General features: G+C 70.4%; 95 protein-coding genes and 1 pseudogene (1 of these 96 running past the window's edge). 42 read left to right on the top strand and 54 right to left on the bottom strand.

The window, feature by feature from the left end:
- The 5 genes in view from epsX to epsU are tightly spaced (at most 51 nt apart) and all read left to right on the top strand, a layout consistent with a single transcriptional unit that may run on beyond the window.
- Positions 1–377, top strand: the 3' end of a protein-coding gene (gene epsX, locus FOF48_RS31095) for an exopolysaccharide export protein EpsX (RefSeq protein ID WP_143907626.1). 931 nt of this gene lie to the left of the window's left edge; 377 of the gene's 1,308 nt are visible here — the last part of the coding sequence; its start codon lies beyond the left edge, outside the window; its stop codon occupies positions 375–377.
- A 10-nt stretch (positions 378–387) separates the two neighbouring features.
- A complete protein-coding gene (locus FOF48_RS36625) occupies positions 388–564 on the top strand; it encodes a hypothetical protein (protein ID WP_167508149.1) in 177 nt (58 codons plus the stop codon).
- A 23-nt stretch (positions 565–587) separates the two neighbouring features.
- Positions 588–992, top strand: coding sequence for an exopolysaccharide biosynthesis response regulator EpsW (epsW, locus tag FOF48_RS31090; protein ID WP_143907802.1), 405 nt, complete (start codon positions 588–590; stop codon positions 990–992).
- Positions 989–2,482 carry a PCP family exopolysaccharide biosynthesis protein EpsV gene (epsV, locus tag FOF48_RS31085; protein WP_143907625.1) on the top strand — a complete coding sequence of 498 codons (1,494 nt, stop codon included), beginning with the start codon at positions 989–991 and terminating at the stop codon, positions 2,480–2,482. The genes epsW and epsV overlap by 4 nt, the downstream gene beginning before the upstream one ends.
- A gap of 51 nt (positions 2,483–2,533) precedes the next feature.
- Positions 2,534–3,745, top strand: a complete 1,212-nt coding sequence (epsU, locus tag FOF48_RS31080; RefSeq protein WP_143907623.1) for an exopolysaccharide biosynthesis GT2 family glycosyltransferase EpsU — start codon at positions 2,534–2,536, stop codon at positions 3,743–3,745.
- Between the two features lie 463 nt (positions 3,746–4,208).
- Here epsU and FOF48_RS31075 read toward each other — a convergent pair whose 3' ends face one another.
- From FOF48_RS31075 to epsH, 5 genes are all read right to left on the bottom strand, one after another.
- Positions 4,209–4,628, bottom strand: a complete 420-nt coding sequence (locus FOF48_RS31075; protein ID WP_143907621.1) for a MerR family transcriptional regulator — start codon at positions 4,626–4,628, stop codon at positions 4,209–4,211.
- Between the two features lie 10 nt (positions 4,629–4,638).
- Entirely contained in the window at positions 4,639–5,079 is a 441-nt protein-coding gene (locus FOF48_RS31070; protein WP_143907619.1) for a hypothetical protein, read from the bottom strand.
- A gap of 48 nt (positions 5,080–5,127) precedes the next feature.
- Positions 5,128–5,565 carry a hypothetical protein gene (locus FOF48_RS31065; protein ID WP_143907617.1) on the bottom strand — a complete coding sequence of 146 codons (438 nt, stop codon included), beginning with the start codon at positions 5,563–5,565 and terminating at the stop codon, positions 5,128–5,130.
- A gap of 60 nt (positions 5,566–5,625) precedes the next feature.
- Positions 5,626–5,811 (bottom strand): YjzC family protein, encoded by a 186-nt coding sequence (locus FOF48_RS31060; RefSeq protein WP_143907614.1) that lies wholly within the window; start codon positions 5,809–5,811, stop codon positions 5,626–5,628.
- Between the two features lie 103 nt (positions 5,812–5,914).
- Positions 5,915–7,168 carry an exopolysaccharide biosynthesis glycosyltransferase EpsH gene (epsH, locus tag FOF48_RS31055; RefSeq protein ID WP_255442872.1) on the bottom strand — a complete coding sequence of 418 codons (1,254 nt, stop codon included), beginning with the start codon at positions 7,166–7,168 and terminating at the stop codon, positions 5,915–5,917.
- Positions 7,169–7,282: 114 nt separating this feature from the next.
- Here epsH and wzy point away from each other — a divergent pair, with 114 nt between their 5' ends.
- Positions 7,283–8,866 (top strand): exopolysaccharide repeat unit polymerase, encoded by a 1,584-nt coding sequence (gene wzy / locus FOF48_RS31050; protein ID WP_143907609.1) that lies wholly within the window; start codon positions 7,283–7,285, stop codon positions 8,864–8,866.
- A gap of 7 nt (positions 8,867–8,873) precedes the next feature.
- Here the strand turns inward: wzy and FOF48_RS31045 are convergent, their stop codons facing one another.
- Positions 8,874–9,920 (bottom strand): cation diffusion facilitator family transporter, encoded by a 1,047-nt coding sequence (locus FOF48_RS31045; RefSeq protein ID WP_143907607.1) that lies wholly within the window; start codon positions 9,918–9,920, stop codon positions 8,874–8,876.
- 161 nt (positions 9,921–10,081) lie between these two features.
- Between FOF48_RS31045 and FOF48_RS37625 the strand changes: the two genes are divergently transcribed.
- Positions 10,082–11,734, top strand: a complete 1,653-nt coding sequence (locus FOF48_RS37625) for a mechanosensitive ion channel family protein (RefSeq protein WP_304503247.1) — start codon at positions 10,082–10,084, stop codon at positions 11,732–11,734.
- Positions 11,735–11,768: 34 nt separating this feature from the next.
- Here the strand turns inward: FOF48_RS37625 and FOF48_RS31035 are convergent, their stop codons facing one another.
- Positions 11,769–12,317, bottom strand: coding sequence for an RNA polymerase sigma factor (locus FOF48_RS31035; protein WP_143907605.1), 549 nt, complete (start codon positions 12,315–12,317; stop codon positions 11,769–11,771).
- A 376-nt stretch (positions 12,318–12,693) separates the two neighbouring features.
- Between FOF48_RS31035 and FOF48_RS31030 the strand changes: the two genes are divergently transcribed.
- Complete coding sequence (locus tag FOF48_RS31030) at positions 12,694–13,533, top strand: hypothetical protein (RefSeq protein ID WP_143907603.1); 840 nt, start codon at positions 12,694–12,696, stop codon at positions 13,531–13,533.
- Between the two features lie 211 nt (positions 13,534–13,744).
- Positions 13,745–14,437 (top strand): hypothetical protein, encoded by a 693-nt coding sequence (locus FOF48_RS31025; RefSeq protein ID WP_143907601.1) that lies wholly within the window; start codon positions 13,745–13,747, stop codon positions 14,435–14,437.
- Between the two features lie 33 nt (positions 14,438–14,470).
- Here the strand turns inward: FOF48_RS31025 and epsE are convergent, their stop codons facing one another.
- Positions 14,471–15,697: an exopolysaccharide biosynthesis GT4 family glycosyltransferase EpsE gene (gene epsE, locus FOF48_RS37620; protein ID WP_143907599.1), complete on the bottom strand. Its 1,227-nt coding sequence runs from the start codon at positions 15,695–15,697 to the stop codon at positions 14,471–14,473.
- Between the two features lie 171 nt (positions 15,698–15,868).
- Here epsE and FOF48_RS31015 point away from each other — a divergent pair, with 171 nt between their 5' ends.
- The 8 genes and pseudogenes from FOF48_RS31015 to FOF48_RS37340 all read left to right on the top strand — a co-directional run bounded on the left by FOF48_RS31015 (position 15,869) and on the right by FOF48_RS37340 (position 24,808).
- The gene (locus FOF48_RS31015) at positions 15,869–16,399 is read left to right on the top strand and encodes a hypothetical protein (RefSeq protein WP_235685914.1); all 531 of its coding nucleotides are present in this window, start codon (positions 15,869–15,871) and stop codon (positions 16,397–16,399) included.
- Positions 16,396–17,424, top strand: a complete 1,029-nt coding sequence (epsD, locus tag FOF48_RS31010) for an exopolysaccharide biosynthesis glycosyltransferase EpsD (protein ID WP_143907595.1) — start codon at positions 16,396–16,398, stop codon at positions 17,422–17,424. Before FOF48_RS31015 ends, epsD begins: the two co-directional genes overlap by 4 nt.
- A 5-nt stretch (positions 17,425–17,429) precedes the next feature.
- Entirely contained in the window at positions 17,430–17,966 is a 537-nt protein-coding gene (gene epsC, locus FOF48_RS31005; protein WP_014400828.1) for a serine O-acetyltransferase EpsC, read from the top strand.
- A gap of 60 nt (positions 17,967–18,026) precedes the next feature.
- Positions 18,027–20,198, top strand: coding sequence for a GH44 family glycoside hydrolase EpsB (gene epsB, locus FOF48_RS31000; RefSeq protein WP_143907593.1), 2,172 nt, complete (start codon positions 18,027–18,029; stop codon positions 20,196–20,198).
- 10 nt (positions 20,199–20,208) lie between these two features.
- Positions 20,209–21,012: an exopolysaccharide biosynthesis glycosyltransferase EpsA gene (epsA, locus tag FOF48_RS30995; RefSeq protein WP_143907591.1), complete on the top strand. Its 804-nt coding sequence runs from the start codon at positions 20,209–20,211 to the stop codon at positions 21,010–21,012.
- Positions 21,013–21,269: 257 nt separating this feature from the next.
- Positions 21,270–24,119, top strand: a complete 2,850-nt coding sequence (locus tag FOF48_RS30990) for an Ig-like domain-containing protein (protein ID WP_143907589.1) — start codon at positions 21,270–21,272, stop codon at positions 24,117–24,119.
- Between the two features lie 130 nt (positions 24,120–24,249).
- Positions 24,250–24,534, top strand: a pseudogene (locus FOF48_RS37795) (Imm52 family immunity protein); the annotation flags it as partial.
- A gap of 67 nt (positions 24,535–24,601) precedes the next feature.
- Entirely contained in the window at positions 24,602–24,808 is a 207-nt protein-coding gene (locus FOF48_RS37340; RefSeq protein ID WP_255442869.1) for an Imm52 family immunity protein, read from the top strand.
- Positions 24,809–24,812: 4 nt separating this feature from the next.
- Here FOF48_RS37340 and FOF48_RS30980 read toward each other — a convergent pair whose 3' ends face one another.
- From FOF48_RS30980 to FOF48_RS36620, 3 genes are all read right to left on the bottom strand, one after another.
- Positions 24,813–25,298 carry a cupin domain-containing protein gene (locus FOF48_RS30980; protein ID WP_143907587.1) on the bottom strand — a complete coding sequence of 162 codons (486 nt, stop codon included), beginning with the start codon at positions 25,296–25,298 and terminating at the stop codon, positions 24,813–24,815.
- Between the two features lie 28 nt (positions 25,299–25,326).
- Positions 25,327–25,707 (bottom strand): helix-turn-helix domain-containing protein, encoded by a 381-nt coding sequence (locus FOF48_RS30975; protein ID WP_143907585.1) that lies wholly within the window; start codon positions 25,705–25,707, stop codon positions 25,327–25,329.
- A gap of 126 nt (positions 25,708–25,833) precedes the next feature.
- Entirely contained in the window at positions 25,834–26,343 is a 510-nt protein-coding gene (locus FOF48_RS36620) for a hypothetical protein (RefSeq protein WP_186002143.1), read from the bottom strand.
- A gap of 320 nt (positions 26,344–26,663) precedes the next feature.
- Here FOF48_RS36620 and FOF48_RS30965 point away from each other — a divergent pair, with 320 nt between their 5' ends.
- Positions 26,664–26,933, top strand: coding sequence for a hypothetical protein (locus FOF48_RS30965; protein ID WP_143907583.1), 270 nt, complete (start codon positions 26,664–26,666; stop codon positions 26,931–26,933).
- A gap of 30 nt (positions 26,934–26,963) precedes the next feature.
- Here FOF48_RS30965 and FOF48_RS30960 read toward each other — a convergent pair whose 3' ends face one another.
- Complete coding sequence (locus FOF48_RS30960) at positions 26,964–27,341, bottom strand: response regulator (RefSeq protein WP_143907581.1); 378 nt, start codon at positions 27,339–27,341, stop codon at positions 26,964–26,966.
- Between the two features lie 133 nt (positions 27,342–27,474).
- Between FOF48_RS30960 and FOF48_RS30955 the strand changes: the two genes are divergently transcribed.
- The 3 genes from FOF48_RS30955 (at position 27,475) to egtD (ending at position 30,710) form a co-directional block, all read left to right on the top strand.
- The gene (locus FOF48_RS30955) at positions 27,475–28,137 is read left to right on the top strand and encodes a trimeric intracellular cation channel family protein (protein WP_143907579.1); all 663 of its coding nucleotides are present in this window, start codon (positions 27,475–27,477) and stop codon (positions 28,135–28,137) included.
- 211 nt (positions 28,138–28,348) lie between these two features.
- Complete coding sequence (gene egtB, locus FOF48_RS30950) at positions 28,349–29,683, top strand: ergothioneine biosynthesis protein EgtB (protein WP_143907577.1); 1,335 nt, start codon at positions 28,349–28,351, stop codon at positions 29,681–29,683.
- Positions 29,684–29,690: 7 nt separating this feature from the next.
- Positions 29,691–30,710, top strand: coding sequence for an L-histidine N(alpha)-methyltransferase (gene egtD, locus FOF48_RS30945; RefSeq protein ID WP_143907575.1), 1,020 nt, complete (start codon positions 29,691–29,693; stop codon positions 30,708–30,710).
- Positions 30,711–30,799: 89 nt separating this feature from the next.
- On the opposite strand, the gene FOF48_RS30940 is transcribed toward egtD, so the two are convergent.
- The 6 genes from FOF48_RS30940 to FOF48_RS30915 form a co-directional block, all read right to left on the bottom strand.
- Positions 30,800–30,991, bottom strand: coding sequence for a hypothetical protein (locus FOF48_RS30940; RefSeq protein ID WP_143907573.1), 192 nt, complete (start codon positions 30,989–30,991; stop codon positions 30,800–30,802).
- Between the two features lie 305 nt (positions 30,992–31,296).
- On the bottom strand, positions 31,297–31,839 hold the full coding sequence (locus FOF48_RS30935; protein ID WP_255442867.1) for a hypothetical protein: 543 nt from the start codon (positions 31,837–31,839) through the stop codon (positions 31,297–31,299).
- On the bottom strand, positions 31,840–32,289 hold the full coding sequence (gene bacM, locus FOF48_RS30930; protein WP_143907571.1) for a bactofilin BacM: 450 nt from the start codon (positions 32,287–32,289) through the stop codon (positions 31,840–31,842). It abuts the gene before it with no gap.
- A 3-nt stretch (positions 32,290–32,292) separates the two neighbouring features.
- A complete protein-coding gene (locus FOF48_RS30925; protein WP_186002142.1) occupies positions 32,293–33,222 on the bottom strand; it encodes a ParB/RepB/Spo0J family partition protein in 930 nt (309 codons plus the stop codon).
- A 68-nt stretch (positions 33,223–33,290) separates the two neighbouring features.
- The gene (locus tag FOF48_RS30920; RefSeq protein ID WP_143907567.1) at positions 33,291–34,082 is read right to left on the bottom strand and encodes a ParA family protein; all 792 of its coding nucleotides are present in this window, start codon (positions 34,080–34,082) and stop codon (positions 33,291–33,293) included.
- Between the two features lie 5,306 nt (positions 34,083–39,388).
- Positions 39,389–39,781: a VOC family protein gene (locus tag FOF48_RS30915; protein WP_143907565.1), complete on the bottom strand. Its 393-nt coding sequence runs from the start codon at positions 39,779–39,781 to the stop codon at positions 39,389–39,391.
- 278 nt (positions 39,782–40,059) lie between these two features.
- Between FOF48_RS30915 and FOF48_RS30910 the strand changes: the two genes are divergently transcribed.
- Positions 40,060–41,016, top strand: coding sequence for an oxidoreductase (locus tag FOF48_RS30910; protein WP_143907563.1), 957 nt, complete (start codon positions 40,060–40,062; stop codon positions 41,014–41,016).
- Here FOF48_RS30910 and FOF48_RS30905 read toward each other — a convergent pair.
- The 7 genes from FOF48_RS30905 to FOF48_RS30875 form a co-directional block, all read right to left on the bottom strand.
- Entirely contained in the window at positions 41,006–41,854 is an 849-nt protein-coding gene (locus FOF48_RS30905) for a helix-turn-helix transcriptional regulator (protein ID WP_255442866.1), read from the bottom strand. The two genes, FOF48_RS30910 and FOF48_RS30905, sit on opposite strands and share 11 nt — an antisense overlap.
- 229 nt (positions 41,855–42,083) lie before the next feature.
- The gene (gene rsmG / locus FOF48_RS30900; RefSeq protein ID WP_143907559.1) at positions 42,084–42,737 is read right to left on the bottom strand and encodes a 16S rRNA (guanine(527)-N(7))-methyltransferase RsmG; all 654 of its coding nucleotides are present in this window, start codon (positions 42,735–42,737) and stop codon (positions 42,084–42,086) included.
- A gap of 76 nt (positions 42,738–42,813) precedes the next feature.
- A complete protein-coding gene (mnmG, locus tag FOF48_RS30895; protein WP_143907557.1) occupies positions 42,814–44,661 on the bottom strand; it encodes a tRNA uridine-5-carboxymethylaminomethyl(34) synthesis enzyme MnmG in 1,848 nt (615 codons plus the stop codon).
- 522 nt (positions 44,662–45,183) lie between these two features.
- Complete coding sequence (locus FOF48_RS30890) at positions 45,184–45,738, bottom strand: hypothetical protein (RefSeq protein ID WP_143907555.1); 555 nt, start codon at positions 45,736–45,738, stop codon at positions 45,184–45,186.
- A gap of 158 nt (positions 45,739–45,896) precedes the next feature.
- Complete coding sequence (locus FOF48_RS30885) at positions 45,897–46,574, bottom strand: glutathione S-transferase family protein (protein ID WP_143907553.1); 678 nt, start codon at positions 46,572–46,574, stop codon at positions 45,897–45,899.
- A gap of 36 nt (positions 46,575–46,610) precedes the next feature.
- Positions 46,611–47,072 carry a macro domain-containing protein gene (locus FOF48_RS30880; RefSeq protein ID WP_143907552.1) on the bottom strand — a complete coding sequence of 154 codons (462 nt, stop codon included), beginning with the start codon at positions 47,070–47,072 and terminating at the stop codon, positions 46,611–46,613.
- Between the two features lie 42 nt (positions 47,073–47,114).
- On the bottom strand, positions 47,115–49,925 hold the full coding sequence (locus tag FOF48_RS30875) for a pitrilysin family protein (RefSeq protein ID WP_143907551.1): 2,811 nt from the start codon (positions 49,923–49,925) through the stop codon (positions 47,115–47,117).
- Between the two features lie 231 nt (positions 49,926–50,156).
- Here FOF48_RS30875 and FOF48_RS30870 point away from each other — a divergent pair, with 231 nt between their 5' ends.
- A complete protein-coding gene (locus FOF48_RS30870) occupies positions 50,157–50,567 on the top strand; it encodes a hypothetical protein (RefSeq protein ID WP_143907550.1) in 411 nt (136 codons plus the stop codon).
- A 20-nt stretch (positions 50,568–50,587) separates the two neighbouring features.
- On the opposite strand, the gene FOF48_RS30865 is transcribed toward FOF48_RS30870, so the two are convergent.
- Positions 50,588–51,574, bottom strand: a complete 987-nt coding sequence (locus tag FOF48_RS30865; RefSeq protein WP_143907549.1) for an aldo/keto reductase — start codon at positions 51,572–51,574, stop codon at positions 50,588–50,590.
- A gap of 267 nt (positions 51,575–51,841) precedes the next feature.
- On the opposite strand from FOF48_RS30865, the gene sppA reads away from it, so the two are divergent.
- Positions 51,842–53,638: a signal peptide peptidase SppA gene (gene sppA, locus FOF48_RS30860; protein ID WP_143907548.1), complete on the top strand. Its 1,797-nt coding sequence runs from the start codon at positions 51,842–51,844 to the stop codon at positions 53,636–53,638.
- A 19-nt stretch (positions 53,639–53,657) separates the two neighbouring features.
- Here sppA and FOF48_RS30855 read toward each other — a convergent pair whose 3' ends face one another.
- A complete protein-coding gene (locus FOF48_RS30855) occupies positions 53,658–54,221 on the bottom strand; it encodes a cysteine dioxygenase family protein (RefSeq protein WP_235685917.1) in 564 nt (187 codons plus the stop codon).
- A 331-nt stretch (positions 54,222–54,552) separates the two neighbouring features.
- Here FOF48_RS30855 and FOF48_RS30850 point away from each other — a divergent pair, with 331 nt between their 5' ends.
- Entirely contained in the window at positions 54,553–55,548 is a 996-nt protein-coding gene (locus FOF48_RS30850; protein WP_143907544.1) for a general secretion pathway protein GspE, read from the top strand.
- A 5-nt stretch (positions 55,549–55,553) separates the two neighbouring features.
- Here FOF48_RS30850 and FOF48_RS30845 read toward each other — a convergent pair whose 3' ends face one another.
- From FOF48_RS30845 to rpmH, 8 genes are all read right to left on the bottom strand, one after another.
- Positions 55,554–56,162: a Uma2 family endonuclease gene (locus FOF48_RS30845; protein ID WP_143907542.1), complete on the bottom strand. Its 609-nt coding sequence runs from the start codon at positions 56,160–56,162 to the stop codon at positions 55,554–55,556.
- A 76-nt stretch (positions 56,163–56,238) separates the two neighbouring features.
- Positions 56,239–57,834: a tRNA modification GTPase gene (locus tag FOF48_RS30840; RefSeq protein WP_143907540.1), complete on the bottom strand. Its 1,596-nt coding sequence runs from the start codon at positions 57,832–57,834 to the stop codon at positions 56,239–56,241.
- A 152-nt stretch (positions 57,835–57,986) separates the two neighbouring features.
- Positions 57,987–58,214, bottom strand: a complete 228-nt coding sequence (locus tag FOF48_RS30835) for a hypothetical protein (protein WP_143907538.1) — start codon at positions 58,212–58,214, stop codon at positions 57,987–57,989.
- 60 nt (positions 58,215–58,274) lie between these two features.
- A complete protein-coding gene (locus FOF48_RS30830) occupies positions 58,275–59,057 on the bottom strand; it encodes a hypothetical protein (RefSeq protein ID WP_143907536.1) in 783 nt (260 codons plus the stop codon).
- Positions 59,054–60,880, bottom strand: a complete 1,827-nt coding sequence (gene yidC, locus FOF48_RS30825; RefSeq protein ID WP_143907534.1) for a membrane protein insertase YidC — start codon at positions 60,878–60,880, stop codon at positions 59,054–59,056. The genes FOF48_RS30830 and yidC overlap by 4 nt, the downstream gene beginning before the upstream one ends.
- Before the next feature lie 52 nt (positions 60,881–60,932).
- Positions 60,933–61,151, bottom strand: coding sequence for a membrane protein insertion efficiency factor YidD (gene yidD / locus FOF48_RS30820; RefSeq protein WP_143907532.1), 219 nt, complete (start codon positions 61,149–61,151; stop codon positions 60,933–60,935).
- On the bottom strand, positions 61,148–61,567 hold the full coding sequence (gene rnpA / locus FOF48_RS30815) for a ribonuclease P protein component (protein WP_143907530.1): 420 nt from the start codon (positions 61,565–61,567) through the stop codon (positions 61,148–61,150). Before rnpA ends, yidD begins: the two co-directional genes overlap by 4 nt.
- Positions 61,568–61,582: 15 nt before the next feature.
- Positions 61,583–61,735, bottom strand: coding sequence for a 50S ribosomal protein L34 (gene rpmH, locus FOF48_RS30810; RefSeq protein ID WP_014400872.1), 153 nt, complete (start codon positions 61,733–61,735; stop codon positions 61,583–61,585).
- Positions 61,736–62,514: 779 nt separating this feature from the next.
- On the opposite strand from rpmH, the gene dnaA reads away from it, so the two are divergent.
- Positions 62,515–63,870, top strand: a complete 1,356-nt coding sequence (gene dnaA, locus FOF48_RS30805) for a chromosomal replication initiator protein DnaA (protein WP_143907528.1) — start codon at positions 62,515–62,517, stop codon at positions 63,868–63,870.
- 5 nt (positions 63,871–63,875) lie between these two features.
- On the opposite strand, the gene FOF48_RS30800 is transcribed toward dnaA, so the two are convergent.
- Positions 63,876–64,319 carry a CBS domain-containing protein gene (locus FOF48_RS30800; RefSeq protein ID WP_143907526.1) on the bottom strand — a complete coding sequence of 148 codons (444 nt, stop codon included), beginning with the start codon at positions 64,317–64,319 and terminating at the stop codon, positions 63,876–63,878.
- A gap of 193 nt (positions 64,320–64,512) precedes the next feature.
- Positions 64,513–65,352: a hypothetical protein gene (locus FOF48_RS30795; RefSeq protein WP_143907525.1), complete on the bottom strand. Its 840-nt coding sequence runs from the start codon at positions 65,350–65,352 to the stop codon at positions 64,513–64,515.
- Positions 65,353–65,471: 119 nt separating this feature from the next.
- On the opposite strand from FOF48_RS30795, the gene FOF48_RS30790 reads away from it, so the two are divergent.
- The gene (locus FOF48_RS30790) at positions 65,472–66,878 is read left to right on the top strand and encodes a pitrilysin family protein (RefSeq protein WP_143907796.1); all 1,407 of its coding nucleotides are present in this window, start codon (positions 65,472–65,474) and stop codon (positions 66,876–66,878) included.
- A 2-nt stretch (positions 66,879–66,880) separates the two neighbouring features.
- Complete coding sequence (locus FOF48_RS30785; protein WP_143907523.1) at positions 66,881–68,380, top strand: pitrilysin family protein; 1,500 nt, start codon at positions 66,881–66,883, stop codon at positions 68,378–68,380.
- Positions 68,381–68,445: 65 nt separating this feature from the next.
- Here the strand turns inward: FOF48_RS30785 and FOF48_RS30780 are convergent, their stop codons facing one another.
- Positions 68,446–68,727, bottom strand: a complete 282-nt coding sequence (locus tag FOF48_RS30780; protein WP_143907521.1) for a hypothetical protein — start codon at positions 68,725–68,727, stop codon at positions 68,446–68,448.
- A gap of 462 nt (positions 68,728–69,189) precedes the next feature.
- On the opposite strand from FOF48_RS30780, the gene thrA reads away from it, so the two are divergent.
- The 5 genes from thrA (at position 69,190) to FOF48_RS30755 (ending at position 74,624) form a co-directional block, all read left to right on the top strand.
- Complete coding sequence (gene thrA / locus FOF48_RS30775) at positions 69,190–71,646, top strand: bifunctional aspartate kinase/homoserine dehydrogenase I (protein ID WP_143907519.1); 2,457 nt, start codon at positions 69,190–69,192, stop codon at positions 71,644–71,646.
- Between the two features lie 24 nt (positions 71,647–71,670).
- On the top strand, positions 71,671–72,321 hold the full coding sequence (locus FOF48_RS30770; protein ID WP_143907517.1) for a TIGR02269 family lipoprotein: 651 nt from the start codon (positions 71,671–71,673) through the stop codon (positions 72,319–72,321).
- Positions 72,322–72,347: 26 nt separating this feature from the next.
- On the top strand, positions 72,348–73,073 hold the full coding sequence (locus FOF48_RS30765) for a double-CXXCG motif protein (RefSeq protein WP_143907515.1): 726 nt from the start codon (positions 72,348–72,350) through the stop codon (positions 73,071–73,073).
- Positions 73,074–73,220: 147 nt separating this feature from the next.
- Positions 73,221–73,871 (top strand): TIGR02269 family lipoprotein, encoded by a 651-nt coding sequence (locus tag FOF48_RS30760; RefSeq protein WP_143907513.1) that lies wholly within the window; start codon positions 73,221–73,223, stop codon positions 73,869–73,871.
- A gap of 27 nt (positions 73,872–73,898) precedes the next feature.
- The gene (locus FOF48_RS30755) at positions 73,899–74,624 is read left to right on the top strand and encodes a double-CXXCG motif protein (protein WP_143907511.1); all 726 of its coding nucleotides are present in this window, start codon (positions 73,899–73,901) and stop codon (positions 74,622–74,624) included.
- Between the two features lie 3 nt (positions 74,625–74,627).
- On the opposite strand, the gene FOF48_RS30750 is transcribed toward FOF48_RS30755, so the two are convergent.
- The 3 genes from FOF48_RS30750 to FOF48_RS30740 all read right to left on the bottom strand — a co-directional run bounded on the left by FOF48_RS30750 (position 74,628) and on the right by FOF48_RS30740 (position 78,146).
- A complete protein-coding gene (locus tag FOF48_RS30750; protein ID WP_143907509.1) occupies positions 74,628–76,457 on the bottom strand; it encodes an alkaline phosphatase D family protein in 1,830 nt (609 codons plus the stop codon).
- A 163-nt stretch (positions 76,458–76,620) separates the two neighbouring features.
- Positions 76,621–77,637 carry an alpha/beta fold hydrolase gene (locus FOF48_RS30745; protein WP_143907507.1) on the bottom strand — a complete coding sequence of 339 codons (1,017 nt, stop codon included), beginning with the start codon at positions 77,635–77,637 and terminating at the stop codon, positions 76,621–76,623.
- Positions 77,638–77,708: 71 nt separating this feature from the next.
- The gene (locus FOF48_RS30740; RefSeq protein ID WP_143907505.1) at positions 77,709–78,146 is read right to left on the bottom strand and encodes an SRPBCC family protein; all 438 of its coding nucleotides are present in this window, start codon (positions 78,144–78,146) and stop codon (positions 77,709–77,711) included.
- A 56-nt stretch (positions 78,147–78,202) separates the two neighbouring features.
- Here FOF48_RS30740 and FOF48_RS30735 point away from each other — a divergent pair, with 56 nt between their 5' ends.
- Positions 78,203–78,532: a helix-turn-helix transcriptional regulator gene (locus FOF48_RS30735; RefSeq protein WP_143907503.1), complete on the top strand. Its 330-nt coding sequence runs from the start codon at positions 78,203–78,205 to the stop codon at positions 78,530–78,532.
- Between the two features lie 10 nt (positions 78,533–78,542).
- Here FOF48_RS30735 and FOF48_RS30730 read toward each other — a convergent pair whose 3' ends face one another.
- From FOF48_RS30730 to FOF48_RS30695, 8 genes are all read right to left on the bottom strand, one after another.
- Positions 78,543–79,817: an MFS transporter gene (locus tag FOF48_RS30730; RefSeq protein ID WP_143907501.1), complete on the bottom strand. Its 1,275-nt coding sequence runs from the start codon at positions 79,815–79,817 to the stop codon at positions 78,543–78,545.
- A 211-nt stretch (positions 79,818–80,028) separates the two neighbouring features.
- Entirely contained in the window at positions 80,029–81,969 is a 1,941-nt protein-coding gene (locus FOF48_RS30725; RefSeq protein WP_143907500.1) for a CapA family protein, read from the bottom strand.
- A gap of 119 nt (positions 81,970–82,088) precedes the next feature.
- Entirely contained in the window at positions 82,089–82,595 is a 507-nt protein-coding gene (locus FOF48_RS30720; protein ID WP_143907498.1) for a DoxX family protein, read from the bottom strand.
- 116 nt (positions 82,596–82,711) lie between these two features.
- Positions 82,712–83,494 (bottom strand): tRNA1(Val) (adenine(37)-N6)-methyltransferase, encoded by a 783-nt coding sequence (locus FOF48_RS30715; protein WP_255442863.1) that lies wholly within the window; start codon positions 83,492–83,494, stop codon positions 82,712–82,714.
- A 1-nt stretch (position 83,495) separates the two neighbouring features.
- A complete protein-coding gene (gene gshB / locus FOF48_RS30710) occupies positions 83,496–84,449 on the bottom strand; it encodes a glutathione synthase (RefSeq protein ID WP_143907494.1) in 954 nt (317 codons plus the stop codon).
- A gap of 137 nt (positions 84,450–84,586) precedes the next feature.
- Complete coding sequence (locus FOF48_RS30705) at positions 84,587–86,197, bottom strand: serine/threonine-protein kinase (protein WP_143907492.1); 1,611 nt, start codon at positions 86,195–86,197, stop codon at positions 84,587–84,589.
- 426 nt (positions 86,198–86,623) lie between these two features.
- Complete coding sequence (locus FOF48_RS30700; RefSeq protein ID WP_255442862.1) at positions 86,624–86,950, bottom strand: hypothetical protein; 327 nt, start codon at positions 86,948–86,950, stop codon at positions 86,624–86,626.
- A 7-nt stretch (positions 86,951–86,957) separates the two neighbouring features.
- The gene (locus tag FOF48_RS30695; RefSeq protein WP_143907490.1) at positions 86,958–87,248 is read right to left on the bottom strand and encodes a hypothetical protein; all 291 of its coding nucleotides are present in this window, start codon (positions 87,246–87,248) and stop codon (positions 86,958–86,960) included.
- 189 nt (positions 87,249–87,437) lie between these two features.
- Here FOF48_RS30695 and FOF48_RS30690 point away from each other — a divergent pair, with 189 nt between their 5' ends.
- A complete protein-coding gene (locus FOF48_RS30690; protein ID WP_143907488.1) occupies positions 87,438–89,621 on the top strand; it encodes a tenascin-X in 2,184 nt (727 codons plus the stop codon).
- Between the two features lie 4 nt (positions 89,622–89,625).
- Here FOF48_RS30690 and FOF48_RS30685 read toward each other — a convergent pair whose 3' ends face one another.
- Positions 89,626–90,567, bottom strand: a complete 942-nt coding sequence (locus tag FOF48_RS30685) for a hypothetical protein (protein WP_143907486.1) — start codon at positions 90,565–90,567, stop codon at positions 89,626–89,628.
- 86 nt (positions 90,568–90,653) lie between these two features.
- Positions 90,654–91,388 carry a DUF429 domain-containing protein gene (locus FOF48_RS30680; protein WP_143907484.1) on the bottom strand — a complete coding sequence of 245 codons (735 nt, stop codon included), beginning with the start codon at positions 91,386–91,388 and terminating at the stop codon, positions 90,654–90,656.
- 78 nt (positions 91,389–91,466) lie between these two features.
- On the opposite strand from FOF48_RS30680, the gene FOF48_RS30675 reads away from it, so the two are divergent.
- Positions 91,467–92,486 carry an aldo/keto reductase gene (locus tag FOF48_RS30675; RefSeq protein WP_143907482.1) on the top strand — a complete coding sequence of 340 codons (1,020 nt, stop codon included), beginning with the start codon at positions 91,467–91,469 and terminating at the stop codon, positions 92,484–92,486.
- 423 nt (positions 92,487–92,909) lie between these two features.
- Here FOF48_RS30675 and FOF48_RS30670 read toward each other — a convergent pair whose 3' ends face one another.
- The gene (locus tag FOF48_RS30670; protein WP_143907480.1) at positions 92,910–93,641 is read right to left on the bottom strand and encodes a head GIN domain-containing protein; all 732 of its coding nucleotides are present in this window, start codon (positions 93,639–93,641) and stop codon (positions 92,910–92,912) included.
- A gap of 115 nt (positions 93,642–93,756) precedes the next feature.
- Positions 93,757–97,137 carry a protein kinase gene (locus FOF48_RS30665; protein ID WP_143907478.1) on the bottom strand — a complete coding sequence of 1,127 codons (3,381 nt, stop codon included), beginning with the start codon at positions 97,135–97,137 and terminating at the stop codon, positions 93,757–93,759.
- A 218-nt stretch (positions 97,138–97,355) separates the two neighbouring features.
- On the opposite strand from FOF48_RS30665, the gene FOF48_RS30660 reads away from it, so the two are divergent.
- The 5 genes from FOF48_RS30660 (at position 97,356) to FOF48_RS30640 (ending at position 112,197) form a co-directional block, all read left to right on the top strand.
- On the top strand, positions 97,356–98,396 hold the full coding sequence (locus FOF48_RS30660) for a hypothetical protein (RefSeq protein WP_255442861.1): 1,041 nt from the start codon (positions 97,356–97,358) through the stop codon (positions 98,394–98,396).
- A gap of 34 nt (positions 98,397–98,430) precedes the next feature.
- Entirely contained in the window at positions 98,431–100,326 is a 1,896-nt protein-coding gene (locus FOF48_RS30655) for a ribonuclease R family protein (protein WP_143907476.1), read from the top strand.
- A gap of 242 nt (positions 100,327–100,568) precedes the next feature.
- Positions 100,569–105,479, top strand: a complete 4,911-nt coding sequence (locus tag FOF48_RS30650; RefSeq protein ID WP_186002141.1) for a PA14 domain-containing protein — start codon at positions 100,569–100,571, stop codon at positions 105,477–105,479.
- Between the two features lie 108 nt (positions 105,480–105,587).
- The gene (locus FOF48_RS30645; protein WP_143907472.1) at positions 105,588–111,728 is read left to right on the top strand and encodes a polymorphic toxin-type HINT domain-containing protein; all 6,141 of its coding nucleotides are present in this window, start codon (positions 105,588–105,590) and stop codon (positions 111,726–111,728) included.
- A gap of 7 nt (positions 111,729–111,735) precedes the next feature.
- The gene (locus FOF48_RS30640; RefSeq protein ID WP_186002140.1) at positions 111,736–112,197 is read left to right on the top strand and encodes a hypothetical protein; all 462 of its coding nucleotides are present in this window, start codon (positions 111,736–111,738) and stop codon (positions 112,195–112,197) included.
- Positions 112,198–112,260: 63 nt separating this feature from the next.
- Here the strand turns inward: FOF48_RS30640 and FOF48_RS30635 are convergent, their stop codons facing one another.
- Positions 112,261–112,746: a YkgJ family cysteine cluster protein gene (locus FOF48_RS30635; protein WP_143907468.1), complete on the bottom strand. Its 486-nt coding sequence runs from the start codon at positions 112,744–112,746 to the stop codon at positions 112,261–112,263.
- 419 nt (positions 112,747–113,165) lie between these two features.
- Here FOF48_RS30635 and FOF48_RS30630 point away from each other — a divergent pair, with 419 nt between their 5' ends.
- A complete protein-coding gene (locus FOF48_RS30630; RefSeq protein ID WP_143907466.1) occupies positions 113,166–115,208 on the top strand; it encodes a PilZ domain-containing protein in 2,043 nt (680 codons plus the stop codon).
- The last annotated feature ends 135 nt before the right edge of the window (positions 115,209–115,343 follow it).

The raw sequence follows: 115,343 nt of genomic DNA, 5'->3' as shown, positions 1-115,343 counted from the left end.
TCACCCTGGCGGTGTCCCACCGGGTGCCGTCACGGGTGGCGGACTTCAACGGCCGGCTGGCGGCGCGGGTGACGCCCTTCGTGGACCGGCTGACAGGGCTGGTGTACCCGAGGGCCGACCTGACCTTGAACGGCACCTGGGCGTTGGGCCCGCGCCTCCGGGTGTCCGGGACGGCGGGGTCGGCGTTCGCGGTGGGCGGGGCGGTGGGAGACCGGCAGGTGGTGGGAGGGGTGGGCGCTGGCTGGACGGTGTCCCGGTGGATGACCCTGGAGGTCGACACGCGGACGGCCTGGACTCGCTCGCCCGACGTGGAGGCGGCCCGCACGGTGTGGTCCGCGACGTTGGGACTGACAGTCCAGAAAACGGGTATCCTCTGAGGCTCCCCCCATGGCGAAGCTCATCCTCCTCTCCGTCCTCATTGCCACCATCGCGCTGCCCGGAGCGGCCGCGCGCGATGCGCATCCGTGGCGGGGGATGAAGAAGGCCATCCTGTGGGTGGCACTCTTCAACATGGCGTACGCATACGGCGTGCTCGTCCTCGTGCCCAGGTATGGGTTCGGGTGAGGGAAGGAAAGGCGTCTGACGTGATGGAGCTCCAACAGCTCACCGTCCTCCTCGTGGAGGACTCTCCGATGTTCCGCGTCATGCTGCGTGACATGCTCCAGCAGATGGGCGTGAAGAACGTGGTGGAGCAGCCCAACGGCAAGGCCGCCATGGAGTACCTCCAGGGCCAGTCGCCGCCGGACCTCGTGTGTCTGGACCTGACGTTGCCGGACGTGTCCGGCTACGACGTGTGCGAACACATCCGGCGCACGCCCGCCATCGCGCATGTGCCGGTGCTGATGGTGAGCGCGCGCAACCTGCCGGAGGACAAGGCGTACGCGGAGGAGGCCGGCGCCAACGGCTACCTGGGCAAGCCCTTCACGCCCGAGGAGCTGGAGAAGCGCGTGCGCCAGGTGCTGAAGGCCGCGGCCCCTTGGAGCAGCGCGTGACGACGCCCGCCCCCCGCACGCCCCGCCCCGCCCCGCCCCCGGCGTACGTCCCCGAGCGCGAAGAGACGAACGCGCCGGCGGACCTCATCGACTGGGGCTTCCTGTTCGACGGGCTGGGCTTCGTGCGCCGGGCGATCCTCCGGCACTGGTTCCTGGGCCTGTGCATCATCGCGGTGATGAGCGGCCTGGGCTCCGTGGCGGCGAAGCTGATGCCGCGCAAGTACCACGTCGAGACGCGGATGCTGACGTACCGCAACCTCATCATCTCCTCGCTGGTGAACCCGGGCCGGTCCATCCCGGTGGAGGCGGATCAACCCACGCGCGCCGCGTGGGAGATGGTGCTCAGCCGGGGCAACCTGAAGTCCGTCGTCAAGAACGCGAAGCTCATCGAGTACTGGGACCTGATGCGGTCCCCCTTGAGCCGCGCGAAGGAGCAGTACCTGAAGAAGGCGCCTCCTCCCATGACGGACGAGGAGAAGGAGGAGGCCCTCATCGCGATGCTGGAGACCAGCCTCAACGTGATGGCGGAGGGCGGCAGCGGCACGGTGACCATCGGGGTGGACTGGAGCGACCCGCAGCTGGCCTTCAACATCGTGGAGGCCGCGTCGCAGAACTTCCTCGACATGCGCCATGACTCGGAGATGGGCGCCATCTCCGAGTCCGTCAACATCCTCCAGGGCCAGGTGGCCAACGAGGCGGCGAACATCAAGCAGGCCATCGCGGACCTGGAGCGCGCGGTGAAGCAGGCGGACGCGCGCCGCAAGAAGAAGGAAGCGGACCCCAAGCAGGCCAGCGCGCGGCAGGCGCTCTTGCAGACGGACCACGCGCTCGCGCAGCTGAAGTTCCTGGTGCAGGCCAAGCGCCGCGCCATCCGCGACGTGGAGGAGTTCCGCGGCCGCCGGCTCACGGAGCTGCGCGCGCAGCTGGCCGAGCAGCGCGTCGTCTTCTCGCCCCAGCACCCGGTGATTGTCGACCTGGAGCAGCGCGTGGCGGCGATGCAGCAGGACACGCCGCAGCTCACGGCGCTCCGCTCCGAGGAGCAGTCGCTCATCCAGGAGTACCTGCGCATGGGCGGCACGGACGTGGAGTCCGCCACGGAGGGCACCAGCCTGGGCGCCGGGGGCCCGCTGGCGGGCGCGCTGCTGGGCACGCCGGATGATCCGGAGGTGGCGGTGGCCACGGACCGGATGCGGATGGTGGTGATGCGGCACCAGGAGAAGCTGCGCCGGCTGGACCAGGCGCAGACGGAGCTGGAGATTTCGAAGGCGTCCATGAAGCACCGCTACAGCGTGCTGTTGCCGGCGCTCTTCCCGGAGAAGCCGTCCAAGCCGAACCCGAAGCTCATCGCCATCGCGGGCGTGGTGGGCGGGGTGGCGCTGGCGGTGTTCGCGGCGGTGGCGCTGGACATCCTGCGGCGCCGGGTGCTGGAGAAGTGGCAGGTGGAGCGGCTGCTCAAGTTGCCGGTGCTGGCGGAGCTGGAACGACGCTGAAGGTTCAAGCGCGCGGCCGCCCTGGGAGGTGGCGCGCGCGGGGGTGACACCGTGACGGTCTGGACCTGGGTGGACGTGGCGCTGTGCGTGGGCCTCTTGCCGGTGGCGGGAGGTTGCGGCTACCTGCTGCTGCTGACGCTGCTGTCCGGGCGGAAGGCGGCGCCGGCGCCTCCGGCGCCCGCGGTGCGGAAGTTCGACGTCATCATCCCGTCGCACAACGAGGAGCTGGGCATCGCCCGGACGGTGGCGAACCTGTCCGCGGTGGACTACCCGGCGAACCTGCGGCGCATCATCGTGGTGGCGGACAACTGCTCCGACGCGACGGCCCAGAAGGCGCGCGAGGCGGGCGCCACGGTGCTGGAGCGCCAGGACGCGGAGAAGCGCGGCAAGGGCTACGCGCTGGCGCACGCCTTCGAGCGCAGCCAGCGCGACGGCTTCGCGGACGCGGTGGTGGTGGTGGACGCGGACACGGTGGTGTCCGCCAACCTGCTGCACGCGTTCTCCCGCCGGCTGGAGGACGGGGCGCACGGCGTGCAGGCGCACTACGGGGTGATGAACCCCACGGCGTCGTGGCGCACGCGGCTGATGACCATCGCGCTGGGCATGTTCCACCGCGTGCGCTCCATGGGGCGCGAGCGGATGGGCGTGTCGTGCGGACTGCGCGGCAACGGCATGTGCTTCACGCACGCGGTGCTGAAGCAGGTGCCGCACGACGCGTTCAGCGTGGTGGAGGACCTGGAGTACGGCATCCGCCTGGCGCGCGCGGGGCACCGCGTGCACTACGCCTGGGAGGCGGAGGTGCTGGGCGAGATGGTGACGGCGGAGAAGCAGAGCCGCTCGCAGCGCCAGCGCTGGGAGGGCGGCCGCGCGCAGATGCGCAAGCTGCACGGCTGGCCGCTGCTCAGCGACGCGCTGAAGCAGAAGAGCGGGCTGCTCTTCGACCTGTCCATGGACGTGCTGGTGCCGCCCCTGAGTCAGTTGGTCCTGGCCACGGTGGGAGGCGCGGTGCTGGCGGCCGGGGTGGCGTGGCTGTCGGGTGGCACGGCGGTGGCGGCGTCCGCGCTGGCGTCGTTCGGGCTCACATCGCTGGCGCTGTACGTGCTGCGCGGCTGGTGGGTGTCCGGCGTGGGCGCGCGCGGGCTGCTGGACCTGGCGTGGGCGCCCATCTACGTCGTGTGGAAGGTGTGGCTGATGGTGCGGGGCCCCGGCGCGGAGAAGCGCGGCGAATGGGTGCGCACCACGCGTGAGGCGGAGCGGCGGTAGCAGCTCCGGGCGCGCTGCACGCGAGTAGGTGCGAACCACGCGTGAGGCGGAGCGGCGGTCGCGTCCCGAGGCGCGCTGCACGCGAGTAGGTGCGCACCACGCGTGAGGCGGAGCGGCGGTAGTGGCCCCAGGCGCGCGGCACACGTGAGGCGGAGCGGCGGTAGTGGCCCCAGGCGCGCGACACACGTGAGGCGGAGCGGCGGTAGTGGCCCCAGGCGCGCGACACACGTGAGGCGGAGCGGCGGTAGTCGCTCCAGGCGCGCGGCACACGTGAGGCGGAGCGGCGGTAGCGGCTCCGGGCACGCGGCACGCGTGAGATGGAGCGGCGGTAGTCGCTCCAGGCGCGCGGCACGCCCGGGGCGCGGGGCGGGGCGGCGACCTGGCCCCTGTGCTCGAAGAAGCGCGGACCCGCGAGGCTCCGGAGGACCGGGCCGGTGGCGGAGCCGGAGGAAGCCCGTGGGACCTACTCCCGGGGCTTCCGCTTCACCGCCTTCACAGGTGCACCGAGTGACGCCTGGACAGGGCACACGGTGTCCGGCGGGCAGAAGCCCTCCACCATCAGGGTGGTGATGGCGCGTCGCATGCGGCGCAGGTCCTCGATGCGCGCGTCGATGGCCCGCAGCTTCGCCTCCGCGAAGCGCACCACGTCGCGGGTGGGGATGCCGCGCCGGTCGGACAGGGCGAGCACGGCGGACACCTCGCGCAGGGTGAAGCCCAGCTCCTGCGAGCGTCGGATGAAGCGCACGCGGATGGCCGCGTCCGGCCCGTAGAGCCGCTGACCGCTCTCCGAACGGGACAGCGGCAGGAGCAGCTCGCGGCGCTCGTAGTAGCGCAGCGTGGACAGCTTCACGCCCGATGCGCGAGCGAGCTCGCCAATCCGCATGGGCGCTGCCTCAACGGGCCGTCGCGGGGATGCCACCACGCCACCTCCTGCCCGCGAGGATGGCACCGCCCTGCGCGAACATCCATGCCAGCTCCAGCGCGAGGAACCCGAGCAGCACCTGTGTCGCGCCCTGCGTGAGCGCCCACACCATCCACGAGGAGAACAGCGCCCGGCCCGCGGTGTCGGCGGCGCCGTTGAACGCGGTCGGCTGGAAGAGCCGCACGACGGACCACAGCGTCACGATGGTGCCGAAGAGGGCGACGAAGAACAGGTGCGTGGGCGTGAACGCGGGCAGCGGCTCGCCTCCCAGCGACAGCGCATGGTGCGCGGAGCGGACCTGCGCGAGCACCACCTCCGCCGTCCACGGCGTGGCGAAGGGCACGGTGACGACGAAGTCATACAGCGCGCTGGCGAGGACGACACGGCGAAGCAGGGAGGCGTCAGGGGTCATGCCAGAAACCGTAACCCCTGCACCTGGGTGCAGAGGCAAGCCCGCCCTTCAACGCGCCGGCGCGGGGGCCGCCTCCCGCCGCCACACGCGCGACAGGACCGCGCCCTGCGCGACCATCCCCGCCAGCTCCATCACGAGGAACAGGATGAGCACCTGCGACGCGCCCTGCGTGACGGCCAGCACCATCCACGTGGCGACGAGCGCCCGGCCCACCGTGTCGATGGCGCTGTGAAGCACGCTCGGCTGCGTGATGCGCACCAGCGCCCAGATGACCGCGAGCACGCCGAAGAGCGCGACGAAGAACAGGTGCATGGGCGTGAACGGCGGCATCGCCTCACCGCCCAGTGACACCCCCTGATGCACCTGCTCCATGACGGAGAGCATCACCTGCGCCGTCCATGGCGTGGCGAACGGCAACGTGACGGCCAGGTCGTACAGCGCGAAGCCACGGACGATGCGGCGAAACCACGGGGAGTCAGGGCTCATGCGTGGGAACACTAGCCGCGTCCCGGCACGGAGCAGCAGCCCCGTGCCGGAGACCGCGCATCACACCAGCGTCCAGAAAGCCCCTCTGTTCTGGGACCTGACGGGCGGGAACGTCTCACCCCGGCTCAGGGGGATGATCCGCTCCTCCGCCGTCACCGGGGGTCCACCGCGGCCGTCCGAGTAGCCATCGAAGGCATACCGGCCCGTCGCCTCGCACGTGTCGCCCGTCTTGTACCGCTTCGCCATGACGCGTCCTTTCGTTCCCGGAATGGGAACCTGGAACGTCCGTCGAACCGGCGGGGCCGACCATCCCTCGCGAGAGGGATGACGGCCCGAATACTCCCCGACCTCAGTCCGCCAGCGGCATCCCGAAGTCCGGCTGGCCCCCCTCGCCGGACACCCAGCGATAGACCTCCACCACCTGCTCCGCCTTCGCCCGCCAGGTGAAGTGCTTGAAGATGCGCGTCCTCGCGCGCTCTCCCATGGGTCCAATCACGGACGGGTCGGCGACCAGCTTCTCCAGCACCGCGCGCACCCGCTCCACGATCTCCTGAGGAGTCCCCATGGGGATGGCGAAGCCCGTGGACGGGCTGACAATCTCACCCGGACCGCCGTAGTCCATCACGATGGGCACCAGGCCCAGCGCCATCGCCTCCGCGACCACCGCGCCGCCGAACTCGCGCACGCTCGGGAAGCCGAAGATGTGGTTCTTCGACAGCCGCCCCTGCAGTTCCTGGTGCTTCACCCAGCCAGCGAACGTCACCCCGTTCTCCAGCCCGCCCCGCGCCACCTGCGCGCGCAGGTTCTGCATCTCCGCGCCGTCGCCGATGAACTCCAGCTGCACCTTGCCCTCGCGCACCAGCGGCGCCGCCGCGTCGATGAGCATCGCCATGCCCTTGTACGGCACGAAGCGCCCCACGAACGCCACCCGCAGCGCCTCCCCTGCCTTGGGCGCCTCCGCCTTCGCCGAGCCGAAGCGGCGCACGTCGATGGCGTTCTCCGGGATGTAGACCGTCTTGTCCTGGTACTCCGCCGCCAGCTGCGCGCGCGTCGCCCGCGAGCCCGTCATCAGCGCCGCCGCGTTCTTCCGCGTCGACTTGTAGAAGGGCATCAGCTTGTAGACGTCCCGGATGTAGCTGAGCCACTCGCGCTCGCGCAGGCGCGCGTCCCCGAAGCCCTTGGGCCACGGCAGGCCGCCGTTCATCGGCCCCATCACGAAGGGCACCCCGGCCTCCGCGCACCGCGCCGCCAGCGTGCTGGGCGTCGTGGGGCTGATGGGCGTGTAGCGGTGCACCACGTCGAATTCCTTCGCGCGGATGCGGTCCCCGAAGCGCCGCCAGAGCAGCTCCTCGAAGTAGTAGTACGGCAGCACGCTCAGCGCCGTGGCCGTCGTCCAGCCCACGCCCGCCTTTCCTCGCAGCACCTCGCCCACCTTCTCCAGCGGACGCTCCACCGGCGTGGAGTCCAACGCCGTGAAGTCCTTCCCCTCCACCAACCCCTGCTTGAGGATGTTCTCGCGGTTGCGGACCTGCGTGACCAGGTGCACGTCCGCTACCTCGGCCAGCGCGCGGGCCAGGGACCAGCCTTCCAGGGGGACGCTCACCCAGTCTGGGTTGCACAGCTCAGCAATCAGGAGGACGCGGGGTCGGGAGCCAGCCATACGCCTTCCGCATCTATCCCAACCCGGGCCCGGGATATAGCCTCCCCCCTCGCTCCGATGGCCTCCGAACCGTCCCCCACCGCCTGGCTCCAGTACATCGTCATGGTCGTGGGCCTGGGCGCCGTCACCCTGGGCGCCGCCGCCGTGGGTAATGGAGACCCCATCGTCACACTGGCGCCGGTGCTGGCCTTCACGGTGGTGTGGGTCATCTTGAAGGTGCCGCTGCGCTACCTGGCGCTCACGGTGCTCTACCTGGTGCTCGCGGCGGACTACACACCCGAGCGTCCCCAGTCGATGTTCTGGCCGTCGCCGCTGTTTCCCTTCGGGAAGCTGCTGTTCACCCAGATGCACGAACTGGTGGGCATTGGCGCCCTGCGCTTCCCGCTCATCGACGGGCTCATCGTCGGGTCCATTGGCATCGGCATCTACCGGCGGGCGACGAAGTCGAAGATCGACCCGCCGGTGGTGCCCATTCCACGGCCGCTGGTGGTGGTGCTCGCGCTGTCGTTCTTCGCCATCATGTGGATGGAGGTGTGGGGCATCGCGCGGGGCGGGGACATCAAGAACTCGCTGTGGCAGTGGCACCAGGCCGCCGTGCTGCCGCTGGTGGGGATGATGTACCACTACAGCCTGCGCGGGCCGGAGGACTGGCCGGTGGTGGCGAAGACCATCATCCTGGCGGCGCTGACCAAGTCCGCGGTGAGCACGTACTTCGCGCTGGTCATCGTGCCGGCGCAGGCGCTGGAGGTGGAGTACACGACCTGCCACTCGGACTCGATGACGTTCATCTTCGCGCTGATGGTGTGCATCGCGCGCTGGCTGGAGCGGCCCAAGTCCGGGCATGCCATCCGCGGCCTCATCATCATCGTGCTGGTGTTCATCGGGATGTTCTTCAACGACCGCCGGCTCGCGTACGTGAGCCTCGTGGGGTCGCTGGCCGCCGCGTACCTGTTCAACCCGTGGACGCCGCTGAAGAAGTTCGTCACGCGCGGGCTGCTGTCGTGCTCACCGCTGCTGGTCGTGTACTTCCTGGTGGGGTGGAACGCGCACAGCAGCGTGTTCAAGCCGGTGCAGACCTTCCGCTCCATCATCGAGGGCCAGCACGCCGAGGGAGAGCTGGACTACCGCGACATCGAGAACCTCAACCTCATCGCGACGTGGAACACCAACCCGGTGTTCGGCACGGGCTACGGGCACGAGTTCCTGGAGCCGTACCCGCTGCCCAACATCGCGTTCGTGTTCCCCACGTACCGCTTCCATCCGCACAACTCGCTGTTGGGCCTGCTGGCCTTCGGCGGGTGGTTCGGGTTCACGGGCGTGTGGATGTACCTGGTGGTGACGGTGTACCTGGCGGCGCGCTCGTATCACCGGGCCCATGCGCCAGAGCACCGCACCGCGTGTCTGGTCATCGTGGGCGTGGTGGCGTCGTACCTGAACCAGGTGTTCGGGGACATGGGCATCATCTCGTACATCTGCACGTTCCAGGTCGCCGTGGCGTCGGTGCTCGCGGGCAAGCTGGCCATGGTCACCGGCGCCTGGCCCTGGCCCCAGCGCGAGAAGGTGCTGGGCCTGACGCGCACGCCGCCCTCCGAGGACTCCGCGCCGGCCGGTGTGACGCCAGACGCGGGCCAGACAGCGTGACAGGGCCTCAACCCACGCGGGCGCGAAGCTCCTCGGCTTCCGCCGCGGCGGCGGTCAGGTGCTCCAGCTCCAGGTCGATGTGCTTCGCCTGCGGGATGGCGCGGCGGATCTCCGCTTCAATCGCGTCGATCTCCTCGCTCAGCGTGCGGATCAGATGCCGGGCCATGTCGTTCAACGCGCGCTCGCGCTCCGCTCCCGCCGGCGGCAGCCCTTGCGCGGGCAGCGCCTCCGCCAGACGGGCCGCCACGAACGCCTCGCTGAAGCGCAGCTCCGCCTTGAGCTGGTACACCTCCGGCGTGAGCTGCCGCGTCTTCACGTCGTGCATGTCCGCCAGGCTGGGCCGCTTGCGCAGCAGCTCCTCGAAGCGCTGCTCCACGTCCGGCGGCACCGACTGCCCCAACAACAGCTCCCGGTTCTCCACCATCAGGTAGAGCGCGATGAGCCCCAGCAACACGCCCACCGTCAGCGACGCCATCGCGTCCCACACCGGGTTGCCCGTCACGTGCGCCAGCACGATGCCCGCCGTCGCCAGCACCAGCCCCAGCACCGCCGCGCCGTCCTCCAACAGGATGGCCACCGACGCGGGATCCGCCTTCTCCCTCACGAAGCGGAAGAAGGGCTCACCCGCCGCCTGCTTCAGCACCCCCATCACCGCGAACACCAACACCCCACCCTCGATGAGGAACGACAACCCCAACACCGCGAACGTCACCCCCCCCGTCTCCGCCACGTGCGGGTGCAGGAGCGACTGGATGCCGTGGTAGACCGTGACGCCGCAGCCCACGAAGAAGATGCCGGACGCGGACAGGATGCCGAAGATGAAGCGCTCGCCGCCGTAGCCGTACGGGTGCGCCTCGTCCTCCACCCGCGCCGCCCGCTTCAACCCCAGGAACAACAACACCTGGTTCCCCGTGTCCGCCGCCGAGTGGATCGCCTCCGACAACATCGCCCCCGACCCCGACAGGAAGAAGGCGATGAACTTGATCAGCGTCACCAACACGTTGCCGGACAACGCGACGATGACGGCCTTGAGCGACGAAGCAGGAGCGGACATGGAGGTGCCAAACCTACCATGACGACGCAGCGCGGCAGGAGCGGCCCCTTTTGCCCGCCCGGCCTCCGTCCGGCCCTTGTCCTTCCGCGTCAACCAGGGTGGACAGCGCACCTCCAGGGTGATTGTTTGCTCTCAAATCAATTAAGGATTGGGAGAACACCGTGCGCCGTTTCGTGCCGCCTTGGATGTGGCTGCTGCTGCTGTGGGGGCCTTCGGGGGCCTTCGCGCTGAACGCGGGGCTGCCGCCGCCTCCGCCGGACGTGGACCGGAGCACGCCCGCGGCGACGGCGGCGGGGTTCCTGGACGCGGCGCATGCTCGGGACGCGCTCCGGGCGCCGCAGTACCTGGACCTGTCGCGGCTGGCTCCCGCGGAGCAGGCGGAGCAGGGGCTGGGGCTGGCGCGGCGGCTGGTGGTGGTGCTGGACCGGACGCTCTGGCTGGACTTCGCGCGCATCGGGAAGGAGCCGGCGGGGCCGGGGGAGCGCGCGCGCCGCGAGGTGCTGGGTCAGGTGGCCACGTCGCGCGGGTCCCAGGACATCGTGCTGGAGCGGGTGGACGCGGCAGGCGGCCCGGTGTGGGTCTTCAGCGCGGACACGGTGGGCGCCATCGACACGCTCTTCCAGGAGCACGGCTCGCCGCTGCTGGAGATGCTGCCCCCGGTCTTCTTCTCGCGTCCCTTGTGGGTGCTGGAAACGTGGCAGTGGCTGGGGCTCGCGGGGGTGCTGGTGGGGGCGTGGCTGCTGGGGCGACTGGGCGAGGCGGTGACGCTGCGCGTGGGGGCCCGGGCCACGGGGATGACGAAGTCCGGCTGGGATGACGAGCTGCTCGCCGCGGGCCAGGGGAACATCCGCTACGTGCTGGCGGGGGTGCTGGCGGCGGCGGGCGCGCGGTTCCTGAAGCTGCCCCCACCCGCGCAGGCGGCGGTGGACCTGGGGGCGCGGTCGCTGATCATCGTGGCGGTGGCCATGTTCCTGCTGCGCTTCCTGACCCGGGCCGCCCGGTTCCTGGAAGAGAAGGTGTCCAAGTCACCGGAGGGCACGGACGTGGCTCGCGTGCGCGGGCTGCGCACCCAGCTGTCCATCCTGCGCCGCGTGGTGGAGGTGGCGGTGGTGCTGGTGGCCGCGTCGCTGCTGCTGCTCCAGTTCGAGGCGGTGCGCAACGTGGGCGTGTCGCTGCTCGCGTCCGCGGGCATCGCGGGCCTAGTGTTGGGTCTGGCCGCGCAGAAGTCCATCTCCACGCTGCTGGCGGGCATCCAGCTGTCCATCACCCAGCCCATGCGCATTGGCGACACGGTCATCATCGAGAACGAGTGGGGATGGGTGGAGGAGATCACCCTCACCTACGTCGTCGTGAAGGTGTGGGACCTGCGCCGGCTGGTCATCCCCATCACCCAGTTCCTGGAGAAGCCCTTCCAGAACTGGAGCAAGGTGTCGCCGGAGATATTGGGCACCGCGGAGCTCTACGTGGACTTCCGCACCGACGTGGCCGGCGTGCGCGCGGAGCTCAAGCGCATCTTGGAGCAGGAGTCGAACGGCCTGTGGGATGGGAGGGTGCAGGGGCTCCAGGTGACGGACCTGAGCGAGCGCACCATGAAGCTGCGCGCCCTGGTGAGCGCGGCGGACTCGGGCAAGGCGTTCGACCTGCGCTGCCTGGTGCGCGAGAAGCTGGTGGCCTTCCTCCAGGCCCAGCCGCACGGCCTGCCCCTGCTGCGCGCGGAGGCCTCGCCGCTGCCCTTCCCCGAGGAGAAGTCCCCGGGCCCGTCACTCCTGCCCACGCGCGCCGGTAACATGACCCGCGCCGAACCGCCGCGCTGAAGCACGCGCGCGCACGGGGGCGGGACCTCCCGCCTCAGTGCCACGCCCCCACGGAGAGCCGGCGCTGCTCCGCGATGGGCAGCAGCCGCTCCCGCAGCTGCTCGCGCACCTGGTGCAGCCACCACCCCACCGTGCCGGTGGAGCGGCCCACCTGCACCCCGATGCTCACGTAGGAGCGCCCCTGCGCCCGCAGGTGGAAGACCTCCCGCTGCTGCGGCGGCAGCCGGTCCACCGCCTCGCGCAGGTCCTTCTCCTGGATGAACGTCCACAGCTCCCCACCCTCCCCCTCCTCCGGATCATCGCTCAGCACCGTCACCCAGCCCGCGTTCACCGCCTTGCGCTGCTCCGCCCGGTGATGCCGCAAGAGGCTGATGGCCCGCGTGTTGATGACCCGCCCCGTCCACGCCCGGAAGGCCTCCGCCCCCTGCAGGTGCAGCCGCTCCTTCCACGCCTCGTCCAGCGCGTGCTGCACCAGGTCCTCCGCATCCGCGGCGTTCCCCAGGATGCGCTGGGCGTGCTTCAACAGCCCCGACCGGAATTGGATGACCAGCGCTGCGAACGTCTGCATCTCTTTGTCAGCCATGGAGTGCCCCCCGAGCGGCGTTCCGTGCAGGAACCATGATGACAAAGCTTTCCAGGTCCGGCAGAGCAACTTTTCCTGGAATTACCAAGAGTGTCTGGAAATCCTATCCCACCCGGCGATTTCCATCCTGGCTGTCGCGAATGCATCCAGTGTCTGTCTTTCGGGTGTCCACCAGGGGCAGGGGCGCCGGGGTTTCCGACAGAAGCGTGTTGGAATGACAGACAGTGGTCATTCCGGGAGGCTCCGGACGGCGACGGCCCTGGAGGGTGATTGCACGAAAGGGGGAACGTCTTTCGCGCGTCCCTACCTCTTCCGGGTGAGCGTGCTTCCGGGGCGGATGCGAGACGCTGCGGGTTTCCCTCCTCCCTGGAGAGCCATGAAGCGTTTCCTCCCCGCTGTTCCACTCATGCTGTGCGCAGGGGCCTGTGACCGTGCCCCCGCGCGGATCGAATTCCAGCCCCCCGGCTACGTGCTGTCGTCCAGCGAGGTCGCCCTCCAGCCCCGGGTGCTGACCCAGGGCGGCGACGTGCTGGAGGATGCGCGGCCCCGGTTCGCCGTGGCCCCTCCGGACCTCGCGGTCGTCACGGCATCCGCGGGCGTGCGCTGCCTCCGCTCCGGGGATGGCACCCTCTCCGCGACCGCGGGCCCCGTCCGTCGCGAGGAGCCCCTGCGCTGCCGGCTGGTGGAGACGCTGCGCATGCCCTCCGCCTCGCGCCTCATCATCCCCAACGCGCCCGTGGCCGTGGCGGTCTCCGCCCTGGACGCGAGCGGAGCGGTGCTGCACGACGTGCCCGTGACGCTGGGGTCCTCCAATCCCTCCATCTTCCGCGTGGAGGCAGGCGCGCTCGCCCCCGTGTCGGTGGGCACCGCGAACCTCGTCGCGTCCGCCGGGGAGCGGACCGCCTCCACGCCCGTGACCGTGGTGCGCAAGGTCCGGTCGGAGCCGCTGCTGCTCAACGACGGCCGCCGCGTGAGCTGGAGCCTCAACCAGGGCCACTACGAAATCGAGGCGCAGGTGCGCTCCACGGACGGCAGCAGGCACGGCATCACGCTCGCCTGGGTGGGCGGAACCCACTGCCAGGACGCCGCGGAGGCCCAGCTGCTGCGCAGCGAGTGCACCATCGAGAACACCGGCTCCGTCATCATCGAGAACCCCACCACCTTCGGCCTGGGCCCCGCCGCGGATGGAGTGGTCGCCATGTACGAAGTGCCCTGAGAGCCCCCGCCCCGCACGGCGCGCCTCCCGTCACGGCGGGAGGCCCTTCCCCTCGGAAGGAAGCAGCCAGGCATGCGCGGTCTGTTTCGAAATGTTTCGCCCTCCTGACGCCGCGGGTGTCACGGCCCGAGGCGTGCTGTAACCGCCGCCACCGTGGCATCCGGGGCTCCGCGCCCCGGTCGCCGCGGAGCGCGGGAAGGCGGTGTCGGTCATGGCGGAACCCAGGCGTCCCGAGTCAGCCGTTCGCGACGTGCTTCCCTACCGGAAGCCGAAGCTGGGGCGGGACTATTGGATCAAGGAGAACGTGCTGCCCAACGCGCTGGAGGTCTACGAGCGCAACCTGGCGCGCGAGGACTGGACCCTGGGCGCGCCGTGGCGCCCGGAGATCTGGCCCGGCATCCGAGCCCCCCACGCCCTCACCCCGGAGGAGCTGGCCCCGGTGGAGGCGTGGATCCGCGAGCAGACCGGCGTGCGCGGCCTCAAGCAGGAGGCCCCCACCCAGGGCGCGCTGTCCCACAACCACGTGCAGCTGGTGGGAGAGACGGAGTCCACCGCCAAGCCGCACGTGGACTCGCTGGCGCTGTGCGACTACGCGGGCGTCATCTACCTGCACCCGAAGCCGCCGGTGAAGCACGTGGGCACGTCGTTCTTCCGCCTGCGCCTCCCCAGCGGGGGCCTGGGCGGCAACACCTGCCCTCCCGGCTGCGTCAACCTCACCCAGGCCTTCGGCGTGACGAAGCTGCCGGCGAACGCGTGGGCGCAGGACGTGGAGGTGGAGAACGTCTTCAACCGCCTCGTCGTCTACCGCGCGGACTTCGTGCACTCGGCGACCGCGTACTTCGGCAAGGGCGACAAGCGGAACAAGCGCGCCACCGCGCTCTTCTTCTGGAAGGCCGTGCGCTGAAGGTGAGCCGCACGGCGCCTCCACGGCGCGCGGCTACGACGGCCGCGCGCCCAGCATCTGCGCGAGCATGTCCGCGCTGCGCTCGCTGCTGAACTGCTGCTCCACCTTGCGGCGGCCCGCCTCGCCCAGCCGCACCGCCGCGGCCGGATCGCGCGCCAGCTTCTCCAGCTTCTGCGCCAGCTCCACGGGGGCCTGCGGCTGCACGAGCACGCCGTCCACGCCGTCGTCCACCAGCTCCTTCACGCCGCCCGCGCCCGTCACCACCACCGGCGCGCGCATCGCCATGGCCTCCATGATGGCCACGCCCAGCGGCTCCTGGAGGCTGGCCAGCGCGAAGAGGTGCGAGCGCTGGATGCCGTCCTTCACCACGTCCTCGCTCACCGCGCCCAGCAGCGTCACCGCGTCCTGGAGGCCGTCCTGCTGGAGCTTCGCCTCCAGCACCTTGCGGTACGTCGTGCCGCCCGCCTCGTCCTCGCCCGCGATGGACAGCCGCGCGTCGATGCCCTTCTTGCGCAGCATCCCCACCGCGTCGATGAGGTCCGCGTGCCCCTTGCACGGGTTCAGCCGGCCGCACGCGAACAGCCGCAGCGGGCCTTCGCCGGACCACGGCTCGTAGGGCAACGTGCGCTGGAAGCGCGCCAGCTCCACGCCCATGGGCGCCAGCTCGATGCGCTCCGGCAGGCTCCCCGCCAGCTCCTGGTTCACTTCCCCCAGGAGCTTCTTCGTGATGACGAAGGCGAACCGGGAGTGCCGCCACTTCTCCCGCTGGTTCGGCCCGTAGTCGTCCAGCGGCCCGTGCAGCGTCATGCTGTACGTGAGGCCCGACAAGAGGTGCGCGAACATCGCCACGTGCGCGGCGTTGGCGCAGGAATGCACGTGCACGTGCGTCCACCCGCGCTCGCGCGCCAGCGACGCCAGCCGGCCGCCCATCACCGCGAATGCCAGCAGCTGCGCGCGCCCCTTCGCGTCCAGCCCCTCCGCCCTCGCGATGGACGCCAGACACCGCGCCCAGCCCGTGGGCATGGCCCTCGCCACCTCCAGCGCGGCCTTCGCCACGCCCCACGGCCCCGGCGGCGCCAGGTACTCCGTGCGCGCCATCGCCTCGCGCGCCCAGCTGTGGCTGATGATGCGCGCGGGCGGAGGACGGGTGGACACCAGCTCCGGCGACACGCCCTTCCCCGGCAGCGCCTGCAACTCGCGCCAGAAGAAGATGTGGGTCTGCCCGGGGAACTCGGGAATCAGGTAGCCGATCTTCTGCACCCGCCTTCCATAACACGCCGCGTCCCCATCTCCCCTCGGCCATGACGGGTCCGAGCCCGGGCCTTGGGGGTGTCATGCGTGACAGCAGACCGGTGGCGCGCTCCTTCGGCTGCCCGCCCGCCCGGGTCGTTGGGCGCTGACGCCTCGATGCGTTATACCGTCCGCGCTCCCATGTCCGCCGATTCGAGCCCCCCGTCATCCCCCGAGGAGACCCCGCCCCCGAGCGCCGCGCCCTCACCGGAGCTGTCGCGGCTGTGGTTCGCGCTGGACCGCCGTGGCTGGAGCTACCTCGCGGTCGTCCCGGCCCACCCGGGCGCCCCCGCGCTGGACGCGGCCCAGGCGCTGATGGAGGCGGGCTCCCCCTACCCGGAGCCCCCCCTTCGCCTGGTGGACGCCACCGGCATCGAGCCCGCCGGAGCGCCGCGCCTGGTCCAGGAGGTGCGCCGCCGCGTGGAGCAGGGGGAGCGGGTGGTGGTGGTCATCGACTCGCTCCTGACCCACCCCGCGAGCATCCCGCTGGCGCTCGCCGCGGACACCGCCCTGCTGGTCATCACGCTGGGTGAGACGGACTTCGGCTCCGCCCAGAAGACCCTCCAGCTGGTGGGCCCCGAGCGCTTCGCCGGCAGCGTCACCTTCCCGCGTCCCACGAAGAAGCAGCAGCGCGCCGACAAGGCCAAACAGAAGGAGAAGAAGAAGCCATGAGCCCTTCCGACTCCCCGGCCCCCCGGATCAGCGTCGTCATCGCCACGTACAACCGGCTGCCCCTCATCACGCGGCTGCTCCAGCAGCTGGCGGGCCAGACGCTGCCGCCGGAGGAGTTCGAGGTCGTCGTGGTGGACGACGGCTCCGCCACCGACGTGCGCGGGCCGCTGCTGGCGCTGAAGCTGCCCTACACCCTGCGCGTGGAGGTGCAGGCCAACGCGGGCGCCGCCGCCGCGCGGCACCGGGGCGTGCTGGCCGCGAAGGCCCCCACCGTCCTCGTCACCGACGACGACATGCAGGTGGCCTCCGACTTCCTCGCGCGCCACCTGGCGCACCATCCGCACGGCTCACGCAACGTGGTGCTGGGCCGCATCCGGCCGGACCCCGAAATCGGCGACATGCCGCTGTTCGAGCGCTGGTACGCGCACCTCAACAACCGCATGGCGGAGGAGCTGTCCGTCCCCGGCGCGAAGGCGCGCGGCAACCACCTGTACACCGGCAACGTGTCCTTCCCCCGCGCGGACTACGTGGGCGTGGGCGGCTTCGACAAGACGCTGGGCCAGTCCGAGGACGTGGAGCTGGGCCTGCGCCTGGAGAAGGCCGGCTGCGCGTTCCTCTTCGCGCCGGACGCCTACGTGCTGCACGGCAGCGACCACGTCAGCTTCGAGAAGTGGATCCGCCGCGCGCACCGCTACGGCATGTTCGACACCCACGTCTCCGTGAAGCACCCGGACGTGAAGGGCGTGAACCCCTGGCGCCTGCTGTTCGAGACGAACCTCCTGTCGCGCCCGCTGCTGGCCTCCGCGGTGATGGCGCCGGAGGCGTCGCGCCGGCTGACGAACGCGGTGGTCACGGCCTCGGGCGTCGCGGACAAGCTGGGCCTGAAGGGCGCCGCGTTCGCGGGCACGTCCGTGGCGTACGGCATGGAGTACCTGCGCGGCGCCCGCACGGAGGCCGGCGGCTGGAAGGGCGTCGCCAAGGGCGTCGCGCGCTACCTGCAGGGCCGGGGAAATCCCCAAGGATGAAAGCCATGTTCGGAGCCCTCATCTCGGATGCGTTGGAGATGGCCAAGGCCGCCACCGGCACGTCCGACGCGAAGTCCATCGCCAAGGTGGTGCTGACCAGCGACTCGTACCGCATCACCGCGCTCAACCGCGCCCGTGAGGCGGCGCTCGCGTTCCACATCCCGCTGGTCAACCACGTGCTGCGCGTGGCCCAGACGGCGGTGATGGGCATCGAGATTGGCAAGGACGTGACGCTGGGCAAGGGCGTGTACTTCGTGCACAGCCTGGGCGTCGTCATCGGCGGGGACGCGCGCATCGGCGACCGCGTGCGCTTCTACGGCAACAACACCGTGGGCACCGCCAAGGACAACGGCTACCCCACCATCGAGGACGACGTCTGGATTGGCGCCGGCGCCCGCATCCTGGGGCCGGTGCGCATTGGCGCCCGCTCGCGCATCGGCGCGAACGCCGTGGTGCTCCAGGACGTGCCGCCGGACAGCGTGGCGGTGGGCATCCCCGCGCGCATCTTCCCGCGCAAGGACCTGGACGAGGTCCCGCTGTAGCCGAGCTGTCGTCGTCGTTCCGCGGTGCCGGGCTTCGTTCCGGGGCATGGGGTGAAGGTCATGGCTGACAAGGCGAAGCAGGCGCGGTGGAAGCGGACCGTCATCCTCACCTGCGCGGTGCTGGGCGGCGGCGCCGGCGTGGCCATGGCCCAGCAGGCCCCCCCCGCGCCCGCGCCCGCGAAGGACGCGGCCCCCGCGCCCGCGGATGCCACGGCCTCCGTCGTCCTCTACGACGGCGGCCTCAAGCCCGGGTGGAACGACATCGGCTGGGCGCCGCGCGAGCTGCCGAAGAGCGCCCCCGCGCGCCTGCGGATGTTCAACTACGGCGGGTGGATCCTCTACCAGCCGAAGCTCGCGGGCGCGTATGGCGCGCTGAGCTTCCGCTTCACCGCGCCGGAGGCCTACGGCGAGTTCCTGGACGTGCGCCTGGACTCGGCGGGCCCCCGGGTGTTCCCGCACGTGCGGATCAGCCCGGAGTTCATCGTCCGGAAGGACCGCGAGTGGGCGGAGGTCGTCGTGCCCATGGAGGTCCTCAACCCGCGCAACGAGCCGTTCGACCGCGTGGTGATGCGCGCCTCGAAGGACGTGGGCCGCGACTGGGTGCTCTTCGACAAGGTGGCCCTGGTGCCGCTGTCGCCGGACATCGCCGCCGCCAGGGCCGCGGGCGGCGGGCGCATGGGCCGGGGCGACGGCCGCGAGTCGAAGATGGTCATCGACTGCTCCGGGCCCGCGAAGCCCATCAGCCCGCTCATCTACGGCATCGCGCTGGACGGCAACAAGGAGACCACGGACACGCACCAGTGGAAGCTGGGCGCCACCATCCGCCGCTGGGGCGGCAACCCCACCTCCCGCTACAACTGGAAGCTGGGGCGCGCGTGGAACACCGGCAACGACTGGTACTTCCGCAACGTGCAGCTGGGCTTCGGCGCGGATGACTTCCTGGAGTCCAACCGCCAGCACAACATGCAGTCCGCGCTCACGCTGCCGCTGCTCGGCTGGGTGGCCAAGGACACGTCCGCCGTGGGCTTCCCGGTGGCGGACTTCGGCCCGCAGCAGGCCCAGGACGACACGGAGCCCGCGGGCGGCAACGGCGTGCGCCGCGACGGCACGCCCCTGGTCCCCGCCGCGCCCACCGCCACCAGCGTGCAGGCCCCGCCGGAGTTCATCTCTGAATGGGTGAAGGCGCTGAAGGCCGCGGACGCCAGGCGCGGCGGCGCGCGCGGCGTGAACATGTACATCCTGGACAACGAGCCCGCCCTCTGGAGCTCCACGCACCGGGACGTGCACCCCGAGCCGCTCACCTACGACGAGCTGCTCAAGCGCACCATCGACTACGGCACCGCCGTGCGCCGCGCGGACCCCGAGGCCGTCATCGCCGGCCCCGCGGAGTGGGGCTGGACGAACTACTTCTGGTCCGCCGCCGACTTCGCCCCCGGCCGCCCGCCCTACACCGACCGGCGCGCGCACGGCGACGTGGCGCTCCTCCCCTGGTACCTGCGCGAGCTGCGCGACCACGAGAAGAAGACCGGCGTGCGCGTGCTGGACGTGGTGGACGTGCACTTCTACCCGCAGAGCAACGTGGGCCTGGGCCTGGAGGGCGCCACCGACCCGGACACCAACGCGCGGCGGATCCGCTCCACCCGCGCGCTGTGGGACCCGACCTACAAGGACGAGTCGTGGATCGCGGAGCCCATCCAGCTGATCCCCCGCGTGAAGCAGTGGATCTCGGAGAACTACCCCGGCCGGGGCCTGTCCATTGGCGAGTACAACTTCGGCGCGATGAAGCACATGAGCGGGGGCCTGGCGCAGGCGGAGGCCCTGGGCCGCTTCGGCCAGCAGGGGCTCACCTCCGCGTTCTTCTGGCAGTACCCCGCGGAGAACAGCCCCACGTTCTGGGCGTTCCGCGCGTACCGCGACTTCGACGGCAAGGGCGGCCGCTTCCAGGACAACGCCCTGTCCACCACGGCGCCGGAGGGCACCAGCCTCTTCGCGTCCCGGGACGCCTCCGGCAAGAAGCTCACCGCCGTGCTGCTCAACTTCGACCCCGAGCAGGCCGCCCAGGCGCAGCTGGAGTTCAAGGGCTGCGGCGCGCTCAACACCGTGCGCGTGCTGGGCTACTCGGGCGCGCCCGGCGGCTTCACCGAACAGGCCCAGGGCACCCAGGCCGACCAGACCCTGTCGCAGCGCCTTCCCCCCTACTCCATCACCGTGCTGGACCTCACGGTGAAGTGAAGACGACGCCTTGACCACCGCACACGCCCCCGCCGCCGCCTCTCCCCGCCCGCGCCTGAGCATCGGCCAGCTCGCCATTGATCAGCTGTCCTTCCCGGAGGCCGTGACCGCCATTGGCGCCCTGGTGGACGCGCACCAGGGCGGCTACGTCTTCACCGCCAACGTGGACCACGTGGTGCTCGCGGAGACGAACACCCGCTTCCGCGACGCGTACGCCAAGGCCACGATCTCCGTGGTGGACGGGATGCCCATCGTCTGGGCGTCGCGGATGCTGGACGTGTCCCTGCCGGAGCGCATCGCCGGCTCCGACCTCATCCTCCCCCTGGTGAAGCTGGGCGCCGAGCGCAAGTGGCGCATCTTCCTCCTGGGCGCCGGCCCCGGCGTCGCGGAGAAGGTGGGCCGCCAGTTCCAGGCGGAGTACCCCGGCATCGAGGTGGTGGGCTGGGACTCGCCCATGGTGAACCTGGACGCCGGCGACGCGCAGAACGACCCCATCATCGCGCGCATCCGGGAGAAGGAGCCGCACCTGCTCTTCGTCGCGCTGGGCAGCCCCAAGCAGGAGGTGTGGATCTCCCAGGTGGCCCAGAAGCTGGGGCCCACGGTGGCCATTGGCATTGGCGCCGGGTTCGACTTCATCGCCGGCACCGCCAAGCGCGCCCCGGAGTGGATCTCCAAGGCCGGCTTCGAGTGGCTCTACCGCCTCACCCATGAGCCCAAGCGCCTGTGGCGCCGATACATTCTCAACGACTCACAATTCGGCATCATCCTGCTGCGCGAGCTGTGGAAGCGCACCAGCGGTAGACAGGGAGAATGAGTCCCGGAGGACTCACAAGCTTGACTGTCTGTCCTTGAATTCTGGGTTTAGAGGCGCTTCCCCCTCCCTGGACAAATACAGCCAAGCTTGAGTATTCTTGCCCCGCACACCTTTCGCGGGGTGCATCTTCCCAGTCAGACGCAGGTATCGGACCACCGGGGCGCGCGAGTCGAGCGCGGGTGGACGGGCCGGGGTGTGCGCTGGGACGGGCCTCCCGCGCTCTGGGACGTGCCCACCCGTAGGCCCCTGGACCCCTCATGTCACCTGTTGTCTACCGTTCGTCGCCCCGTTGGGCGGCGTGCCTCGCTGCGTTCGCGGCGGTGTTGCTGTCTGCCTTTGCCCTCCCGGCGGCGGCGGCCACCAACACGGAGGCCACGCAGAAGGCCATCCAATTCCTGAGCTCGGACGTGGCCAACTGGACCACGTCACAGAATTGTATCGCGTGTCACCGTCAGGGCGCGGCGGTGTTCGGTCTGTCGAGCGCCAAGGCCAACGGCTACAACATGGCCCAGGCCACCAGCAACGGCCGCACCATCCAGGGCAACCTGGACTTCCTGGCCGAGCGCATCAAGACGGACCAGAAGCCCGCGGGCAACTGGCTGCACGAGGGCTCCGCGTACCCGAATGAGAAGACGAGCTGGGCGTCCTTCGGCCTGGCGGGCTTCGACCAGTACGTGTCCACGCAGTACAGCAGCGCGCTGGTGATGGCGGCCAACTGGGCGCTGGGCATCCAGCAGGCCAGCGGCCGGTGGCCGGAGGACCACATCAACTTCCCGGTGGACCACGGCAGCGTGCCGCTCACCGCGCGCTTCATCGTGACGCTGGCGCAGGCGAAGCAGCGCGTGGACCCGGCGAAGGCGGCGGCGTACCAGACGGCCATCGACAAGGCGGCGGCGTACCTGCGCGCGAACCTGAACAACAACGACACGTCCGGCACGGGCGACGGCATGCCGTACACGTTCCAGAAGTCGTGGGCCATCGTGGGCCTGAAGGCCGCGGGCCCGGGCACCAACGGGGTGAACACCACCGCCATCCAGACGCTGGCGAACCAGATGGTGGCGATGCCGGCGGTGAGCGGCAAGGGCTGGGGCAACCTGCCGTCGGAGGCGTCCAATGACTTCGCGACCGGCATCGGCGTGTACGCGATGTGCCTGGCGGGCCTGGAGCCGGCCAGCAACGCGCGCCTGTTCAACGCGATTGAGTGGCTGAAGTCGCGGCAGGCCGCGGACGGCAGCTGGGGTTCGGGCACGGCGTCGCCGGACATCCCGACGACGTTCGCGTCGCTGGGTCTGGCGTGCTTCGGCGACTTCAGCGTGGAGGTGTCCGTGGTGGGCGAGGACACGAAGATGTTCCCCATCTACGACCCGGCCATCCAGGAGACGACCTACACGTTCAAGGTGAAGAACCACGGCTACCAGGCGGACACGTACACGCTGAGCGCCGCGGGCGGCCTGCCGGGCTGGACGGCCACGCTGAGCCGGCCCACGGTGTTCCTGGCCTCCGGCGCGGAGTCCACGGTGACGCTCACGGTGCGCGCTCCGGCGAACCTGCTGCCGTCGCTGCTGTCGGAGGTGACCGTGAAGGCGGCCTCGGGTGGCGCGGTGGGCGTGTCGGCCTCCGCCCGCGTGCGGACGTACACGCCGCCGCCGCCGCCGGTGACGGGCGTGGCGACGACGACGGCCATCCTGACGCCCGCGGCGAACGCGCAGGTGACCATCGGGCAGGCGACGCTGCTGTCGGCCCGGGTGCGGGACGCGTCCAACGTCATCGTGACGGGGCCGCTGAAGGGCGTCGTGACGTTCTTCGTGGCGGGCGTGGCGATTGGCGCGGATGACGACGCGGACGGCGACGGCGTGTTCTCCCTGCCGTGGAGCCTGGCGACGGACACGTGGTCCGCCACGGGCGCGCAGGACTACCGCGCGGTGTACTCGGGCGTGACGCTGCAGCCGGCCAAGCCGAACCTGCTGGGCAGCACGGCGTCCCAGACGCTGGTCATCAATGCCTATCCGTACACCCCGCCGGAGGTCATCATGGGCAACCAGCCCGCGTTCCTCCGCGAGACGACGCTGTCGGTGTGGGGCTTCGTGAAGCCCGCGACCAACGGCGCGGTCATCACCTACGCGGCGTTCATCGTGAACGGCGGCACGCCGGTGGTGGTGAACCCCGAGGCCAGCGGCGGTCTGGTGTACACGCCGGTGGAGCTGGTGGAGGGGCCGAACATCATCCAGCTCACGGGGCGCGACAACCTGGGCGGCATCACGACGAAGCAGATCAACCTGACGGTGGACCGCATCCCGCCGGTCATCACCATCCAGTCGCCGGTGGAGGGCCAGGTGGTGGGCACGGCCATCGTGGACGTGACGAGCCTGATTGACGAGCAGACCCCAACGCGCGTGGAGACGCAGTGGGTGAACAGCACGCTGCTGGAGTTCGGCACCGGTTCGGTGACGCACCCGGTGAGCCTGCCCAACTTCGGCCATCAGGGCATCCTGGTGCGCGCCACGGACTCGGCGGGCAACGTGACGGAGGCCGTGGTGCACGTGTTCGTGGACGCCGGCACGCCCACGGTGACGACGGACCCGGCGGACGGCGCCACCTTCGGGCCGCGCGCGAACCACACGCTGCCGTATGTGATTCGCGTGTCGTCCATGTCTGGCACGACGGTGAAGCTGGGCAGCCAGACGTTCCAGCTGCCGCGCGGCGGCGGTGAAATCCAGACGTCGGTGACGCTGGCGTCGGGGGTGAACACGTTCACCATCGACGTGACGAACGAGGCGGGCCGCAACGTCCGCACCACGCGCACCGTGCGCTATGACACCCAGGCGCCGACGGCGACGCTCCTCACGCCGGCCCCGGGCAGCACGGCCAGCGGGGTGATTACGCTGTCCGCCCGGGTGACGGACGCGCTGAGCGCCATCAAGAACGTGGCCTTCACTCGGGACGGGTCGGGCATCCGCGCCGGCACGCTCCAGCCGAACGGCACCTGGACCGCGGAGCTGGACACCCGCGAGCTGCTGGATGGCACGCACACGGTGGACGTGTGGATGACGGACGCGGTGGACAACTTCGTCATCCAGAGCTTCAACTTCACGGTGAAGAACCACTAGCCGACAGCGATTGAAGCCGGACCCTTCGGGGCGGGAGGTCCTCACGGGCCTTCCGCCCCGTTGTGTTTTGGGGGTGGTTGTCAGGGATTGGGAGCGGGTCGCATGCTGCCAGGCGAGGAATGCCGCGACCATGAAGGAGACGTATTACTCAGGCTGCTACTGGTTGGCTCGACCGGAACCTGTCGAGGCCTGCGCCCATCGTCTGGAGTCGTTCCTCCGCCAGTTGGGTCCGTTGGAGCCTACGTGGAGGCATTGGCACCAGACAGCCGCGACGTTCGAGCAAGCGCGGAAGCTGCGGGTGCAGCCAGACGCGGCCACGCTTTCGAAGCTCCTGGGGGGCAAGGCCAGCCGATTCATGGACATGTCGCGCTTCTGGCTCTGGGCGGGCCTCACTGAGGAGGAGACCTCGAAGGTCCACGGTCACTGCGGCAGCGCCGCGACGCACATGAACTCCGTCTGTCTCCTGGACGGTCGGCTGGGTCATGTACTTCGCCGACTTCCGCGGCCCCGTCCCCCCGCTCCCAGCCCCCGTCCAGGTGGAGCGCCTCCCGGACCGGGGCACGCTCATCACCCTCACGCAGGAGCGGTTCACCGCCTCCAACCCGGCCCACGTCGCGCTGGCCGCGGACGTCCAGCGGCGCCTCCAGGACGCGGGCCTGCTCACGCCCCTGCGCCCCTGGGGCACCTGACCCCTCAGCGCGGCCCGGGCTTCGCCAGCCTCCGCAGCAGCGCTTCGTGCGCGGGGTGGCGGGCCACCATCACCTCCGCCTCCGGCAACTCGAAGTCCGCGAAGTCGAACCCCGGCGACACCGTGCAGCCCACCAGCGTGTACGCGCCCAGCGGCTCCGCCGCCTGGAGCACTCCCGCCGGCACCAGCACCTGCGGCTGCTCCCCCTTCGTCACGTCCCGGCCCAGCACCGCCGTCTCCAGCCGGCCGTCCTCGTGCATCAGGTGCAGCGCCAGGGGCTCGCCATCGTGGAACAGCCACAGCTCGTCCGCGCCCACCACCCGGTGCCAGGCGGAGAACTCACCCCGCGTCAGCAGGTAGTAGATGGCCGTCCCCGCGGACCTGCGCCCCCGCAGCGTCTGCACCTGGAACGCCGCACGGTAGGTCTCCCGGAAATACCCGCCCTCCGGATGGGGCTTGAGGTCCAGCCTGCGCACCAGTTCTTCCACCATGGTGCCACCAGTCTAACGCCTCACACCCTCAGGGCTTCTTCTTCTGCTGCTGCATCGCGGACGCCACCAGGTTCATCAGCTTCAGCTGAACCGGCGTCAGCCGCCGCAGGTTGCGCAAGAGCCGCCGCATCTCCGGCACGTCCTCGTCACTCCGCGCCCGGGGCTTCTCCTTCGGCGGAGGGGCCGCGAACGCCTCGCCCAACCCCAGCAGGTCGTGCGGCGGGATGTTCAGGACGACGCACAGCCGACGCAGGTTCTGCACGCTCGGCAGCATGTGGCCCCGCTCCAGCCGGCCATACACCTCCGACGCCATGCCGATGCGATCCGCCACGTCCGCCTGGGTCAGGCCCATCCGCACCCGCACCGTGCGCGCCGCCGCGCCGAGGATGCCCGCCAGTTCAGTGTCCATGCCCTTGCCAGTCCCCGCGAGGAAGCGCCTCCATGGCCTCGGCCGCACGGCATAACCCTGAAGGTCGGGTCATGTCACCTTACCTCTGGCGTTTTTTCCCTCCCCCGCGCACCCCGGCCGCCCCCCTCACGGCGAGGGCTCCGGCACGGGCGCGCGCCGGCGCTCCGCCATCGTGAACAGCATCGCCATGGGCAGCCCCATGAACACCGCGTGCCACACAATCTGGAGGAACTGCGGAACGCCCAGGAACCACGGGAAGTAGCCGCGCGCCAGGAGCTGGAAGTCCACCAGCCACACGAAGATGCCGAAGAGCATCCCCACGGCCGCCTGGAACTCCCACCGGCCCCGCCCATCCACCGGCAACATCGCGTCCAGCAGCGAGTACACCACCCCCCAGCCCGCCGCGATGACCAGGTGCACCAGCAGCCCCACCGCCACCGCCGCCGCCGTGGACACCTGCGGCGTGAAGGCGGGCGTCCCCAGCACCACCGCCGCCGTCATCCGCACCGGGACGAAGGGAGACTCCCCCGCCGCCACCGCCAGGGCCGTCTCCGCCAGCGCCAGCATCACCCCCGCGGCCACGCCGAACAGCAGCCCGTTCGTCAGCGACCAGGGGGTGAGAATCCGCCGTGCCATGGGTGTGCCTCCTTGAGTTGAGGGCGGCGGGCACCGGAAGCGGGCCCGTCCACTGCTCAACGCTGCGCACCCCGCGCGGAAGGGGGCAGCCACCCCGCACCGGTGGCCCGCCACACCGACGCCCGGGCAGGCGGCCAGGCCCCCCTCCACCTCCCTCCCCGAAGTGTCAGGTGGCCCGTCATTTCTTCCCCCACGATTCCGGCGGATCCGTAACTTCTTCAGGCCGTCAGGGCCGTCAGGCGCGAAAGTGCCTGGAATTCCCGGGAGCACAGGCAGGCATGGGGTTCGCAAGGGCCGTCTTCCGCCAAGGAACCGAACCCGTGCCCCAGTCTTCCGCCCGAAACCGCCTGATCCTCCCGTACCGCGTCCACTACGCGCCGCCCGCGTGGCGGGAGGTGGGGCGCATGTCCGCGGAGGCGTTCGAGGCCCTGCAGCAGGCCCTGGCGCGCCTGGCGGAGCGGTCGAAGAACCAGGACTCGGTGGCGGGGCCCGCGCGCTACCGCGTGGAGGGCCACGGCCTGGAGCTGCTCTACGAGCGCGACCCTCGCGCCAGCACGCTCACGCTGCTCGCGGTGACGCGCGTGGGTTGAAGCCCTGGCCCTCTCGCGCGGCCGCCCGCCTCAGGCGTCCCGGCCGGCCAGCCGGCCCACGGTGGCCACCAGCTCGTCGGGGACGATGGGCTTGCGCAGCAGCCCGCCCGTGTCCGGCAGCATCTCCGCGCCCACGCCGCTGAGCAGCAGCACCGGCACGGCCCTCAACCGCGGCCAGTCCGCGCGCAGGTGGCGCAGGAACTCAGGGCCGTCCATCACCGGCATCCTCAGGTCCAGCAGGATGAGGCTCGGCGGCGGCAGGTGTTGGAGTTCGTTCAGGGCCTCACGGCCATTGGCGGCGACGGCCACCTCATAGCCTTCCCCCTCCAGGATTTCGGCGATGGCGGCACGAGCATCATCGTCGTCCTCCACCACGAGCACGGGCTTGCGCGGCGCGGGCTGGAACATGCCCGCAGCATAGAGACCCCCTCCCCCACTCGGACACGCCTTCCCAGAATAACCCGACTACTTGTGGACAGATGGCCAGCCCCGCGGGGTGGCCCCCTTGGGGCGAGGACATCCGCTCTGGGAGGTTGGGCCCATGCTGATGCTGCCCGTCTACCTGGAGCTGGGCGCGGTGGGGCTGGGCGCCCTGTCGGGGGCCCTGCACGCGCTCCGGAGAGGGGCGGACGTGATGGGGGTGCTGGCGGTGTCCACCTGCACCAGCGTGGGCGGCGGCATGGTGCGCGACGTGCTGCTCGCGCAGCAGCCCGCGGCCCTGCGCTCCTCGCGCTACCTGCTGGCGGTGGTGGCGTGCGCGGTGCTCGCCGTGCTCTTCGTGCCGTGGCTGTCCCGGCTGTACCGGGCGCTCGACGTGGTGGACGCGCTCCTGCTGGGGCTCTGGGTGGTGCTGGGGCTGGAGAAGGCGCTCGCGTTCCAGCTGCCCCTGCCGTCCGCGGTGTTCCTGGGAATCGTCACGTCCGTGGGCGGAGGCGTCATCCGCGACGTGCTCCTGGGGGAGCGCACCGCGCTCGTCTCTCCCGGGGAGCTGTACACCTCCGTGGCCCTGTTCTGCGGCCTCCTGTACGTCGCGCTCGCCGTGGCCCTGGCGCTGCCCGCGCCCCTGGCGGAGACCCTCTCCATCTGCGCGGCCAGCGCCCTGCGCCTGGGGGCCATGTGGCGCCGGTGGCACCTGCCCGCCCGCTTCGACCTGCTCCTCCTGATGGATCGGCTCCGCGCGCGCCGCCCGCCCCCACCTCCCTGAGCCGAAAGACCGTATTTCGTCCCAATATTTTGGGAAAAAACGAACCTTTCGGTCCAGAATCACCCGACAGCGCGGGAGCCTCCGGTTAGGACTGCGCGGCATGACGAAGGGCAGGCAGGCCCGCAAACGTGCGTTCCCTCACGGGAGTCCCTTACCAGAGGGGCCCGGGGGGTTAGCGGGGCCCGGAGCCCCTTCCTACCTTGGGCCGACCATGTCGCTGAGGAGCAGGGAACAAGGAAGCACCCCCTCGAGGGACGACACGCGGTGGAAGGCGCGCGCGTGGCGGGAGCTGGAAGCGGGGCGTGAGCGCATCCAGGCCATGCTGGCGCCGCTTCCAGAGGCGGAGCTGATGCGGCAGCACTCGCCGCTGATGTCCCCGCTGGTCTGGGACGTGGCCCACGTGGCCAACTACGAGGAGCAGTGGCTGCTGCGCGCGCTGGGGGCTCCGGCCTTCACGGACCCCGCGTTCGACGCCATCTACGACGCCTTCCGCCACCCCCGGAACACCCGCTCCGCGCTGCCGCTGCTGGAGCCCGAGGCCGCCTGGGCCTACGCCACCCGCGTGCGCGAGGCGGTGCGCGCGCACCTGGAGACGCTGCCAGACGCGAGCGCGGATCCGCTGCTCACCGGGGGCTGCGTCTTCGGCATGGTGGCGCAGCACGCGCAGCAGCACGCGGAGACGCTGGCCGCCACGCTGCAGCTGATGACGCACGTGGAGTACCACCCGGTGGAGGCGCCGCGCCCCCGGCCCGGCGCGGTGCCCCAATCCGAGGTCTTCATCCCCGGCGGCCCGGTGCACCTGGGCAGCACCTCCGCGTGGGCCTACGACAACGAGCAGCCCCGGCACGCCGTGGACGTGGCGCCCTTCCTGCTGGACGCGCATCCCGTCACCACCGGGGACTACCTCGTGTTCGTGGAGTCCGGCGGCTACGAGGACGCGCGCTGGTGGGACCCCAAGGGCTTCGCGTGGCTCCAGGCGGAGGGCTTGAAGCATCCCCTGTTCTGGATGCCGCAGGGTTCGCACGTGTGGCTGCGCCGCCGCTTCGGCACGGTGGAGCGGCTGCCCAGGGATGAGCCCGTGCAGCACGTGTCCTGGTACGAAGCGGACGCGTACGCGCGCTGGGCCGGAAAGCGCCTGCCCACCGAGGCCGAGTGGGAGAAGGCCGCGCAGGGCAGCGACGGCGTGGCGCGCGAGTACCCCTGGGGCGACGCCGAGCCCACGGACGCGCACGCCAACCTGGGCGGGACGCGCTGGGGACCGTCACCGGTGGGCAGCCACCCGGCGGGCCGCGGCGCGGACGGGGTCTGGGGGCTCGTGGGGGACGTCTGGGAATGGACCGCCAGCGACTTCCAGCCGTACGCGGGCTTCCGGGCCTTTCCCTACCGCGAGTACTCGGAGGTCTTCTTCGGCGCCACGTCGAAGGTGCTGCGAGGCGGCGCCTGGGCGAGCGCGCCGGTCGCGGTGCGCAACAGCTTCCGCAACTGGGACTTCCCCATCCGGCGGCAGATCTTCGCCGGCTTTCGCTGTGCACGGGACGTGAGGTGAGGAACGCATGAGGATGAGGACGGAGCAGGGTGAGGCAGGGGGCGTGGACACCGCGGCGACGGGCGTGAAGGTGGACGTGTACGTGAAGCCCGGGGATGCGCAGCGCGCGCTGCGCGCCGAGGTGCTCGAAGGGCTCTGCCACGGCCCCAAGGAGCTCTCGCCCAAGTGGCTCTACGACGAGCGCGGCAGCCAGCTCTTCGACGACATCACCCGCCTGCCGGAGTACTACCCGACGCGCCGCGAGCGGGAGATCCTCCACGCCCACGCGGACGACATCGCGAACCTGAGCGGCGCGGACACGCTGGTGGAGCTGGGCAGCGGCACCAGCGAGAAGACCCGCCTCTTGCTCGACGCGATGGACGCCGCCGGGCAGCTCAAGCGCTTCGTGCCCTTCGACGTGAGCGAGGCCTTCCTGCGCAAGGCGGCGGAGGGGCTGGCGCGCGAGTACCCGCGCATCACCGTGCACGCGGTGGTGGGGGACTTCGAGCAGCACCTGGGCCGCATCCCGGGCGGCGGCCGCCGGCTCATCGCCTTCCTGGGCGGCACCATCGGGAACCTCAAGCCCCGCGAGCGCGCGCTGTTCCTGCGCGAGCTGTCCTCCGGGCTCCGGCCAGGGGACGGACTGCTCCTGGGCACGGACCTCATCAAGGACCGCGAGCGCCTCTTCGCCGCCTACAACGACAGCGCGGGCGTGACGGCGGACTTCAACCGCAACGTGCTGCGCGTGCTCAACCGCGAGCTGAAGGCGGACTTCGACCCGGAGGCCTTCGAACACCTGGCCCCGTTCGATGAGACGAACAAGTGGATCGAAATGCGGCTCATCTCGCGCAAGCCCCAGTCCGTGTGGCTGGAGGACCTGGGCCGGCGCGTGGAATTCGCGCAGGGCGAATGTCTGCGCACGGAGGTGAGCTGTAAGTTCTGTCGCGAGCAGGTGCAGTCGGAGCTCAGCGACGCGGGCCTCGACCTGGCCGCGTGGTGGACGGACGCGGACGGAGACTTCGCGCTGTCGCTGGCGATGAAGCGCTGAGCGGGAGACCCGCTCGGAGGGGGGCCGCCCGGCGCATCGTCCAGACGCGCCGGGCCGGGACCCGAATCAGCAGGGACCGCCGGGGACGGCTAGCGGCGGCGCGGAGGACCGCGACGCGCGGGCACCGGCACCGGGGCCGGCTGCTGCGTCGGGCGGGTCCACGCGGCCCAGAGCGCCGCCGCCGCGGTGATGACCAGGCCTCCCGCCGCTGCAAGCTGCTCGCCCAGGGAGCCGATCTCCACGACGGCCAGGGGGAGGGGAAGCATCTCGGTGAGCGTCATGCGCGGACTCCTTACGAGGGGCACAGCGTGAAGACCCGGGACGGGCGGGCGCTCGACACAGGTCGGGAGGCTAAGGTTAGGAAGTCGGAAGGGTTTCGGGAAGTCCCGGAGACCCGCGGTGACGCCGCGTGGACGGAATTGCACCTCGGGTTGGTCCCGAAGTCCATCCCCTCCCCGTGGCAGTCGCCGGAAACCATCACCCGTCTCACGTAATGGGGACACGCGGGCCGCGCAGGACGTTCCCGAACAATCGCGGCGTCATCGCGGATCCCCGGAGGGGGGCCACCCCGCGTGCGGGCTTCACTTCACCGGGGCGCGGCCTGGACCTGGATGGTCCGGCAAGCCTCGGTGGCCAGGCGCACGTCCTCGACGGAGGCGCCGGGCAGGCTGGCGCAGAGGAACAGGTCGTCCCCCACGCGCCGGGCGCCGAAGAACGCGGGGGCCTCCGGGCCCAGGCCTCCATCCGCGAGGGACGGGGCCATGGTCACGCGCAGCAGGGAGAAGGAGGTGGTGTCCTCCTCCTGGTCCAGCGACAGCGTGAAGTGCTTCATCTGCTGACGGACGGTGTCCGCCAGCTTCTCCGAGGAGGGCATCTGCTCGCCCTGCCCCGGCTTCAAGTCCACGCGCAGCGCCGGGCGGCCAGGAGGGCCCGCCTGGAAGCTGCCGTCGGTGGCCACCTGCGCGGACCAGCCCGGCGGCAGCGGCACCTTCACACCCGAGCGCAGCCCCGCGTCCTCCGTCAGGCCGCCAGTGGAGGGAGTCTCCTCCTGGCAGCCCCGGCAGCCCACGAAGAGCGCGAGCGAGACCAGCCCCGCGGCCCTCCGCACGCTGGACGCGCGGACACGCACCTACTTCTTCTCTCCGGGCGGCGGCGGGTTGCCACCCTTGTTGCCGCCCAGGTTCTCCATCTTGAGGGAGCCCTCGAAGATGACGCCGCGGTCCATGGAGAGCGACGGCGTCTCCAGGTTGCCCTTCACGCGGCCCGGCTGCTTCAGCTCGATGAGCTGCGTGGCGCGCACGTTGCCTTCCACCGTGCCATTGATGATGACGGTGCCGGCCTGGATCTCCGCCTGCACGCGGGCGCCGTCGCCAATGACGAGCACGTCCTTGGTGACAATCTGCCCGTTGAACTTGCCGTCGATTCGAACCTGACCTTCGAAGGTGAGCTTCCCCTCGAACTCGCTTCCCTTGCCCAGAAGCGTGTGAACCTCACCCGGACGCGTCGACACGAAATCCTCCTCCCGTTTGAACAAGGGCTTGCTGGGTGCTTCGTCTTTCTTCCCGCCAAGGAGCGCCACGCCCTACTCCTTCCTCAGAAGCTTCAACAGCCGATCCAGGTCATCGTAGGAGAAGAAGTCCACTTCCAGGGTGCCTTTTCCCGGGCTTTTCTCCGACAGCCGTACCTTTGTCCCCAACCGACGTTGCAGTTCCTCGGTCAGCGCCTTCACCTGGGGGCTCACCTTGGGGGCCGGTTTCCCGGCATCCTTCTTCGTGGACCGGCCCTGCTGGACCAGCCGCTCCGTGTCGCGCACGGACAGCTTCTTCTCCGTCACCTGCCGGGCCAGGTTCTGCAGCTCCGGCAGCCGGGGCACGCCCAGCAGCGCACGCGCGTGGCCCATGCTGAGGGAGCCGTCCGCCACCATGTCCTTCACATCCGGGGGCAGGGCCAGCAGGCGCAGCGCGTTGGCGACGGTGGAGCGCTCCTTGCCCACGCGCTGGGCCACCTGCTCCTGCGTGAGCTTGAACTCCTCGACGAGGCGCTTGTAGCCGTCCGCCTCTTCAATGGGGTTGAGGTCCGCGCGCTGGAGGTTCTCCACCAGGGCGAGCTCGAAGGACTGGGCCTCCGTGACCTCGCGGACGATGGCCGGGATCTCCTTGAGGCCGGCGGCCTGGGACGCGCGCCAGCGGCGCTCGCCGGCGATGATCTTGTACCCGTCCCCGTCCTTGCGCACGAGGATGGGCTGGAGCAGGCCCTGCGCCTTGATGGACTCGGTGAGCTCGTGGAGCTTGGACTCGTCGAAGTGGCGGCGGGGCTGGAGCGAGTCGCGGTGGATGGACTCGATGGCCAGCTTGAGCACGCCGGCCTTCGAGGGAGCCGTGGGCGCCGGGGCGGCGGGGGCGGCCTGCGGGATGAGGGCGGAGAGGCCCCGGCCCAGGGCGCGCTTCTGGGTGTCAGCGTTCTTCTGCACGGCGGTCGGAAACTCCCGCGCCGGCGTGGGGCCGGCGCGCATGGGCCTTGAGGTGCTTCACGGCGAACCGGGCACCCGGTCCCACCATTCGCTTCGAATGAAGCGACCGGTCAGGCGACCCGGCGCTTGGACGGCTTGGGGCTGTCCCGGCGCATCAGCTCGCGGCCGAGCGCCAGGTAGCTCTCGCAGCCCTTCGACTTGATGTCGTAGAGGATGATGGGCTTGCCGAAGGACGGGCACTCGGACAGGCGCACGTTGCGCGGCACGACGGCCTGGAACACCTGGTCCTTGAAGTAGCCGCGCACCTCGTCGACGACCTGGTGGGCGATGTTGGCCCGCGCATCGAACATGGTGAGCAGGATGCCCTCCATCTTCAGCGACGGGTTGAGCCCCTGCTTGACCAGGTCGATGGTGTGCGTGAGCTGCGACAGGCCCTCCAGCGCGTAGTACTCGCACTGGAGCGGGATGAGGACGGAGTCCGCGGTGACGAGCGCGTTGAGCGTGAGCAGGCCGAGCGAGGGCGGACAGTCGATGATGATGTAGTCGTACTTGTCCTTGAGCGGCAGCAGGGCTTCGCGCAGGCGGAACTCGCGGCGCTCCAGGCCGACCAGTTCGACTTCCGCGCCGGTGAGGTCGGGCGTGGCGGGGATGACCTGGAGGAAGCGCAGCTCGGTGGGGTGGATGAGCTCGGAGGCGGGGCGACCGCCGAGGAGTGCGTCGTAGACGGTGCCGTGGAGGGCGTCGCGCTTGAGGCCCAGGCCGCTGCCTGCGTTGCCCTGAGGGTCCATGTCCACCAGCAGGGTGCGGCGCTCCGCGGACGCGAGACTCGCGGCGAGGTTGATGGCGGTGGTGGTCTTACCCACCCCGCCCTTCTGGTTGGAGATGCAGATGATACGACCCACGTGGCCCATCCTCTCTCGCTCCGGCTGGGCCGGAGCCCACACTCATTCGTGCTCGAGAAGCACGGCTTAGTGCTGATCAGGCAGCTAGCACGGGGTTCGAGGACGGATCAATTTCCCATCCATGTGGGCGGCGGCGACCCTGCCCGGCCCCTCGCTCGGGGGGCCGTGGAAGCTCTAGAGGGGTGGGAATTCGTGATGAACGGGCGCCGGATGAGCCTGCCTGGCTGCTTGTGGGCGCGCGTTCCGGTGGGTTGGTTTTTTCGAGGGGTCCGCGACGGGAAGGCGCGTGCGGCCTCGCGGGTCCGGCGTTTCACGTGGAACGCAGCGGGTATGGATCCACCGTCGACGGATGTGAACGCCGCGCGGCTTCGTGGCACTTCGGGATGGCCGTCGTTCCGGTGTGCTTGCCCGCGCCACGACATCCAGCCGATGGCGTGGGTGAACGCCCGATGACCTCTGCTGCCGCATCGCCGTGAGGATTCGCCATTGCGTGAGCGCCGCGCGACCTCGCGGCGCCGTTGCGGAGAGTTCCTGCCGCCATGCACGTCCGCGCCTGGGTCCTCCATTCCACGGCACGCATGAACGCCGCGCGGATTCGCGAAACCGACGACGACCTCCGACGAAGCGCGGCCTTGAGTCCCGCGCTGTCCCCTCCACGCGAACACCATGCGGTTTCGCGGCACCAGTGGCGACTTCTGCCGGAGCGCGACCTTGAGTCCTCGTGCCGGCCCCTTCATGCGAACACCATTCGGTTTCACGGCACCGGCGACAACCTCGGCCGCAACGCCACCTTGAGACCTCGTGCCGCCCCCGGCATGTACGGGCGCCTCATGGAGGCTCGGCACCAGAGATGACCTCGGTCGCCGCGATGCCGTGAGTCCCCGCATCGCGGCACGACCAAACGCCGCGCGGCTCCACCGCGCTCCGACAGCATCCGCCGCGAAGCCACCGTGAGTGCCCGCATCGCGGCACGCAGGAACGCCTCGCGACTCCACCACACCACCGACAACCTCTACCGAAGCGCGGCATTGAGTCCTCCCGGTGCCTCCTCCCCGTGAAGACTTCGAGGCATCACCGACGACCTCGGTCGCAACGCTGCATTGAGTCTCCGTGCCCCCTCCACGTGAACGCTTCCCGGCATCACGGCATCACCGACGACCTTCGCCTCAGCGCCGCTCTGAGTGGCTCGCATCGCAGCACGCACGGACGCTTCTTGGCTTCGAGACACCACCGACGACTCCGGTCGCAACACTGCATTGAGTCCCCATGCCCCCTCCACGTGAACGCTTCCCGGCATCACGGTCCCACTGACGACCTCCGCCACAGTGCCGCCTTGAGTGCTCGCACCGCAGCACGACCGGGCGACTCGCGGCTTCGAGGCACCACCGACAACTCCGGTCGCAACGCTGCATTGAGTCCTCGTGCCCCGTGCCCCCTCCACGTGAACGCTTCCCGGCACATCACGGCCCCACTGACGACCTCCGCCACAGTGCCGCCTTGAGTGCTCGCACCGCAGCACGACCGGGCGACTCGCGGCTTCGCTACGGCACCGACAACCTCGGTCACAACGCTGCCTTGAGTCCTCGTGCTGCCCCCTCCCCGGGCACGCACGGATGCCTCGGGCCACGCGACACCACCGACGACCTCTGTCCCAGAGATGGCTTGAGTGCCTGCACCGCACCGCGAACGAACGCCTGACGCCTTCACTGCACCGACGACGACCTCCGCCGCAGAGCGACCTCGAGTACCCGCGCCGCAGCACGTGCGAATGCCTCGCGGCTTCACGGCACCACCTCCGCCGCGGCACCCGCCTTGAGTGCTCGCACCGCATTCGAACGCCTCGCGGCTTCACGGCACCACCTCCGCCGCGGCACCCGCCTTGAGTGCTCGCACCGCACTCGAACGCCTCGCGGCTTCACGGCACCACCTCCGCCGCGGCACCCGCCTTGAGTGCTCGCACCGCACTCGAACGCCTCGCGGCTTCACGGCACCACCTCCGCCGCGGCACCCGCCTTGAGTGCTCGCACCGCACTCGAACGCCTCGCGGCTTCACGGCACCACCTCCGCCGCGGCACCCGCCTTGAGTGCTCGCACCGCATTCGAACGCCTCGCGGCTTCACGGCACCACCTCCGCCGCGGTACCCGCCTTGAGTGCTCGCACCGCACCGCGCGCGAACGCCTCACGGCTTCAGCCGACGAACTCCGCCGCAACGCCACCGTGAGTGCCTGCATCGCAGCACGCGCGAACGCCTCACGGCATGACGGCTTCCGCCTCCGCATCGGTCGCACCGCGCCCACCACGCGATTCATGACCCCACGTGCTGCCTCCGCGCGGAGCGCCCTTGTCGCCATGACGGATGCCCGCGTCGACTCCACTTCCGGCACGCATCAACATCGCGCGGGATCGCGAGACCTCGATGGCGGCCTTTCGGCCCCCCGCTTTGACTCCATGGGCTCACGCGCCCAACTCAGTCCTGTTCGCCCAAGTGCTCGTGGCCTCGCATCCGCCGCGAACGAAGCGGCCGTTGGACTTCCTCCGCGACCGCATGCCGCACAGGGTTCGCGAAACCGCATGAGGTCTTCGCGAGGCCCCTGTTCCACGTGGAACAGCCACGCGTGTTGGCCAAAGCCACCGGATGCGCGGCCCAGGTCCCGTATCGGAGATGCGTGCTTCAGCGAGGACCCGGCACGGGAGACTCGAACCTCAACGCAGGCCGTGGGAACCGGGCTCACGCATCCGCCAAGCGGAGCGTCATCATTGAGCGCCGCGAACAGGCCGCGCAGGGATGCCAGATGTTCCACGTGGAACACCGTCATGCGGAGGCACCCCTCTGGCGGCATGGCGCCGGATTCGCGGCCGTAGGTTCGGGGCCATGCCGGACAGCCGCAGGCGGCGTGAATGTCTGTCGTGGCACGAGGGGACCTCAGTCGACGCGCGCGTGCGCATGCGGTCCAGTGGTCGCTCGATTCGGCGGATGACCGGATGGGGATGGCGGACGTTCCACGTGGAACACCGTGATGCGAAGGCACCCCACTGGCGGCATGGCGCCGGATTCGCGGCCGTAGGTTCGGGGCCATGCCGGACAGCTGCAGACGACGTGAACGACTTTCGTGGCACGCGGGGACCTCAGTCGACGCGCGTGCGCACGCGCTCCAGTGGTCGCTCGATTCACCGGATGGGGATGGCGGACGTTCCACGTGGAACACCGTCATGCGGAGGCACCCATCAGCAACGCGGCGTCCCTTCCGCGGCTTCGAGTTCGCCGCTCACAGGGCATGCACGTCATGAACTGCGTGGACACCCCTTCGCGGCACTTCGGAGCGTTCAGCGCATCCCGTAAGGGGGTCGGCGTGGAGCGGTGCCGCCATGGGGCTTCCCCTGTTCCACGTGGAACACGTGCTGGCGTTCCTTGAGTGATCACCTCGCGCGGACATGACGACAGCCGATGCGCGGGAACGGTTCAGCGCATCCATCCGCGACAGCGGGCCACGCATGCATCCACGGCTGACGTTCCACGTGGAACACGCCCCCAAGACACCCTGGCTTGGAAACGAACCGAACCCCTTCAGCGACGCGTGATTCAGCGTCGAGGTTGAAGGGCGAGGCGCCAGACAGGTGCTTCCTTCAGGGTGCTTCGTTCCGCATCCGCGGCCGCCCAGAAGTGCTGAAGGTGCCCCATGGATCCGACGACTGGAGGCCACCGCTCACGAGGCATGCGCCGTGATGTGCCTCCGTTCATGCGGCCTGTCCGCCACATCCGAGCCGTGCCTCCAGCACGGCAACCGCTGCGTTGATGGCCGGAGTCCAAGCAACCAGGAGGGCCCTCTCTTGGGCCGTGTTCCACGTGGAACATGCGCGAGGCCGCGCCCTCCTGGCCCCACCCCTCGCGCTCCATCAAGTGCTCCACGGCAGGCATCACTGGCGGCACATGAAGCGTCCGGTCCGCTCCTTCCTCGCGAGTTGAAGCGGCACATCGATGCACCGGATCCCGGGCAGGAGGCCGGCCGTGTTCCAAGTGGAACACCGTGCGCCCGGACCGGGGCTCCCTTGTCCATCGGGTGCTCCGCGCGGCCTGTGCGGCTTTCCTTTCATGGATCCATCGAACCAACGCCGCGCCGCGAATCCCGTGCACGCGGTTCGGTTCGATGGCGCCGCTCCAACCAGCGGCAGTTGGGGGCGCTGGATGACGCTGTCAGGACACGCGTCGGGACCACCGCGAAGCCGGACTCCATTGTGCGGCGTTCCCATCGAACGACCCGCGCCAACACGAGCCGCGCATCGCGGGCGGGGACATCACGGATAGGGCCGTTCGCCCTGCGCCCCTCTCTCGCTTCAGCCTCCACTGCGCTGGGTGTTCCACGTGGAACAGGGGCCGCGAGTCTTGAAGCGGATCCACCTCGGTTCGCGGCGGCACCGATGGCCTCCGCTTGAACATGCTTGTCGGCGGTCATCCTCCGCGGGACCGTGGCCATCGTTCGTGGATGCACCATCGATGGCTGAGTGAGCTGCACTTCGTCCTCGCTCCTGCGCATCCATCGCGGGGCTCAGGCGCGGACGTTCCACGTGGAACAGCAGGAAGGGCCACGGCTCCAGAAGCGGACCTTGCTCATCCCGTGGTGGCCTCGACACGCGGCGCGCTGGATCCAGCGTGCGCCCCCATCCGCTGCCTGGCTTCACTTGCGTGAGGGCATGGGACCCCACAAGCAGACCGTAACGGTCCCCAGTCACGGGTCATCGGTTCAGCAACGCTGGTATCCGTTCCGATTCCCGATTCGGCGCCCGTTCTGATTCCCACGGCGGCATCCGCACAGGCCCTGTGACGGCACCCACCAGGACCTCTGTCCCCACGCCCCGCCACCCGCGCATGTGGCCGTGCTCGCGCGCGAGGGTTCGCCATCCATGCGGTGAGCCCGCTCACCAGCAGCGGCTTCACCCACCGCGCCTCGCACGGTGCAGCCATGACGAACCCCACCGCGTCGACCCGCGCGAGTCCTCTGGCTGGCGCTTTCGTGTGGGTTGCTCGCGACAACACGGCGCGCCCATCAGGACCTCACGCGCGAACCGAAGCCGGCGACTTCGGCGCGTTGGAGGTCACGCTGTTCCACGTGGAACACGGGCCGGCGGCATCGGCTCTCATGGGCTGCCCCAAGAACCCAGCACAGGACCGCTCAACGAACGGGACTCACCTTCGTGGACCCGCGCACCCTGGCATCTCGGCGGCCGGTGCGTTCCGCGCGCCAGTTCGAGTCCGCGCCCGGGGCCCGGGAAAAAACCAGGTCCCCTCCCCTGCCCCGGCGTCCCTGCTTCAGCGCGGCCAGGCCGCGCGTTGAATCACGACGCGGTAGCCGTCCGGATCCTCGAAGGTCTTACCGTTCACATCCCAGTACGGATTGCGCGAGGACACCGGCGCGAAGCCCGCGCCCTCCATGCGCTGGACCCGGGCCGACCACGCCTCGGGGTCCGGCACGTAGAACACCAACAGGTGGTCCTGGGAGGGGGCTCGGGGTGCCTCGTGTCCGTGCTCCACCGTGAACTCCAGGTGATACGGCGCCCCTGGATGCCCCAGCATCACGCCGTCAAAACCCGCGTGGTCCGCGAACTCGCCCAGCACCTCGAAGCCCAGCCCATCCCGGTAGAAGCGCACCACCGCCTCCAGGTCCCGTGCCGGCCTCGCTACCCGCAGCTTCGCTGTGTCCATGTGTCGTGCCTCCTCGTCATCACTTGCCGCAGACCTCATCACGAACCGCTTCCGAAAACCGGTGCGGCCCCGGCCCCCAGGACAGCTCGCTCCACCAGCCGTCAGCGATGTACCCCGGATCCGCTGAGGCCCTCCCCTCCTCCCGGACCGAGCCAGGGGATGCGAAGACAACGGCACGAACCGGCGGGGTGCTCCCGGCCGGACGCATCCGGGTGGTGCCGGTCATAGGATGAAGGGACGCTCTTTTCGCGCGGGCCGCGAACCTTCAGGTTGCGCCCATGACCACGAACCAGAAACCCCTCCCCTCCGGCTTCGGCGCCCGCACCACCGCGCGCGAGGTGCTGGGCGACAAGCGACTCGACGGCGCCATCGCCATCGTGACCGGCGGCTACGCGGGCATCGGACTGGAGACGACTCGCGCGCTCCAGGCCGCCGGCGCGACCGTCGTCGTCCCCGCCCGCACGCCTGACAAGGCACGCGCGGCGCTCGCCGGACTGGAGCGCGTGGAGCTGGAACACCTGGAGCTGGGCGAACCCGCGTCCATCGATGCGTTCGCCTCGCGCTTCCTCGCGTCCGGCCGGCCCCTCCACATGCTGATCAACAACGCGGGCATCATGGCCACCCCGCTCCGTCGGGATGCGCGCGGCTTCGAGTCCCAGTTCGCCACCAACCACCTGGGCCACTTCCAGCTCACCGCCCGGCTCTGGCCCGCGCTTCGAAAGGCGAACGGCGCGCGCGTCGTCTCCCTGTCGTCGCGCGGCCACTGGAACTCCGGCGTCGACTTCGAGGACACCCACTTCGAGCGGCGCCCCTACGACAAGTGGGTCGCTTACGGGCAGTCGAAGACGGCGAACATCCTCTTCGCGCTCGGGCTCGATGCACGGGGAGAAGCCCACCGCGTGCGCGCGTTCTCCGTCCACCCCGGGGCCATCATGACGGACCTGGTGCGCTCCATGTCCGAAGAGGAGGTCCGCGCCGCCGTCGAGTCCGCGAACAAGCTGGCCCCGATGAAGACCCCCGAACAGGGCGCGGCCACCAGCGTCTGGTGCGCGACCAGCCCCCAACTGGACGGCATGGGCGGCGTCTACTGCGAGGACGTGGACATCGCCCAGGTGGCGGCCGCCAACGACGAGACCTCGCGGCGGGGCGTGAAGGCGTGGGCGGTGGATCCGGCCCTCGCCGACCGGTTGTGGGCGCGGAGCGAGGCGTGGACCGGCGTGCGGTTCACTCCGTGATGCGTGGGAACAGCTTCCGCGCGCGCTCCATGCTGACCCCGGGGCGCGGCGCGTAGAACGAGACGCGGAGCACGTGACCGTCGGGCTCCGCGTGCAGGAGCGTGACGTTCTCGAACTCGATGGGGCCCAGCTCGGGGTGGATGATCACCTTCAGCATCTCGGGGAACTCGACCACGTCGTGCTCGCCCCAGAGGCGCGCGAACTCCGGGCTGGACTCCACCAGCCTCGCCGCGAGCGAGTCGAACGCCTCCCGGTTGGCCGCGCGCGCGGCGTCGAGGCGAAAGCCCGCCACGGCCCTGCGCGCGGCGGCCTCCCACTCCGGCATGCGGGCCCGCCGTTCCGGGTTCATGAACAGCGACCACAACCCGTTGCGATGTTCGACGGGCAAGGCATCCAGGTCCCCGTAGACGAGAGACGCCGCTTCGTTCCACGCGAGCACGTCCCAGCGCTGCGTTGAAACCAACGCCGGATAGGGGTGGGCCTCCAGGATCCGCCGGAGGGCGATGCTGACGGTGGTGGGGGTCATCAACGGACGCGCCGCCGGCCGTCCCTGCGCCAGTTCAAAGAGGTGCGCGCGTTCGGTCGGCGTCAGGCGGAGCGCGAGCGAGAGGCGCTCCAGCAATGGCTCCGACACGTGGATGTCCCGCCCCTGCTCGAGCCACGTGTACCAACTCACCCCGACATCCGCGAGCCGGGCCAGCTCCTCGCGACGAAGGCCCGGCGTGCGCCGCCGGCTGCTCGATGGCAGGCCCACGTCCTCCGGATGCACACGCGCACGGCGGCTGCGGAGGAAGTGCGCGAGCTCCGCGCGCCCAGGACTTCGAGGGGTGGCCGTCACGCGCCCGAAGGTTAGGCGATGGGCGCATGCGCGGCACCGCCGGCCTGCGCTCCCCTCCCCTTCCGCGAACACCCTCCCGGACGGCCCACGGGAACTTCACGGATCCGAAGCGAGGCTCGCGGCCAGCCGCATCGGGCGCGTGCCTGTCATCAGATGAAGGAGCGCTCTTTTCGCGCGGGACGCGGACCTTCAGGTCGCGCCCCTGCCTCCGAACCAGCGCTCCCCTCCCCTACTCCTTCGCGAACACCGCGACCTGTCGCTCGGCACCGGAGAACGGGAGCCGGTACGCGCGAGCGGACACCACGCGCAGGTTCCGCTCCGACGCTCGCGCCCGCAGCTCCGCGTCCGTCTGCGCCTTGCCGAGCATCGCCACCACGCGCCCGCCCTCCTCCACGTACGCGGGCGCCAGCGCGAGCCAGTCCGGCAGGTCCATGAACGCCCGCGCGATGAGCACCTGCGCGCGCGGAATCCCCTCCACCTCCGGCTTCCCCTCCGCTCGCGCATGCAGGCCGCGCACGCCGATGAGGCCCAGGCTCGCCGCCGCCGCCTTGATGAACGCGACCTTCTTTCCCACCGCGTCCACCAACGTCACGCCCATCGCGGGCAACACCAGCTTGAGCGGCAGTCCCGGGAAGCCCGCGCCCGCGCCCAAATCCAGGAGCGACGCCGCGCCCGTCACCTCCGGCAGCACCGCCAGCGAGTCCAGGAAGTGCTTCTCCAGCACCTCCTCCGGCGCGGTGATGGCCGTGAGGTTCACCTTCGCGTTCCACTTCAGGAGCTCCGCCATCAGCCGCTGCAGCCGAGGGCCCACGTCCTCGCCCACCGACACGCCCAACGCACTGCATCCCGAGGCCAGCTGATCTGCGAACCGCGCGTTATCCACAACACCTCCACCCCGAAGGGCCCTTCAAGTCCTTGGAATCACTCAGGGGAAATGGATCCCCAGAAATATCCACACGTTATCCACAGCCCTGTTCCTGATCACTTGACGGCCCCTGCCCGCGCTTGATCGCGACCCGGAGCAGCGACACCGCGGCGGGGGTCAGGCCTGGAATCCGGCGCGCCTGCCCCACCGTCGCGGGCCGATGCGTCGACAACTTCTCCACCGCCTCCGTGCTCAGGCCGCGCACGTCCTCGAAGCGGAACGCCTCCGGGATGCGCCAACGGTCGGAGGCCTCCGACTCGCGCGCCGCCGCCCGGGCCGCCTGCGCGATGTAGCCCTCGTACTTCACCTCGACCTCCACCTCCTCGGCGACGTCGGAGGCGAGAGGTGGGAAGTCCTCGCGTCCTTCCGCGAGCTGCGCGTACGTCACCTCCGGGCGCTTGAGCCGCGGCGCCAGGCCGACGCGCTTGAGCCGGGCCACCTCTCCCGTCACCGCGTGGGCCCGCGCCTCCGCGCGCTCCAGGGCCTCCCTCGGGAGCAGCCCCACGCGGTGGCCGTGCTTCGCGAGGCGCAGGTCCGCGTTCCCCTCGCGCAGCTTGAGCCGGTGCTCGGAGCGGCTGGTGAACATGCGGAACGGTTCGTCCACGCCCTTCGTCACGAGGTCGTCCACGAGCACCGCGCCGTGCGCCTCGTCGCGGCCGATGACGAGCGGCGGTTCGCCCTTCACCTGGAGCGCCGCCTGGATGCCGGCCCACAGGCCCTGGAAGGCGGCCTCCTCGTAGCCGGAGGTGCCGTTGAGCTGCCCCGCGAAGTACAGGCCCGCGACGGCCTTCGTCTCCAGCGTGGGGTGCAGCTGCGTGGGCGGCGCGTAGTCGTACTCCACCGCGTACCCATAGCGGATCACCTCCACGCGGGAGAGGCCGGGGATGGTGCGAAGGAAGTCCCACTGCACGTCCGCGGGCATGCTCGTGGACAGGCCCGCGGGGTACACGAGCGGTGACAGGGGCCCCTCTGGCTCCAGGAACACCTGATGCCGTTCGCGCGCGGCGAAGCGCACCACCTTGTCCTCCAGTGACGGGCAGTAGCGCGGCCCCCGCCCCACGATGTCCCCCTGGAACAGGGGCGAGCGGTGCAGGTTGTCGCGCAAGAGCCGGTGGGTCGCCTCGGTGGTGGCGGTGAGGCCGCACGTGACGCCAGGCTGGCGCGGGAATGGCGCTCCCGCCGCGAGCTCCCCCCGCGTGCGCCAGGAGAACGGACGCACGCCCGCGTCGCCGGGCTGCGGCGTGACGGCATCCCAGTCAATGCTGTCGCGGGACAGGCGCGCGGGCGTGCCCGTCTTGAAGCGGCCCAGCGTGAAGCCCAGGGCGTGCAGCGAATCCGACAGGCCCCGGGCCGCGTCATCCCCCAGCCGGCCACCGACCTCCTTCTGCTCCCCCACGTGCATCAGGGCGCGCAGGAAGGTGCCGGTGGTGAGGAGCACCGCGCGGGCGACGACCTGCGTGCCGTCCCCCAGCACCACGCCCCGGACACGCCCGCCCTCCGAGACGACGGCGGACACCTCGGCCTCGCGCACGGTGAGGTTCGGCTGGGTGAAGAGCACGGCCTGCATGCCGGCGGCGTAGGCGTCGCGGTCGCAGAGGATGCGGGTGGCCTGCACCGCGGGGCCCTTGGAGGGATTGAGCGTCTTCAGGTGCGTGCCCGCGAGGTCCGCCGCGCGCCCCATCTGGCCGCCGAGCGCATCCAGCTCACGCACCAGGTGGCCCTTGGCGGTGCCGCCCACGGCGGGGTTGCAGCTCATCACGGCGGCGCGCTCGCGCTTGAGCGTCACCCCCAGCGTGGACAGGCCCATGCGTGCGCACGCGAGCGCCGCCTCACAGCCGGCGTGGCCCAGCCCCACCACCACGATGTCGTATCGGAGTTCCATCGCGTCACGGCGCCCGGAAGGAACCGAGGCCCCGCGTGGGGTATCACGCCCGGACGCATCCGTGGCAAGCCGGGGCGCGCGGACACCCTCCACCGGACGGTCCCCTCCCCTGCCCGCCCCCTGGGCCGGGAGCGCGAGGAAAAGACAGACACGGTGGCGCCCCAGTTACGGGAGCACGCGAGGCGGACAGTGGGAGGGGTAACAACGCCGCCCGCCTCGCGCGCACCGGTCATCGTGGTTCCGTCCCAGGGCGCGCCCGACACACCGGTGGCGTCTGGCCCTGCGACGGCGATGGCATCCATGGGACCTGCCTGCACGGGTCCCCCGGTCCCGTGCCTTCACATGGCGTCGCGCACACGGGAGACAGAGCCTGCCCGTGCGGTGAGGGCGCATGGGGTTGTCGGACTCGAACCTGCGAGGCCGGCCGTCCTCCCGTGTGCGCGACGGGGGAAGGTATAGCGGGGGGGTCTGACATTCCCGGTTTCGGGCCGTGAAGCGGGCCCCGGAACCGGGCTTCCGGCGTCAGCGCGTGGGCAGCGGGTTCGCCGTGGGGCAGTGCACGTTCTCCGGGCAGCGCCCATCCGACTTCGGGATGCACGCGCCGCAGCACTCCATCTCGTCCGGCTGGCACGCCGGCACGCACGCACCGCACCGCACCACGCCGCCGCAGCCGTCGTCCGCGGTGCCGCACTTCAGCCCCAGCGACGAGCACGTCGCGCGCTGGCAGACGCAGCGGTCGTCCACGCAGGACTCGTTGGGTCCGCACCCCGGGGCGCAGGTGCTGGTGGGACCCGCGGTGCCCCGCTTCGGCTCCGAGGCCACCGGCGGCGCCACGCAGCGGCCCCGCGAGCACGTGCCCGCCTCGCAGTCGCCACAGTCGATGACACCGCCACAGCCATCCGGCGTCCGCCCACAGGCCACCATCGCCTGCGAGCACGTCGCCGGAGCACAGCCATCCGGCGCCACGTTGTCCCGCGACGCGCGCACCGACTCTCCCCCACCCGACGTGCACGCCCCGAACAACCCCAGCGCCAGACACAGCCCCGCCCACCGGCCCAGACTCCGCACCGCTCCCATGTCGTCCACTCCTTGCTCCGGAGGGCCCCGAATCGGCCCTCGGGAGACTTGAACGGGCGAACCGCCACGGAGGTCTGGGCGGGCCCGGCCCCCATCATGCGCACGCCGGAGCGGAATGTCCGGCGGCGCGTGTCGGGAACCCGGGACGGGAACGGGCGTCAGCGCTGGATGAGGCCGCGAGCGCTCTCGATGCGCTGCGCGGCCGTCCTCGCGTCCTCCTGCTTGCGCGGCGTGGGCACGTCCAGTCCGCGCTGCGCTGCGGGCCGGTCCTCGATGGCGGCCAGCCACCGCTGCACGCCCGGCAGCCCCTCCACCGACACCCCGGCCCAGTCGTGTGAACGCACCCAGGCCCAGTTCGCGATGTCCGCGATGCTGTAGTCCCCCGCCAGGTACTCGTGGTCCTTCAGCTGGCGCTCCAGCACCGTGTACAGGCGGCGCGTCTCGTTCTGGTACCGGTCGATGGCTGGCTGGAGCTTCTCCGGGAAGTAGCGGAAGAAGACGTTGGCCTGTCCCTGCATCGGGCCCACGCCGCCCATCTGGAACATCAGCCACTGCATGACGCGGGAGCGGCCCTTCGCGTCCGTGGGCATCAGCCGGCCCGTCTTCTCCGCCAGGTACACCAGGATGGCGCCGGATTCGAAGACGGCGAAGTCCCCCTCCGCGCGGTCCACGATGGCTGGGATGCGGCCGTTGGGATTGATGGCCAGGAACGCGGGCTGTTTCTGCACGCCCGTGGAGATGTCCAGCGCATGCACCGTGTATGGCAGCGCCAGCTCCTCCAGCGCCACCGACACCTTGAACCCATTCGGCGTGCCCCACGTATACAGGTCAATCATCACGGCCTCCGCTTCGCGTGTAGAATGTGCGCTCGTCTAACGGCGGAAGCGCACCACGCGCACGTCGAAAGCGGGCGCGTCGCTCAAGGTCTCGCGCATCAGCTCCAGCGCGCGGTCCTCGTTGAAGCTCCCGGAGCCGGCGCCGATGATGGGGAACGCCACGGACTGGAAGCCGTGCTCCCGGGCCCGCTCCAGCGCGTGGCGCACCGAGTCCTGGATGGACCGGGCGGACGCGCGCCACAGCATGTCGATGCCCGCGACGTGGATGATGCCCTTGAAGGGCAGGCGCCCCGGGCCCGTGACCACCGCCGAGCCCAGGGGCATGGGCCCCACGCGCGCCAGCTCGCGGAAGGGCCCGGTGCCGCCCCGGCGCTTGATGGCGCCCGACACCCCCTGCGGCAACAGCAGCCACCAGGGGATGATGTTCCGGTTCCACGCATTGACGATGGCGTCCACCGGCTGTTCCAGCAGATCGCCTTCCACGATTCGCACGGGCATGAGCGCCCGAGCCTACCGCATCCCATCAATGCCAGACACGCTTCACGGCGCCGCGTTCGCCTTGGTCGGCGCGGGTGCCTGCTTCGCCGCCGCGGCGAAGTCGCCCGCGCGCACGACGGTGGCCTGGCTCCAGTCCACGTGGTTCGCCAATGCCTTGCGCACGTCCTCCGGCGTCAGCTTCTGGAGCTTCGCCTCCAGCGCCGCGTCGAACATCAACGTGCGGCCCAGATACAGGTCGTCGGCCAGCCGCTGCGACAGGTTCCCGTCCTGGGCCCGCGCGGACTGGCGGTACTCCAGGAGGCCCGAGCGCGCCTTGTCCAGCTCCTGCTGGGTGAAGCCCTTCTGCACGGCGCGGGTGACCTCCTCGCGCATGGCGGCCTCCAGCTTCTCAACGTTCTGCGGCGCGTAGATGGCGTAGGTGACGAACGAGCCCACCGCGTCCAGGTCCCCCGCGGAGGCGCTGCTGCCCACGCCGTAGGACAGGCCTTCCTGCTGGCGCACGCGCGTGGCCAGCCGCGAGTTGAGGAAGCCGCCGCCCAGGATGAAGTTGCCCATCATCACGCCCGGCCAGTCCGCGTCGTCCTCGCGCAGCTTCAGCGTCTGTCCCGCGAGGAAGTACGCATTGGCCTTGTCCGGCGTCTCCAGCGCGACGGCCCGCGGGCCCACGGGCTGATAGGTCTTCTGCACGCGCGCGTAGGGCGCCGGGCTCTTCCACCCGTCGAACAGCGCGTTCGTGAGCGGGAGCAGCGCCTTCGCGTCGAAGTCTCCCACCACCGACAGCTCCCCGCGCGACGCGCCGTAGAACTGGCGGTGGAAGTCGCGCGCCTGCTCCAGCGTGACGTCCTTCACGTCGGACAGGCGCTCCTCCAGCGTGGGCACGTAGAACGGGTGGCCCTTGGGGTACCGCGCGTTGAGCACGCGCCAGAACGCGATGCTGGCCTGCGTCTGCGGTTCGCTGCGCTGCGACTCCAGCGCGGCCAGCCGCTCCTGCTTGAGGACGGCGAACTCGTTCGCGTCGAAGGCGGGCTCGCGCAGCACCTCGGCCATCAGCGTGAGGACCTCCGGGAGGCTCGCGCGCGGGCACTCGATGGAGAGGTTCGCGCCCAGCGCGCCGCCGTCCAGGCTCACGCGGGCCTTGAGCTTGTCGAGCGCGTCGGACAGCTGCTGGCGGGTGTGCTTCGTCGTGCCGCGCATCAGCATGCGGCCGGCGTACGCGGCGGCGGGCAGCTTGCCGCTCACGGTCTCCTCGGTGCCCCAGCGCAGGTTGAGGGTGAGGTTGACCATCTCGCCGCGCGTCTTCTTGGGGAGCAGCGCGTACTTCACCCCGGAGGCCAGCTCGCCGCGCTGCACGCGCGACTCGATGTGGGCGGGGGAGGGGTCGAAGGCCTCGCCCTGGGCCACCAGCGCCTTGCCCTGGTAGCCGTCCACCGCCTTCGCCACGTCCACCGGAGGCGGCAGCTCCGAGCGGTCCGGCTTCGGCGTGGGCAGGAAGGTGCCCAGCGTGCGGTTGGAGCTCTTGAGGTACGCGGCGGCCACGCGGGTGACGTCCGCGGGCGTGACGGCCTCCACGCGGTCGCGGTGCAGGAAGAGCAGGCGCCAGTCGCCCACGGCGGCCCACTCGGAGAGGAGGATGGCGGCGCGCTCGGAGTTGTTGAGCAGCAGCTCCGTCTGCTTGGCGAGGCTCGTCTTCGCGCGGTTCACCTCTTCGTCGGTGAAGGGCGTGCGCGCGGCCTCCTCCACGGTCTTGAGCAGCGCGTCGCGCACGGGGCCCAGGGGCTGGTCCTGGCGGGCCTCGGCGCTGAAGCCGACGACGCCCGGGTCGCGCAGCTGGAAGTTGAAGGCCCCGGCGCGCGCGGCCTTCTTCGTCTCCACGAGCGCCTTGTAGAGGCGGCCGGAGGGCACGTCGCCCAGGACCTCGGTGAGCACGTCGATGGCGGCGAAGTCGGGGTGGGCGCCCTCGGGCACGTGGTAGAGGCTGGTGAGCAGTTGATTGTCGCCCACGCGGCGCAGCGTCACCTCGCGCTCACCATCCTGGGTGGGCTCCTGGGTGTACGTGAGGGGCACCGGCTCCGGGGGGCGCTGAAGCTTGCCGAAGGTGGACTGCACCAGGGCCAGGGCCTTCTCCGGCTGGAAGCGCCCGGCGATGGCGAGCACCGCGTTGTCCGGCCGGTAGTAGCGCCGGTAGAAGGCCTGGAGCCGGTCGATGGGCACGTGCTCCAGGTCCGCCTTGGCGCCGATGGTGGCCTTGCCGTAGTTGTGCCAGAGGTAGGCGGCGCTCATGGTGCGCTTGAAGAGGATGCCGCGCGGGTCGTTCTCACCGGACTCGAACTCGTTGCGCACGACGGTCATCTCGCTGTCGAGGTCCTTCTGGGCGATGAAGCTGTGGACCATGCGGTCCGCCTCGAAGGTGAGCGCCCACGTCAGGTTGTCGTCCGAGGCGGGCAGCGTCTCGTAGTAGTTGGTGCGATCCAACCAGGTGGTGCCATTGGGCCGCGCGCCGCGCTCGGTGAGGGCCTGGGGCACGTTGGGGGTGGTGGGCGTGCCCTTGAACATCAGGTGCTCGAGCAGGTGGGCCATGCCCGTCTCGCCGTAGCCTTCGTGCTTGCTGCCCACGAGGTAGGTGACGTTGACGGTGACGGTGGGCTTGGTCGGGTCCGGGAAGAGCAGGACGCGCAGGCCATTGGGCAGGCGGTATTCGGTGATGCCCTCCACGCTGGCCACGGGGGCGACCGGCTTCACGGGGGCCCGAGCCGTGACGGCGGGCTTCGCGGTGGGGGCCGGGGCACGGGCCCAGACGGGCGGGGCGGCCACGAGCAGGACGGCCAGCAGGGCGAGCGGGGTACGACGCGGCATGCGGTCCTCGGGGTGCGAAGGCGTGGGCACGGGACCTCTAACCGCTCCAGGGGGTCCCGCCATCCCGAGCCGAGTCATGCCCCCCGGGCAGGCATTCGCGCAAGGACCCGGACAGGATATTCCAGGTCGTATCTCTGGCTTCAAACCCCACGGGTTGTCATGTATCCTGGCGCGGATCCGATGTCAGGACGGGTTGGTAGGAAGCACGCGCTCCACCAGGGAGGAAACGGAATGGCGAAGGCGATGGGCGGGGACATGGTGCTGCAGCTCCTGCATGAGTTCCGCGAGCTGCAGGAGGAGTCACGGATCCAGTTCGCGCGGACGGACAAGTCCCTGAAGGTGGTCAACACGAAGGTCCGGGTGCTCTTCAAGCGGACCCAGGTCCTCGCGAACCAGGTGCGGGTCCTCGCGGACCAGATGCATGTCTTCTCGGTTCAGCTGGATGAGTTCCGAGACAACGTGGGGGAGCTCACGACCCACGTGTCGACCCTGGCGAAGGAGCTGGACGGGGTCAAACGCGTGCAGACGAAGATGTTCGACCAGATGGGCCGCATGCTGCACCACCTGGCGGATGCGCAGGCCGCCGACCGCCAGCGCATCGTCGTGTTGGAGCAGCACGTGGAGGGGGCAGGGGAGCACTGAGCCCCGTGCCCCGCCGGCCCTCAGGCGTAGATGCCCCCCGGCGCCATGGCGGAGCCCGAGCCCAGCGCCTCCTCCACCTCGCGCACCTCCTCGGACGTCAGCCGGAGGTCCGCCGCGTGGATGAAGCCATCCACCTGCTTCGCGCTGCGCGCCCCCACGATGGCGGCGGTGACGGCCGGATCCCGCAGCACCCAGGCGATGGCCACCTCCGCGGGAGAGCGCCCATGCCGCGCGCCCACTTCGCGCATGCGCTCCACCAGGGCCAGGTGGTGCGACAGCTTCGGCTCCTGGAAGTCCGGGCTGCGGCGGCGCCAGTCGTCGTCTGGCATCTGCTGGATGCGCCCGCGCGTCATCGCGCCGGTGAGCAGCCCGGAGGCCATGGGGGAATACACGATGACGCCAATGCCTTGCTGCTGGCAGTAGGGCAACAGGTCATCCTCGATGTCCCGGTGGATGAGGGAGTAGGGCGGCTGCAGCGACGTCACCTTCGCGATCTTCTGCACCTGCTGCAGTTGAGAGACATTGAAGTTGGACACGCCCAGCCAGCGCACCTTGCCCTGGCGTTGCAGCTCCGCCAGCGCCGTCCAGCCCTCTTCCAGCTCCGCCGTGGAGTCCACCGGCCAGTGCACCTGATACAAGTCAATGGCATCCACCTTCAGCCGACGCAGGGACGCCTCGCACTCCTTGCGCACCGACTCCGCGTTGAACGCGCGGCTGACGTCGCCCTGGTCATTCCAGACCATGGCGCACTTGGTGAAGACATACGGGCGCCGGTCGCGGCCCTGGAGCGCCTTCGCGACCACCTCCTCGGAGTGTCCCAGCCCATAGACCGCCGCGGTGTCGATCCAGTTGATGCCTGAATCCAGGGCGCGCTGGATGGCTTCGATGGACCGCGCGTCGTCCTGCGAACCCCAGGCGAACGCCCAGCCACCCCCGCCAATGGCCCACGCGCCAAAGCCCAGCGGGGTGAGGTCCATGTCTGAATTGCCCAACCGTCGCTTCTGCATCCCATGCCTCCTGGGGGCGGAAGGAGGGCACGGCGGTCCTCCCGCCGCGCCCGGCAGGCCCCTGGAGGGACGGTGTGCACCGTGGCGGCCCCTGCCCGGGCGCGGGTCCAGGCCCGCCCCCCATCCACCGGGACGGGCGTGCGCCGCGTCCCGTCCGCCTCTCACCATTGGGGAGCAGGCAAGCATCGTCGGGCGCGTGCGTTGATGGTAGGCCGCCTGGATGCGGGGGGCTGTCCCTCGGGCAGGTGGAACCAGGAGTCCTTCCGGATGAAACGCTTCTTCATTGGCGCGCTGGCCTTCATTGGAGCGCTGTCCATCCTCTTCGTGGTGGGTGTGGTGGGGCTGTTGATGCTCGCGTCGGCGAGCAAGCCGAGCGTGCCGTCGAACCTGGTGCTGGAGCTGGACCTGAAGCACCCGCTGCCGGAATACACGCTGGACACGTCGCTCGCGGGGGCCTTCGGGGACGAGCCCACGACGCTGCGGGACGTGGTGGAGGCGCTGGGCAAGGCCGGCACGGACCCCCGGGTGAAGGCGCTGGTGGTGCGCGTGGGGCAGCCGGGCAGCGCCGCGCAGGTGCAGGAGCTGCGGGACGCGGTGAAGGCCTTCCGCGCGACGGGCAAGCGGGCGGTGGCGTACGCGGACGGCTTCGGGGAGGCGGGCAACGGCACCGGCGCCTACTACCTGGCGAGCGCCTTCGACTCCGTCTACATCCAGCCCTCCGGCGACGTGGACGTCACCGGCCTGTTGATGGAGACGCCCTTCGCGCGGGACGCGTTCGCGAAGGTCGGGGTGAAGCCGGAGTTCGGCAAGCGCGCGGAGTACAAGAACGCCGTCAACACCTTCACCGACGAGTCCTACGGCGCCCCCCAGCGCGAGGCCACGGAGGCCTACGGCGGCAGCCTCTTCTCCCAGATCGTGAAGGGCGTGGCGGAGGGCCGCAAGCTGTCCGAGGACGAGGTGCGCGCCATCATCGACCGGGCTCCGTACATGGGCCAGCAGGCGGTGGACGCGAAGCTGGTGGACGGGCTGCGCTACCGCGACGAAATCTACGACGAGCTGAAGCAGCAGGCCGGCGACGGCGCGAAGTTCCTCTACGTGGACAAGTACCTGGAGCGCGCGGGCCGGCCCTACCAGACGGGAACCTCCATCGCGCTCATCTTCGGGGTGGGCGAGGTGCTCCGGGGCAAGAGCCAGTCCAACCCGCTCTCCGGCAGCGAGGTGATGGGCGGCGACACGGTGGCGGCGGCCTTCCGCAAGGCGGTGGAGGACCCCTCGGTGAAGGCCATCCTCTTCCGCGTGGACAGCCCGGGCGGCAGCTACTCCGCCAGCGACACCATCCGCCGCGAGGTGCAGCGGGCGCGCGAGGCGGGCAAGCCCGTCATCGTCTCCATGGGCACGTACGCGGCCAGCGGCGGCTACTTCGTGGCCATGGCCGGGGACAAAATCGTGGCCCAGCCGGGCACGCTGACGGGCAGCATCGGCGTGTACAACGGCAAGTTCGTCACGTCGGAGCTGTGGGCGAAGCTGGGCGTGAACTGGGACACCATCTCCTTCGGCAAGAACGCCACCTTCTCCAGCTCGGACTCGGAGTTCACGCCCGAGCAGCGCGCGAAGATGGAGTCCCAGTTGGACACCATCTACCTGGACTTCACCAGCCGCGCCGCCCAGGCGCGCAACATGCCGCTGGAGAAGCTGCAGGAGGTCGCGAAGGGGCGCGTGTGGACGGGCGAGGACGCGCTGGCGCGCGGGCTGGTGGACGCGCTCGGCGGCTACCCGAAGGCGCTGGAGCTGGTGAGGGAGGCCGCGAAGCTGGAGAAGGACGCCCCCCTGCGCATCGTGGTCTTCCCGCGCCCCAAGCCCACCGGACAGGTGCTGTCGGAGCTCCTGGGCAAGCACGAGGCGGACAACAGCGACGACGACGCGGCCGGCGCCCAGTCCGCGGTCGCGCCCCAGGTGCTGGAGCAGGTGCGGGCCGTGTACCGGGTGGGCGCGAAGCTGGGCCTGGGGGAGGAGGGCGTGGAAGGGCGCACGCTGTACGCGCCCATGCCGGAGCTGCGCTGGTAGGGGAGGGGACCGCCCCGCGTCAGAGGTGCACGGGGAGCGGCGCGCGGCCTTCGTTGGGCCGCACCAGCCGCCCGAAGACGCTGTGGTAGCGCAGGGTGTGTGACGCGCAGCGGTGGCGGCGCGGGTCGAAGACGAGGCAGTTCGCGACCGGGCCCGTGTAGACGTGCAGCGTCACGCCCGGGGCGGCGCCGGAGACGCTCACCCGGTGGATGGACGCGCTGGGGTCACGGAAGTCCACGTGCCCCGCGCCCACCGGGCCCACGCGCGAGGGCGGCCCCAGCCTCGCCCTGCCGGGCTCCGTCCCGCCCTCCAACAGCGGGTAGTTCTCCAGGAGGAATTCGCCGCGCTGGATGCTGAACCAGCACTCCTGGCCGTCATGGTCGTGGATGGGCGAGGCCACGCCCGCGGACCAGCAGTTGACGATGATCTCCAACCCCTCGTCGCGGTGGACGAGGTTGCGCGTGTAGCGGCCCGGCAGGAAGTGCAGGTAGGGCCTGAGGCTGGACGGAGCCACCCGCAGCCCCGCCAGGGCGGCGTCCACGCCCACGAGCCCCCCGGGGGACCCACGGCGTGCGCGGAGCATCCGCACGAATTCTCTCAGGCACGCATCAGCCATGCTTACAGGCTAGGAACGTCTGCGACATCCGGCCACCCTTGGGTCCACCTGTGAACGTCCGCCTCGTCGTCCCCCCCTCAAGGATTGGAGCGGGGTCCGTTGAAGGACAGCGAAGCCCCGGGTGGCTCCACGGGAAAGGGTACCGGATTTCCCAGCCCAGTTGGGAAATCGGATATCGCCGCCGCCAGCCTGGATGCGCTTTCGCTGTAATTTTACACCTTCCTGACGTAGAGGGGGAGGGTGTGATGGGCAGGTCGTCCCGGCCGAAGCACCGAGGGGGGCCGGAGGAGAGCGTGCGATGAAGAAGCGTCTGGGGGACATCCTGCTCGCGCGGGGTGTGGTGGATGCGTTGCAGTTGCAGTCGGCGCTGGCGTACCAGCGCAAGTGGGGCGTGGCGCTGGGGCAGGTGGTGGTGGATCAACGCTTCTGCACGGCGGAGGCGGTGTTGTCCGCGCTGGCGGCCCAGTCCGGAGTGGAGGCGGTGGACCTGGACACCCAGCCGCTGGACGCGTCGCTCGCGCGGTTGATTCCGCGCCGGGTGGCGGAGGCGAACCGGGTGGTCCCGCTGCGGCTGGAAGGGCAGGGGCCTCGCGACACGGTGCTGGTGGTGGCCCTGGCCGCGCCGGCGAGCCTGGCGACGCTGGACGTGGTGAAGAGCGTGTCCGGCAAGGCGCGGGTGGTGCCGAGGCTGGCCACGGACGCGGCGCTGGAGCGGGCCATCGGGCGGCTGTACCGGGGCGAGCCGGCGACACCTCAGCGCCGTCCCGGGATGGAGGGCTTCTCGCTGCCGGAGTGGGACGAAACGCTGCCCCTGGTGGTGGGCACGTCCCTGGCGGAGCTGACGGCCATGGAGGCTCCGACGGAAGCGCGGGACGTCCCGGGCCTGCCCATGCTGGCGCCCCTGGAGCCCGAGCGGACGCCGGTGCCCGAGCCGCGCGTGACGGTGCGCGAGCAAGTGCTGGTGTACGGCTGGGGCGCGGACGCGGCCGCCGGGCTGGTGCGGGTGCTGGGCGACGCGGGCTTCACGGTGAAGGTGGCGAGCACCGGGGACGTGTGCACCGCCAGCGAGTCGCAGGTGGTGGTGGCCCCGCTGCCCGCGATGGAGGTGCTGGCCCAGCGGCTGCGCGCGCAGGTGTTGGTCGCGGGCAAGACACCGGAGCGAGACCTGCATCGGGCGCAGGCGGTGCACGCCCGGGGTTTCGTGGCGGCGCCGGTGGATCCGGACCTGCTGCTGCGCGCGGTGCGGCGGCTGTCGCGCGCCTCCGAGGAAGCGCGCCTCAAGCACGCGAGCTGACGACCTCACGGCAACGCGACGAGCCGGGGCATCTCCTCCACCCCGTCGGGGAGCCACAGCGCTCCCAGGTCCAGGTGGATGGAGGGGAAGGGCTCGGCGCGCACCAGGGCGTCGTCCTCGTGGCTCGCCGTGAGGAGCCAGCCGCGCTTGAGGCGCTGGTAGACCTCCAGCGTGCGCGCGACGGGGTCCACGAGCCACACGTGGGAGACGCCGGCGCGTGCGTACAGGGGCAGCTTGCGCGCCCGGTCCAACGCGGTGGTCGCGGGGGTGAGCACCTCGCAGATCCAATCCGGCACGAGGGTGAAGAAGGCGGCGCCGGGCTCCGGCGGGGCGGCCACGCGTTCCCGGCGCCACGCGGCCAGGTCCGGTACGAGGACATCACCGCCCAGGTGCAGCTCTGGCGCGCGCAGGAAGCACCAGCGGCCGTTGCCACCCCGGCGCGGGTCCAGCCGCTCTCCCAGCTCCACGCCCATCATGAAGGCCGCGCGAGCAGGCGCGACGGAAGGGCGGGGCGAGGCCACCAGCTCGCCATCGAGGATTTCCCCGACCCAGCCTGTCGGCAGTGCCGACAGCAGCGGGTGGGAGGTGGGTTGAAGCTGCTGGAGTGCCGTCATGAACCCTCGGGGAGCGCCGGTGAACGCGAGGCATTCTAGGGAGGGGTCTGACATGCGGACCGCTGCCCGCCCGGGGCTACTTTCCGATGCAAAAACGCTGGAAAAGGGTGTCCAGGAGGGCTTCGGAAACGCTCGTTCCGGACACTTCGCCCAGGGCCTCCAGCGCGAGTCCGACCTCGCCGGAGAGCACCTCCAGGGTGGACATGCGCGAGGCCTCCTCCGCGCGGTCCAGCGCCTCGGCGGTGCGACGCAGGGCATCCGCGTGCCGTTCGGAGACGAGGGCCACCGCGGAGGGCGTGCCACCGCCCCACAATCGAGAGAGCACGGAGGTCCGGAGCGCGTCCACGCCCGCTCCCGTGAGGCCGCTGACGCGCGGCATGGCCGTGGCGCTGTCCGCTTCAACGAGCGAAGTCTGGGGCACGGAGGCCGCGCCTCCGGGCACCGTGGGGACGCTCTTCGGAGGCTCCCTCGCGACATCGCGCTGCCCCAGTGAGGTCAGGGGCTCGGGCGCGACCGCGGAGTGCATGGGTTGCTTCGGTGACCTGGATTCGACTCCGGAGCGCATGGGCTGCGACAGCGACTCGGACGCGACAGAGGAATGCGCGGGCTGCGTCGGCGACTCAGGCTCGACAGCGGAGTGCACGGGCTGCGTCAGCAGCTCCGGCACGACATCGCACTTGCCGACGACAACGAGCACGGCCGTGGATCCCGCTTCACGCATCCACGACGCGGCCTCCTCGCGCGACGCATCCGGCGGCAGCACGAGCACCGCCAGGTCCACGGCCGCGAGCAGCTCCCTCGTGCGCGCGATGCCCAGGGCCTCCACGCGACCGGCGGCCTCTCTCAAACCAGCGGTGTCGTAGAGCGTGACGCCCAGCCCGTCCCACTCGACGCGGGCCTCCAGGGCATCCCTCGTGGTGCCGGGCTCGGCGTCCACGAGCGCCCGGGCCTCGCCCACCAGCCGGTTGAACAGCGTGGACTTGCCCGCGTTCACTGGACCGTACAGCGCCACGCGAGCGCCCTGGCGCACCAGCCTTCCGCGCCCCACCTCCGCGCGCAGGGACACCGCCACGGCGCGCAGCGCGGCGACGCGAGGGCCCGCGTCCGCGTCCGCGTCCTCCGCCTCGTCCGGGAAGTTGAGGACGCCCTCCAGGTCCGCGTGGAGTTCGCGCAGCGGCTCCTCCAGCGCGCGGATCCGCTCCGCCAGGGCCCCGGACAGCCCGGCCGCGGCGGCGCGCACCGCCGCCTCCGAGTCCGCGGCCACCAGATCCGCGACCGCCTCCGCGCGGGTCAGGTCGATGCGGCCATGGAGGAACGCGCGGCGGGTGAACTCGCCGGGGAGCGCCGGGCGGACCCGGGGATCCTCCAGCGCCCTCGCGAGCAACAACCGCAAGAGGCGCGGGCTGCCATGCGCCTGGAGCTCCACCACGTCCTCGCCGGTGAAGGACTGGGGCGCCCGGAAGTAGAGGAACAGGCCCTCATCCAGCACACCGCCCGCCGCGTCCACGAACGCCGCCAGGTACGCATGGCGCGGCGTGGGCGCCAGGGGAACACCGGGCGCGAGCGCACGCCCTACCTCCAGCGCGGCCGGGCCGGACACCCGGAGGATGCCCACCGCCCCCGAGGCGGGAGCGGTGGCGAGCGCGACGATGGTGGCGGAGTCAGGCGTCATGGCGGCGGGGCAGGGGATGGCAGCGCGCGAAGGGAGCCCTCCAGACCGCTGCCCCCTCACGAAGAAAGGCACGCATCCCCACCCGGGATGCGTTCACACCGGATGGAGCGGCCCGCCCTCGCCCTTCGGACGGACCGGCCCGGCGGCCACGACTAGCGGGGCCCCTGCGGCGGGGTGGAACCCCGGGCGGCGCGCTCCACGTCGTCGCGGTGCTCGTTGATGTACTTCTCGACCTCGGCGTCGTCGACCTGCAGGTCGCGCAGCACGCCCGGATAGACGAAGCGGAAGGCCGGGGACTCCTCGTCCCCACGCAGACGGAAGCTCATCTTCAGCACCGCCGCGCCATACAGCTTGTCTTTCAAACCCTTCGCCTTACCCATTCGCTCCTCTCGTCCCAGGCGCCCGCCGGCGGCTCCGAGCGGGCCCCTTGGGGCACCCGCTCAGGCGTCGACGTCGTCCTCGTCGTCGTCCGGCAGCAGGCTCCGCTTGGGCATCGGGGCGGGCTTCGCCGGGGTGAACACCACGCGTCGGTTGCGGCCTTCACCTTCGGCCGCCACCTTCACGCCTTCCACTCCTTCTACCGCCTTCAGGACGCGTGTGCGGTCCTCTGTCTTCATCGCGGCGAACGCGTAGAAGCGCCCCAGGCTGGCGGACTTCTCCGCGAGCCGGCGGACGGCCTCCCGCAGCACCGGATCCTCTTCGACCTGCACGGAGCGCTCGTCCGCCTCCGCGCCCTTCGCCGGCGCCGGCGCGGCCTTCGCGACGGGCTGTCCCCCGCGCTGGCCACCGCGAGCGTTCGGCTGCGGCTGCGCCACGGGAGCCGGCGCGGCGGCCCGAGCGGGCTGCGCGGGCGCGGCCGCCGCCACCTGCGCCACGGCGGCCGTCGGCGCGGCGACAGGGGCCGGCTGCCCGGCGTCACGGCGCGGCCGGGGCTCCGGGTGCGCGCCCGCGCCCAGCATCACCCAGCGGCGCTCGACGCCAGGGCGGTGGAGCATCTTGTTGAGCAGGAACTGGAGCGAATCCAGGACCTGGCTGCGCTTGCCCGGCTCCACGCCCTGAGGGGCGCCGGACTCGAAGTGGAGCGCCACGGACAGGCTGCCGTCGGAGGCGTCCTGCAGGTCCAGCCGGGCAGGGAAGCCCATCAGCCCGAGGATGTCCCCCAACAGCCGCTCCACCCGGGGGCGGAAGTCCCCCCCGCCCACCACGCCCTGAGTCCCGCTCACTTGCGTTTGCCTCCCCCGGCGGACACCACCGCCGGCGTCCCGCCGCCCGTCTGGTTCTTCTTGCGGTCCAGCCACTTGCGCAGGCCGTACTGCTGGCCAATGGAGAGCACGTTGTTGGTGAAGATGTAGAGCGACAGGCCCGCGGGGTACTGGAGCAGCGTGAAGGTGAAGATGACGGGCATCACCCAGGTCATCATCCGCGCCTGCGCCGCGTCCATCATCTGCGGCTGCATCTTCTGCGTGATGATCATCGACACGCCCAGCGCCAGGGGCAGCAGGTACGTGGGGTCCTTGTAGGTGAGGTCCCGCCAGATGGGCCCGACGAACGGCTCGCCGTAGATTTCGAAGCTGTTGCGCAGCGACGTGAAGAGCGCGATCCACACCGGCATCTGGATGAGCAGGGGCAGGCAGCCGCCCAGGGGGTTCACCTTCGCCTCCTGGTACAGCTTCATGATCTCCACGTTCTGGCGCTCTTTGTCCTCCGCGAACTTCTTGCGGATCTCATCCATCTTCGGCTGCAGCACCTTCACCGCCTCCATGCTGACCATGGAGCGGTAGGTGAGCGGCAGCAGCGCCAGCTTCACCACCACGGTGAGCAGGATGATGGCCACGCCCCAGTTCCCCACGATGCCGTGGAAGAACTTCATGATGGTGAGCAGCAGCTTGCAGACCACCGCCCAGATGCCGAAGTCGACCGTGTCCTCCAGCAGCGGGTGGAACGGCGCGGCGGTCAGGCCGGCGACATTGCGCAGCTCGGGGCCCGGCACCGGGCGCAGCAGGTCCGGATCCTTGGGGCCCAGGTAGCCGCCGAAGCGGAACGTCGCCACCTGGCCGGGGGCCACGTTGAGCGGGAAGCCCGCGGACACCTCGCGCGCGGTGGGCGAGGCGACGAGCGTGCAGTGGCCGGCGATGGGGCCGTCCAGCGGGTAGAGCGCGGAGAGGAAGTACTGCTGGTCGATGCCGAAGAAGGCAATCTGGCCGCGCGTCTCCTCCGGCGGCTTGTCTCCCGGGGACAGCTTGTGGAGCTTGTCGTCCACCCAGCACGCGGAGCGGCTCAGGTTGCCCACGCCGCCGAAGAAGGACGGCGCGTGCTCGAACTCCGGGTCGATGGCGCGGCCGTAGTGCACCTTGAGCTCGCCCGACTGCGGCTGGCTGGAGGTGTTGCGCACCTGGAGGGTGTAGGTGAACTCGAAGCCCTCGCGCGGCCACAGGACCGTCTTGGTCACCTCCCACGGGCCCTGGCGGCCGGTGAACGCGACGCTGCCGCCGTTGTCCGAGGGGCCCTCCTGCACGGCGTAGCGGGTGTTCGCCGCCAGCGGCGCGCCCCCTTCAATCGTCACCGCGAGCGGCAGGGGCTGGCCGGGCACCGGGTGCGCCACGTTCATCTGCGGCGGCGGCGGGATGTCCTTGCCGAAGAGCTTCTCGAAGCCCTCCTTGACGGTGAGCGACTGCTGCTCGCGCATCTTCGTGCCCTGGAGCACGGCGGAGGTGAGGCCGGCGCCCTCGGAGGAGAAGGTGTACTTGACCTCCGGCCGGGCGAAGTCCGCGGTGCGCACGGGGGGCGGGGGGGCCTCCGTGGAGGGCGCGTGGGTGCCCGCGTCCTCGCCCAGGCCCGGTGGCGGCACGGCGGCCATGCCCGGGGTACCGGCATCCAGGGTGGCGGCCATCTCCACACCGGCGTCCGCGCCCTCGGCGCCCGGCGGCGGCGTCTTCGGAGCGAAGAAGAAGGTGTAGGCGGCGGTGGCCGCGAAGGAGAGGGCGAGCGCCAGGAGCAGCCGCTTCTGTGAATCGTTGGACTGGGGCGACAGCGGGTCGTTCGTCATGGATTTCCCTGTACCGGCGGAGGAGGGCCGGAGGGCGGGCGGAAGCGAACCGTCAGGGGACGGGATCGAATCCACCGGGGTGGAATGGCTGGCAGCGCATCAGGCGCCAGACAGTGAGGGCGCTGCCCTTCAAGCCGCCGTGCTTCTCCAGCGCCTGCATGGCGTAGGTGGAGCACGAGGGATGGAACCGACACGCCTTCGGCAGCAGCGGCCCCAGGAACCGCCGGTAGAAGCGGATGGGCAGGGCGATGACGAAGGCGAGTGGACTCATGGGGCGGACTCTTTGGGTGGCACCGGTGGTGCCGAAAAGAGCCGTTGCAGCTTACGGGTGACGCCGTCGAACGCACGGGAAACTTGCGCGAAGGAGGCTCCCTTCGCCGAGGAGCGAACGACCAGGACTACGTCGAGACCGGGGGGCCATTGCCCGCGGCGCTTGCGGAACAGCTCGCGAAGCAGCCTGCGCAGGCGCGCGCGCACCACCGCGTTGCCCACCTTGCTGGAGACGGTGAGTCCTACGCGGGAGTGCGCCCGGGAATTGCGTTGAACGAGGGCCAGGAGGCAGTCGGACGGAATCTTCTGACCGCCCTCCTGGACTTCGAGGAACTCACGCCGCTGGAGCAGGCGAAAGGCCTTGGGGAAGCGCTCGTCGGTTGCCTGAGGCACCCGCGGCGCCGCTCCCTCGGCCATCGTCCGTGCGTCCAGTTACTTCTTGAACGACGACACCACCAGGCGCTTACGGCCCTTCGCGCGGCGGCGCTTGAGGACATCCCGGCCGGACTTGGTGGCGTTCCGCTTACGGAACCCGTGGGCGCGGTTGCGCCGGATCTTCGACGGCTGGTACGTGCGCTTGGACACAACGACTCCTGAGAGCTGAAGGTGGCGCCTGGAACACCCGGCGCGACCCGTACAGTGGAAAGGGGGCGTCCGTAACCCTATTTCCTGGACAAGTCAATCAAGGATCACTTCGCCGGCCCTACAGCCCTGCGCCGGTGGACGCGGCCGATCATGTAGGAAAAGGGGGGACGGGGCAAGGAACGGCCATGGGGTTGTTCCAATAGAGCGCGTGGATGCGCTCCGTCCCGTCATGTAGGACCTCCGCTTCCGAAGCGAAGCGCTCGGGAAGGTCTTCCGGGAGTGGCAGCGCCTTCGGCGTGGGCGACAGGGAGTCCTGGTACAGGAAGAGGTCGTGGACCGAGGCCTCTCCCGGTGCGCCGCTTCGGCGGAGCAGGAACGTCCGTCCTTCCGCCGTCGTCGCGAACAAGGTCCTGCGGGCATCCCTGGGCATCCCCCGGGGACGGGGCGGGGAACAATCCCTGACCTCGGACACGCGGCGCGGATCCTCCAGAAGCGCTCCGCCCACCGTCCAGCACCCGACGTCCCGACCTCCACCGGGGATCCGTTCAGGTGGCGACGCCACCCACCTCCCGCGAACCCCCGGAACGCCTCTCTCAGCAGAGGCGATCCGGATCCACGCCCGGGCGTCGCGCGCGGATCCGCCGGGAGATCATCCGCGCACCGCCAACCCCTTGGAACTCCGGTGCTACAGGCCGGTTCCTTGATCAGCCCGATACCGTCTGTTAGCACCGCCAGACGCCCGCTGGTTCTCCTGATCCGCGCCGTCCCCGAGCCTTCGTGTGAACGCCCTCGCCCAAGCCCCCATGCCGTCGCTGCCCAGTGCCGGAGTCATCTGGACCCGCACGCTGGAAGCCATCCGCCAGGAGGGGCTCCACTACGCGCTGACCTGGCTGGAGCGGATGCGCCCCATGGAGGTGCGTGAGAACGCCCTCGTCCTGGGCGTGCCCGACCGCTTCTTCCGCGACTGGGTGGATGACCACTACCGGTCCATGCTGGAGACGCACCTGGCCCGGCTGGAGCCGTCCCTGGGCCGCGTCGCCTATGAGGTCGTCGTCGGTCCTCCGCCGACGTCGGACCTGCCGCCCACGCCCACCGTGAAGGTGAACTCCCTGCGGCCGGCGCGGCTCAACCCGCGCTTCACCTTCGACACCTACGTGGTCGCGGACAGCAACCAGCTCCCCGCCGCGGCGGCGCAGGCCGTGGCCCACCGACCGGGCCACAACTACAACCCGCTCTACATCTACGGCGGCACCGGCCTGGGCAAGACGCACCTGCTCCAGGCGGTGGGCAATCACATCTGGGAGAAGGACCCCACCCAGCGCATCGTCTATCTCTCCAGCGAGCAGTTCACCAACGAGTACGTGGAGAGCGTGCGCGAACACCGCATGACGGACTTCCGCCGGAAGTTCCGGGAAGAGTGCGACGTGCTGCTCATCGACGACATCCAGTTCCTGGGCAAGCGCGAGGAGACGCAGAAGGAGTTCTTCTACACCTTCGAGACGCTCTTCGGCCTCAACAAGGCCATCGTGCTCACCAGCGACATGGTGCCCGCGGAGGTCCCCGGCATGGAGGACCGGCTGCGAAGCCGCTTCGCCATGGGCCTGATGGCGGACATCCGCGAGCCCACCTACGAGACGCGCGTCGCCATCCTCCAGAAGAAGGCGGAGCAGGAGGGCCTGAACCTGCCGGACCCCGTGGCGCACTTCATCGCCCGGCATGTGCAGAAGAACGTGCGCGAGCTGGAAGGCGCGCTCGTGAAGCTGTCCGCCATGCACAGCCTGACGCGGCAGCCGGTGACGGAGGAGTTCGCGGCCCAGGTGCTGCGCGACATCCTGCCCGCGCAGCGCACCGTGGACGTGGAGGCCATCCAGCGGGAGGTGGCCCGCTTCTACAAGGTGACCGTGGACGCGCTGAAGGAGGACCGGCGCCACAAGGCGCTGGCGCACGCGCGCCAGGTGGCCATGTACCTGAGCCGCAAGCTGACGAAGAGCTCCTTCCCGGAGATCGCCTCGCGCTTCAACAAGGACCACTCCACCGTCATCTCCGCCGTGCGCAAGGTGGAGGGCCTGCGGGAGACGGACGCGGCCGTGCACCGCGACCTGTCGGAGCTGGAGACGAAGCTCGGCGGGATGTGAGCCTTTCAGTTCGCGGGGGCCGGCTCCGAGATGGCGGACACGGCCCCGAGCGTCCTGCCGCTCTCCTGCTCGTCCAGCTCCTCCGCGATGTCCCCCAGGGCGACGATGCCCACCAGCCGCTTGTCCCGGTTGAGCACCAGCAGGCGGCGGATCTTCGAAGCCCGCATCTTCTGGGCCACCTGGGTGAGGTCATCGTCGTCGTAGACGTACTCCACCCCGCGCGTCATCGCCTGGGCCACCTGGGTCCTCTCCACGTCCAGCCCCTGGGACACCGCGCGGATCACGATGTCCCGGTCGGTGAGCATGCCCACCAGCTCGTCGCCGTCGCAGACCGGCAGGGAGCCCACGTCCAGGGCGCGCATCTTCTCCGCGGCGACCTTCAGGGAATCCACCGGACGGACGGTCTCCACGTCCGGGGTCATCGCGTCGCTCACACGTTCCGTTGCCATGGCGTCTCTCCGGCTGCGGTTCCCCTTCAGCGTGGGCACCACACCGCCTGCTGACAGGCGCCGGGGACGGGAATGTCTGTCCATGTCCCCAGGCTCCGGGCAGGCCACGGCTCCAGGGGCTCTCCAGGGAGCTCACATCAAGGCGCCCGGCCGGGAGCTCCCTCTTTATTCACAGACACCCTGACCGCTCCGTTCAACCCTCACGGGACATCAACCAGCGCGCGATATCCCTCAGCGGGGCCCTCAGGACGTAACCCCAGGCGGACAGGATGACGATTCCCAGGAGCATGCCGCCAATCGCATACCCCCGGCGGTCGATGGGTGGGGAAGCCTTCAGGTCCACGCGCGTCAGCGCCACCGCGCCGAAAATCACCGCGAACGGCGCGAGCAGGGGCATCAGCACCGCGTTGACACCGAGCCGCAATGCCTGACGCGCGAGGGGGTTGTTGAGGCGCCGGTCCCACAACACCCTCAGCGCCTTGGCGGTCACGGGGCGCTGGAAGAAGAGCTGGTTGCGCACGTCCCGGTGGATGCCCCACGCGACGAGCATCCCGGGGCTGGCGCACAGCAACAGGAACCAGAGCGGTTGACTCACCTGGGTCCACATGACCCACGCCATCACCAGCGGCGGCAGCAACAGGGCGTGCCGCGCCCAGGGCTTGCCCAGGAAGAAGGCCACGCCCACCGGCGCCGCCGCGAGCATCAGGACCGCGAGCAGCGTGTGCCACGTGGGCCCCAGCCCCCACGCCACGAAGCAGGCGATGGCCCCCACGCAGAGCAGCAGCGTGACGAACCCCACCGTCCACGTCCACCCGTCGCGCCGGCCCCAGAAGCGCTGGCGCAGGGCCTCCAGGTAGTTCACGTCCGGACGCGCCGCGCAGGCCGCGCAGAACCGCTGGCCCTCCAGGCCCAGCACGGCCGTGGAGCACGCCGCGCACATGAAACCGCCGCACCGGGAACAGGTGCCGCCCGCGAGCACTTCCGGGTGGGCGACGCAGGGGACCGCCGCGGAAACGGGAACCTCCAGGCTCATGGCCGCAGTGTCGCACGGCGAGCAACACCCCACACAGGGCCGCCTTCGGGATTACAGGCCCCGGGGCGCGTGCTAAGCGCGCAGGTCCTGTCCTGAACCGTGGAGGAATCTTGTCCCGATTGAAGGCCCTCGCCGCCGCGGCCCTGTTCATGGGGCTTCCGGCGTTCGCGCAGACTCCCGAGGCGAAGCCCCTGGAGCCTGGCCGCGAAAACCTGGCCATCCCGTATGAGAAGTACACGCTGCCCAACGGCCTGGAGGTCATCCTCTCCGTGGACCGCAAGCTGCCCGTGGTGGCCGTCAATGTCTGGTACCACGTGGGTGCCTTTGACGAGCAGCCGGGCCGCACCGGCTTCGCGCACCTCTTCGAGCACATGATGTTCCAGGGCTCCAAGCACGTGCCGGACGACGTGCACATCGGCCTCCTGGAGCAGGCCGGGGCCAGCGACCTCAACGGCACCACCAGCTTCGACCGCACCAACTACTACGAGACCGTGCCCAGCAACCTGCTGGAGACCGCCCTCTGGCTGGAGAGCGACCGCATGGGCTTCCTGCTGGACGCCCTCACGGAGAAGAAGCTCCAGACCCAGAAGGAGGTGGTCAAGAACGAGCGCCGCCAGAGCGTGGAGACCGCCCCCTACGGTGAAGCCCAGGAGAAGGCGTGGCAGGCGCTGTTCCCGCCTCCGCACCCGTACTCGGGGAACGTCATCGGGTCCATGAAGGACCTGGACGCGGCCACCGTGGACGACGTGAAGTCGTTCTTCCGCACCTGGTACGCGCCCGCCAACGCGACGCTCGCCATCGTGGGCGACTTCGACCCCGCGAAGGCCAAGGCCCTGGTGGAGAAGTACTTCGCCACGCTGCCCTCCGGCCCCAAGCCCAAGCGCCCCGACGTGGCGCCCGTGAAGCACACCGAGGAGGTGGTCATCCGCCACGACGAGAAGGTGGCCACGCTGCCGCTGCTCTCGATGTCCTGGCTCACCGCCCCGTACCTGACGCCGGGGGACGCGACGGCGGACGTGCTCGCCACGGCGCTGGGCACCGGCCGCGCGAGCCGCCTGTACCGCCGCCTGGTGCTGGACAAGCAGCTGGCGCAGAGCGTGGACGCCACGCAGCAGAGCCAGGGCGCGCAGTCCGTCTTCTCCATCGAAGCGGTGGCCCGGCCCGGCGTCTCCACCGACACGCTGAAGAAGGAGATCGACGCGGTGCTGGACGAGGTCCGCAAGGACGGCATCACGGAGGAGGAGATCGTCCGCGCGCGCACCCGCTATGACACGCGCCAGCTGGCGGGCCTGCAGGCCGTGGGCGGCTCCGGCAGCAAGTCCGACACGCTCCAGACCTACAACCAGTTCGTGGGCGAGCCCAGCTACGTCGCGCAGGACCTGGCGCGCTACCAGGAAGTCACGCCCGCGAAGGTGAAGCAGTTCGCCAACGACGTGCTGCGTCCCGACGCGCGCGTCACCCTCCACGCGGTGCCGTCCAGCAAGGCCGCGCCTCAGTCTTCCGGTTCGGGCAAGGAGGCCCGTTGACCATGCACCGCCGAATCCTCACCGCCCTCCTCGCGCTGACCGTCTCCGGCTGCGCCACCACCAAGCCCGCGGAAGCCCCTCCCAGCGAAGCGCCAACGCAGCAGGCCCCGGCCCCCGCGCAGGACGCCGAGGCGTTCCGCGCCACGCCGCCCACGCCCGGCAAGCCGCCGGAGCTGGTGCTGCCCACGTTCGAGAAGGCGCAGCTGGACAACGGGCTCACCGTCATCGTCAGCACGCGCAAGGAGCTGCCGCTGGTGTTCGTGGGCATCGCCTTCGCCGCGGGCGTGTCGCAGGAGCCCCCCGCGAAGCTGGGCATCGCGGACCTGTCCTACCGCATGCTGCTGGAGGGCGCGGGCAAGCGCGACACCGTGGCGCTGGACAACGCGTTCGCGGACCTGGGCGTCTCGCCCGCGATGTCGGTGGATCCCGACGGCGCCTTCGTGGGCGCGCGCGTGCTGACGCGCAACGTGGACGCCGCGATGTCGCTCCTGTCGGACGTGGTGCTGCGGCCCACCTTCGACGCCAAGGCCTTCGAGCGGCGCAAGAAGCAGCAGCTGGGTGAGCTGGTGCGCCGCATGGGCGACCCGAACTTCCTCGCGCAGCAGGCCTACTACCAGGCGGTCTTCGGCGCGGACCACCCCTACGGCCACACGTCCGGGGGCACGCCGAAGACGGTGGAGTCGCTCACGCTGGCGGACGCGAAGAACTTCTACCTGAAGAACACCGGCCCCCGCGCCGCCGCGCTCATCATGACCGGCGACGTGACGCTGCCGCAGGCGGTGGAGTGGGCGAAGAAGTACTTTGGCGGGTGGAAGGGTGGGGCCGTCGCGCCCAAGCCGCCGCCCACGCCGCCCGTGCCCCCGCGCCAGCAGGTGCGCATCGTGCCCAAGCCGGGCCTGGAGCAGACGGTGGTGCTGGTGGGCCGTCCCGGCCTCGCCGCGGGCCACGCGGACGAGTACCCGCTGGAGCTGGCCACCACGGTGTTCGGCGGCTTCTTCGGCAGCCGGCTGAACATGAACATCCGCGAGGACAAGGGCTACAGCTACGGCGCCAACGCGCACCTGGGCACGCGCCTGGGCGTGGGTCCGCTCACCGCGTACGCGGCCGTGCGGCGCGACGTGACGGGCCCCGCGCTCAACGAGTTCATCAAGGAGCTGGCCGGCATCAAGACGAACCCCATCACGGAGAAGGAGCTGGCGGCCGCGCGCGAGGGCCTCATCCGCGCCTTCCCGGGCGCCTTCGAGACGGTGGAGGGCCTGGGCAGCAGCGCCGCGCAGCTCTACTTCCACCGCCGCCCCATGGACGAGTTCAAGCGCAGCGTGGAGGGCCTGCGGGACGCCAGCGCCGCGGAGGTGCAGCGCGTGGCGGAGGCCTACCTGGACCCCGCGAACATGCAGGTGGTGCTCGTGGGCGACCCGCTGGTCATCCAGGAGCAGGTGACGCCGCTCAACCTGGGCAAGCTGACCCTGGTGGACCCGGAAGCGGCCCCCGCGTCCAAGTAGCGGCCCGCTTCTCTTCGTGATGTCCGGCCGGGGTCCCGACGCGGGTGTCGGGGCCCCGGCTTTTTTCATTCCCGGGTGGGCTCCGTGTCCTCCTCGCGGGCCTCGGCCTTGAGGCGGCCGCGCTCCTCGCGCTCCTCGTCGTCGATGTCGTCCATCACGCTCTGGGGGTTGTTCCGGGGCCCACCCACCGGGGCGTCGCTGTCGAAGGCGAACTTCTGCTCCTCGGTGGAGTGCTTGGCGTTGTCCGCGTACAGGGGCTTGGTGTCGTCCGCCTCCAGTCCCCGCTCCACGCGGTCCTTGGCGAAGCCGGGCTTGTGGGCGGTGTCGCTCTTCTTGCGGGTGGCCATGGGTGGCTCTCCTGGGTGGTGGGACTGCTCACCTCTGGTCAATGTCGGCAGCCCCGGCCCTCCGCACCACGGTGGACGCCTGGGGGCGGGGGCCCGACTGGCTGCCTCCTGACCTGGAGCCGCCAAAGCGGTTAGGATGGGGCTCCATGGTCGGACGCAGCGGGAACAGCCAGCGGCACGAGGGGACGACGTCCTCCGTGGGCGCGCGTCTCCAGGCCGGCCTGACTCACACTCGCACTCGCACCGGCCTGACTCCTCGCGGAGCGCGGACCGCCTGACTTCGAAGCGGACCTCCCCAGGTCCCCCCTTCCGAACCCGGCCCCGCGCTCCTCCCGAGCGCGGGGCTTTTGCGTTGCCCCACCCCGTGTCCACTGAAACCTCCCAAGGACCCCGTATGACGACGCCGCTTCCGCTGAACCACCGCAGCCGCCGTGCCCCGCTGTTCCGCGAGGAGGCCGTGTCATGCGCGTGATGAAATTCGGTGGCACCAGTGTCGCAGATGCGGACCGGATGCGCGGGGTGGTGGCGCTGGTGGAGGAGGCGCGAAAGACGGAGCGGGTGGCGGTGGTGGCCTCCGCGGTGTCTGGCATCACCAACCTGCTGGTGGAGGCGGCGCGGGTGGCGCAGGAGGGCGAGCCGGTGCAGGACGCCTGCGCCCGGTTCGACGCCACGCACTCCGCCATCGCGAAGGCGTTGAGTGGGGACCTGAAGCCCGCGCAGGCGCGGCCGCTGGCGGAGGGGCTGGTGGCGCTGGGGGTGGAGCTGCGGGGGCTGTTGCAGGGCGTGGGGCTGCTGCGGGAGTGCTCGCCGTCGGTGCTGGCGCACCTGTCGGGCCTGGGGGAGCGGGCGTCGTGCCTGCTGCTCGCGGCGCTGATGGAGGCCCGGGGGCTCTCGCTCGTGAGCGTGGATCCGCGGCAGGTGCTGGTGTGCGTGGGGGATCCGCTCCAGGCGACGCCTCGGGTGGAGGAGATCCGCGAGCGGTTCGCGCCGCTGCGCGACGGAGGCCCGGGGCTGTTGTTGATGCCGGGCTTCTTCGGCGGGGACGTGCGCGGCAAGACGATGTCGCTGGGGCGTGGGGGGTCGGACTACTCGGCGGCGCTGGCGGCGGCGGCGCTGGATGCGCGGCTGTTGGAGATCTGGACGGACGTGGACGGCATCTTCAGCGCGGACCCGCGGCTGGTGCCGGAGGCGTTCGCGCTGGAGGAGGTGAGCTTCGAGGAGGCGATGGAGCTGGCCTACTTCGGCGCGAAGGTGCTGCATCCGAAGACGATCGCCCCCGCGCGCGAGCGGGGCATCCCGGTGCGCGTGTGCAACAGCTTCCGGCCGGAGCACCCGGGCACGCGGGTGACGGCCACGGCGCCGTCGGCGCGGCACCCGGTGCGCGGGCTGTCGTTCCTGCCGGACATCGCGCTCATCAACATCGCGGGGGCGGGGTTGAAGGGCGTGCCGGGCACGGCGGCGCGGGTGTTCGAGGCGATGGCGCGGGCCTCCATCTCCGTGGTGTTGATCACCCAGGGCTCCAGCGAGTCCTCCATCAGCTTCTGCGTGGGGGAGGCGGAGGCCGCGAAGGCGGTGCTGGCCCTGGAGGACGCGTTCGAGGCGGAGCGCGAGGCGGGGAAGGTGGACCCCATCGAGCACCAGCCGGGGTTCGCGGTGTTGAGCATCGTGGGGGACGGGATGCGGCACCGCGTGGGCATGGCGGGGACGTTCTTCAGCGCGCTGGGGGACGTGGATTGCAGCATCGCGGCCATCGCGCAGGGCTCCAGTGAGCGGAGCATCTCCGCGGTGATTGCACGCGAGGACGGGCCGCGCGCGATGGCGCACGTGCACCGCAAGTGCTTTGGCACCACGGAGGTGGTGGAGCTGCTGGTGGCGGGCGTGGGCACGGTGGGTGGGGAGCTGCTGAGGCAGATCCACCAGCAGGCGCCGAAGCTGAAGGCGCATGGGTTGGATTTGAGGGTGTGCGCCATCGCCAACAGCAGACACAGCCTGGTGGCGCCGGAGGGCGTGGCGCTGGAGGGGTGGAAGGCGCGGCTGGAGGCGAGCGAGTCTGGCTTCACGCTGGAGACGTTCCGCGCGTGGGCGAAGGCGCGGCGGCCGGGCCGGCCCATCTTCGTGGACTGCACGAGCAGCGAGGACGTGGCGCTGGGGTATCCGGCGCTGATGGCCTCCGGGCTGCACGTGGTGACGGCGAACAAGAAGGCCAACGCGGGGCGGCAGGAGCACTGGCGGACGCTGCGGGAGACGGCGGCGCGGCACCAGCGGCGGTTCCTCTACGAGACGAACGTGGGGGCGGGGCTGCCGGTCATCGACACGTTGAAGAACCTGCTGCGCACGGGCGACACGGTGCACCGGGTGGAGGGCATCCTGTCGGGTTCGCTGTCGTTCATCCTGGGGCTGACGGAGGCGGGGGTGCCGCTGTCGAAGGCGGTGGGCACGGCGATGGAGAAGGGCTTCACGGAGCCGGATCCGCGCGACGACCTGGAGGGCACGGACGTGGCGCGCAAGGTGCTCATCCTCGCGCGCGAGCTGGGGCGCACGCTGGAGTTGGAGGAGGTGGCGCTGGCGTCGCTGCTGCCGGAGGAGTTCGACGCGAAGGGGCCGCTGCCGGAGTTCCTGGCGCGGCTGCCGCAGGCGGATGACCTCTTCCAGCGGCGGGTGGATGCGCACCGGAAGGAGGGCAAGGTGTTGCGCTACGTGGGCAGCGTGGGCCCGGAGGGCGTGAGCGTGGGATTGGTGCCGGTGCCGCTGGAGCATCCGCTGGCGGCGGTGAAGGGGGGCGAGAACGCGCTCAGCTTCTTGTCGGAGCGCTACAGCCCCACGCCGCTGGTGATTCGGGGTTACGGCGCGGGCGCGGCGGTGACGGCGGCGGGGGTGCTGGCGGATGTGTTGCGATTGGTGGAGGGGCCGTTGCCCTGAGCGTGGGTGTTAGGCTTTTCCTTCATGGGGAAAAGCCTGACGTCCGTCGTCCTGGCGCTGGGGATGGCGGCGTGCGCGTCCAGCACGCCGCTCCAGCAGCGCTGGGATGAAGCCGAAGCGGAGTGCGGTGACGCGAGCGAAGACGCCTGTGTCACCCTGGTGTGTGGGGACACGGCCTGTGGCTTCTATCGCTGCGAGGACGTGGCGGGGGAGGTGGTGCTGGCGCGAGGACTCCCGCCCAGGCCGCCTCCGGTGGCGGTGGCTCCCGCGCCGGGAAGTGGGCCCCGGCGCAACTGGGGCGGGAGCATGGACCTGCCGGGCGGTGCGGAGCCGGTGATGGTGTTCCCCTGGTACGGGAGCGCGAAGCCCGTCCCTCCTCAGCGCCAGTTGCCGGCGGGTCGGTTCGAGAAGCACCACATCTTCCCGCAGGCGCAGGACCTCGCACGGTGGTTCAAGGCGCGGGGCATCGACATCCACCAGTACACGATCCCCATCCCTGTCCATGTCCACCGGCGCATCCACGGTGGTGGGCCCAAGGGGGGCCTGTGGAACGAAGCCTGGCGCGAGTTCAGCAAGGCGAACAGGTCCGCGACACCTCCGGAGATCTTCAAGCACGCGGGGGAGCTCATCTACCGATTCCAGCTTCTGGGCGGTCCCATCCAGCAGTACAACTGAGCTTCAGCGCTCTGGATCCAAAGCCCATGACCCGTTTCTTCGATCTGCGCACCGACAAGGTGGCCAGGAACTCCTTCAGCGGTGACTTTGACGCCGCGCCGAAGTGGGGCCTGCCCGGCATCAAGGATTGTCCGGGCTGTGGGGCGACCTGGGCGTCATGGGGGGACCACTACCCGAGCGTGGACCTCTCAGACCTTCCAGAACGACAAGCCTTCGAAGAGGCCCGACCCGAGCCCTTCCACGAGTTCGTCCGCCTCCGGGAACTGATTCGTCCCCTGGCTCCTCCAAACGTCGCCCTCTCACCCGGCACCTCCTTTGGTCCATTGGTGGGCCGTGCCTCGGGCCAGTTCGCACCCTTCTCCGGGCTGGAAAGCTGTTGGATCCTCGTGCGCCGCGACGCCTTCGACAGCCTCCAGGCCGCCGGAGTGCGTGGGCTGCTGGGATGCAAGACGGAGTTGCGGTTCCGGCAGAAGACGCCCCCGGACATCCTCGAACTCCAGCTGGAACCCCGTGGCTTGCTGCACCCGGATTGCTTCCCGCCTGACCTGGCGCCTCCCTGTACTACCTGCGGACGACTGGGTCTCCGCCTCCCGGAGGACCCCATCCTCGATGGCACCTCACTGCCCACGGACACGGACCTATTCCGCCTGGGCAATTACAGCACCGTCCTCATCGGCACCGACCGTTTCAAGGACGCGGTGGAGCAGGGGGGATGGACCGGCATCTCCTTCCGTGAGCTTCCCGTCCACTGAACCTCACCCCTGCGGCGGGAAGGGGGGCGGCTCCACCACCACCTCCATCGGCAGGTGCTGCTTCTCCGCGATCCACTGGGCCCATAGGATGTGTTGAGATTGGTGGAGGGGCCGTTGCCCTGAGCGTGGGTGTTAGGCTTTTCCTTCATGGGGAAAAGCCTGACGTCCGTCGTCCTGGCGCTGTGGATGGCGGCGTGCGCGTCCAGCACGCCGCTCCAGCAGCGCTGGGATGAAGCCGAAGCGGAGTGCGGTGACGCCAGCGAAGACGCCTGTGTCACCCTGGTGTGTGGGGACACCGCGTGCGGCTTCTATCGCTGTGAGGACGTCGCAGGGGAGGTGGTGCTGGCGCGAGGACTCCCGCCCAGGCCGCCTCCGGTGGCCGTGGCTCCCGCGCCGGGAAGTGGGCCCCGGCGCAACTGGGGCGGGAGCATGGACCTGACGGGCGGTGCGGAGCCGGTGATGGTGTTCCCCTGGTACGGGAGCACGAAGCCCGTCCCTCCTCAGCGCCAGTTGCCGACGGGCCGGTTCGAGAAGCACCACATCTTCCCGCAGGAACAGCGCCTCGCCGAGTGGTTCGCGCGAAAGGGCATCGACATCCACCAGTACACGATCCCCATCCCTGTCCATGTCCACCGGCGCATCCACGGTGGTGGGCCCAAGGGGGGCCTGTGGAACGAAGCCTGGCGCGACTTCAAGGCGTCGAACGATGGCGCCACCCCTCCGGAGATCTTCAAGCACGCGGGGGAGCTCATCTACCGATTCCAGCTTCTGGGCGGTCCCATCGAGAAGTACAACTGACGGCTCTCGCGCGAGGAGCGCCAGCCCGTGACCCGTTTCTTCCAATTGCGCAACGACAAGGAAGCCAGGGCCCGTTTCAGCGGGGACTTCGATGCCGCGCACCCATGGGGGCTGCCAGGACTGAGGGACTGCCCAGGTTGTGGGGCCACCTGGTCCATCTCCGCTCAACACTATCCAGGCGTCGACCTGTCCCATTTCCCTGAACGCGGTCTATTCGAGGAGGCTCGCGCGGAGCCCTTCACGGAGTTCGTCCGCCTGCGTGAGTTGATTCGCCCACTGGCTCCTCTGGGTGCAAGGCTTCCACCCGGCACCACCTTCGGTCCGTTGGTGGGCCGCGCCACCGGCCAGTTCGGGCCCTTCACCGGCTTGGAGGACTCGTTGATCCTCGTGCGCCGCGACGCCTTCGACAGCCTCCAGGCCGCCGGAGTGCGTGGGCTGCTGGGATGCAAGACGGAGTTGCGGTTCCGGCAGAAGACGCCCCCGGACATCCTCGAACTCCAGCTGGAACCTCGTGGATTGCTGCACCCGGATTGCTTCCCGCCCGACCTGGCGCCCCCCTGTGCCACCTGCGGACGACTGGGACTCCGCCTCCCGGAGGACCCCATCCTCGATGGCGCCTCACTGCCCACGGACACGGACCTGTTCCGCTTGGGCAATTACAGCACCGTCCTCATCGGCACCGACCGTTTCAAGGACGCGGTGGAGCAGGGGGGATGGACCGGCATCTCCTTCCGTGAGCTTCCCGTCCACTGAACCTCACCCCTGCGGCGGGAAGGGGGGCGGCTCCACCACCACCTCCATCGGCAGGTGCTGCTTCTCCGCGATCCACTGGATCCACAGCTTGGGACGCGGCGGCGTGTCGGGGTGCTTGGGTCGCTCCAACCGGATGGACAGCCAGTTGCGGTCCCGCAGGTACAGCTCCTTGCCCACCGGCAAGAGCTCCGTCTGGAGGAAGCCCGGCAGGTCCTCCCGCGCATCCTGCGACATCGCGAGCATCCCCCTGAAGGCCAGCCATCCCGGCGGCGGATGCACGATGGGCGAGGACGTCGCCTGTTCGATGAACACCTCCCCCACCGTGCCCAGCGCCGGCACCAGGTGGTCCGGGTTGCGTGAACGCACGCGCGCCCTGGCCCCCACGTGCACGTCTCCCGACAACACCGTCACCGCGCAGTAGGACTTCCTCGCCAGCGAGAACAGGTTCATCAACAACCGCGTGCGCTCGCCGCGGTGCACCGCCGATTCCCACTGGTCCAGCAGGTCGTCCCGCAGGTCCCCGCTCATCCGCTCCATCGCCGGCCCGAAGCGCAGGTGCACCAGCGGCACCGACGACACCACCAGCACGTGCCGCGCCTTCTTCCCGTTCTCCGGCCGCTGACGGTGCTCCTCCCGCCAGGCGTCGAACGCATCCCACTGCGGCCGACTCATCACCGTGAACTCGGTCCGCGGATGCGCGCCCTTCTCGTCGAGCTTCCTGCTGGTCCTGCCGCTTCGCAGGTCCAGCATCACCACGTCCAGGTCGCAGTCCGCCGTGGAGAAACAATACGTCTGGAAATAGTGCCGGGTGCCTCGCGGATCCACGTCCAAGGCCTCGCGCCACAGGGGCTTGACCACGCCCAGGTCGTCCGGCTCGCGCGCCATCCCCGGCTGGTCGAGCGTGCCTCTCTGGAAGGCCTCGAACGTCCGCGCCGCCGCGCTGTAGATGGCCCGGTACCAGTGCGACGCCTGAAGGTCCTCCTGTGAACCCCACCCGTCGAAGATGTCGTGGTCGTCCCACATGAAGAGCCCCGGCACCCGCTTCAGCAGCTCCGCGATGCCCTGGTCCCCGCCCCACCGCTCCCGGTAAAGCCATACATACTCCGTGAGCAGCTTCTCGCGGAGGCCCTCCGGGACCTGGGCCTTCAACCGCTCGGAGCGCCGCAGCTTCATGAACCCGTTGAGCAGGTCCATCGTGCCGTGGAGCGAGTCCGCGTAGAGCTGATCCCCCCCTCCCACGAGCAGTTGGAGACCCGGCGTCTTGTCCGGATCCGTCGGCTCCTCCTGGTGTTGCTTCAGCATCCGGTCCCAGAGCGCGAAGGGCTGCTCCAGGTCGCTCCAATCACTCGCACGGCTGGCGCCATTGCAGGAGAAGAACGCGATGTTCGGCGACACGCCCTTGGGGGGCACGACGATGTCCGACACCACCAGCGGCACCGACGGGTCGAGCGGCGGCGGCGAGGGCGGGTCGCCACGAGGGGGCGGACGCTCGAACGTCACCGGCACGCCGGGATGGTCCGGGGACTCGAAGTGATAGGTCAGCCGCTGGGCCGCCTCCGTGCGCGGCAGCACCACCTCCCAACGCCACACCACCCCCCGTGTGTCCTCGGGCAGGGCGGTGAAGTCCGCCGCGGGCCTCGCCTTCTCCTCGCCGTTCAGCGCCTTGACCGGCTGGCCCCTCGCGTCCCTGAAACACAGCGTCAGCGCCGGGGCCCGCGCGGCCGACGGGCTGTCCAGGAACAGGTTGACGAAGAAGCTCCACACATCGTGGGACCTCGGGTCGGGCGTGGCCTGCGCCTTCGCGTAGAGGATGGGTCCGAGCAGCAGCTTCATCACGCCCCCGTTGAACCGTGAGGCCGACCTCCGGCCCGGCGGGAAAGCGTGTCACAGACCTCCGCTCGCGTCGAAGAAGGCGCGAAGCCCGCCCGCTCCCCCCTTGCGCGGCGGCGCGGCGAAGACCCTCTCCCAGCCCCCCGCGGACGCGGGGCGTGCGTGGCTACTTCGCGCCCTTGCGCAGGAAGTCCAGCAGGGCGGCGTGCCACTTCTCCGGCGCCTCGAAGTGCGGGATGTGGCCCACGTCCGGGAGCTCCACCAGGGTCGCGCCCGGGATGGCCGCGGCCGTCTTCTTCCCCAGCGCCGGGTACTGGCCCAGCCTCGGGAGCAGCGCGGGCGGCACGCTGCCCTTGCCCACCACCGTGCGGTCCTCCTGGCCAATGACGACCAGCGTGGGGACCTTCACGAGCGGGAACTCGTGCACCACCGGCTGCTCGTAGATCATCGTCTGCGTGGCGGCGGCCACCCAGGCCATGCGCGGGTACTCGCCGCTGAGCGTCTGGCGGTAGAGGACCTGGACGTATTCGTCGTACTCGGGCTTCCACTTCACGTAGTAGCCGCGCTGGTACTTGCGCAGGCCCTCCTCCGTGGCCTGGAGGTTCTCGCGGTAGAGGTCCTCGGTGGACTTCCACGGGACGCTCTCCCGGTAGTCCTCCAACCCGATGGGGTTCTCCAGCACCAGCCGCGCCGTCGTCTCCGGGTACATCAACGCGAAGCGGGTGGCGAGCATGCCTCCCATGGAGTGCCCGACGACGGTGGCCTGCTTCACGCCCACCGTGTCGAGCACCTGCTTCGTCAGCGACGCCAGCGTGTGGAAGCTGTACGCGATGGCGGGCTTGGACGACTTGCCGAAGCCAATCTGGTCCGGCACCACGACGCGGTAGCCCGCGCCGGTGAGGACGCGGATCGTGTCCTTCCAGTACGCGCCGAAGAAGTTCTTCCCGTGCAGCAGCACCACGGTGCGCCCGTTGGCGTTGGCCGTGGGCTTCACGTCCATGTACGCCATGCGCAGGTCCTGGCCCTCCAGCGTGACGGGCAGGAACTGCACGGGCGCGGGGTAGGGGTAGCCCTCCATGCCCAGGCCCAGCGCCTCCGGGGCGCGTTTCGTGTCCTGCGCGTTCGCCGCCGGAGCGGACAGGAGCAGGGCGGAGAGCAGCAGCGCGGGGACTCGGACGGACATGGGTCTCCAGGGGGTGGAACGGGTCGCGGAGAACGGAGGTCGCGCCAGGACATTCCCCCGCGCCCCGGTTTTCAGAGGGCCCCGCCCTCGCGAAGGGGGATGCCGAACTCCAGGTACGCCTTGAGGCACGCCATCATGTGCATCCACCCGCCACAGTTGTCGTAGGAGGCCTTCAGCCCCTTCGCGTCCTGCGTCCAGCCCGACTCGCTCACCTGCACCAGCGTGGCCCCGCCCTCCAGCGGCTTGAAGACCATCTCCACCCGCGTGGAGCCGCCCGTCGCAGACGGCCACTCGAAGAGGATCCGCTCGTCGCGGACCACCTGGCGGACGGTGACGTCGAACTCCCCCGGCGCCTCTGCGAACGACCACTTCACCGTCGTGCCCTCCACCAGCGGCCCGCTGGCCTTCTGCACGAAGTAGCCCCCCAGCTTCGCGGGGTTCACCACCGCCTCGAAGACCTCCGCCGCGGGCTTCCGGATCTTCAACTGCACCTGGAACTTCGGCTCCATGCGCCACCTCGTGCCGTGAACTGGTTCCAGCGCGGAATAGGTTATATAAATATAACATGTCAAGGAGCACCCAGGACGACCTCCTCTTCAAGGCGCTGGCGGACTCGCGGCGGCGGGCCATCCTGGACCTGTTGAAGGACGCGCCCCGGACCACCGGGGAGCTGTGCGAACACTTCGAGGCGACCCTGGACCGCTGCACGGTGATGCAGCACCTCGGGGTGCTGGAGAAGGCGGAGCTCGTCGTGTCGCGCAAGGAGGGGCGGACGCGGTGGAACTACCTCAACGCCGCGCCCATCCAGGACATCCACGCGCGGTGGATCTCCTCCTACGCCACGCACGCGGTGAAGCTCTTGTCGAAGCTGAAGCGGGACCTGGAGGAGGACTGAGGGCCGGCCGTCAGTGCGCGCTGTCGGAGAAGGGGCGCACCTCCGCCTGGGGCGTGGGCCGGTTCTCGAAGCGGTGGGGCTTGAGCAGGCGCGCGGAGAGCACCAGGGTGAGGAAGAGGGCGCTCGCGCCGAGCGTCACGAGGCGCAGGTTCATCCGGTCCGCCAGCGCGCCCTGGAACCAGACGCCCAGCGAATAGCCCGCGCCCAGCACCATGCTGTAGAGGCTGCCCATGCGCGCCTGGAGCTCGCGCGGCACGCGGTTCTGGCAGGACGCGCTGAGGCTGCTCATCAGCACCAGGTAGTTGGCGCCCAGGAAGAAGATGCACACCGCCGCCACCTGGAGCGTGGGCGCCAGCCAGTACACGCCCGACAGCATCGCGATGGACATGGCCGCGTAGCCGCGCAGCCTGCCCTGGCCGACCATCTCCGCGAGCGTGCCCACGCACAGCGCCGCCGTCACCGCGCCCGCGCCCTGGCAGGTCACCAGCAGCGACGTCGCCGCGGCGCCCTGGCCCAGCTCCCGGATGGCGAACACCGGCACCAGCCCGATGAAGGGCGCCACCAGCGCCGCCACGAAGAAGGTGGCCACCAGCACCAGCGAGATGTCCTCGTCGCGGTACGCCACCGTGATGCCTCGCACGATGCCGTCGAGCAGCGGCTCGCGCTTCACCCGGGGGTCCCGCGCCGGAGGCACCACGCGCCACAGCGCCACCAGCACCGCGAAGAAGGACAGCGTGTTCGCGAGCAGCGCCCACGCGGGCCCGCCCGCCTGCAACACCACCGCGGCCAGCGTGGGCCCCAGGATGCGGCCCAGGTTGAACTGCGCCGAGTTGAGGCTGGTGGACAGGTGCAGCTCGTGCGGCGGCACCAGCTCCGCGAGCAGCGCGGAGAAGGCCGGGTAGGTGAGCGTGCTCACGCACCCGCTGAGGAACGAGATGACGCCGATGGCGGACACCGACAGCTGTCCCCGGAACGCCAGCACCGTCAGCACGCCCGCGAGCGCCGCCTGGAGCAGCGCGCCCAGCGCCGCGTACGCGCGCCGGTCGAAGCGATCCGCCAGCGCCCCACCCACCGGCGCCAGGAACACCGCGGGCAGGAACGACAGCGCGACGATGGCGCCCGTCCACTCGGCGCGGCCCGTCGTCTGCGTGACGTACACGCCCATCGCCACCGTCTCCATCCAGGTGCCGATGTTGGAGATGAGCGCGCCCAGCCACACCGCGAAGTAGCCGGGGTATTCGAACGGGCGCAGCGAAGTGAGTCTTGGCAGTCGATGGGCAGGCACGGCGGATCTTCTCTTAGCGCACGCCGCGCGAGCGCGCCTTGCCCGGCGCGGCACGCTTGGGGGCGCAATGATGCGCACGGCAGTCCAGGCAGCAGCCCGGCTTCAACGAGCCACGCATTCCCCGAGGGAGCAGCGTGGAACGGGATGTTTTAGCGGCCCCGGCGTGGAGGGTCCATGGGTGGGGGTGCGGCGTTGTCGGGAAGGCGCCGCGCTACGGCGCGGAGCTGGAGGCCGTCGCGGGTGACTTGCGCGGGGAGAGGCGGCCATCGTCGGCGATGCGGGCGCCGGTGTCCGGGAAGTCCTCGGCGGTGAGCTTGCGCACCAGCGAGACGACCTTGGCGGCGGGGTCCGGCTGCGTGATGCCTTCGCCCACCTGCCGGGTGGGGAGGATGCGGCCGGTGGAGAAGCGGCCCTGGCTGTCCAGCTCCACCTCCAGGACCATGCCCAGGCCCTGCGGCCCCTGGAGGTTGAAGCGGCCGTAGGTGGCGAAGTTGCCCATGGAGTAGGCGATGAGGCGGCCCTGGTAGAACTCCATCGCGCGCGCGACGTGCGGGCCGTGGCCCAGCACCAGGTGCGCGCCCGCGTCCACCACCGCGTGGGTGAAGGCGCGCAGGTCGCCGCGGTCCTCGCCGAAGAACATCTCCTTGCCGGGCGGGACGTGCAGGGCCTTGCCGCCCTCGGCGCCGCCGTGGAAGGAGACGATGACGATGTCGTGCGTGGCGGCCACCTGCTTCACCAGCGCGGTGGCGGTGGGCAGGTTGTTGAGGTGGTTGCAGCCCGCGGACGTGTGGAAGGCCACGAGTCCAATCTTCAGCCCGTTGCGCTCCAGCGTGGCCACGCTGCCCGGGGGCCCGCTCCACGCGATGCCCAGCGCGTCCAGGGTGGACTCGGTGGCGCGGCGGCACTCCTCGCCGAAGTCACCGGAGTGGTTGTTCGCGGTGGAGACCACGTCCACGCCGGCCTGCTGGAGGTACTGGCCGAACGAGGTGGGCGAACGGAACGCGTAGCAGTTGGAGGCGGAGCGGCACTTGGTGGTGCGGCCGGTGTCGCAGAGCGGGCCCTCGAGGTTGACGAAGGTGAGGTCCGCGTCCTCCAGCAGGGGGCGCACGGCGGCGATGACGCTGCCGCCGCCTTCCGGGGGCAGGTAGCCCTCCGGCACGGTGGTGCCGAGCATCAGGTCGCCAGTGGCGCGGATGCGCAGCTTCGCGCCCGGGGGCGGGGGAGGGCGGGGCGGGCCGTTCAACGGCTGCGCGAGCCGGGCCTGGAGCGCGGCCTGGTTGCGGGCCTGGGTGAGCGCGCCTTCCAGGTCGGGCTGGTGGGGGTTGAGCGCGCGCACCTGGGTCCATTGCGCGAGGGAGTCCGCCCAGCGGCCCTCGACGGAGTAGGCCCAGCCCAGCTCCCAGCGGCAGTCGGCGCGGGACGGCGCGGCCTGCACGCACGCGGACAGCTCCGCGATGGCGGTGCGTGAGTCCTTCGACTGAAGGGCCTCCACGCCGCGCGCGAAGTGCGCGTCGGGATCGCCCACGGTGGCGAGACCGGACGCGGTGCCGGACTTGCCGTGCAGGGCCACGGCGGCGGCGCGCAGGGCCGCGACACTGGCCTCCACGGCGATGCGGCCCGCCTCGGAGAGGGTGTCACCGCCTGTCGCGGGCGCGGCGGCCTGCGCCGTGGAGGCTCCGGCACCCGTTGCCGGCGCGCTCATGGACGCGGGAGCAGCGACGGGCGCGAGGCCAGCGGGCATCCGCAGCGCCACAGGAGTCGCGGACACCGCGGACGCCGCGCCGTTCGCGAAGGTCACCCCGGCGGAAGCGGCCCGGGGCGCGACATCGGCGCTCCGGTTCATCGCGACGGCGCGGACCGAGGCGAGGCCCGCGCTCCGGTTCATCGCGACGGCCCGGACGGAGGCGAGGCCCGCGCTCGTGAGCCGCGCGGTTCCCGTCCCTTCGGTGAGCGGCCCCCTCGCCACGGCCATCACCGACGCGGCGCCCACGGCATCCAGCGGATTCGCTCCGGCGTTCCGGATGACGGAGCGCACGGAGGCCGTGCCGGCTTCGGTGAGGAGCGCGGTGCTGGGGCGCTCGGCTGTGGAGAAGTTGGGGACGGACGCGGCGGGCGCGGTGAGCGCCAGCATCAGCAGGACGGACGGGGACATGGCCGGCGCATCTTACGGGAAGGCGCGGGGGCAGGGGCGCCACCCCAGGGCCCGGCTCGACAGCAGCCGGGCAGGCGACACCCTCACACCCCTTCCGGCTGCCCCGAACCCGGGACGGCCTACCCGAGCGCGTCCAGCAGCGCCGAGCGCCGGCGCTGACGCGGCAGCAGCCGGAAGTGCCTCAGCTCCCTGCGCTTCACCCGCCGCTCCAGCGCGCCGTACAGCGACAGCCGCCCCGGGCCGCGCATCAACGTCCCCAGGGCAATCGCGATGAGCGCCGCGTTGAACTCGTAGCCGCCCTTGGTGATGTCGAAGCCGTTCTTGCCGTGCACCTTCGCGATGGCCACCGCCTGCGTCACGATGACGGAGAGCGCGGTGAACCGCGTCGCGATGCCCAGGATGGAGCTCACCCCGGCCACCAGCTCCGTGATGCCCGTGGCCAGCACCCACGGCCGCCCCGGCTTGAACCCCAGCTGCTCGAACATGCCCGAGTGCTGCTCGGTGCCCCCCTTCTTCAGCTTGGCCACGCCGTGCTGGATCATCGTCGCGCCCAGCGACAGGCGGGCAGGCAGGAGCGCGGCGGACTTCAGCATCGACGGTCGTTCGTCCAGCATCATCACGTTCATGGGAGCTCTCCTCGTCGGGACGCGGGCGTCCGGTGGATGAAGTGCCCCTTACGTTGTGATGCGTCCGCCCCTCCGGCCTCGACGCTCGCAAGGCACGTCGCTCGGCGGACGGGCGCTCAACCCCCGCCCCGCTCCGCCAGTGGCACGTCCATCAGCGCCGCCACCTCCGCGCTGTAGCCCCCCGGTCCCTCCCCATGCACGATGAGCGGCGGCCGCACCGACAGCCCCCGGTCCTGGTCCCGCAGCGCCTGCACCAGGAAGCGCGTCGCCGGGGCCTCCACCCGCGCGTGCACCGACCGCAACACCCGGGGGAACAGCCTCGCCCGCTCGAGCAGGCCCAGCACCTCCGCCAGCCGCGCCGCCGGATACACCAGGCTCACGCCCCCACCCGGCCGCAGCGCATGCCGCGCCGCCGCGACCACCGAGGCCGCGTCGCACGCCACCTCCGACTTGGACACGGCCCGCTCCAGGTCCGGGCTCACCACGCCCGCTTCGGCCCGGCGGAACGGCGGGTTGGACACCACCTGTCCATGGGCGCCGGAGGCGAACAGCGACCGCGCCTCCCGCAGGTCCCCGAGCACCGGCCGCACCCGGCCCTCGCACCCGTTGAGCGCCACCGCGCGCGTCAGCCGCGCGTGCACCGCGGGCTGCAACTCCAACGCGTCCACCGGCCCGGTGACGCCGAACTGCTTCACCAGCAGCAGCGACACCACGCCACTGCCCGCGCCCAGCTCCAGCACCGGGCCGGGCAGGTCCCGGCCTTCGGTGGCCGCGAAGTGCGCCAGCAGCACCGCGTCCAGCGTGAAGCGGTAGCCCGTCCGGCGCTGGAACACGCGCACGTCCGCGGTGCCAATGGAGTCCAGCGTCTCGCCGTCGTCGGGCCCCTCGGAAGCGGTCACGTCAGCGCGCGCCGTGCATCCGTTCGGCCACATCCAGCACGCGCCCCTCGCAGGAGACGCCGTCCAGGTGGCTGGCCTCCACCAGGCCGGTGGGGCTGGTGACGTTCACCTCGGTGAGGTAGTCGCCCAGCACGTCGATGCCCACCAGCGTCAGCCCCTTCTCCTGGAGCGCGGGCTTGAGGCGCTGGCAGATGTGCAGGTCGCGCGCGGTGATGTCCGCCTTCATCGGCTTGCCCCCCGCGGCCATGTTGCCCCGGTGGTCCGCGTCCGACGGCACGCGCAACACCGCGCCCACCGGCTCTCCGTCCACCAGGATGATGCGCTTGTCCCCCAGGCGGCTCTCCGGCACGTAGGCCTGCGCGAGGATGGGCTCCTTCCCGCCCTGCGTCAGCAGCTCCACCATGGAGCGCGCGTTGCGGTCCCCTGGCGCGAGGAACAGGATGCCCTTGCCCCCGAACCCGTCGATGGGCTTGAGGATGGTGCCCTTCTCGTTCCCGGCGGCGAACTCCAGCACCACCGACAGCTCGCGCGTCACGCGCGTCTCCGGCATCAGGTCCGGGAAGTTCAGCGTGAAGAGCTTCTCGTTCGCGTCGCGGATGCCGGACGGGTTGTTGATGAACACCGGCGCCCGGTCCGGACACAGCTCCACCAGCTGGGTGGCGTGCAGATAGTCCGCGTCCACCGGCGGGTCCTTGCGCAGGAACAGCACGTCCAGCTTCGACAGGGGCCGCACCTCCTCCGAGAGCACGTCGAAGTGCCGGCCCGGCTCGCGCCGCACCCGGACCCGGCGCATGCGCGCCTCCGCGCTCCGGCCGTTGAAGCGCAGCCAGCCCTGCTCGAAGTAGTAGACGTCGTGACCGCGCCGCTGGGCTTCCAGCATCAGCGAGAACGTCGTGTCGTGGTCCACCCGCACGCTCTCGAGCGGGTCCATCAGGAAGCCAAGGGAGAACGCCATGAGGGTCGCGGGCTCAGGGGGGAGAAGGGTGGGGGCGGGAGGATAACGGACACCCTCCGCCCGTGCCGCTCCTTCCCTTCTCCATCCGTCCATGCCGGAACGAAGCCCGCGCCCGACGGGGGAGGGGAGCCGCCCCCTCAGCGGCCAGGCAGCTCCCGGAGCTTGAGGTTGAGGCGCACGGGCTTGCCCGTCTCCACCGGCACCGCGAGCAGGCGGCGCTTGCCGTCCTCGCCCACCAGGACCAGCTCCGCCTGTCCCACCGGCAGCGCGCGCTTCACCAGCGGCGTGTGGCCCAGTGACTTGTTGTTGAGGAAGACCTCCGCGCGCTCATCCAGGAAGAGCGTCACCTCGCCGCGGGCCCGCTTGCCCCGCGTCGGCCGGGGCTCCTCGCGGTCGGAGTCCGGGTCGTGGTCCTTCGCGCTCCGGTCCTTCGCGCCCCGGTCCTTGTCCGGCTCCGCGCCGGCCGTGCCCGCTTCGGACACCGGCTCTCCGGGCGGGCGGATGGGGATGGCGACCATGGCACTGGGGTTCACCGGGAGGGGCGCCTCCTCGGCTTCGATCAACTGGACGAGCCGGAACGCCCCATAGGCGACGCCCAGCAGCAGCGACAGCGACAGCAGGGCCCACACGACGCCCAGCTTCGAGCGCTTCACCGGGGGCGCGGTGTCCTCGCTGGTGGGGTCTTCCGCGCGCAGCCGGGCGATCTCCGCCTTCTTGCGCGCCTCCACGACGCTCAGCGCGGTCGCCTTGCGCTCCGGCAGGTAGGGGCCGTCATCCTTCTGGAGGGCCCGCTTCGCCGACGCCAGCACCTGGCTGCTCGTCGTCACGTCCGCGCTCTCCAGCAGCGAGCGCGTGGCGGCCATGCGCTCCGCGAACAGGCCCTTCATCAGGGCCGCGCGCTGCTCGGCGTCCATCAGCTTGCCGCCCGCCGCCTTCTCGATGGCGCGCGCCATGTCCCGGCCGGACGCGTAGCGGCGGTCCACGTTGCGCTCCAGCGCGCGCATCACCACGCGGGAGATGTCCTCGGACACGTGCGGCAGCAGCACCGACGGCCACGGGATGGAGTCCTCGAGGATCTTCACCATCTCGTCGCGCTCGGTCTTCCCGGCGAACAGCCGCTCGCCGGTGATGAGCTCGTGCATCACCACGCCCACGGAGAACAGGTCGCTCCTGCCATCCAGCGGATCGCCGCGCACCTGCTCCGGGGACATGTACCCGGTGGTGCCCTTCACCGTGCCGACGCTGGTGCGCTCCAGGCTGTTCTTCGCCTTGGCGATGCCGAAGTCGAGCAGCTTCACGGTGCCGTCGTACGTCACCATGATGTTCTTCTGCGCCACGTCGCGGTGGATGACGGGGCTGGCCTCGCCGCCGGGGGACGTGAAGGTGTGCGCGTAGTGCAGCGCCAGGCAGACGTCGCGCGCCACCGACAGCGTGAACGCCAGGGGCACCGGCTGGCGCTTCTTCAGGCACGCGCTGGTCACCTGGTTGAGGTTCTGCCCGCCGATGAACTCCATGGCCAGGTAGAGCCCGTCGTCCTCCTCCCCCAGGTCGAACACCTGCGCGATGTTCGGGTGGTTGAAGGCCGCGGTGATGCGCGCTTCGTCCAGGAACATGCGGACGAACTGATCATTGGAGCGCGCGTCCGGGAGGATGCGCTTGATGACCACGTACTTGCGGAAGCCGCCCGGGCCCGACGTGTAGCCCAGGAACAGCTCCGCCATGCCGCCCACGGTCAGCTGCGTGAGCACCTCGTACTTCCCGATGCGCTCGCCCCGATGGAAGTCGATGAGCTCATCCTCCAGCGCCCCTGGGTGGCGCCCGCGTCGTGAGAAAGCCGGAGCGGACCATAACAGGGCTGTTGCAGCGGGGGACTTTCATCCCGGTCCCGGCCCGCGAGGGGTGGGCTCGCATGCCCCCCAGGTCCCTGTGGATCACCTGTGGATGGCTGGGAGCGGCCTGTGGACAACCGGTGGCACGGAAGCGACGCTGTGGATGCCCGGGGGAAACCGGCAACTTGCCCACATGTAGCAGAACGCCGATTCCTTCATGAATCCGCGCGCTTGCTGACTTGTCCCCAACTCCGCGCCGCCTACTGCTTCCACCAGTTGATCAATACTCCAAATAGACTGGTGAAGAAGATGGGTCCGGCGCACAGGTGGGAAACGCCGGCCCTGCTACAGGAGCGTCGCGCGCAACCGGTCCAGCAGCCCGGGCAGGTCTTCCAGCAGCCGCCGGTCCAGGTCCTCCAGCGCGGCGCGGAACATGACCAGGTCCTCCGGCTCCCGCTCCGCGGACACCATGCGGTGCAGGCCGCGCAGGCGCTGGTTGCGCTGGACCAGGCGGGCCAGGGTGTCCTCCAGCTCCTCGGCCAGGGCGGCGTCCAGGCGCAGTTCCTGCCCCACCAGCTCCCGGAGCTGCTCGACGCGGTAGGTGAGCTCCCAGCTCTCCTCGTAGCCCGCGCGCCGGGGCAGCATCTGCCCGAACGTCCACCGCTCGCTCACGCGCCCTCTAGTGCGGCCGGGGCCGGGTGAGGCCCGTCAGGGACAGCCGGGTGCGCGTCGGGTCCAGCTCCACGTGCATCCGGCAGTCCGCCACGTCCAGGCGCAGGGTGTAGGGAGGGCAGGGCGTCCGGCCCGGGTGCTCCTGGCAGGCGCGGGCGCCCAGGCGGAACAGCTCCGCCAGCACCGCGCGCCGCACGCCCTCCGGCAGCCCGTCCACGGTGGACTGCACGCCCCGGGCGATGAGCACCGTGAACGCCTGCAATCCCGGAGAAACTCTGGAGGGGCCGGCCAGGGTCATGTCCGCGCCTTTTGCCAGAACCGTACCTTGCAACAGGCCTGTGTTTCCGGGCGGTTGGAGGAACCCAAAGCCCTTGGGGCTGAAAAAAACTCCGGCCCGGAAGTGCCCAATCCGGAAACCCCGGGGGGTGGGGTGCCGTGGGTCGGAGGAGTGAAGAGGGGTGGTATAGGCGGAAGGCAGGAGGCACGGATGGCGCTCGCGTGGACGCTGGGCAGTGGGGCTGGGGCTTCCAGGAAGGCCCTGGCGACGGCCCTGGCGGCCTTCCTGGCGCTTCTGGGGGCCTGCCGGGAGCAACCCCCGCTGACGGGCGCCCGGAGCCTCCTGCGGGTCTCCCAGGAGGCCGTGGCGTTCCCGGCCAGCTACCCCCGGGTGGAGCGGGTGATGGAGGTCCGGGTGGTGAACGCGGGCCGGACGACGCTGGACGTGGAGTGGGCGGGGCTGGCGGCGCCGTTCGTGGCGGAGGGGCTGCCCGCGCGGATGGCGCCGGGGGAGGTGCCGGTGCGGCTCTTCTACCGGCCGGAGGCGACGGGCGTGTTGACGGCCACGCTGACGGGGCGGGCGCCTGGGGGCGGGGAGGTGCGCGTGGAGCTGCGGGGGGAGGCGAACCCCCTGCCGGACTGCCCCACGCCGGTGGCCTGCCACACGTCCACGTTCGACGTGGTGACGGAGTCCTGCGTGGAGGCGCGGCTGCCGGATGGCACGGCGTGCGACCCGGGCAACGCGTGCCTCCGGGACGCCACGTGCACGGCGGGGCTGTGCAAGGGCGTGGAGCGCGTCTGCGACGACGGCGACGCGTGCACCACGGACGTGTGCAACCCGCTGGACGGCTGCACGTCCGTGCCGGCGCCGCCGTGTCCTGGGGACGGGAAGTGCCAGGTGGGCACGTGCGACCCGAAGGTGGGGTGCACGCTGGCGAAGGCGCCGGATGGCACCTTCTGCGGCCCCGAGCGCGGCTGCGATGCCGCGGACGTGTGCCTGGACGGGGCGTGCCAGCGGAGGGATCCGCCGGACAACTTCATCTGCGCGCCCGCCAGCCCCTGCCAGGGGGTGGGCAGGTGCAAGGGGCCCGTGTGCGAGCGCCCCCCCGCGACGGCGCTGAGGCCCGACTGGACCTACGACGCGGCCTCCAACGGCGAGGCGCTGCACGACCTGCTGGTGGGCCCCACGGGGGACGTGACGCTGGTGGGCTTCTTCGTGCCGGCGCTGATGGACGCGGCGGGCCCGCTGCCGGTGCGCGCGAGCGTGGCCGGGCGGCGCTGCATGCTGTGGAACGACCGGCTGTTGTGCATGGACCAGCCGGCCTCCGGGCAGGTGTCGCTGCTGGACCGGGCGACGGGGGCGCCGCGGTGGACGTTCGACCTGGCCACGGCGCGGCCGGACTTCGCGCAGGGGCTGACGACGCTGTTCATGGCGCGGCTGGGGGTGATGCAGCCGGACCGGCTGGCGGCGCTCTTCGAGGCCTATCCGCCCGGCGCCTCGCGCGACACGCTGTGCCGGAGGTACTTCCTGGTGGTGTTGGATGCCTTTGGCGGGATGGTGTCCGCGCAGGCGTTGCAGGATCCGCTGCTCGCTGAGTGCAACCACCCGCACCCGTACGGCGTGGCGTCCGACGCGGCGGGGGACCTGTACCTGGCGTTCGGGCCCACGCAGAACGTGGGGGCGCCGCTGTATCCGGGGGCGCCCACGCTGCTGATGGCGTTCTCGTCGGACGGGGTGCCGCGCTGGCGCAAGACGGAGGCCTTCGCCGCGGGGGAGCTGGCCCTGGTGAACGGGCTGCTGCTCAACGAACGCTCCGCGCAGGCGCTGAGCACGAAGGACGGGCAGCCGGTGGGCTCGCGGCCCTTCCCCCAGGCGCTGGGCCGCGCGGTGGCGACCTCCGGGCACCTCATCCCGTCTCCCTCGGAGGACGACACCGTCGGGGAGTGGCGGCTGGAGGGCTACGGGCTGCCGGGGCTGGAGCCGGCCTGGACGTATTCGTTCCAGGGCGGGTCGGGGCCGGTGTCGCCGGAGGTGCGGCTGGCGAGCTGGGCGTCGTGGCCGGGGCTGCCGCCGGAGACGGTGGTGGTGGGCACGGGCCTGGACGCGCGGGGCGCCATGCTGTTCGCGGTGAGCGCGCGCGACGGCCGCGAGGTGTTCCAGTGCCCGGTGTCGAACGCGGCGACGCCCGCGCAGTTCCTGGAGCTGGGGCCGGACAGCCTGGTGCTGATGGACGGGGCGACGACGTGCGGCGACTGCGATCCACCCTTCGCGTACAGCCAGGCGCGCTTCCGGCGCTTCCCCATCCCCGGCCTGAAGCCCGCGGAGGAACCCTGGCCCGGAACGTTCGGCGGGCCAGGGCACGACCATCACGAGGACCCGGTGCGCGGGCGCTGAGGCCTCACGGCGTCAGCGCGGTCCAGTCGCTGTTGGGCACGGACACCTGGAAGTTGTACGTGCCATTGGTCCAGCACAGGCCGTAGGGCCCCAGCTGGGTGCTGTTGCTGGGGCTCAACGCGGGCCACGCGCTCACGGTGTAGATCTGGAGATTGGACGCACGGATGCGCGGGAACGCGGGGCAGCGCTGCGCCACGTCCATCAGGTAGTGCGACTCCCACATGGTCCAGCCGTTGGTGAAGCCGGACGAGCCGCAGATGGGGGTCAGCTTCTCCTCCCAGAGCCCCAGGTTGAAGTTGTAGAGCACGCCGTGCGAGCAGCCGCTGCCGTCCTTGTAGGCCTCCGTGAAGTAGCGGTCCTCTCCGTCGAAGAGGCGCACGTACTTGTCCTTCCACGCCGCGTCCATGTACTCGAAGGTCTGCCAGCCGGTGGCGCCGTCGATGCCGCAGTGGTCCCAGAAGCCGTGCGCGTGCGCCGTCGTCGCCATCCCCGAATAGCGCCAGTGCGCCGTCACCGTCTCCACGCACCCGTTGCCCGCCGGCATGTGGGTGGGCGCGTAGAGGGTCGTGCCGATGGCGTTGTCCGGAATGACCAGGTCCGTCTGCGCGTCGTTCGCCGCGAAGATGCCCTGGCCTTGATTCACCCAGAAGCCCCGGTCCCCGGAGCCCGGGAAGATGTCCGGGATGGGGTCGCGCGGACGGGGCCGGCTGGACCGCTCCGGCAGCCGCGCCGCCGCGCCCTTCAGCACCTCGTTCACCTGCGGCTGGGTGTTGGGATGCGCCCGGCCGTGCACCGCTTCGTCGAAGGGCTCCGGCGCCGCGCTCAATGCCTGCCCTGGCGGCACCGGCACGCCATACGGAAGGTGGGGCACCGCCTCCTCCGCCAGCACCGGCGCGCACAGGAGCCCTGCCACCACCGCCACGGCCTTCCAAGACGTTCCACGCATGCATGTCCCTCTTTTTCCGGAGTTGAGAGGGATTAAAGCAGAATAGAATGTAAGTGATGTAAAATATGTTTAACGTCTGGTGTTGGTCAATGCTGGCGCGGCGCGCCTTGAATGCGCGGGGCATCCAGGATGCGGCCTTCGCGCAAGGTGCCCTCCGCGTCACGCGTGAGGGGCAGGCCCACCGCGGTGACGTCCTCGGGGCGCATGCGGGTGAGCCACCCCAGCCAGGCGCAGACCGCGGCGTCCAGCTGGTCGTGGGTGCAGGGGCCCGCGTCCACGAAGCGCAGGCCGGCGGCTTCCAGCAGGGCCTTCCTGCGGGCGCGTCCTTCGGGTGTGGCCTTGGCCCCCAACTTCTCCACGGCCCGCGCGCGCCAGGTGGCGCCGGGGAAGGCCTCGAAGAGGCGCGCCCGTGACAGCACGGGGGTGTCCAGGTCCAGCATGGGCACCCGGTTGAAGGCTCGCAGCGCGGCGAACAGCAGCACGCTCCCGCGCACGAAGCCGGCGAAGGGGGCTCCGGGCAGGGGCAGCACGTCCGGGGTGCGGCCCGGAGCGCGCAGCCGCCGTTCCGCGTCGCGCACCCGGGCCCCGGGGGTCGCCAGCGCCTGGGGTCCGTCCACCACCACCACGTCGCCGGGCGCCACGGGGAAGGCCTTCACCAGGGCCTCCGGGTCCAATCCCTGACGCGCGTCGGCCCGGGGCCAGACGCGCTGGGAGAAGCGCACGCGGCCCTGGGGGTCCAGGATGGCTTCATCCACGGGGCGGGGGGCGCGGGCGAAGGGGTCGGTCAGGTCCCAGCCCACGAAGCGGGGAGCGTCCGTCATCGCGTGCCTTCGTGCGGCGAGCCTTCGCGTGGGCCGTTAAGAGGGGCCGCCTTCCCCTTCATCCTGGGTGACACGCGCATGCGATACCGTCCGCTGGGCCGCACCGGCCTCTTTGTCTCTGAACTGTGCTTTGGCGCCATGACGTTTGGTGGCGAGGGTTTCTGGAAGAACATCGGGCAGCAGGGACAGGCGGAGGCCGACAAGCTGGTGGGCCGGTGCCTGGACGCGGGCATCAACTTCTTCGACACGGCGAATGTGTATTCGAACGGGAAGTCGGAGGAGCTGCTCGGCAAGGCGCTCGCGGCGAAGCGGTCGGAGGTGGTGCTGGCCACCAAGGTGCGCGGTCGCATGGGCCCGGGCCAGAACGAGGTGGGCCTGTCGCGCTACCACATCTACGACTCCGTGCACGCCAGCCTCAAGCGCCTGGGCACCGACCACATCGACCTGCTCCAGATTCACGGCTACGACGTGGCCACGCCGCTGGATGAGACGCTGCGCGCGCTGGATGACCTCGTGCGCGAGGGCAAGGTGCGCTACCTGGGCGCGTCCAACCTGGCCGCGTGGCAGCTGATGAAGGCGCTGGGCCTGAGCGACAGCCGGCACCTGGCGCGCTTCGAATCGCTCCAGGCCTACTACTCCATCGCCGGCCGCGATTTGGAGCGCGAGCTGGTGCCGTTGATGAAGGACCAGCAGGTGGGCTTGATGGTGTGGAGTCCGCTCGCGGGAGGCCTGCTGTCCGGCAAGTACCGCCGTGACTCGCAGGGCCCCGAGGGCTCGCGCCGCGCCGCCTTCGACTTCCCGCCCGTGGACCGCGAGCGCGCATACAACGCCATCGACGCGATGGACGCCGTGGCGAAGGAGACGGGCGCCACCGTCGCCCGCGTGGCGCTCGCGTGGCTGCTGCACCAGCCGCACGTCACCACCGTCATCCTCGGCGCGAAGACGGAGGCCCAGCTGGAGGACAACCTGGCGGCGTCCGAGCTGCGCCTCGCCCCGGAGCAGCTGGCGAAGCTGGACGCCGTCTCCCAGCTGCCTCCGGAGTACCCGGGCTGGATGGTCGAGCGGCAGAACGTGGACCGCCTGCCGCCGCCCCGTTGAACCCATTGCCCCGAACTCCCCCTCGTACGGATTTTTTCAACATCGCTGAATGAATCCGACCTGCTGCGTCCATCGACGCACCGTGCAATCGCGGCGGGTCTGCTTCCACTGCCGGTCCGGGATGGCGGTCAGCGACTGACGCAGGGGGCCTCGGCGGGTGCGGTGAAAGACACGGAGGGTGTTTGGGATTGGGGCGGACTCCCGATATCTTGGGGACTGCGAAGCGCTCGGCGAACCCGGGCGTGTTCCATGGGGTCCACGTGCCCGCCCGACCGTGTTGTCCGTGCGGTGGGTGTCCACGTGGAAGGAGGACGGTCGCCCGGATGACCTTGGAGGTCCGGTGTGCGGCGTCTCCGTTGCCTCGTGGGGGGCCTGTCCGGGCCCCGGGAACTCCCCGGGGCCCGGGTAACCTTTCCTCCGGAGTCAGTTCGACGCGTCGACGCGGGACCCGCCGCTGACGTCGACGCGGGAGTTCTGGGGCCGCTTGGAGAGGCGGACGACGCTGCCGCCGGAGGCATCGCCGGAGATGCTGGAGGGGGCATCGGCCTCCACGATGGCGCCGCCGCTGGCCTCCACCCGCATGTCGGACACGCCCTGGAGCTGTCGGGCGTGCAGCTGCGAGCCGCCGCTGACCTCCGCTTCCAGCTTCTGCGCGCGGCCGGTCAGGGTGACTTCGGAGCCGCCGCTGGCCTCGGCCTCCACCTTCTTCGCGTCCACGCCGCGCACGTTGAGGACGGCGCCGCCGCTGGCCTCGGCTTCGAAGTCGTCGGACGCGGTGGCCTCCGCGTTCATGTGGCCGCCGCCGCTGACCTCCAGGCGGTCGATGGTGGGCGAGGACACGATGAGCTTCACGCGGCCGTTCAGCCCGCCCCAGAAGCCCTTGCGGTCCACCCGGGTCGTGAGGATGCCGTTGTCCACCACCAGGCGGATGCGGGAGAGGGCCTCCGAGGAGCCTTCCAGGCGGACGGACTTGGGACCCACCTTCACCTCCGCGTGCATGCCGTGGCCCACGGAGACGCCGTGGAAGTCCTCCACCTGGCGCGTCTCTCCCGCTTCCTCGCGAGAGGAGGGCCTGGTGGCGTCCTGCGCGTGGGCGGTGCAGGCGGTGGCGGAGAGGCAGCAGGCGGCGAGCAGGGACAGCGAGGTGATCCTCATGGTCGGCTCCGGGCGTGGCGCGAGGACGTAGGACACGGCCTCCGCGGAATGCCTTGGGTACGCGTGACCCCCGCGCGTGATTGCGCGTGGGGGACGGGAGCCGCGCGGGCGCCGGTCAGGGATTGGCCAGCAGTTCCAGGGGGACCCGGACGGACGTGGTGTCGTCGGGTTTGATCTCCACGAGGAGCTTCAGGGGCCGGCCGGTCCCATCCATGAGCTTCAGCGTGTGCCTGCCCACCGGGAGCGCGACCTTGGTGAGGGGGGTTTCGCCGAGGGAGCGGTTGCCCAGGGACACGCGGGCGGAGGGTTCGGTGACGAGGGTGAGGAAGCCCTGGGCCGCAGCCGGCTCCGAGGTGTCTTCGGCCGGAGTGGGGGTGGCGACCTCGGGGGCGTCCTCGGACGGGGTGCGGGGCTTGCGGACAGGAGCGGGCGTGTCGCTGGCGTCGCGCTTGGTCTTGCGGACGGGGGCGCGGGTCTTCCCCTTCGCGACCTGGGAGTCGTCCGGGGGCGGGGTGTCTTCGGCGGGGGCCGCGTCGTCCGGGGGCGGGTTGGTGGGAGGAACCGTGTCCGCGAGTTCGGTGGAGGGTTTCGGCGCCGGAGGTTCGGCGGGGAGAGCCTTCTGGGCTTCGAGTGGGGCGGAGGGCGGTGGAGAAGTTGTGGAGGACTTCGTCGCCGGGGGCCGCGCGAGCACGGAGTCCCACAGCGCGGCGACGCGACCGCCGTCGAGTCCGAGGGCCACGGTGGTGCCGAGGCCCGCGATTCCCAGGAGCGCGACGCCGGCCGCGATGAGTCCGCCCCGGCCGCGGCGGGGGGTGGGGGCGTCGGAGTCCGTGAGGAAGTCGTGGGGTTCGGTCGACCGGGTGGAGGCGCGCGCCGCGCTGGCGCGTGCGGGGGGCGAGGACTGCTTGCGACGGGAGGACGGCGAGCGGCGGACCGCGGGTGTGTTCTCCGGGGCCTCTTCGCGAGGCAGGGCCGGCACGCGGGAGATGGCGGTCTCGCTGTCGTTCAGCAGCGCCTGCGGCGGGTTGTGAGGCTGGGTGACGCGCACGCTGTCCAGCGTGGAGGAGCGTGAGGGCCGGGGGCGGGAGTCGTCGGCGGAGGCGGATCCGTTCGCGGCGTCCCGAGCGGAGCGGGCCCGTGAGTCATCCGTGGATGGGTTCGCGTCGCGAGCGGAGCGCCCACGTGAGTCGTCCGTGGATGCGTTTGTGTCGCGAGTGGAACGCACACGTGCGTCGTCCGTGGATGCGTTTGCGTCACGAGGGGAGCGCCCGCGTGCGTCGTCCGTGGATGCGTTTGCGTCACGAGTGGAGCGCCCGCGTGCGTCGTCGGTGGCTCCATTCGCGGCGTCGCGAGCGGGGCGCCCACGTGAGTCATCCGTGGATGCGTTTGCATCGCGAGCGGAGCGTGCCCGCGAGTCATCCGTGGATGTGTTTGTGTCTCGAGCTGAACGCCCACGCGCGTCGTCCGTGGATGCGTTTGCATCGCGAGCTGAACGCCCACGCGCGTCGTCCGTGGATGCGTTTGCATCGCGAGCTGAACGCCCACGTACGTCGTCCGTGGATGCGTTTGCATCGCGAGCGGGGCGCCCACGTGAGTCGTCCGTGGATGCGTTTGCATCGCGAGCCGAACGCCCACGCGGGTCGTCGGTGGCTCCATTCGCGGCGTCGCGAGCCGAACGCCCACGCGCGTCGTCGGTGGCTCCATTCGCGGCGTCGCGATGCGACCGGAGACGAGAGTCCTCGGCACCGCTGTTCGCGGCGTCCCGCGTGGACCGGGCCCGTGCATCCTCGGAAGCATTGAGGGCTTCGCGCGGCGGCCGGGGACGCGAGTCCTCGCTGGCTCCGTGCGTCGCATCCCGGCCGGACCGCGACCTGGAGTCCTCGGCACCGCCGTTCGCCGCGTCCCGCGCGGAGCGCGAGCGGGCATCCTCGGACGGTGTCTCCCGTCCGGAGCGTGCCCGGGGCTCATCGGGCGGAGGCACGAAGACCGGGGGCTCCTTCGACAGACGCGCCTTCGGATCCACGGGAGGCTGCGCGCCCACGCGGGACAGGGGCGTGAGGATGGTTTCACCCTCGATGTAGCCGGGAGCCGTCGCGACGTTGGACGCGGTGATGCGCAGGGACGCGTCCAGCACCACGGGCGGCAGGGCCGGTTGGGTGCGCACGCCGGGCTCGGAGTCATCGGGGTTCGCGGACAGCGAGTCCGTGGGCGGCGGCCGGGGCGTCTCCACCGGCGGAGCCACCCGGCGCGAGGGTGGCGTCGCGGCCGTGGGCTTGCGGACCGCGAGCTCCTCCGTCGTGTTGCGGCGGACAGGAGCGGGAGGCGCGGACGCCTTCGCCGGAGCAGGCGCCCGGGCCGGCGGGGCCGCCGCGGGCGAACGGGGCGGCAACGTGGAGGAGATCTGCGGCAGGGCACCGGCAGGAGGCGCCACGACCGGCTCGGGAACATCCACGCCCCGGGCCAGCACCTGCGCCACCTGCGTCTCGCTGGAGGTGCCGTCCCCGGTGGACTGCCCGCTCATCAGCAGCAGGCGGGTCTGGTCGCGGCGCTCGGAGAACAGGCGCAGCATCAGTTCGCTGCTCTGCTCCGGGTGCCAGATGCGCGGGCCCACGGCGCGCTCGATGGCGCGGGCGAACTCCAGCGTGGTGCCGTAGCGGTCCTCGCGCCGCTTCGCGAGCGCCTTGAGCACGATGGCGTCCAGCTCCGGCGGCACCTCCTTGTTCACGCGCGAGGGTGGAGGAACCTCTCCACTCAGCACCGCGTTCATCATCGCGTCGGCGCTCTTCGCGTAGAACAGCCGCATGCCGGTGAGGCACTCGTGCAGCACCACGCCCAGGCTGAACAGGTCGCTGCGGGCGTCCAGCGGGTCGCCCATGATCTGCTCGGGGGACATGTAGCCGCTGGTGCCCTTCACCATGCCCACCGCGGTGCGGCCCGCCCGCGCCAGGCTCTTGGCGATGCCGAAGTCGAGCAGCTTGGTGACGCCCTCGTACGTCACCATGATGTTCTTCTCGGCCACGTCCCGGTGCACGACGGGCGAGGGCCGGCCCAGCGGGTCGGTGAAGCTGTGCGCGTAGTTGAGCGCCACCGCTGTATCGCGCACGGCCATCAGGCTCAGGCCCATGGGTATGGGCTCGTGGGCGGAGCGGCAGGCGCGGGCCACCTCCACCAGCGTGGCGCCCGGCACGAACTCCATCGCCAGGAACAGCTCCCCGTCCGCCACGTCCAGGTCGTACACGTGGGCGATGTGCGGGTGGTTGAACGCGGCCGTGACCTTGGCCTCGTCCAGGAACATCCGGACGAACTCCTCCTCGCCGCGGATGTCGGGGAGGATCTGCTTCAGCACCACCATCTTGCGGAAGCCGGCCAGCCCCTTCTGGGCCGCGAGGAAAATCTCCGCCATCCCGCCTGTCGACAGGCGGCAGAGCACCTCGTACTTGCCCAACACCCGGCCACGGAATCCGTCCGGAGTGAGCGTCAGCGTCGTCCCAGCCATCGTAAGGGGTCCGACTCTACACCGGCGCGGGGACCGACGCGAAAGGCCCGGACCACGGTTTCTGGCCAGATGCCAGGGTTTACGAGGATGAGGCCTTCGTCCGGGCGGAGACAGGTTTCCACCGGAACGCGCGTGGATTGTCCGGCACCGGAGAGGAGGCCCCGGGAGGGCCGGACGGCGGTGGGGGGCTCGGTACTGTGCGCGCCATGGAGACGCGGATGGGCCAGATGGGGCGGTGGGGACGGTGTGTGGGCGCGCTGCTGGGGGTGGTGTTGGCGTGGGGGGAGGCCCGGGCGGAGGGGTTGCAGGTGGAGTACGACCTGCAGACGCCGCTGTTCCTGGACCGGACGTACCTGTTCGTGTCGCCCAACCGCATCCACCGGTTGGGGGACCCGGAGTCGCCGGCGCCGCTGCTCTTCGAGGGGCAGTTCGCGCCGAACCTCTTCCTGCCGCAGCTGCGCCTGGGTGATTTCAAGGAGGACGGGCGGGAGACGCTGTTCTCGCTGGTGTTCACGCCGCTCATCCGGCTGCGGGTGCTGAACACGAACAGCAGCCCCGTCATCCCGCCGTCGTACATCCCCAAGCTGACGCTCCAGGCGGCGCACCTGCGCCTGCTGCGGGGGCCGGACAAGGACAGTCAGCCCCGAGCGGTGGCGGTGGGGTTGAACGCCATCCTCGGGCACTACTCCAACGGGGCGCAGGGGTGCTTCTTCGCGAACCAGACGGGGACGGACCCGGACTGCACGCCCGCGGAGGGGAGCCTGCCGTTGAACGAGGTGTCAGGGAGCTTCTCCACGAACTTCCTGCGCTTCGAGCTGCATGGTCGGCTGGGGTTCGGGGTGGATCCGCAGCGGGTGAGCGCGTGGATCCTGGGGGCGAACGGCTTCTACGAGCTGAACTCGTCGATAGGGCCCGGAGGGATGAGCCATGCCCAGCGCGAGGTGTACGGGGCCGGCCACTGGGGGTTGGGGCTGGTGGGGGAGCGCGCGCTGAACGGGACGCGCTTCCGGCTGGAGGGGACGTTTTCGAAGCCGTTCGGGGAGACGCCGTTCCAGCGGCCCACCTTCAGCCTGGAGGCGGCGGTGAATCCCTGGTGGAGCGCGGGCTTTGGCCTCTTCGCGCGGTACATCCACGGGCAGGACTACTACAACATCCTCTTCCTGGAGCGGATCAGCTTCTGGCAGTTCGGTCTGGTCTTCGAATTGAATCCGGGCGCGCGGCTGAAGACAGACAGCGACCAGCCTCCTGGCTTCTGGTGACGTTCGTCGCGCCGTGGGCTACGACGGCGCGCACATGGACACCTCCACCTCTCCGCGCACCGTCACCGGCCGCGTCGACGTACATCCCCGGGGTTTCGGCTTCCTCACCGTGCAGAAGCCCGGGACTCCGGAGGTGCTGTCCGCCTTCATTCCGCCGCCGGACCTCAACCCCCTCTTCGCGGGGGACATCGTCTCCGCCACGGTGACGGCGTCCGGCGAGGGCCGCTGGACCGCCTCTGGCCTGTCGCTGGTGGAGCGCACCCGCACCGCGGTCTACGGCGAGGTCGTGTCGCGCAAGGGCGCCTTCTTCCTGCGCATCGACAAGGAGGTCTCCAACACCGAATGGCCCCTGGACCCGGGCACCACTCCCGTCCAACCCAACGACGCCGTCGTCGCCCGCATCGCGGCCGGCAAGGTCGTGCTGCTCTACCGCCTGGAGCCCGGCGCGGACCGCTCGCTGGAGCGAGTCATCGCCCGCCATGGCCTCCACCGGGACTTCCCGCCGGAGGTCGTCGAGGAGGCCCGCCGCGCGAAGGAGACGCCCCACGCGCTCAAGGGGGCCCGGCGCGACCTGCGCTCCATCCCCACCGTCACCGTGGATGCGCCCTCCACGCGAGACATCGACGACGCCATCTCCGTGCTGCCCGCGGGGCCGGACGGCGCCCTGCGCCTGCTGGTGTCCATCGCGGACGTGAGCGAGTCCGTGAAGGAGGGCACCCCCCTGGACCTGGAGGCCCGCGACCGGGCGACCAGCGTCTATCTGGCCGGCCGCGTGCTGCCCATGTTGCCGGAGGAGCTGTCCGCGCACTGGCTCAGCCTGGTGCCGAACGAGGAGCGGAACTGTCTCACGGTGGAGCTGCGCATCGACCCGGATGGCCGCGTCACCGCCGCGGATGTCTATGAGAGCCTCATCCGTTCCTGGGCGCGGCTGAACTACGACGAGGTCGCGGACTTCCTCGACGACAACACCGTGTCCCCCGCCATGGAGCCCGTGCGCGAGGCCATGCCCTGGTTCCGGCTGGCGTCGGCGCGGCTCGCCGTGTCCCGGGCGGCCCGGGGCGGCATGGCCATGTCCCGCGACGAGGCGCGCTTCACCTTCGACACCGCGGGCGCCGTGTCGGGACTGGCCGGGGAGAAGGACACCTCCGCGCATGGGATGATCGAGCGCTTCATGGTCGCCGCCAACGAGGCCATCGCCACGTGGCTGATGACCCGGGGTGTGCCCACCGTGTATCGCGTGCACGAGCAGCCCGACCCGCAGCGGGTGTCGGACGTGAACGCGTTCGCGCTGCACTCGGGGTTCGCCGCGGGCTTCGGCGCGCAGCTGACGCCGCTGGCCCTGGCCGCGTTCGACCGGCAGATCTCCGGCGCGAAGGCGGAGGCCGCGCTGCGCTCCGTGTTGCGCCGGTCGCTGGGTCCGTCGCGTTACACGGTGAAGCCGGGGCCGCACTTCGGGTTGGCCGCGCCGCTGTACCTGCACTTCACGTCGCCCATCCGCCGGTACGCGGACCTCGCGGTGCACCGGCTCATCAAGGCGTACCTGGGCGGCCTGCGCGACTTCGTGCATGAGGACCCGGAGATTGAAGAGCTGTCCCAGCACATCAACGTGCGCGCCCGCTCCGCCAACCGCGCGGAGGTGGACCGCCACCACGAGCTGGAAGCGCGCTTCATGTCCACACGCATCGGGCAGCAGTTCCCCGCGCGCATCGTGCGGGTGAAGCCCTTCGGCCTCGTGGCGCAACTGGATGGCATGTGGGTGGAGGGCATGGTGCCGGCGGAAGGACTCGCCGGAGGCCCCTACCGTCCGGACACGCGCGAGCTGTCCATGGTGGGCCGCACGCGGACCTTCACCGTGGGTATGCCGGTGACGGTGAAGGTCGTCTCCACCGACGAACAGCTGGGCCGGGTGGAGTTCGCCCTGGTGGAGTAGCGCCACACCCCCGGCCATTCCATGGCACCGGTCCGGATGATTCGGTGAACCAGTCGCGCGGACTCGTCTCGTATCCAGTCCGCGAACGCACCGGTACCCGTCATCCGGCTTCGAACGCGAGCACATCCTGACTCGACGGTCGGCATCGCCCATGCGCGGAACGCGCAGGGCATCGCCATGGAATCGAAGGCCTAATGAAAAGACGAATCTCAGCATTATGGGGGCTGGGGGTTTCCCTGCTCATGGTCGCCTGCGGGCAACCTTCCGAGGAGGAAGCCACCCAGGAGAAGTGGGCCACGGCCGAAGCGGCCCTGAACGGTTCCAGTTGCCGGCCCACGGTGGCGCCGGAAACCCTGCCAGGGGCTCCCACGGGTCTGGACCTGGTCTGTCAGGGGCCCTGGGAGTACCGCAGGGAGTGCTTCAAGCTGAGCAACACGTCGGCATGCCCCCAGATTGGCTATGAGACCAAGCCCTGCCAGGTGGATGCCACCTGCAGCCACTCCACCCGGAGCACCGTCACCTATACGAACATCAAGGCGGCGGGCGAAAACACCTACCTCCAGTACTGCGACTACTCCGAGAAGCCCCCCTGCGAGAACAGCAACACGACCGCTTACACGCACACGTGCCAGGCCCGGGCCACGCAGCTGCTGTTGGACCTGGAAGCCCAGGGGAAGAGGGACCCCAAGTTCCCCCTGGCCATCGTGTCTGCCTATTCGACGGGAAACCGTGTGCTCGGCAGCCCGCAGACGCTCAATAGCAGCGGGCCCGGATGGAGCCAGACCGTCACTACGACCCCGTGGACGGAAGACTGCTCCATCACCGTCAGCAACGTGGTGTCCTCTTGGACGACCAGCCCGCACCCCGAGTGCGGTCAGGTCCCCTCCACCTGTCCTGACCCCTCGCGGCCCAAGTATGACTATTGCCGTGCGCCCACGCATGGCACCGAAGCCGATCCGGCGACGTGCGACGGATTGTCGGGCGGCGGCCTGTTCTACTCGGTCAGCGGCCTGTCTCAGAACGCGCTGAAGAGCACCGCTGACGCCCAGGCCGACATCCGCACGGGCTTCCCCAACCGTCCGCGCTGCATGACGGCGGACGATACGCCCTATGCGTCCGTGGAGACCAAGTACACCCGGCTGGCGACCCAGCTGGACGCGGTCGCTCCGGCGGCGGTGGATGGCCCGCTCCTGAAGTTCAAGCTCGTCAACGCGCTCAAGCTGCTGTTCGAACTGCACGCGGACAACCCGGCCTTCGACTCGAATGTGCAGGCAGGTGGGTACGCCACGCGCCGCGCGCGGGTCCAGGCTCTCTACACGGCCTATCCGGAGATCAACCACTTCTTCCGGGTGGACCCGACGGTGGACTTCACCTGGAACCTGGATGCCCCGGCCCCCTTCATGTCGCCGGACACCTTCTCCGTGCGCTGGACGGGCTTCGTGGAGGCGCCCCAGACGGGCACGTATGCCTTCCACGTGAAGTGGGATGACAGCGTCCGCCTGTGGGTGGACGGCCAGCTCCTGCTGGAGCGCCCCACCTACCTGGGCGAGGTCTGGCATCAGGTCAGCGTCCCGCTCACCGCGGGCCGCCATGCCCTGAAGCTGGAGCACAGCGAGGGTGGCTGGGCCGCGGGCATCCGGCTGCACTGGCAGCCCCCGGGCGCCCCGAGCGTCACGCCCATCCCCACGAACCGGCTCTTCACGCCGGATCAGGCCAGCAACGGCCTGCTGGGGGAGTACTTCGACAACGAGGACTTCACGTCCGACACCTGCTCCACGGGCCTGCCCGCGCCGTCGGCCAGCTTCACCGCCTCCCAGGAGGTGATTGGCACGCTGGCCCTCTGCCAGCGGCTGCTGGACAGCCACGTCTCCAGCACCGCGGCCAGCACCCTCCTGGACACGTGCACGGCGGCCGCGACGGGCATCGAGCAGCTCGCGTCCTCCGGCTACGACACCCAGGCGTACTGGCCTGTCTACGACAGCATCACCTCGCAGCTGCTCATCAAGGGGCTGCCGGGCATGACGACGACGCTGGGCAGCGAGAACCGCATCGCGGAGCTGCGCGCGAAGCTCGTCGCCATCCAGCGGTGGTACGGCGCGTCCCGCGCCCACCTGTCGCCCACGGCCGCGCCGTCGCCGGCGCTCATGGCCCAGACGAGCCAGGTGATGCAGGCCTTCTGGAAGGGCGCCTGGCTGAAGGATGAGCTGGGGCTCACCGCCACCAATGACACGCAGGCGGAGACGGTCCGGGCCAAGGTCCTCTCCGACGGCTTCGTGGCGGACCGCCAGGTCCTGCTCGCGGCCTTCGGTGAAGGAGGCACGCCGCCGCTCACCGGAGCGCCGCTGCTCTACCTGCTGGATGACTCGCTGCGTGGGCTGAACGAGCGGATGCTGGACGTGAGCCGCCTGCACGACATGGGCTGCCGCTTCGTGTCCTGCTCCACCCGGTCCACCGTCACGAGCCAGCTCTGGAACGTGCTGGCGAACCTGAATGATGCGTCCGCGTTGCAGACGAAGGTCACCGCGGCGGCCAATGTGTCGGCGGACTGGAAGCGGGTCTTCAACCGGATGGTCTCCGGCCACGCCGCCTTCCGCTCCGCGGTGGAGGACGCGCTGGGGTTGCCCGCGGGAACCTACGTCGCCAACGACCTGTTCGACCGGCCGGTGTCCGGTTCCGCCATGTCCCTGACGGCGATGCTGCGCGAGGCCCAGGCCCGCGCCACCGGCTACGCGGTCAATGGCCTCTTCACCTCCGAGAACGAGCAGACCCTCAAGGTGGGGCTGGACGCGCAGAAGCAGGCGGCCATCCTCGCCCAGCTCAACAAGATCATCGGCGAGCTGGACGGCGACCTCACCTCCTACAACGCCAATCGCAAGACGCTGGTGCTGGAGCTGCTTGCCCAGCTGCAGAACCAAGGCAACCTGGCCAACCTGGACAACAGGAGCCTCCTCCTGGATGCGCAGCTGAAGTCGCTGAACAAGGACTTCAATGGACTGCGCGTGAGCCAGGCCGTGGAGGAGGCCCGCCTGGGTGACTTCATGGATGGCTTCGAGGCCCTGTACCCGGCCATCGCGGAGCAGGGCCAGGTCATGCTGAAGACCGAATCCTCCCTGATCGTCCCCAACCGGGGACGCATGGGGCCCAATGCCAATGACGTGCAGGGAATGGCGTCGCTGAAGCTGGATGGCTCCACCTTCAAGCTCCAGCCCTCCGTGGGCAGCCAGCTTGTCGTCCAGGTTTCAGGCCGCTGGTCCCCGACCTGCGCGCTGGGGCTGACCAGTGGTCCCAATGGCAGCATGGTGAAGGTGCGGACCCCGCTTCCCGCTCAGACGCCCATCATGACGGGGCCCGAAGGCTTCTCCGTGACGAACTCGCAGGAGGTCTACACGGCGACCGCCAACGAGACGGTGAACTCGGAGGGCAACTTCGCCAACGCGACGAATACCGAATCGTTCTGCGCCGGGTTCAATCCCAGCATTCCCATTATCGGAGGCATCGGAGGGGTCAACTCCTGCATGAGCTCCGAGAGTGGCACCACGTGGAGCCGGACGTGGAATCAGACGTCCTCCACCGGCAGCAACGCGCATACTACCTTCTCCGTGGCGCGCGGCGTGCGGTCTCCCCTGGCGCCGTTCCCGGACGAGCCGGTGGGCAGCCTCCTCCTGGTGGAGGTGGTGCGGGGCATGACGGATCGCGCCAATGTGCGCTCGGCGCGCGTGCTCCAGTCTCCGTCCACCTCGCTGCTGGTGAACGCGCAGTCGGACTACTACGTGGTCGTCAACGACGCGGCCATCGTGGCCAGCACGCCCACCGCGGCGTGTGAGGGGTGGGTGGGCCACTCCCAACTGGACGTGCGCGTCGCGGAGCTGAGCCCGCAGTCCAGCGAGGCGATCCAGATCACCACGTCGATGGTGTCCGGATTGGCCAAGATGAAGGCGCAGGCCCAGTCCTACGTGTCCCAGGGGCGGCTGCTGCCGAGCCAGATCAACAGCCTGCGCAGCAAGGCCTTCAGCGACCTCTACCTGGCCTGCGGCTGCACGAGCCTGGAGGGCTACCCGGAGAGCCTCCGCACCCTCTTCGGCACCTTCGTGGAGAAGGCACTGGTCGACGTGGAGCGGGAGGTGGAGCTCGTCAACATCGAGCGGCAGCTGCGGCAGGTCGCGTTGGAGATCCAGGCGCTGGAGGACGACCGCACCTATGCCCAGACCCAGTCCCGGCTGCTGGCCCTGGCTCCGGCCTGGACGTTGCGCAACCTGGATGGCACGGCCCTGCGGGTGAAGCTGGAGGCCTTGGACGAGGTGATGAGCCAGTGGCTGGCTCCCACCGTGCGGATCCTGCATCCGTCCACCCTGACGAACTTCACCTCGTCCGAGCTCAACCTGCTGAACGCGCTCACGGCCATCGACCCGGCCTCTCCCAGCACGGACATCACCGTGCTGGCGCAGACGGCGAAGCAGGCGGCACAGGCGGTGGAGACGCGCCTGGCGGCGACGCGGATCATCGGACCGGCCAACCCGGTGCTGGACGTCATCGTCAGCATTCCCCGCCAGGACAAGACGCCCGTCACGCTCTACCGCAAGGCGGACCCGGCCCTGTCGAAGGCGGTCTGGGATGACATCCTGGCGAACCGCAACCCCACGCTGACCCTCACGCCGGAGCACTTCTTCAGCCTGTCGGGCGGACAGAAGCTGCTGCCCTGCAATCAGGTGACGCCCATCGTCCGGACCCTGGCGGTGTACGGCGTCCTGCCTGCCGGCAGTTCGTCCGACCCGTACACGATTCCCCTGGGCCTGACGCCGGCGATGCGCTTCCCGGCGGCGTCCTCGCTGTTCCAGTATGACTTCGCCACGGCGGAGTACCTGGGGCCCTCGGCGCAGCTGATGTTCGGCACGATGGCGGAGCTGACGGCGCCGACCAACAACAAGCTGGACGCGTACCTGTCGACGTCGTCAGTGGCCGCGGGACTGTCGCCTTTCACCAGCTACCACCTGGACGTGCAGTCCATCGTGGGCAACTACCTGCCGCCTGCTCCCGGACTCATCAACCCGAACAGCCCGCTGGCGAAGACCCTCGAGCTGCTGGTGGTCTTCCGGGTGGAGACGAAGCAGGAGGCTCCCAGCGTGAAGCCTCCCGGCGTGATGCGCTGCCAGTAGCCAGCGCCCGTCGGACACCGAAGTCAGTCATGGCCCTGCCCGGTGGGTGCAGCCCGGGCGGGGCCGTTTTTCAGTGCCTGTCTTTCTTTCAATCAATGGGACATCGCCATGCGAAGCGTGTTGGGTTTGGTCGCCGGACTGTGGTGCGGGCAGGTGCTTGCCCAGCCCTTCAATGATGCGTTGGTACAGGCGCCGCAATTGGATGCGCCCCGTCGCGGAAGCCTGGTGGGGCAGTACGCGGCCACGGAGCTGGGGCCCGCGGATGTGAGCCGGGGAGGCTTCAGCCTGGCCTCCACGTTCGCCGTGCCCACGGAGCGCGGGGTCCTCCACGCCCAGGTCTTCCCCAGTTATTCGCCGGAGGGAGGCATTGGCGAGTGGGGGCAGGGCTGGGGTGTGTCGCTGGCCATGACGCGCACGCGTGTCATTGGCGAGCTGGACTACTCGAACGACGAGCTCACCGGTCCCTGGGGCCGGATGGTGAAGGGGACGGACGGGCGGTGGTACCCCGTGGGTCTCAAGAGCAACGTGCGCATGGAGGAGCAGGGGACCACCCTGGTGGCCCTGCTTCCGGACGGCAGCCGCTGGACGTTCGGCGGTACCGCGCGCGTGCAGACGGCGCGAGGCACCTATGCGTGGCACCTCACGCAGGTGGTGGACGTCACCGGGCACAAGACGAAGCTGGAGTGGACGGCCAACGCCTCTGGCCGCCTCTTCCTGACGCGTGCCTCCTATGGGGGCCTGGGGGATGACTTCCAGGAGCGGGTGGACTTCATCCACGAGCCGGTGACGACGGCCTTCGTGGACTGGCGGTCCGGAGAGGCGCTGCGGTTGGACCGGCGCGTGACGCGCGTGGAGGCTCGCAGCAAGGATGCGGTCACGGGACTGTTCGGGCTGCGCTGGAGCTACGCCGTCGGCTACCACCAGGACGCGCTGGGCCCCGCCTTCCAGCTTGAATCCGTGCAGCGGACGTATGCGTCGGGGCAGTCCGCCCCGGCGGTGACGTATGCGTATGAGCGCGCCTCGGACCTCCTGCCGAGCGTGTCGCCGCGCTTCATCCCCAAATTCGACGGCGTGATGCTGGCCTACTCCGAAGGGGTGGCCCTGCCCTCCGAGTCCACGCCCTTGGATGACGGGGACGACGGGTTGGTGGACCTGGAGAACCGCACGGACTTCAGCCTCATCCGGCAGCAGCCGGGCGGCTACACCTTCGACCCGCTGCCTCCGGCCGCCCTGGACGCGCGCATCGAGTGCCGGCCGGATGCGTCCGCGTTCAACCAGCCCCGGCTGCTGGCGAGGATGCGTCCCGAGCAGACCGACTACCAGGTGGTGTCGCTTTCCTGGAACGCGTTCCTGTCGAAGACGGAGATGCTGGTGTGCGAGCGGGATGGGCACCCGGTGCATCAGGGCTGGCTCCATGACGCGTGGGAGCTGGGTCCCAACACCCGCCTGGTGGACCTGAATCGGGATCGGCGGCCGGACCTGCTGGCCGTCTACCTGGGTGGCTACAGCGTGCTGCCCAACGAGAGCACGGCCACCGCGTATGCCTTCGCGGCCGTCCCGGTGACGGGCACGCTGAATCTCCAGGTCCAGCCCCAGGCCACCTGGGTGCATGACTTCAACGGGGACAGCGTGCCGGATCTGGTGGTGCGCTCCTACAACGACCTCTTCGTCTACGCGGGCAAGGGCCAGTTCCTCTTCGAGCCGGAGCCGCACATCTACGAGGCGCGCTTCCCGGACGACAGCCCGGTGTCGCTCGCGGGCTTCGAGCTGAGCTTCACGGACATCAACAACGACGGCCTGCAGGACGTCATCGCCGGCAGCCCGTACGGGGCGTTGCTGCTGGTGAACGACGGGACGCGCCTGGTGCAGGTGCCAGTCCCCGCGCTGGAGTTGCTGGCGTGGAACTCCAGCTTCCCGGTGGTGCAGGACCTGGAGGGCACGGGCAACACGGAGCTGTTCTTCGTGGAGAACGGCCTGGCGAACTCCGTGGCGCTGGATACGCCCGGCACGGGGCTCCTGAAGTCCGCGGATGACGGCAAGGGGACGCGGCTCGCCTTCACCTACGCGCGCAGCCCGGTGGCCGCCCAGCAGGGCGCACGCCAGCCGGTGCTGGACACGCTGACGGTGCAGTCCAGCGGGCAGGAGACCCGGACGTACCAGTACACCTACGGCCAGCCGGCGATGCACTCCGTGGGTCGGTTCCTGCTCGGTTATGGGCAGGTGACGCGCGAGAGCATGCATGTGCTGGAGGAGATGCACTTCCTCAACGAGGACGCCAGCGCGGGCCTGCTGCTGTCCTCGCGCGTGCGCGATGACAAGGCGCCACGGGTAGAGGAGTTCTCCACCCTGCGGTACGAGGCCGCTTCGCTGGCGGGTGTGCCGTGGAAGCGATTGCAGGCCCAGGAGCAGGGCTGGCGCTCCACGACGGACAACCAGTTGGTGTCGGAGCTCACGGAGTACGAGGCCTACACGGCGGACGTCTGCTCCTCCCGTGTGGTGACGACGACGGCGCAGGGGACGTTGACCACGGAGCGGACGCGGGCCTCGGTGAGCGGGTTGGGTCAGGCGCTGCATTGCCTGGAGAGCCGCACCGTGCTGACCGGGCAGCATGCGCAAGCCTGGATGGACTTCCGCCATGAGGCCCTGGTGGAGCGTGACTCGCTGGGCCAGGTCACGGCGGTGCGCAGCGTGGAGGGCACGCAGACGCTGACGTTGCAGCAGGTGACGTACAACCCCGACGCGTCCCTGGCCTCCATCTCCGTGCCGGGCAAGGGCGTGGCGACCTTCCACCAGGAGCCGGGACGGCGGCTGCTGTATCAGACGAACGCACCGGACGGTGTGGTGACGCGGGTGGTGGATCGCGACCCGCTGACGGACGCGGTGCTGACGTTGGAGGTGGACCGGGGAGGCACGCCCTACCGACGCTTCTTCCGCTACGACGGGCAGGAGCGGTTGAGCCGGGAGTGGGACAGTCTGGGAGGTTCCCAGCTCAATCCCAAGCAGACGTATGGCTATCACGACGCGACGGCGACCGCGCCCGCCTCCTTCCAGTTGTCCACGTTGGTGGATGCCTCGCAGGGGGCCGTGCGGGAGTCCGTCGAGTACGTCACGGCCTCGGGAGATGCCTTCACCACGGCTCACCGGATTCCGGAGGGCTGGAGCTTTGACAGCCTGAGCCGCAGGGACGGCGCTCGCGCGGAGCTGCGCACGCTGCTGCGGCCACCGGTGGGGCCCGCGGTGAACATGCTGGCCATGGACTACGCGGCGCTGCTGGCGGGAGGCCGGCAGGTGGCCTTCAGCAGCGCGTCCGCCTTCGGCCACGACGCGGCCACCACCACCGCCTTCCACGAGGGCGTGGAGAAGCAGGTGGCCACGAGCCTGGGGATCGAGTCCGGGGTGCTGATGCAGACGGCCGTGGAGAACGGGACCTTCACCGCCAGCCGCACGTTGGACGCGGCGAAGCGCGTGCTGGCGCAGGAGGACGAGGCCCATACGCGTCACGGCTACCACTACGACGCCTCCGGACGTCTGCGCGAAGTGGTGCTGCCGGATGGCGCGACCCACCGCGTGCACTACGACGGCCATGGCCGCGTGGGCCAACTGGTGCGTCAGGGAATCGCCACGGTGGAGTACACGTATGATGCGACGAAGGACCGCCTCGTCCTGAAGCGCTTTGTCTCTCCCGCTGGCGTCGTCCAGCGCCAGGTGGCTTTCGCCTACGACACCCTGGGGCGGCTCTCCACGGAGACACATGGCGCTGTCGCCGGCAGTGGTTCTCAGGTGTATCGCTACTACCACGACGGGGCTTCTCCTTCCGGCCCGGCGACGCTGGACCAGAAGGGCTTGCTCACGGCTGTCTCCGGTGACGGGTACCTCAAGACGTTCACGTACCGCGAGGACGGCAGGCTGACGTCCCGGACCCTGGAGTTGACGGGTTGGCGCACGGTCCAGGCGCAGCTTGCGTACAACGACGCGGGGGACGTCACTGGCACCACCACCGTGGTGAAGGCCGCGAATGGGACGCAACTGTCGTCCGACACGCAGGTCTACAAGGTTGATACGCACGGACGGCTCAAGGAGGCGTGGCTGGGGACGGGCAACGCGGCCCCTTCGCCCTGGGCTTCGCTGGACTACGACAGTGAGGGACGGGTGTCCTCCGTGGACTTCTCGGGAGGAACGCACGTTGGCTTCGGGTACGACGCCTTCACCCGACGCCGCACCACGCAGGCACAGTCCACGCCGACGTGGAGCGCCACCACCGCCCAGCGTCTGAATGCGCGGGGCCTGGTGGAGTCGGAGGACTTCACCCTGGGCGCGCAGACCTGGCAGCGCGACTACACCTATTCGCCCCAGGGTTTCCTCACCCAGGCGCAGGATGCCCATGACAGCTACCTGTATGGCTATGCGCCCGAGGGGCTCCCCCTCTCCATCCAGGAGAACGGCACGACGCGCCCGGTGACGCGCGTGGGCAACACGCTCACCGCGGGGAACGTCACCTACACGTTTGACGCCCTGGGCCGCGCTGTGACGAAGGGAAACCTTCAGCTCACGTACGGCCCCAACGGGCACGTGGCCAGCGCGACCCGTGGGACCACGCAGTGGAACTTCCTCTACGACGAGGCAGGCCAGCGCATCCTCAAGCGCGAGGGCTCGACCCCCGTGGCCGCGTATCTGGAGGCGGGCGAATACCTGGATGCGTCTGGCCTCACGCTGCCCGTGCACTTCGCCGGGCAGTTGGTGGGTGTCATCCAGCAGGGCGTGTTCCGCCCGCTCGCGGCGGACGCGCGGGGCACGCTGCTGACGGACACGGTGGGGGCTCCGTTCGTGGCCTCGCCCTATGGCAATCGCGCTGCGCACCCGGATGTGTCACCGGCGCTGGAGTTCGTGCAGAAGGGGTACGACGCGGACCTGGGACTCATCCGCATGGGAGTGCGGGATTACGACGCCACGCTGGGGCAATTCCTCTCACCGGACGGACTGTTCCTGGAATCGCCGGAACAGTGTCTGGCCAACCCCAGCGAGTGCAACCTCTACTCGTACGCGCGCGGCAACCCGACGGGCTTCACGGACCCCAGTGGCAAGTGCTCGGCCAGTCTGGCCACGGGCATTGACTGCATGGGCCCCGCGCTGGCGCAGGGCGCCGCCATCGAAGCGGAGATGGTGGATGCATGGCGGGGCGGAAACTATGGGACGGCGGCCGTCGCGGGCATCCTGAATGTTGGCAATGGCGCCTACGTCGTGACGGCGTTCATGGCCCAGGGCGTGGTGGATGTCGGCAACGGGACCTACACCGCGACCTCCGGCTTCATGGAGGGGGACTATGACAAGGCATTGAACGGATCCGTGCAGACGCTGATGTCCTTTACCTTCGCGCGGCTGGGACAGGTCGCGTCGGCGTTGAGCGCGGAACTCGCCCCGGTGACCCGGATCACCGCGCAGATGGCCGCGACGAAGGCCGGCACGACGATGACCACGGCCATGCTCGAGGGAGGAGGCTGTTTCGTCGCGGGAACCGTGGTCCTGACGGCGGAAGGGATGCGGCCCATCGAAGAGGTGACTGTGGGTGACCAGGTCTGGGCCTGGGACGAGGAGAGCCAGGCCCCCGGCTGGCACCCGGTGACGCGCACCTTCATCAAGCTGCGGCGAGCGGTGGTGAAGCTCGAGCTCGTGGCCGCGGATGGCACGGTGGAGACGCTGGGGACGACGGTCGAACACCCCTTCTGGGTGCAGGGCCGGGGCTGGACCCAGGCCCAGAATCTGGTCGTGGGCGATGCGCTCATCACGGCGCAGGGAGCACCCGTCCGGATCCGGGCCCTCTCCCTGGCCGCCGAATCGGCGACGGTCTACAACCTGGAGGTCGAGCAGGCCCACACCTACTTCGTCGGCACACTGGCGACGTGGGTCCACAACACCAGCAGGTATTTGGGGATCCTCCCCAAATCCCCCCCGACCCCGAAGTCAGTGAATCTTCCTTCATTGAAGAAGATCACCATCGACATCGGGCACATCCTTTCAGGTCATCTGCGAGGCGGATCCCGCGTGAGCGAAAACAAGGGTTTGTTCCAGAATATGACCGAGAAACAGATCGAAAAGGCTGTCAGGGAGGCGTATCGTTATGCGAAGACCATCGAGCGTCAGGGGCCGCGTGTACGTGCGCAAGGTCCTGGTCCCAGTCCCGCATACGTCATTGAGATGTGGATCAACCTGGAAACCAAGGTGATGGAAACCGCGTATCCAGTTTTCCGCTAGGAGGCTGATGCTCATGCTTACGGTGCATGTCGAACCCGACACCCTGGCCATCGCGTCTTCAGGCCTGGTCACGGGTGTGCTCTCGCTCCGGGGGGAGGACGCGTCCTTTCCGGATGATGAATGGAACGACGCTCCCGTTGTCGTGCTTGGCTGGTGGTTGGAGGCGTTGGCGCCGCTTCAATCCGGGGGGACAGCGACGGCCCGATGCCAGTTCATGGAGGGACCCTTCTTTTTCGAGGTGTCACTGCATGGAGAGGAGATGGTCCTTCGCTGTCAGCAACGGAAGCATTCATCGACCCAGGTCGTTCTTGAAGGTCGTGTGCTCACCGATGTGTTCATGCAGCGGCTGGTGGAGACATCAGCCCAGATGATTACCGCCTGCGAGCGACGCGGGTGGACGTCAGGTGACCTGAGCCGTCTCAAGGCTTTGGTGGAGAGTGCCCGGGCTCAGATGTCGCGGAACCGGTGAAGGTGGCCGCACCCGGGCTCGAAAGAGTCCGGGTGCGGTGACTCCTCGCTGGAGAGGCTGTCCTCACCCCGAACGCCGGAACCGCCCCCGGAAGTGGCGGTCCAGGTACACCTCCGCGTGCGCCAGCGCCTCGCGGGCCTCCCCTGACAGCGACAGCTCCGCCGCGCCGGTCCTCGCCTGCCGCATCACGCTGCCCGGCCCGCTCCCAGGGGAGGCCAGCGTGCGTCCCACCGCCGCCACCTTCGCGTGAGCCGTGTCCACCACGCCCTTCGCCTCCTCCAGGGACACCTCTCCCTCCGCGAGCGCGTTGAACAGCTGGCAGCGGTAGCGGCGGCACGCCTCCGGACGCGCCTCGTAGACCGTGCAGCACAAGCCGTCCAACGCGGCGCAGCGCTGGGCCAACACCGGGGCGCCGTCCTCCCGCACCGCCAGCGGCAGACCGCGCTGGCGCAGCACCTCCGCCTCCCCCGCCTGGAGCGGGACCTGCGTGAAGAGCGTGCCGTCACAGCACATGCCGCAGTGGAGGCAGAGGGTGGACAAGGAGGACATGGCCGCCCGGGATAACGTCCCGAGGGCCACGAGTCATCCCCCACGGGTGTACGCGCCGACTTCCACCCCCCAAGGCAAGCCATGTCTCACCAGCCGACATGCGACATGTCCCGCCGTGTTCCATGTGTCGGAGGCCCCCTGACTTCGTGGGTGACGTGTGACCCGAGGGGCTGGAGCCAGCCGCACCTGTCTCAAAAGGCCATGCGCCTGTCCGAGAAAGAAATTCTCCGCGCGTGAGAAGCCAGTGCGTGACAGTCCAAAGGACGTCCACGGACACGGCCCGTAGGTCCGAGTGCAGAAGGGGTGAATGATCTCCACTCTGTGGGAATCCGAGTTCCCCGGGTCGCGCGTAACTGGGGAGAGCACTGTTTCTTCGGACGTCGTAGAATCATGCCCCGTAGCACCTCAGGGAGCCCCCCATGCACACGGACACTCACGACGCGCCGGCCGGCCGCGAAGCCCTCCTCGGATATCGGGTGGGGACGGAGTTGAGCGCGGCGGCTTCTTTTGGCGCGGACTTCTCCCCCGGGCGTCTGGTGCAGCTGTCCCTGGAGCATCTAACGCTCCACCTGGAGTCGCGCACGGTGCCTCGCAAGGGGCAGGCGGCGTCGGTGGTGGTGGGTGAAGGCGAGCGGTGGGCCACCGCGCTCGACGCGGAGGTGATTGGCGTCAACGCCGCGCGGCCGGAGGTCAGCCTGCGCTTCGTCGCGCCGCCCCTGGATGCCGGCCGCCGCATCGTGGGCCTGCTGGAGTCGCTGCGCGACAACGGCCTGCTCCTCACGCCGGAGACACGGCCCGTGTGGCGCGAGCAGATTGACCACCCGGAGCGCGTGGCGCGCATCTGCGAGGCGCTCGCCTCGCGCCAGGCCCGCGGCGTCCTGCGCTCCCAGGACGGCCAGGCCGTGGCGCAGGTCACCGCCGCCTTCCACGAACCGCTGCAGGACCTGTTCGGCTGGCACCTGCACGGCGCGCTTCCCCCGGGCCCCTTCACCCTGGAGGCCTTCGGCTATTCCAGCGTGGTGCACTTCCAGATGGACCAGGCGCGCATGGAGGGCGGCCTGCTGGTGATGCCTTCACCCACGTCGCTCGTGCGCTTCCGCCACCGCTGGCTGCGCCGCACGCAGGCCAGCGCGTCGTGCACGCTGGACTTCGACCATCCGCTCTGGCCCCAGGTGCACGTGCGCCGCGGCCTGCTGGATGTCTCCTACGAAGGCCTGTCCTTCCTCACGGAGCCTGGCGAGGACCTGATGTATCCGGGCCTGCGCCTGCCGGTCATCGAAGTGGGCATGGATGACCACCTGCCGGTGCGGCTGCGCGCGGAGGTGCGCAACATCTCCAGCACGCCCAACGGCCGCCGCTGCGGCGTGAGCGTCCGGCCCCTGGACGCGGAGGGCGCCCGCGCGTGGCGCGCGCTGGTGGAGGCCCAAGCCCATCCCTCCACCAAGGTGGACGGCGACTGGAACGACTCCACCTGGAAGCTCTTCGAACGGTCCGGCTACTTCCGCCTGCCGGGCAAGGAGCCGGAGAAGTTCACCAGCCTGCGCGACCAGTTCGACCGGACCCAGAACAAGCTCCAGGAGGCGCCGCTCCTGGGCTACCGCGTGGTGCGCCCCGCGGACGAAGGCGTGGAGGCCACGCTGTCCGTGCTCAAGCCCTACGCGGGCAGCTGGATGGCCCACCAGCTGGCGCGGCACCAGCCCCCGGGCAGCCGCTCCACCGCGCGCGAGGCCCTGCGCGACATCTACCTGCGCGGCTACGAGCCCACGCAGGTGGATCCGGAGGTGAAGTGGTTCTTCGCCTACTGCGAGGCGAACGTGCGCTGGGTGCGCTACACCAAGTTCGACTTCGCCACCTGGTACGCGCACACTGGCCAGACGTGCCTCGTGCCCTTCCGCCTGATGGAAGGGGAGGTGGACTCGGTCTGGCAGGCGCCCGCGAACATCGCCCTGGACGCGCCCACCGTCGAGGAGCGCGCGGCGTTCTTCGCGCGGGTGGCCCACACCCGCCCGGAGGCCTACCGGGAGGCGCTGGACCTGGTGCCCGAGCGCTTCGACCTGCGCACCATGCGCACCGGCTGGGGGGAGGCGGGCCTGTCCCGCGAGCGCGAGCTGGTGGTGGCCCGTCACCAGGGCCGCGCCGTGGCGTTCGCGGTGTTCGAGTCCGCGCAGCCGGGGCTCAACCTCTTCAACGTGCTGGATGGCGTGCGCCTGGTGCCGCTCGCGGACGACGCGAGCCCGGAGGTGCAGGACGCGTTCGTGGCGCTGCTGGGCCGCGCGGCGGAGTGGTACCGCGCCCGCGACCGCAAGGTGTTCGTCCACTACGTGGAGGCCACCTGCGTGGAGTACGCGGAGCGCGTGTCGCTGGCGGACCTGGGCGACGGCAAGCTGTGGGTGATGTCCGCGCGCCTGCTGCCGGAGTTCCTGGAGCACCTCTGCGAATCCACCACGCCGCGCGCCGCGTGACGCAGAGGCGCGCGGCCCGGGCCGGCCGAGGCAACCCGGCCCGGTGCCGCTGGAAGGCCTAGGCCGTGTCTGATGGATGTGGGAGCGCCGGTTGTTGTCTCCGCAAGGAGGCAAGGCGAGATGATGCGCTACGAG

Origin of the sequence: Corallococcus sp. Z5C101001, assembly GCF_007352635.1 — a bacterium.
GTDB classification, from domain to species: domain Bacteria; phylum Myxococcota; class Myxococcia; order Myxococcales; family Myxococcaceae; genus Corallococcus; species Corallococcus silvisoli.
The sequence above is the reverse complement of the archived record's forward strand: the minus strand, read 5'-3'. Positions and strand labels throughout refer to the sequence as shown.

Coding starts and splice junctions, on each gene's coding strand:
- FOF48_RS31070 (WP_143907619.1), bottom strand. CDS start 5,079: ATGACCCCTGACGCCTCCCTGCTTCGCCGTGTCGTCCTCGCCAGCGCG.
- FOF48_RS30725 (WP_143907500.1), bottom strand. CDS start 81,969: ATGTCCCCGTCCGTCCTGCTGATGCTGGCGCTCACCGCGCCCGCCGCG.
- FOF48_RS30855 (WP_235685917.1), bottom strand. CDS start 54,221: ATGCTCCGCGCACGCCGTGGGTCCCCCGGGGGGCTCGTGGGCGTGGAC.
- yidD (WP_143907532.1), bottom strand. CDS start 61,151: ATGAGTCCACTCGCCTTCGTCATCGCCCTGCCCATCCGCTTCTACCGG.
- epsD (WP_143907595.1), top strand. CDS start 16,396: ATGAGCCCTTCCGACTCCCCGGCCCCCCGGATCAGCGTCGTCATCGCC.
- FOF48_RS30720 (WP_143907498.1), bottom strand. CDS start 82,595: ATGAACGTGATGATGCTGGACGAACGACCGTCGATGCTGAAGTCCGCC.
- mnmG (WP_143907557.1), bottom strand. CDS start 44,661: ATGGAACTCCGATACGACATCGTGGTGGTGGGGCTGGGCCACGCCGGC.
- sppA (WP_143907548.1), top strand. CDS start 51,842: ATGAAACGCTTCTTCATTGGCGCGCTGGCCTTCATTGGAGCGCTGTCC.
- FOF48_RS36620 (WP_186002143.1), bottom strand. CDS start 26,343: ATGGCACGGCGGATTCTCACCCCCTGGTCGCTGACGAACGGGCTGCTG.
- FOF48_RS30765 (WP_143907515.1), top strand. CDS start 72,348: ATGACCCGTTTCTTCGATCTGCGCACCGACAAGGTGGCCAGGAACTCC.
- thrA (WP_143907519.1), top strand. CDS start 69,190: ATGCGCGTGATGAAATTCGGTGGCACCAGTGTCGCAGATGCGGACCGG.
- FOF48_RS31065 (WP_143907617.1), bottom strand. CDS start 5,565: ATGAGCCCTGACTCCCCGTGGTTTCGCCGCATCGTCCGTGGCTTCGCG.
- FOF48_RS30675 (WP_143907482.1), top strand. CDS start 91,467: ATGCGATACCGTCCGCTGGGCCGCACCGGCCTCTTTGTCTCTGAACTG.
- FOF48_RS30740 (WP_143907505.1), bottom strand. CDS start 78,146: ATGGAGCCGAAGTTCCAGGTGCAGTTGAAGATCCGGAAGCCCGCGGCG.
- FOF48_RS30865 (WP_143907549.1), bottom strand. CDS start 51,574: ATGCAGAAGCGACGGTTGGGCAATTCAGACATGGACCTCACCCCGCTG.
- wzy (WP_143907609.1), top strand. CDS start 7,283: ATGGCCTCCGAACCGTCCCCCACCGCCTGGCTCCAGTACATCGTCATG.
- FOF48_RS30890 (WP_143907555.1), bottom strand. CDS start 45,738: ATGGGAGCGGTGCGGAGTCTGGGCCGGTGGGCGGGGCTGTGTCTGGCG.
- FOF48_RS30955 (WP_143907579.1), top strand. CDS start 27,475: ATGCTGATGCTGCCCGTCTACCTGGAGCTGGGCGCGGTGGGGCTGGGC.
- FOF48_RS30640 (WP_186002140.1), top strand. CDS start 111,736: ATGCTCATGCTTACGGTGCATGTCGAACCCGACACCCTGGCCATCGCG.
- FOF48_RS30655 (WP_143907476.1), top strand. CDS start 98,431: ATGGACACCTCCACCTCTCCGCGCACCGTCACCGGCCGCGTCGACGTA.
- FOF48_RS30875 (WP_143907551.1), bottom strand. CDS start 49,925: ATGCCGCGTCGTACCCCGCTCGCCCTGCTGGCCGTCCTGCTCGTGGCC.
- FOF48_RS30835 (WP_143907538.1), bottom strand. CDS start 58,214: ATGGGTAAGGCGAAGGGTTTGAAAGACAAGCTGTATGGCGCGGCGGTG.
- FOF48_RS30990 (WP_143907589.1), top strand. CDS start 21,270: ATGTCACCTGTTGTCTACCGTTCGTCGCCCCGTTGGGCGGCGTGCCTC.
- FOF48_RS30635 (WP_143907468.1), bottom strand. CDS start 112,746: ATGTCCTCCTTGTCCACCCTCTGCCTCCACTGCGGCATGTGCTGTGAC.
- FOF48_RS30745 (WP_143907507.1), bottom strand. CDS start 77,637: ATGTCCGTCCGAGTCCCCGCGCTGCTGCTCTCCGCCCTGCTCCTGTCC.
- FOF48_RS30940 (WP_143907573.1), bottom strand. CDS start 30,991: ATGACGCTCACCGAGATGCTTCCCCTCCCCCTGGCCGTCGTGGAGATC.
- FOF48_RS37340 (WP_255442869.1), top strand. CDS start 24,602: ATGTACTTCGCCGACTTCCGCGGCCCCGTCCCCCCGCTCCCAGCCCCC.
- FOF48_RS31025 (WP_143907601.1), top strand. CDS start 13,745: ATGGCGGAACCCAGGCGTCCCGAGTCAGCCGTTCGCGACGTGCTTCCC.
- FOF48_RS36625 (WP_167508149.1), top strand. CDS start 388: ATGGCGAAGCTCATCCTCCTCTCCGTCCTCATTGCCACCATCGCGCTG.
- rnpA (WP_143907530.1), bottom strand. CDS start 61,567: ATGGCCGAGGGAGCGGCGCCGCGGGTGCCTCAGGCAACCGACGAGCGC.
- FOF48_RS30645 (WP_143907472.1), top strand. CDS start 105,588: ATGCGAAGCGTGTTGGGTTTGGTCGCCGGACTGTGGTGCGGGCAGGTG.
- FOF48_RS30690 (WP_143907488.1), top strand. CDS start 87,438: ATGGCGCTCGCGTGGACGCTGGGCAGTGGGGCTGGGGCTTCCAGGAAG.
- FOF48_RS30785 (WP_143907523.1), top strand. CDS start 66,881: ATGCACCGCCGAATCCTCACCGCCCTCCTCGCGCTGACCGTCTCCGGC.
- FOF48_RS30670 (WP_143907480.1), bottom strand. CDS start 93,641: ATGAGGATCACCTCGCTGTCCCTGCTCGCCGCCTGCTGCCTCTCCGCC.
- FOF48_RS30845 (WP_143907542.1), bottom strand. CDS start 56,162: ATGACGGCACTCCAGCAGCTTCAACCCACCTCCCACCCGCTGCTGTCG.
- FOF48_RS30685 (WP_143907486.1), bottom strand. CDS start 90,567: ATGCGTGGAACGTCTTGGAAGGCCGTGGCGGTGGTGGCAGGGCTCCTG.
- gshB (WP_143907494.1), bottom strand. CDS start 84,449: ATGGCGTTCTCCCTTGGCTTCCTGATGGACCCGCTCGAGAGCGTGCGG.
- FOF48_RS30630 (WP_143907466.1), top strand. CDS start 113,166: ATGCACACGGACACTCACGACGCGCCGGCCGGCCGCGAAGCCCTCCTC.
- FOF48_RS31060 (WP_143907614.1), bottom strand. CDS start 5,811: ATGGCGAAGCGGTACAAGACGGGCGACACGTGCGAGGCGACGGGCCGG.
- FOF48_RS30760 (WP_143907513.1), top strand. CDS start 73,221: ATGGGGAAAAGCCTGACGTCCGTCGTCCTGGCGCTGTGGATGGCGGCG.
- FOF48_RS30770 (WP_143907517.1), top strand. CDS start 71,671: ATGGGGAAAAGCCTGACGTCCGTCGTCCTGGCGCTGGGGATGGCGGCG.
- FOF48_RS30975 (WP_143907585.1), bottom strand. CDS start 25,707: ATGGACACTGAACTGGCGGGCATCCTCGGCGCGGCGGCGCGCACGGTG.
- FOF48_RS31035 (WP_143907605.1), bottom strand. CDS start 12,317: ATGGCTGACAAAGAGATGCAGACGTTCGCAGCGCTGGTCATCCAATTC.
- FOF48_RS30850 (WP_143907544.1), top strand. CDS start 54,553: ATGAAGAAGCGTCTGGGGGACATCCTGCTCGCGCGGGGTGTGGTGGAT.
- FOF48_RS30910 (WP_143907563.1), top strand. CDS start 40,060: ATGACCACGAACCAGAAACCCCTCCCCTCCGGCTTCGGCGCCCGCACC.
- FOF48_RS30665 (WP_143907478.1), bottom strand. CDS start 97,137: ATGGCTGGGACGACGCTGACGCTCACTCCGGACGGATTCCGTGGCCGG.
- FOF48_RS30650 (WP_186002141.1), top strand. CDS start 100,569: ATGGTCGCCTGCGGGCAACCTTCCGAGGAGGAAGCCACCCAGGAGAAG.
- FOF48_RS30735 (WP_143907503.1), top strand. CDS start 78,203: ATGTCAAGGAGCACCCAGGACGACCTCCTCTTCAAGGCGCTGGCGGAC.
- FOF48_RS30750 (WP_143907509.1), bottom strand. CDS start 76,457: ATGAAGCTGCTGCTCGGACCCATCCTCTACGCGAAGGCGCAGGCCACG.
- FOF48_RS30915 (WP_143907565.1), bottom strand. CDS start 39,781: ATGGACACAGCGAAGCTGCGGGTAGCGAGGCCGGCACGGGACCTGGAG.
- epsW (WP_143907802.1), top strand. CDS start 588: ATGGAGCTCCAACAGCTCACCGTCCTCCTCGTGGAGGACTCTCCGATG.
- yidC (WP_143907534.1), bottom strand. CDS start 60,880: ATGACGAACGACCCGCTGTCGCCCCAGTCCAACGATTCACAGAAGCGG.
- epsB (WP_143907593.1), top strand. CDS start 18,027: ATGGCTGACAAGGCGAAGCAGGCGCGGTGGAAGCGGACCGTCATCCTC.
- FOF48_RS31015 (WP_235685914.1), top strand. CDS start 15,869: ATGTCCGCCGATTCGAGCCCCCCGTCATCCCCCGAGGAGACCCCGCCC.
- FOF48_RS30870 (WP_143907550.1), top strand. CDS start 50,157: ATGGCGAAGGCGATGGGCGGGGACATGGTGCTGCAGCTCCTGCATGAG.
- FOF48_RS30680 (WP_143907484.1), bottom strand. CDS start 91,388: ATGACGGACGCTCCCCGCTTCGTGGGCTGGGACCTGACCGACCCCTTC.
- FOF48_RS31075 (WP_143907621.1), bottom strand. CDS start 4,628: ATGCGGATTGGCGAGCTCGCTCGCGCATCGGGCGTGAAGCTGTCCACG.
- FOF48_RS31045 (WP_143907607.1), bottom strand. CDS start 9,920: ATGTCCGCTCCTGCTTCGTCGCTCAAGGCCGTCATCGTCGCGTTGTCC.
- FOF48_RS30695 (WP_143907490.1), bottom strand. CDS start 87,248: ATGACCCTGGCCGGCCCCTCCAGAGTTTCTCCGGGATTGCAGGCGTTC.
- FOF48_RS30780 (WP_143907521.1), bottom strand. CDS start 68,727: ATGGCCACCCGCAAGAAGAGCGACACCGCCCACAAGCCCGGCTTCGCC.
- FOF48_RS30885 (WP_143907553.1), bottom strand. CDS start 46,574: ATGATTGACCTGTATACGTGGGGCACGCCGAATGGGTTCAAGGTGTCG.
- FOF48_RS30880 (WP_143907552.1), bottom strand. CDS start 47,072: ATGCCCGTGCGAATCGTGGAAGGCGATCTGCTGGAACAGCCGGTGGAC.
- epsC (WP_014400828.1), top strand. CDS start 17,430: ATGTTCGGAGCCCTCATCTCGGATGCGTTGGAGATGGCCAAGGCCGCC.
- FOF48_RS30960 (WP_143907581.1), bottom strand. CDS start 27,341: ATGTTCCAGCCCGCGCCGCGCAAGCCCGTGCTCGTGGTGGAGGACGAC.
- FOF48_RS30980 (WP_143907587.1), bottom strand. CDS start 25,298: ATGGTGGAAGAACTGGTGCGCAGGCTGGACCTCAAGCCCCATCCGGAG.
- egtB (WP_143907577.1), top strand. CDS start 28,349: ATGTCGCTGAGGAGCAGGGAACAAGGAAGCACCCCCTCGAGGGACGAC.
- FOF48_RS30660 (WP_255442861.1), top strand. CDS start 97,356: ATGGGCCAGATGGGGCGGTGGGGACGGTGTGTGGGCGCGCTGCTGGGG.
- FOF48_RS30925 (WP_186002142.1), bottom strand. CDS start 33,222: ATGCGCGCCGGCCCCACGCCGGCGCGGGAGTTTCCGACCGCCGTGCAG.
- FOF48_RS31030 (WP_143907603.1), top strand. CDS start 12,694: ATGAAGCGTTTCCTCCCCGCTGTTCCACTCATGCTGTGCGCAGGGGCC.
- FOF48_RS30795 (WP_143907525.1), bottom strand. CDS start 65,352: ATGAGCCTGGAGGTTCCCGTTTCCGCGGCGGTCCCCTGCGTCGCCCAC.
- FOF48_RS30840 (WP_143907540.1), bottom strand. CDS start 57,834: ATGACGCCTGACTCCGCCACCATCGTCGCGCTCGCCACCGCTCCCGCC.
- FOF48_RS30800 (WP_143907526.1), bottom strand. CDS start 64,319: ATGGCAACGGAACGTGTGAGCGACGCGATGACCCCGGACGTGGAGACC.
- egtD (WP_143907575.1), top strand. CDS start 29,691: ATGAGGATGAGGACGGAGCAGGGTGAGGCAGGGGGCGTGGACACCGCG.